Annotated in this window: 95 protein-coding genes (1 of these 95 running past the window's edge); 46 read left to right on the top strand and 49 right to left on the bottom strand. The window is 73.8% G+C overall.

The genetic code is table 11. From position 1 onward, the window contains the following. The 3 genes from Cch01nite_RS18545 to Cch01nite_RS18535 form a co-directional block, all read right to left on the bottom strand. On the bottom strand, positions 1–1302 hold the 5' portion of the coding sequence (locus tag Cch01nite_RS18545; protein ID WP_203757969.1) for an AMP-binding protein. 399 nt of this gene lie to the left of the window's left edge; only the first 1302 of its 1701 coding nucleotides appear in the window; it begins with the start codon at positions 1300–1302; its stop codon lies off the left edge, out of view. 46 nt (positions 1303–1348) lie between these two features. Then, entirely contained in the window at positions 1349–5557 is a 4209-nt protein-coding gene (locus Cch01nite_RS18540; RefSeq protein ID WP_203757968.1) for a bifunctional nitrate reductase/sulfite reductase flavoprotein subunit alpha, read from the bottom strand. A gap of 123 nt (positions 5558–5680) precedes the next feature. Next, a complete protein-coding gene (locus Cch01nite_RS18535; RefSeq protein WP_203757967.1) occupies positions 5681–6688 on the bottom strand; it encodes a hypothetical protein in 1008 nt (335 codons plus the stop codon). Between the two features lie 319 nt (positions 6689–7007). On the opposite strand from Cch01nite_RS18535, the gene Cch01nite_RS18530 reads away from it, so the two are divergent. Next, positions 7008–8156: an AI-2E family transporter gene (locus tag Cch01nite_RS18530; protein ID WP_203757966.1), complete on the top strand. Its 1149-nt coding sequence runs from the start codon at positions 7008–7010 to the stop codon at positions 8154–8156. Between the two features lie 51 nt (positions 8157–8207). Here Cch01nite_RS18530 and Cch01nite_RS18525 read toward each other — a convergent pair whose 3' ends face one another. Next, positions 8208–9230 carry a LacI family DNA-binding transcriptional regulator gene (locus tag Cch01nite_RS18525; RefSeq protein WP_203757965.1) on the bottom strand — a complete coding sequence of 341 codons (1023 nt, stop codon included), beginning with the start codon at positions 9228–9230 and terminating at the stop codon, positions 8208–8210. A gap of 296 nt (positions 9231–9526) precedes the next feature. Here Cch01nite_RS18525 and Cch01nite_RS18520 point away from each other — a divergent pair, with 296 nt between their 5' ends. From Cch01nite_RS18520 to Cch01nite_RS18500, 5 genes are all read left to right on the top strand, one after another. Continuing rightward, entirely contained in the window at positions 9527–10834 is a 1308-nt protein-coding gene (locus Cch01nite_RS18520) for an ABC transporter substrate-binding protein (RefSeq protein ID WP_203757964.1), read from the top strand. Positions 10835–10920: 86 nt separating this feature from the next. Continuing rightward, a complete protein-coding gene (locus Cch01nite_RS18515; protein ID WP_203757963.1) occupies positions 10921–11850 on the top strand; it encodes a carbohydrate ABC transporter permease in 930 nt (309 codons plus the stop codon). Between the two features lie 6 nt (positions 11851–11856). Next, complete coding sequence (locus Cch01nite_RS18510; protein WP_203757962.1) at positions 11857–12744, top strand: carbohydrate ABC transporter permease; 888 nt, start codon at positions 11857–11859, stop codon at positions 12742–12744. Continuing rightward, a complete protein-coding gene (locus Cch01nite_RS18505; protein WP_203757961.1) occupies positions 12741–14669 on the top strand; it encodes a glycoside hydrolase family 127 protein in 1929 nt (642 codons plus the stop codon). The genes Cch01nite_RS18510 and Cch01nite_RS18505 overlap by 4 nt, the downstream gene beginning before the upstream one ends. A gap of 96 nt (positions 14670–14765) precedes the next feature. Continuing rightward, a complete protein-coding gene (locus tag Cch01nite_RS18500; RefSeq protein WP_203757960.1) occupies positions 14766–16913 on the top strand; it encodes an alpha-galactosidase in 2148 nt (715 codons plus the stop codon). Between the two features lie 48 nt (positions 16914–16961). Here Cch01nite_RS18500 and Cch01nite_RS18495 read toward each other — a convergent pair whose 3' ends face one another. Then, positions 16962–18122, bottom strand: a complete 1161-nt coding sequence (locus Cch01nite_RS18495; RefSeq protein ID WP_203757959.1) for an ROK family transcriptional regulator — start codon at positions 18120–18122, stop codon at positions 16962–16964. An 83-nt stretch (positions 18123–18205) separates the two neighbouring features. Further along, complete coding sequence (locus Cch01nite_RS18490; protein WP_203757958.1) at positions 18206–19399, bottom strand: MFS transporter; 1194 nt, start codon at positions 19397–19399, stop codon at positions 18206–18208. 72 nt (positions 19400–19471) lie between these two features. Here Cch01nite_RS18490 and Cch01nite_RS18485 point away from each other — a divergent pair, with 72 nt between their 5' ends. Continuing rightward, positions 19472–20419 carry a GlxA family transcriptional regulator gene (locus tag Cch01nite_RS18485; protein WP_203757957.1) on the top strand — a complete coding sequence of 316 codons (948 nt, stop codon included), beginning with the start codon at positions 19472–19474 and terminating at the stop codon, positions 20417–20419. Between the two features lie 53 nt (positions 20420–20472). On the opposite strand, the gene Cch01nite_RS18480 is transcribed toward Cch01nite_RS18485, so the two are convergent. From Cch01nite_RS18480 to Cch01nite_RS18470, 3 genes are all read right to left on the bottom strand, one after another. Further along, positions 20473–20778 carry a YciI family protein gene (locus Cch01nite_RS18480; protein ID WP_203757956.1) on the bottom strand — a complete coding sequence of 102 codons (306 nt, stop codon included), beginning with the start codon at positions 20776–20778 and terminating at the stop codon, positions 20473–20475. Positions 20779–20809: 31 nt separating this feature from the next. Then, entirely contained in the window at positions 20810–21829 is a 1020-nt protein-coding gene (locus Cch01nite_RS18475; protein WP_203757955.1) for a DUF4349 domain-containing protein, read from the bottom strand. 153 nt (positions 21830–21982) lie between these two features. Beyond that, positions 21983–22822, bottom strand: coding sequence for a DNA-3-methyladenine glycosylase family protein (locus Cch01nite_RS18470; RefSeq protein ID WP_203757954.1), 840 nt, complete (start codon positions 22820–22822; stop codon positions 21983–21985). Positions 22823–23235: 413 nt separating this feature from the next. Here Cch01nite_RS18470 and Cch01nite_RS18465 point away from each other — a divergent pair, with 413 nt between their 5' ends. The 3 genes from Cch01nite_RS18465 to Cch01nite_RS18455 all read left to right on the top strand — a co-directional run bounded on the left by Cch01nite_RS18465 (position 23236) and on the right by Cch01nite_RS18455 (position 25784). After that, on the top strand, positions 23236–24654 hold the full coding sequence (locus tag Cch01nite_RS18465) for a mechanosensitive ion channel family protein (protein WP_239071027.1): 1419 nt from the start codon (positions 23236–23238) through the stop codon (positions 24652–24654). Further along, positions 24651–25286, top strand: a complete 636-nt coding sequence (locus tag Cch01nite_RS18460; RefSeq protein WP_203757953.1) for a nucleoside/nucleotide kinase family protein — start codon at positions 24651–24653, stop codon at positions 25284–25286. The genes Cch01nite_RS18465 and Cch01nite_RS18460 overlap by 4 nt, the downstream gene beginning before the upstream one ends. 231 nt (positions 25287–25517) lie before the next feature. Further along, positions 25518–25784 (top strand): hypothetical protein, encoded by a 267-nt coding sequence (locus Cch01nite_RS18455; protein WP_203757952.1) that lies wholly within the window; start codon positions 25518–25520, stop codon positions 25782–25784. Positions 25785–25808: 24 nt separating this feature from the next. Here Cch01nite_RS18455 and Cch01nite_RS18450 read toward each other — a convergent pair whose 3' ends face one another. Continuing rightward, positions 25809–27122 carry an APC family permease gene (locus Cch01nite_RS18450; protein ID WP_203757951.1) on the bottom strand — a complete coding sequence of 438 codons (1314 nt, stop codon included), beginning with the start codon at positions 27120–27122 and terminating at the stop codon, positions 25809–25811. Between the two features lie 73 nt (positions 27123–27195). Next, positions 27196–29238 (bottom strand): zinc ribbon domain-containing protein, encoded by a 2043-nt coding sequence (locus Cch01nite_RS18445; protein WP_203757950.1) that lies wholly within the window; start codon positions 29236–29238, stop codon positions 27196–27198. 163 nt (positions 29239–29401) lie between these two features. On the opposite strand from Cch01nite_RS18445, the gene Cch01nite_RS18440 reads away from it, so the two are divergent. Together Cch01nite_RS18440 and Cch01nite_RS18435 are read left to right on the top strand one after the other, a co-directional pair. Next, on the top strand, positions 29402–29974 hold the full coding sequence (locus Cch01nite_RS18440) for a methylated-DNA--[protein]-cysteine S-methyltransferase (protein ID WP_275407233.1): 573 nt from the start codon (positions 29402–29404) through the stop codon (positions 29972–29974). Positions 29975–30114: 140 nt separating this feature from the next. Next, positions 30115–31317 carry a serine hydrolase domain-containing protein gene (locus Cch01nite_RS18435; protein ID WP_203757949.1) on the top strand — a complete coding sequence of 401 codons (1203 nt, stop codon included), beginning with the start codon at positions 30115–30117 and terminating at the stop codon, positions 31315–31317. Positions 31318–31384: 67 nt separating this feature from the next. On the opposite strand, the gene Cch01nite_RS18430 is transcribed toward Cch01nite_RS18435, so the two are convergent. From Cch01nite_RS18430 to Cch01nite_RS18415, 4 genes are read right to left on the bottom strand one after another with little or no spacing between them, the layout of a single operon-like run. Continuing rightward, positions 31385–31738 (bottom strand): PRC-barrel domain containing protein, encoded by a 354-nt coding sequence (locus tag Cch01nite_RS18430; RefSeq protein WP_203757948.1) that lies wholly within the window; start codon positions 31736–31738, stop codon positions 31385–31387. Further along, positions 31725–32159, bottom strand: a complete 435-nt coding sequence (locus Cch01nite_RS18425; protein ID WP_239071025.1) for a hypothetical protein — start codon at positions 32157–32159, stop codon at positions 31725–31727. The genes Cch01nite_RS18430 and Cch01nite_RS18425 overlap by 14 nt, the downstream gene beginning before the upstream one ends. After that, positions 32156–33385 carry an Nramp family divalent metal transporter gene (locus Cch01nite_RS18420; RefSeq protein WP_203757947.1) on the bottom strand — a complete coding sequence of 410 codons (1230 nt, stop codon included), beginning with the start codon at positions 33383–33385 and terminating at the stop codon, positions 32156–32158. The genes Cch01nite_RS18425 and Cch01nite_RS18420 overlap by 4 nt, the downstream gene beginning before the upstream one ends. Continuing rightward, a complete protein-coding gene (locus Cch01nite_RS18415) occupies positions 33382–33837 on the bottom strand; it encodes a hypothetical protein (protein ID WP_203757946.1) in 456 nt (151 codons plus the stop codon). The genes Cch01nite_RS18420 and Cch01nite_RS18415 overlap by 4 nt, the downstream gene beginning before the upstream one ends. 153 nt (positions 33838–33990) lie before the next feature. On the opposite strand from Cch01nite_RS18415, the gene Cch01nite_RS18410 reads away from it, so the two are divergent. Genes Cch01nite_RS18410 through Cch01nite_RS18395 form a run of 4 tightly spaced genes read left to right on the top strand, consistent with a single transcriptional unit; the run spans position 33991 to position 36877 of the window. Continuing rightward, positions 33991–35052: an NAD-dependent epimerase/dehydratase family protein gene (locus Cch01nite_RS18410; protein WP_203757945.1), complete on the top strand. Its 1062-nt coding sequence runs from the start codon at positions 33991–33993 to the stop codon at positions 35050–35052. After that, the gene (locus Cch01nite_RS18405) at positions 35045–35566 is read left to right on the top strand and encodes a DsbA family protein (protein WP_203757944.1); all 522 of its coding nucleotides are present in this window, start codon (positions 35045–35047) and stop codon (positions 35564–35566) included. Before Cch01nite_RS18410 ends, Cch01nite_RS18405 begins: the two co-directional genes overlap by 8 nt. Positions 35567–35583: 17 nt before the next feature. Continuing rightward, positions 35584–36396: an SDR family NAD(P)-dependent oxidoreductase gene (locus tag Cch01nite_RS18400; RefSeq protein WP_203757943.1), complete on the top strand. Its 813-nt coding sequence runs from the start codon at positions 35584–35586 to the stop codon at positions 36394–36396. 46 nt (positions 36397–36442) lie between these two features. Next, the gene (locus tag Cch01nite_RS18395) at positions 36443–36877 is read left to right on the top strand and encodes an SRPBCC domain-containing protein (RefSeq protein ID WP_203757942.1); all 435 of its coding nucleotides are present in this window, start codon (positions 36443–36445) and stop codon (positions 36875–36877) included. 36 nt (positions 36878–36913) lie between these two features. Here the strand turns inward: Cch01nite_RS18395 and nhaA are convergent, their stop codons facing one another. Then, positions 36914–38290 (bottom strand): Na+/H+ antiporter NhaA, encoded by a 1377-nt coding sequence (gene nhaA / locus Cch01nite_RS18390; RefSeq protein WP_203757941.1) that lies wholly within the window; start codon positions 38288–38290, stop codon positions 36914–36916. A 65-nt stretch (positions 38291–38355) separates the two neighbouring features. Continuing rightward, positions 38356–39219, bottom strand: a complete 864-nt coding sequence (gene ppk2, locus Cch01nite_RS18385) for a polyphosphate kinase 2 (RefSeq protein ID WP_203757940.1) — start codon at positions 39217–39219, stop codon at positions 38356–38358. A 152-nt stretch (positions 39220–39371) separates the two neighbouring features. On the opposite strand from ppk2, the gene Cch01nite_RS18380 reads away from it, so the two are divergent. The 3 genes from Cch01nite_RS18380 to Cch01nite_RS18370 all read left to right on the top strand — a co-directional run bounded on the left by Cch01nite_RS18380 (position 39372) and on the right by Cch01nite_RS18370 (position 42735). Beyond that, positions 39372–40673, top strand: coding sequence for a chymotrypsin family serine protease (locus Cch01nite_RS18380; protein WP_203757939.1), 1302 nt, complete (start codon positions 39372–39374; stop codon positions 40671–40673). A gap of 46 nt (positions 40674–40719) precedes the next feature. Continuing rightward, positions 40720–41196 carry an META domain-containing protein gene (locus Cch01nite_RS18375; RefSeq protein ID WP_203757938.1) on the top strand — a complete coding sequence of 159 codons (477 nt, stop codon included), beginning with the start codon at positions 40720–40722 and terminating at the stop codon, positions 41194–41196. Positions 41197–41355: 159 nt separating this feature from the next. Next, on the top strand, positions 41356–42735 hold the full coding sequence (locus tag Cch01nite_RS18370) for an MFS transporter (RefSeq protein WP_203757937.1): 1380 nt from the start codon (positions 41356–41358) through the stop codon (positions 42733–42735). Between the two features lie 69 nt (positions 42736–42804). On the opposite strand, the gene Cch01nite_RS18365 is transcribed toward Cch01nite_RS18370, so the two are convergent. From Cch01nite_RS18365 to Cch01nite_RS18335, 7 genes are all read right to left on the bottom strand, one after another. Then, positions 42805–44349: a molybdopterin-dependent oxidoreductase gene (locus Cch01nite_RS18365; RefSeq protein WP_203757936.1), complete on the bottom strand. Its 1545-nt coding sequence runs from the start codon at positions 44347–44349 to the stop codon at positions 42805–42807. Between the two features lie 101 nt (positions 44350–44450). Next, positions 44451–45845 carry a flotillin family protein gene (locus Cch01nite_RS18360; protein ID WP_203757935.1) on the bottom strand — a complete coding sequence of 465 codons (1395 nt, stop codon included), beginning with the start codon at positions 45843–45845 and terminating at the stop codon, positions 44451–44453. 58 nt (positions 45846–45903) lie between these two features. Continuing rightward, positions 45904–46410 carry an NfeD C-terminal domain-containing protein gene (locus Cch01nite_RS18355; RefSeq protein WP_203757934.1) on the bottom strand — a complete coding sequence of 169 codons (507 nt, stop codon included), beginning with the start codon at positions 46408–46410 and terminating at the stop codon, positions 45904–45906. A gap of 159 nt (positions 46411–46569) precedes the next feature. Continuing rightward, positions 46570–47016: an HIT family protein gene (locus Cch01nite_RS18350; protein ID WP_203757933.1), complete on the bottom strand. Its 447-nt coding sequence runs from the start codon at positions 47014–47016 to the stop codon at positions 46570–46572. 30 nt (positions 47017–47046) lie between these two features. Next, a complete protein-coding gene (locus Cch01nite_RS18345; RefSeq protein ID WP_203757932.1) occupies positions 47047–48276 on the bottom strand; it encodes an ABC transporter permease in 1230 nt (409 codons plus the stop codon). After that, the gene (locus Cch01nite_RS18340) at positions 48273–49208 is read right to left on the bottom strand and encodes an ABC transporter ATP-binding protein (RefSeq protein WP_239071023.1); all 936 of its coding nucleotides are present in this window, start codon (positions 49206–49208) and stop codon (positions 48273–48275) included. Before Cch01nite_RS18340 ends, Cch01nite_RS18345 begins: the two co-directional genes overlap by 4 nt. A 44-nt stretch (positions 49209–49252) precedes the next feature. Further along, positions 49253–49801, bottom strand: coding sequence for a DUF1697 domain-containing protein (locus Cch01nite_RS18335; RefSeq protein ID WP_203757931.1), 549 nt, complete (start codon positions 49799–49801; stop codon positions 49253–49255). A gap of 156 nt (positions 49802–49957) precedes the next feature. Here Cch01nite_RS18335 and nirB point away from each other — a divergent pair, with 156 nt between their 5' ends. The 6 genes from nirB to Cch01nite_RS18305 all read left to right on the top strand — a co-directional run bounded on the left by nirB (position 49958) and on the right by Cch01nite_RS18305 (position 56905). After that, positions 49958–52540, top strand: a complete 2583-nt coding sequence (nirB, locus tag Cch01nite_RS18330; RefSeq protein ID WP_203757930.1) for a nitrite reductase large subunit NirB — start codon at positions 49958–49960, stop codon at positions 52538–52540. Further along, entirely contained in the window at positions 52537–52923 is a 387-nt protein-coding gene (gene nirD, locus Cch01nite_RS18325; RefSeq protein WP_203757929.1) for a nitrite reductase small subunit NirD, read from the top strand. The genes nirB and nirD overlap by 4 nt, the downstream gene beginning before the upstream one ends. A gap of 5 nt (positions 52924–52928) precedes the next feature. Continuing rightward, entirely contained in the window at positions 52929–54191 is a 1263-nt protein-coding gene (cobA, locus tag Cch01nite_RS18320) for a uroporphyrinogen-III C-methyltransferase (RefSeq protein WP_203757995.1), read from the top strand. Next, positions 54188–55306, top strand: a complete 1119-nt coding sequence (locus tag Cch01nite_RS18315; protein WP_203757928.1) for a uroporphyrinogen-III synthase — start codon at positions 54188–54190, stop codon at positions 55304–55306. Before cobA ends, Cch01nite_RS18315 begins: the two co-directional genes overlap by 4 nt. Then, positions 55303–56034: a sirohydrochlorin chelatase gene (locus Cch01nite_RS18310; protein WP_203757927.1), complete on the top strand. Its 732-nt coding sequence runs from the start codon at positions 55303–55305 to the stop codon at positions 56032–56034. The genes Cch01nite_RS18315 and Cch01nite_RS18310 overlap by 4 nt, the downstream gene beginning before the upstream one ends. Positions 56035–56137: 103 nt before the next feature. Then, on the top strand, positions 56138–56905 hold the full coding sequence (locus Cch01nite_RS18305) for an alpha/beta hydrolase (protein WP_203757926.1): 768 nt from the start codon (positions 56138–56140) through the stop codon (positions 56903–56905). A gap of 64 nt (positions 56906–56969) precedes the next feature. Here the strand turns inward: Cch01nite_RS18305 and Cch01nite_RS18300 are convergent, their stop codons facing one another. From Cch01nite_RS18300 to Cch01nite_RS18285, 4 genes are all read right to left on the bottom strand, one after another. Next, positions 56970–59168, bottom strand: coding sequence for a hypothetical protein (locus Cch01nite_RS18300; protein ID WP_203757925.1), 2199 nt, complete (start codon positions 59166–59168; stop codon positions 56970–56972). A 1-nt stretch (position 59169) separates the two neighbouring features. After that, positions 59170–59754, bottom strand: a complete 585-nt coding sequence (locus Cch01nite_RS18295; protein WP_239071009.1) for a hypothetical protein — start codon at positions 59752–59754, stop codon at positions 59170–59172. A gap of 257 nt (positions 59755–60011) precedes the next feature. Then, entirely contained in the window at positions 60012–60587 is a 576-nt protein-coding gene (locus tag Cch01nite_RS18290) for an NYN domain-containing protein (protein ID WP_203757924.1), read from the bottom strand. A gap of 124 nt (positions 60588–60711) precedes the next feature. Then, positions 60712–62199 (bottom strand): glycoside hydrolase family 10 protein, encoded by a 1488-nt coding sequence (locus Cch01nite_RS18285; RefSeq protein WP_203757923.1) that lies wholly within the window; start codon positions 62197–62199, stop codon positions 60712–60714. Between the two features lie 155 nt (positions 62200–62354). Between Cch01nite_RS18285 and Cch01nite_RS18280 the strand changes: the two genes are divergently transcribed. Both Cch01nite_RS18280 and Cch01nite_RS18275 read left to right on the top strand, forming a co-directional pair. Then, positions 62355–62852 (top strand): MarR family winged helix-turn-helix transcriptional regulator, encoded by a 498-nt coding sequence (locus Cch01nite_RS18280; RefSeq protein ID WP_239071008.1) that lies wholly within the window; start codon positions 62355–62357, stop codon positions 62850–62852. A gap of 107 nt (positions 62853–62959) precedes the next feature. Continuing rightward, positions 62960–63457, top strand: coding sequence for a flavodoxin domain-containing protein (locus Cch01nite_RS18275; protein ID WP_203757922.1), 498 nt, complete (start codon positions 62960–62962; stop codon positions 63455–63457). Between the two features lie 88 nt (positions 63458–63545). On the opposite strand, the gene Cch01nite_RS18270 is transcribed toward Cch01nite_RS18275, so the two are convergent. Then, entirely contained in the window at positions 63546–64484 is a 939-nt protein-coding gene (locus Cch01nite_RS18270) for a serine/threonine-protein kinase (RefSeq protein WP_239071005.1), read from the bottom strand. A 202-nt stretch (positions 64485–64686) separates the two neighbouring features. Here Cch01nite_RS18270 and Cch01nite_RS18265 point away from each other — a divergent pair, with 202 nt between their 5' ends. The 8 genes from Cch01nite_RS18265 to Cch01nite_RS18230 all read left to right on the top strand — a co-directional run bounded on the left by Cch01nite_RS18265 (position 64687) and on the right by Cch01nite_RS18230 (position 73766). Continuing rightward, positions 64687–65697, top strand: a complete 1011-nt coding sequence (locus tag Cch01nite_RS18265) for a LacI family DNA-binding transcriptional regulator (RefSeq protein WP_203757920.1) — start codon at positions 64687–64689, stop codon at positions 65695–65697. 411 nt (positions 65698–66108) lie between these two features. Continuing rightward, a complete protein-coding gene (locus Cch01nite_RS18260) occupies positions 66109–67764 on the top strand; it encodes a glycoside hydrolase family 13 protein (RefSeq protein WP_203757919.1) in 1656 nt (551 codons plus the stop codon). A gap of 71 nt (positions 67765–67835) precedes the next feature. Beyond that, complete coding sequence (locus tag Cch01nite_RS18255) at positions 67836–69227, top strand: ABC transporter substrate-binding protein (protein ID WP_203757918.1); 1392 nt, start codon at positions 67836–67838, stop codon at positions 69225–69227. A gap of 109 nt (positions 69228–69336) precedes the next feature. Further along, entirely contained in the window at positions 69337–70305 is a 969-nt protein-coding gene (locus Cch01nite_RS18250) for a carbohydrate ABC transporter permease (protein ID WP_203757917.1), read from the top strand. Further along, positions 70299–71273 carry a carbohydrate ABC transporter permease gene (locus Cch01nite_RS18245; RefSeq protein WP_373309961.1) on the top strand — a complete coding sequence of 325 codons (975 nt, stop codon included), beginning with the start codon at positions 70299–70301 and terminating at the stop codon, positions 71271–71273. Before Cch01nite_RS18250 ends, Cch01nite_RS18245 begins: the two co-directional genes overlap by 7 nt. 153 nt (positions 71274–71426) lie before the next feature. Then, positions 71427–72602, top strand: a complete 1176-nt coding sequence (locus Cch01nite_RS18240) for a ferrochelatase (protein WP_239070997.1) — start codon at positions 71427–71429, stop codon at positions 72600–72602. Positions 72603–72628: 26 nt separating this feature from the next. Further along, on the top strand, positions 72629–73330 hold the full coding sequence (gene hemQ, locus Cch01nite_RS18235) for a hydrogen peroxide-dependent heme synthase (RefSeq protein ID WP_239070993.1): 702 nt from the start codon (positions 72629–72631) through the stop codon (positions 73328–73330). A 79-nt stretch (positions 73331–73409) separates the two neighbouring features. Further along, complete coding sequence (locus Cch01nite_RS18230) at positions 73410–73766, top strand: META domain-containing protein (protein ID WP_203757916.1); 357 nt, start codon at positions 73410–73412, stop codon at positions 73764–73766. Between the two features lie 23 nt (positions 73767–73789). On the opposite strand, the gene Cch01nite_RS18225 is transcribed toward Cch01nite_RS18230, so the two are convergent. The 3 genes from Cch01nite_RS18225 to Cch01nite_RS18215 form a co-directional block, all read right to left on the bottom strand. After that, a complete protein-coding gene (locus Cch01nite_RS18225; RefSeq protein WP_239070991.1) occupies positions 73790–74836 on the bottom strand; it encodes an LLM class flavin-dependent oxidoreductase in 1047 nt (348 codons plus the stop codon). 34 nt (positions 74837–74870) lie between these two features. Further along, positions 74871–76145, bottom strand: coding sequence for a Glu/Leu/Phe/Val family dehydrogenase (locus tag Cch01nite_RS18220; RefSeq protein ID WP_203757915.1), 1275 nt, complete (start codon positions 76143–76145; stop codon positions 74871–74873). Between the two features lie 92 nt (positions 76146–76237). Next, a complete protein-coding gene (locus tag Cch01nite_RS18215) occupies positions 76238–76672 on the bottom strand; it encodes a hypothetical protein (protein WP_203757914.1) in 435 nt (144 codons plus the stop codon). A gap of 190 nt (positions 76673–76862) precedes the next feature. Here Cch01nite_RS18215 and Cch01nite_RS18210 point away from each other — a divergent pair, with 190 nt between their 5' ends. Next, positions 76863–80186: a bifunctional proline dehydrogenase/L-glutamate gamma-semialdehyde dehydrogenase gene (locus Cch01nite_RS18210; protein ID WP_203757913.1), complete on the top strand. Its 3324-nt coding sequence runs from the start codon at positions 76863–76865 to the stop codon at positions 80184–80186. Positions 80187–80338: 152 nt separating this feature from the next. On the opposite strand, the gene Cch01nite_RS18205 is transcribed toward Cch01nite_RS18210, so the two are convergent. The 5 genes from Cch01nite_RS18205 to Cch01nite_RS18185 form a co-directional block, all read right to left on the bottom strand. Next, entirely contained in the window at positions 80339–81382 is a 1044-nt protein-coding gene (locus Cch01nite_RS18205) for a LacI family DNA-binding transcriptional regulator (protein ID WP_203757912.1), read from the bottom strand. A 160-nt stretch (positions 81383–81542) separates the two neighbouring features. Then, positions 81543–82460, bottom strand: a complete 918-nt coding sequence (locus tag Cch01nite_RS18200) for a carbohydrate ABC transporter permease (RefSeq protein WP_203757911.1) — start codon at positions 82458–82460, stop codon at positions 81543–81545. Continuing rightward, the gene (locus Cch01nite_RS18195) at positions 82457–83467 is read right to left on the bottom strand and encodes a carbohydrate ABC transporter permease (protein WP_203757910.1); all 1011 of its coding nucleotides are present in this window, start codon (positions 83465–83467) and stop codon (positions 82457–82459) included. Before Cch01nite_RS18195 ends, Cch01nite_RS18200 begins: the two co-directional genes overlap by 4 nt. A gap of 90 nt (positions 83468–83557) precedes the next feature. Beyond that, entirely contained in the window at positions 83558–84859 is a 1302-nt protein-coding gene (locus tag Cch01nite_RS18190) for an ABC transporter substrate-binding protein (RefSeq protein ID WP_239070988.1), read from the bottom strand. Between the two features lie 287 nt (positions 84860–85146). Further along, positions 85147–85680 carry a DUF2505 domain-containing protein gene (locus tag Cch01nite_RS18185; protein WP_239070985.1) on the bottom strand — a complete coding sequence of 178 codons (534 nt, stop codon included), beginning with the start codon at positions 85678–85680 and terminating at the stop codon, positions 85147–85149. 185 nt (positions 85681–85865) lie between these two features. On the opposite strand from Cch01nite_RS18185, the gene Cch01nite_RS18180 reads away from it, so the two are divergent. Beyond that, the gene (locus Cch01nite_RS18180; protein ID WP_203757909.1) at positions 85866–87347 is read left to right on the top strand and encodes a sensor histidine kinase; all 1482 of its coding nucleotides are present in this window, start codon (positions 85866–85868) and stop codon (positions 87345–87347) included. 127 nt (positions 87348–87474) lie between these two features. On the opposite strand, the gene Cch01nite_RS18175 is transcribed toward Cch01nite_RS18180, so the two are convergent. After that, complete coding sequence (locus Cch01nite_RS18175; protein WP_055912771.1) at positions 87475–87723, bottom strand: WhiB family transcriptional regulator; 249 nt, start codon at positions 87721–87723, stop codon at positions 87475–87477. A 315-nt stretch (positions 87724–88038) separates the two neighbouring features. On the opposite strand from Cch01nite_RS18175, the gene Cch01nite_RS18170 reads away from it, so the two are divergent. Next, a complete protein-coding gene (locus Cch01nite_RS18170; RefSeq protein WP_203757908.1) occupies positions 88039–88494 on the top strand; it encodes a hypothetical protein in 456 nt (151 codons plus the stop codon). On the opposite strand, the gene Cch01nite_RS18165 is transcribed toward Cch01nite_RS18170, so the two are convergent. The 5 genes from Cch01nite_RS18165 to Cch01nite_RS18145 form a co-directional block, all read right to left on the bottom strand. Then, complete coding sequence (locus tag Cch01nite_RS18165; RefSeq protein WP_203757907.1) at positions 88443–92408, bottom strand: FtsK/SpoIIIE domain-containing protein; 3966 nt, start codon at positions 92406–92408, stop codon at positions 88443–88445. The genes Cch01nite_RS18170 and Cch01nite_RS18165 overlap by 52 nt on opposite strands. Positions 92409–92514: 106 nt before the next feature. Continuing rightward, positions 92515–95031 (bottom strand): FtsX-like permease family protein, encoded by a 2517-nt coding sequence (locus Cch01nite_RS18160; protein ID WP_203757906.1) that lies wholly within the window; start codon positions 95029–95031, stop codon positions 92515–92517. Then, a complete protein-coding gene (locus Cch01nite_RS18155; RefSeq protein WP_373309960.1) occupies positions 95031–95843 on the bottom strand; it encodes an ABC transporter ATP-binding protein in 813 nt (270 codons plus the stop codon). Before Cch01nite_RS18155 ends, Cch01nite_RS18160 begins: the two co-directional genes overlap by 1 nt. 130 nt (positions 95844–95973) lie before the next feature. Continuing rightward, complete coding sequence (locus tag Cch01nite_RS18150; protein ID WP_203757905.1) at positions 95974–96699, bottom strand: response regulator; 726 nt, start codon at positions 96697–96699, stop codon at positions 95974–95976. Further along, entirely contained in the window at positions 96696–97976 is a 1281-nt protein-coding gene (locus Cch01nite_RS18145; RefSeq protein WP_203757904.1) for a sensor histidine kinase, read from the bottom strand. Before Cch01nite_RS18145 ends, Cch01nite_RS18150 begins: the two co-directional genes overlap by 4 nt. A gap of 165 nt (positions 97977–98141) precedes the next feature. On the opposite strand from Cch01nite_RS18145, the gene Cch01nite_RS18140 reads away from it, so the two are divergent. From Cch01nite_RS18140 to manA, 3 genes are all read left to right on the top strand, one after another. Beyond that, complete coding sequence (locus Cch01nite_RS18140; protein WP_203757903.1) at positions 98142–98843, top strand: response regulator transcription factor; 702 nt, start codon at positions 98142–98144, stop codon at positions 98841–98843. A 3-nt stretch (positions 98844–98846) separates the two neighbouring features. Continuing rightward, positions 98847–100169 carry a sensor histidine kinase gene (locus tag Cch01nite_RS18135; protein WP_203757902.1) on the top strand — a complete coding sequence of 441 codons (1323 nt, stop codon included), beginning with the start codon at positions 98847–98849 and terminating at the stop codon, positions 100167–100169. 149 nt (positions 100170–100318) lie between these two features. After that, the gene (gene manA, locus Cch01nite_RS18130) at positions 100319–101515 is read left to right on the top strand and encodes a mannose-6-phosphate isomerase, class I (RefSeq protein WP_203757901.1); all 1197 of its coding nucleotides are present in this window, start codon (positions 100319–100321) and stop codon (positions 101513–101515) included. A 54-nt stretch (positions 101516–101569) separates the two neighbouring features. Here the strand turns inward: manA and Cch01nite_RS18125 are convergent, their stop codons facing one another. Next, positions 101570–102109: a GtrA family protein gene (locus tag Cch01nite_RS18125; RefSeq protein WP_239070982.1), complete on the bottom strand. Its 540-nt coding sequence runs from the start codon at positions 102107–102109 to the stop codon at positions 101570–101572. Positions 102110–102243: 134 nt separating this feature from the next. Here Cch01nite_RS18125 and Cch01nite_RS18120 point away from each other — a divergent pair, with 134 nt between their 5' ends. From Cch01nite_RS18120 to Cch01nite_RS18110, 3 genes are all read left to right on the top strand, one after another. Then, positions 102244–103425, top strand: a complete 1182-nt coding sequence (locus tag Cch01nite_RS18120; RefSeq protein WP_203757900.1) for a 5-(carboxyamino)imidazole ribonucleotide synthase — start codon at positions 102244–102246, stop codon at positions 103423–103425. Next, a complete protein-coding gene (gene purE, locus Cch01nite_RS18115; protein WP_203757899.1) occupies positions 103425–103964 on the top strand; it encodes a 5-(carboxyamino)imidazole ribonucleotide mutase in 540 nt (179 codons plus the stop codon). Before Cch01nite_RS18120 ends, purE begins: the two co-directional genes overlap by 1 nt. Positions 103965–104052: 88 nt before the next feature. Further along, positions 104053–105180, top strand: coding sequence for an acyltransferase family protein (locus Cch01nite_RS18110; RefSeq protein ID WP_203757898.1), 1128 nt, complete (start codon positions 104053–104055; stop codon positions 105178–105180). Between the two features lie 36 nt (positions 105181–105216). Here the strand turns inward: Cch01nite_RS18110 and Cch01nite_RS18105 are convergent, their stop codons facing one another. From Cch01nite_RS18105 to rfbB, 3 genes are all read right to left on the bottom strand, one after another. Further along, positions 105217–106143 (bottom strand): LCP family protein, encoded by a 927-nt coding sequence (locus tag Cch01nite_RS18105; protein WP_203757897.1) that lies wholly within the window; start codon positions 106141–106143, stop codon positions 105217–105219. Between the two features lie 499 nt (positions 106144–106642). Continuing rightward, the gene (locus Cch01nite_RS18100) at positions 106643–107911 is read right to left on the bottom strand and encodes an LCP family protein (RefSeq protein WP_203757896.1); all 1269 of its coding nucleotides are present in this window, start codon (positions 107909–107911) and stop codon (positions 106643–106645) included. Between the two features lie 73 nt (positions 107912–107984). Beyond that, the gene (gene rfbB / locus Cch01nite_RS18095) at positions 107985–108980 is read right to left on the bottom strand and encodes a dTDP-glucose 4,6-dehydratase (RefSeq protein ID WP_203757895.1); all 996 of its coding nucleotides are present in this window, start codon (positions 108978–108980) and stop codon (positions 107985–107987) included. Positions 108981–109164: 184 nt separating this feature from the next. On the opposite strand from rfbB, the gene Cch01nite_RS18090 reads away from it, so the two are divergent. Both Cch01nite_RS18090 and Cch01nite_RS18085 read left to right on the top strand, forming a co-directional pair. Then, positions 109165–110178, top strand: coding sequence for a class I SAM-dependent methyltransferase (locus Cch01nite_RS18090; protein ID WP_203757894.1), 1014 nt, complete (start codon positions 109165–109167; stop codon positions 110176–110178). Continuing rightward, complete coding sequence (locus tag Cch01nite_RS18085; protein WP_239070979.1) at positions 110175–111740, top strand: glycosyltransferase family 2 protein; 1566 nt, start codon at positions 110175–110177, stop codon at positions 111738–111740. Before Cch01nite_RS18090 ends, Cch01nite_RS18085 begins: the two co-directional genes overlap by 4 nt. Positions 111741–111795: 55 nt before the next feature. On the opposite strand, the gene Cch01nite_RS18080 is transcribed toward Cch01nite_RS18085, so the two are convergent. Together Cch01nite_RS18080 and Cch01nite_RS18075 are read right to left on the bottom strand one after the other, a co-directional pair. Beyond that, complete coding sequence (locus Cch01nite_RS18080) at positions 111796–112998, bottom strand: ABC transporter ATP-binding protein (protein WP_203757893.1); 1203 nt, start codon at positions 112996–112998, stop codon at positions 111796–111798. After that, entirely contained in the window at positions 112998–113903 is a 906-nt protein-coding gene (locus Cch01nite_RS18075; RefSeq protein ID WP_203757892.1) for an ABC transporter permease, read from the bottom strand. Before Cch01nite_RS18075 ends, Cch01nite_RS18080 begins: the two co-directional genes overlap by 1 nt. Positions 113904–114038: the final 135 nt, after the last annotated feature.

Below are 114038 nucleotides of genomic sequence, written 5' to 3'. Positions count from 1 at the left end.
CAGGAGCTGCTCGGCGGTCTCCTCGGGGCGCTGCCAGTACCCGGCGAACACCTGCGGGCCGCGGACGAGGAGCTCGCCCTGCTCGCCGTGGCCGACGTCCCGGGTGGGGTCCTGCGGGTCGACGACGCGGACGTCGGTGCTGGGGAACGGCAGGCCGAGGGCGCCGGGCCGGCGGGCGGGGGACAGCGGGCTGCCGAGCACCACGGGGGCCGTCTCGGTCATGCCGTATCCCTCGACGACGAGCCCGCCCGTGGCACGCTCCCAGCGGGCGGCCGTCTCGGCCGGCAGCGCCATGCCGCCGCTGAGCGCGTACCGGAACGACGTGAGGTCGGCGCGGGGGTCGGCCTCGGCCGCGGCGGCGAGCCGGTCGAGCATCGGCGGGACGGCCGGCAGGAACGTGCCGGGCCGGCGGCGCTGCGCCGCGAGGACGGCGGCGGCGTCGAACCGGGGGAACGCGACGACCGTCGCGGCGATCCGTACGGTGTAGGTGAGGCCGAGCGTGAGCCCGAACGCGTGGAAGAACGGCAGGGTCGCGTACACGGTCTCCGTGCCGCGGGCGTGGCCGGTCCACGCCTGGCCCTGGACGGTGTTGGCGACGAGGTTGCGGTGCCGCAGCGACGCGCCCTTCGGGGTGCCGGTGGTGCCGCCGGTGTACTGGATGAGCGCGAGGTCCTCGCCGCCCGGCCGCGGGTGGGACGCGGGCAGGGGCGAGGCCGCCGCGACGAGCCGGTGCCAGGACGGGATCCCGGCGGGGACGTCGGCGCGCATCGCGGCCCGGGCGGTGCGCGCGGCGGCGACGGGCAGCCGCAGCGCCCAGCGGGTGCGTCGGGGCAGGTCGGCGGCGAGGTCGACCGCGACGACCGACCGCAGGGCGGTCCCGGGGCGGGCGGCGACGACGGCGGCGACGGCCTTCTGCCAGACGAGCGCGACGGTCGCGCCCGAGTCGGCGAGCTGGTGGTGGAGCTCGGTGGACGAGTACGTGGGGTTGTGCTCGACGACGACGGCGCCGAGCCGCAGGGCGGCGAAGAACCCGACCACGTGGGCGGTGCTGTTGGGCTGCACGAGCGCGACGCGGTCGCCGTGCCGGACGCCGAGGTCGTGCAGCACCTGCGCGCCGCGCGCGACGAGGTCGGCGAGCTCGGCGTACGTGGTGGTGGCGCCGAGGAGGTCGACGGCGACCCGGTCGGGGAAGTCCCGGGCGGCGCGGTCGAGGCTCGCGCCGAGCGGTTCGTCGGGGACGACGACCTCGTGCGGGACGCCGGGGGCGTAGGAGGCGAACCAGCGACGGTCGTTGTCGGCCATCGTCCGAGCCTAACCTACGGTCCCGTAAGTTACTAGCGCGTAACTTTCAGTAGACGTCGCGGACGTACCGCTTCTCGGCCGCGAGCTGCTCGACGTACGCGGACGCCTCCTCGGGCGACAGGTGACCCCACGTCTGCGCCACCTCGTGCAGCGCGGAGTGCACGTCCTTCGCCATCCGGCTCGCGTCGCCGCACACGTAGAAGTGCGCGCCGTCCTGCAGCCACGACCACAGGGCGCCGCCCTGCTGACGCATGAGGTCCTGCACGTACACCTTGTGCCGCTGCTCGCGGGAGAACGCCAGGCTCAGCCGGGACAGCAGCCCGTCGTCCTGCATCTGGCGCAGCTCGTCGCGGTAGTAGAAGTCCGTCTCCGAGTGGCGCTCCCCGAAGAAGAGCCAGTTGCGGCCCTCGTGCCCGAGCGCCCGGCGCTCCTGCAGGAACCCCCGGAACGGGGCGACGCCCGTGCCCGGGCCGACCATGATCATCGGCGCGGACGGGTCGGCCGGCGGCCGGAAGTGGGCCGAGCGCTGCACGAACACCGGCACGTGCGCGTCGTGGCCGCGGTCCGCGAGGAACGTCGAGCACACCCCGTGCCGTCGGCGGCCCTGGTGCTCGAACCGCACCGCCGACACCGTCAGGTGCACCTCGCGCTCGTGGTGGCGCGGGCTCGACGAGATCGAGTACAGGCGCGGCTGCAGCCGCTTCGTCACCCCGAGCCACTCCTCGACGTCCGCCGCGACCCGGTGCTCGGCCAGCACGTCGACGGACTGCCGGCCCCACAGGTAGCCCTGCAGGCTCGTCGTGTTGTCCTGGCGCAGCAGCCGCCCGAGCTCCTGGTTCTTCGCCCGGTCCTGCACGAACCGCAGCAGGTCCGGCGTGATCCGCAGGATCTCCAGGTGGTGGCGTGCCGCGTCGACGAGCGCCATCGGCTCCTGACCGTCGAGCACCACCTCCGTGTCTCCGTCCAGGCCCGTGACGTGCAGCCACTCCTCGACGGCCTCGGGGCTGTTCGTCGGCCACACGCCCAGCGCGTCGCCCGCCTCGTACGCGAACTCGTCGTCGTCCACCGCGAACGCGAAGCTCCGCACGTCCTTCGTCGACCCCTCCGAGCTCAGCCGCTCGTTGCGGACCAGGCGGGTGGGCAGGGGGGACGACCGGGTGAAGCGGGACGGCGTCGGTCGCGGCGACGTGGTCGGGGCGATCGTCGGGGCCGTCGTCGGGGACGGCGCGCTCGCGGCGTCGCCCGCCTCCGCGAGCAGACCGCGGACCGTGGTGAGCCACCGGTCGGCGGGCTCGGACTCGCCCGGCTCGACGTTCACGCGGTCCGTCAGCCGGGTGGCGCCCAGCTCGGCGAGGCGGACGTCGAGGCGGCGGCCGTGCCCGCAGAAGTCGTCGTACGACGAGTCCCCGAACGCCAGCACCGCGTACCGGGTGCCGGACAGGGACCCGACCGTGTCCGACGACAGCGCGTTCCAGAAGCGGGTGCCGTTGTCAGGGGCGTCGCCGTCGCCGAACGTGCTCGTCACGAGGAGGACGGTGCGGCCGGTGCCGTCCGAGGTGAGGTCGGCGACGTCGAACCGGTCCATGCCGACGAGGTCCACGGCCAGGCCGGCGGTCCGCAGCTCGGCGGCGAACCGCTCCGCGTGCTCCTCGGCGTTGCCCGTCTGGGACGCCCACAGCACGAGCACGGATGCAGCAGAGGGCGAGGCGGGCGCCGTGCCGTGCGCCGTGCCCGGCCCGGGCGCCACCGCCGTCGTCGGGAAGGCCGTGACGCCCCCGTCGCGCGAGAACAGCCCGGCGAGCATCCCGTCCACCCACGCGCGGGTCACCGGGTCGAAGGGGGCCGCCGACGGGAGGACGGGGACGCCCGTCCGGCCCGCCTGGCGCATCGACCACAGCAGGCCCCGGACGTACTCCGCCTGCTCGCGGGACAGGTCGGGAGCGGCGGCGGGCTCCAGGCCGAGGGCGCTGCCGACCGCGGCGAGCGCCACGTCGGTGGCCGTGGCCGCAGGGTCCGGGACGTCCGTGGGCGTCGATGCAGGGGCCTCGACGACGGGCACGGCGGCCACCTCCACGCGGGTGAGGGTCACCGCGCACACCTTCAGCTCGGGCTGGAACGACATCGGGTCGACGGCGTCGTTCGTCACCGCATTGATCGCCAGGTACTCGCCGAACGCGTCGTTCCAGTGGATGGGCGCGAAGCACGCGCCGGGCCGGACCCGGTCGCTCACCACGGCCGGCAGGACGGCGCGGCCGCGGCGGGAGGCGATCTCGATGGAGTCGCCCTCGGCGATGGAGAGCCGCTGCGCGTCGTCGGGGTGGATCTCCACGAACGGCCCGGGGTTGAGCTTGGTGAGGGCCGGGACCTTGCCGGTCTTCGTCATCGTGTGCCACTGGTGCTGCAGGCGGCCCGTGTTGAGCACGAACGGGTAGGCGTCGTCCGGGAGCTCGGCGGCGTCCATGTGCGGGCGGGGGAAGAACTGCGCCCGGCCCGACGGCGTCGCGAACGCGAGCTCCGGGGTCGAGCCGTCGGGCGCGACGAGCAGCCGCTGGCTCACGCCGTCGTTGAGGTAGCGGATCGGGGCCCGGTCGTCGTCGCGGCCCGGGGGAGCGGGCCACTGCACGGGTGTCTCGCGGAGCCGGTCGTACGTGACGCCGCGCAGGTCGTAGCCGGTGCGCGGGTTCCAGAACTGCCGCAGCTCGTCGAACACCTCCTCGGCGTCCGCGTACGTGAACGCGTCCGCGAAGCCCATCGCGCACGCCACGTCGGCGATGATCCGCCAGTCCGGCGTCGCCTCGCCGACCGGGTCGGCCGCCTGCTGGTTGAGCGTGAGGTTCCGCTCCGAGTTGACGGTCACGTACGTCGACTCGGCCCACAGGGTGCCCGGCAGCAGGATGTCGGCGTACGCGTTCGTCTCGGTGTCGAGGAACACGTCCTGCGCGATGACCAGCTCGCACGCCTCGAGCCCCTGGATCACGGTGCTCCGGTTCGCGACGGACGCGACTGGATTGGTGCAGATGACCCAGCAGGCCTTGATCGTGCCGTCGACCATCTGCCGGTACATGTCGACCGTGCCGGTGCCGACGTCGGTGCGCAGCGTCCCGGCGGCCAGCCCCCAGGCGTCCTCGACGAACGCCCGGTCGTCGGCGTCCACGACGGACCGCTGCCCCGGCAGCCCCGGGCCCATGTAGCCCATCTCGCGGCCGCCCATCGCGTTCGGCTGCCCCGTGAGCGAGAACGGCCCGCTGCCGGGCTCGCAGATCGCGCCCGTCGCGAGGTGCAGGTTGCAGATCGCGTTCGTGCTCCACGTGCCGTGCGTGCTCTGGTTGAGGCCCATCGTCCAGCAGGTCATCCAGCGCTCGGCCTCGCCGATCCACCGTGCGGCCGTGCGCAGGTCGTCCTCGGGGATCCCGGTGATCTCGGAGACGTGCGCCGGCGGGTAGTCGGCGAGGTGGTCGAGCATCGCGTCCCAGCCGTCGGTGAACCGCTCGATGAACTCCTGGTCCGTGTGCCCGGCCTCGACGAGCAGGTGCAGCAGCCCGTTGAGCAGCGCCAGGTCCGTGCCCGGCTTCACCTGGAGGAACAGGTCGGCCTTCTCGGCGGTGGCCGTGCGGCGCGGGTCGACGACGACGAGCTTCGCGCCTGCCTTGACTCGGTCGAGCATCCGCAGGTGCAGGATCGGGTGGCAGTCCGCCATGTTCGCGCCGATGACGAAGAACAGGTCGGCGTGGTCGAAGTCCTGGTACGACCCGGGCGGCCCGTCCGAGCCGAGCGACTGCTTGTAGCCCGTCCCCGCGCTCGCCATGCACAGCCGGGAGTTCGACTCGATCTGGTTCGTCCCCACGAACCCCTTCGCGAGCTTATTCGCCAGGTACTGCGCCTCCAGCGACATCTGGCCCGACACGTACAGCGCGATCGCGTCCGGCCCGAACTCGTCGAGGATCGCGCGCAGCCGCGCGGCCGCCTCGAGGACGGCGTCGGAGACGGGTGTCGGCTCCGCCGGGGCGTCGCGGCGGGGCCGGACGTACGCGGTCTCCAGGCGGCCGCCCGCCGACAGCATCGCCGCGCTGGTCGCCCCCTTCGTGCACAGCCGGCCGAAGTTCGTCGGGTGCTCCTTGTCGCCCGACGCCTTCAGCACGGTGCGTCTGCCCGACGACGGGTCGCGTCCGATCTGCAGGACCATGCCGCAGCCCACACCGCAGTACGAGCACGACGACCTCACGGTGTCGGTCGCGGGCGCGGTCGTGGGATCCATGCACCCATGAAGCCATCCCGCGGTTGCCGCACCGTGACGCGGTTGTGTCGGGCGGGGCACAAGGGCCTCACGGCGGTGCGCGCCGCGCTGTGCGGACCGGGGCCGCCCGGTGCCGGGCCGGGGTCAGGGCTGGACGAGGTGGCGGGCCTGCCGCGGATCCGGGACGGTCGACAGCCGCGACGCCCACGGCTGCAGCCGGACGAGCTCGTCGACGACCATCCGCCACCGGCGCTCGGCGGCGCGCAGGTGGTCCGCGACGTCGTCGGGCGCGATGTGCCCGCTGCGCCCGTGACCGGCAGCGGCGTCGACGGAGTCGAGCCCACGGCGGATCGTGGTGCGGGTCGCCCGGTAGCCGGGGGAGTCGCGCCCCTCGGACGGCGTGAGCACCTCCAGCACGGCCGCCGCGTCGTCGAACATGGACCTGACCAGCGCGAGCGCGGACGGACGGTCCGTGGTCGACAGCCGGTGGGCGCCGTCCGCGAGCGTCGTGAGCACCGTCGAGCCCGCCAGCCGCTGCACCGTCGCGGGCAGCGCGTGCGGGTCGAGACGCATCTCGAGCAGCAGCACCACCGTGCGGCCGAGGACGGTCTCGTCCCGCTCCCGCTCGACCCGGTGCCGCTCCGCGGCCACGCGCTCCTCCTCCTCGGCGCGCAGCACCGCCGCGTGCGCCTCGCGCTCGAAGCGCTCCGCCTCGAGCCGGGCCTCCGTCGCGTGCCGGGCGACGCGCTCCGCCGCCGACCGGACCCGGTGCTCGCTCTCGTTCTGCCCGCGCAGGACGAGCTCGCGTGCCGTCTGGTTGAACGGTGCCGCGTACCCGTCGTCCGTGTACCCGAACAGCGAGACCCGGTGCTCGTCGGCCCACAGCTGCGCCGTCTTGGTGTAGCCGGACCGCGAGTAGAACGCCGCCGCGCGCGTCCCGGCGGCGCCGTGCAGCTGCTCGACGGCGTCCCGTTCGACCGGGCGGTGCTCGTGGTCCACGCGGGCGACGAGGTCGGGACCGACCAGGTCGACGCCGGCCGGGGCGTCCGGCGGGGCCACCCGGACGTCGGTCCGTGCCAGGACCGTGCGGGCGTGCCGCTCGGCGAACCGCTCCGCCTCGCGGCGGTGCGGGTCCTTGCCCGCTGCGCTCACGCCTGCTCCTCGGTCGTCCCCGAACCCCGGCACTCGACGGTAGGCGTCGACCCGTCTCCGTGCGCTCGGCCGCCCGGGTGACGTCGGGGTGGAATCTGCCGGCCGTTCCCGGGCAGACCGGGACGAACCGCCCCTCGGCGTCGCCCGGAACCGGGCGGTCCGGACCGTGTCGTCCGTTGACGGTCACCACCGCTCGCCGGGGCTCCGTGGCGTCCTGCCTCCCGGGCGCGCGGACGTCCGTCTTGTATGTTGCGGGCACCCGGCCCGTGGACCGAGCCCGTGGAGCTCGTGGACTCAGCCCCGTCGAAGGAGCGCACCGATGGCTTCCCCACAGGGCCTCGCGCCCGCCACCCGCACGTTGCTCACGCTCGCCGCCTTCGTCGTCGCGCTCGCGGGCGTGCACGCCGCGCAGGACATCCTCGCGCCCGTGGTGCTCGCCGCCGTGCTCGTCGTCATCGTGCACCCGATGCGGCACCCGCTGGAGCGGCGCGGCTGGCCGCGGTGGCTCGCGAACACCGTCGTCATCGTCACGGCGTACCTGATCCTGGCGGTGCTCATGGCGATGCTGGTGTTCGCGGGCGTCCGGTTCGCCGACCTGGTCCGCGACTTCCTGCCCGAGCTGCAGGCGGCCGCGAACACCGTGACCGACCGGCTCGCCGAGCTCGGGCTCGACCAGCAGGCCGCCGACGCCGCGGCGGACTTCCTCAACCCGTCGGCGCTGCTCAGCGTCGCGACGACCGTGAGCGGCGCCGTCGTCTCCGTGGCGAGCACCCTGTTCGTCGTCGTCACGTACGTGCTGTTCATGTCGGTGGACGCCGCCCGGTACGACGGGGCGCGCACCCTGTTCGGCTCGCAGCGGCGCAGCGAGCTGGACCGGGCGACCGCGCTGAACGTGGGCGTCCGGCGGTACTTCGTGGTGAGCGCGACATTCGGTGGCATCGTCGCCGTCATCGACGGGCTCGCGCTGCTGTGGCTCGGCGTGCCCGCGCCGGCGGTGTGGGCGATCCTCGCGTTCGTCACGAACTTCATCCCGAACATCGGCTTCGTGCTGGGCGTGATCCCGCCGACCGTGCTCGCCCTCGTGGTGGGCGGGTGGCCGCTCGCGCTGGCCGTCGTCGCCGTCTACAGCGTCGTCAACGTCGTGCTCCAGGTGCTCGTGCAGCCGAAGTTCGTCGCCGACGCCGTGAACATCACGCTCACCCTGAGCTTCGCGTCGGTGGTGTTCTGGACGTTCGTGATCGGGCCGCTCGGGGCGATCCTCGCGGTCCCGCTCACGCTGCTCACGCGGGCGATGCTCCTGCAGGGTGGCGCGCCGACCGCCTGGTACGCGTGGCTCTCGGGCGACGACGCCGTCCCGACCCCCGACGCCCCACCCTCACCGCCCCCGTCCCCGGACGACCACCCGTCACCAGACGGCGACCCCGCCGCGCCGACCACCACCGACGACCCGGCCCCGCTCCCGGCCTGAGGCCCGCTGCCTCGGTGGAAGGGGTGGTGCGGGTGAGCCGAGCGGCGCGGGTCAGCGGCGGGCGACCGTCGAGCCGCGGATCACCAGGCGGCCGTCGACGAACTGGGTGCCCGTGCCGATGTCCTTGCCGTCGAGCGCGGCGAAGACCCACTGGGCGGCGGTGCGGCCGAGCTGCTGCAGGTTGGCGTCGATGCTGGTGAGCTCGGGCCGGGAGTTCGTCGTGAGGACCTCCCAGTTGTCGAAGCCCATCACGGCGACGTCGTCGGGCACGGACCGGCCGAGGGCGTGCGCCATGTCCAGGGCGCCCCGGGCGATCTGGTCGGAGCCGCACAGGATCGCGTCGATCTCGGGGTGCTGCTCGAGGAGCATGGCGGTCGCGTCGCGCCCCCACCGCTCGGACCACTCGCTGTACATCACGTCGCCGACGAGCTCGAGCCCGGCGGCCGTGAGGGCGTCCCGGACGCCGGCGGCGCGGTCCCGGGCGGCGGCGTACGCGTGCTCGCCGGTGATGTGCGCGATGCGGGTGCGGCCGCACGCGACGAGGTGCTCGACGGCCATCCGGCCGGCGCCGGTGTTGTCGGGCGTGAGGGAGCGGTCGTCGGGGTGGTCCGACGGCGCGTAGGCGTAGACGACGGGCACGGGGATGTCGGGGCCGAGGGAGGGGCGGGGGTCGGTCTGCCGGCCGACGATGATGAGGCCGTCGACCCGGCGGCCGAGCAGTGCGCGCAGGTGGTACTGCTCGCGGATCGCGTCGCCGCGCGCGTCGCAGAGGAACACGCTGACCTGCCCCGCGCCGAACGCGTCCTCGGCGCCCATGAGGATCGGGATGACGAACCGGCCCTCGAGGTCGCTCGTGAGCAGCCCGACGGTGCCGGTGCGGCCGGCGAGCAGGCCGCGGGCGAGGGCGTTGGGGCTGAACGAGAGGCGTTCGGCGGCCTCGACGACCCGCTGGCGCGTCGAGTCCTTGACCTGGTCGCGGCCGTTGAGCGCCTTCGAGGCCGTGGCGACCGAGACGCCGGCGAGCCGCGCGACGTCCGTCAGGGTGACGGCGCGTGCGGGGTCCGTGCGGGCCACGGCTCACCTCCAGTCGTGCAGGACCGGTCCGGCCCGGTTCGTGATCGAACTGTAACCGCCAGGACCCGTTGACGCGCCACCCTGCGCCGAACTATCTTCAGAAAACCTTTTCGGCTTCTTTCGATACTCGCTCGGACGCTGACCTGGCGGTTCGGGTGCACGTCAGGACCCCTGGACGTCACGTTGGGGCCTGCGGAGGGACGGGTCGAGTCACAAGAACCGATAAGGGTTTCGCCCCATGGACCCCCTGGGGTGCCTGCCCGGCACCCGCTCGACGAAGAGCACGAGGAGACAGCATGAGGATCACCCGCACCCGGACGGCAGGCACGCGCCTGGCCGCCGGGGTCCTGACGGCCGGCCTGCTGGTCGGCCTGGCGGCGTGCAGCAGTGCGGACGACAGCACCGACGGCGGAGCAGCGGTCACCGCGGGCCCCGACGGCACCGACGACGGCACCACGCTCACCCTGTGGACCCGCGCACCGCTCGAGAAGCAGGCCAAGCTCCTCGTCGCGGCGTACAACGACACCCACAAGAACCAGGTGGAGCTCACCGTCGTCCCGAACGACGACTACGTGGCGAAGGTCGGCGCCGCCGCCGGCTCGGGCGGCCTGCCCGACCTGTTCGCGGCCGACATCGTCTACGTCCCCAACTGGGTCGAGCAGGGCCTGTTCCAGGACCTCACCGCCCAGATCGACGGCCTCAGCTTCAAGGACTCGATCAACAAGGGCCACCTCGCCGCCGGCACGGCCGACGGCAAGGAGCACGTGCTCCCGTTCGTCCTCGACCTGTCGATGCTGTTCTGGAACAAGGACCTGTACAAGGAGGCCGGCCTCGACCCCGACAAGGGTCCGGCCAACATGACCGAGTACGTCGCCAACGCCAAGGCGGTCCAGGCCCTGAACAAGCCCGACACGTACGGCACCGCGACCGGCCTCAACTGCGGCGGCTGCCTGGTGTTCACGTGGTTCCCGTCGGTGTGGGCCGACGGCGACCAGGTGATGAACGCGGACGGCACCGAGTCGCTGCTCAACAGCGACACCGCGAAGAGCATCTACGCCTCGTGGAAGGACCTGTGGGACTCGGGAGCCGTGCTCCCGTCGTCCAAGGACGAGGCCGGTCCGACGTGGACCGCCGGGTTCACCGAGGGCAAGGTCGGCCAGATGTTCTACCCGGCCACCCTGCTGTCGTCGACGACCGGCTTCGACGTCGGCGTCGCGGGCATCCCCGGGCCGAAGGGCGGCGCCTCCACGTTCGTCGGCGGTGACGGGATCGGGGTCTCCAAGGACTCCAAGAACGCGTCGCAGGCCTGGAACTTCCTCAACTGGATGATGTCCGAGGACGCCCAGGTCGGCGTGCTGGCCAAGGACAACGACGTGGTGTCCCGCAGCGACCTCGCCAACAACGAGTACGCCGCCAAGGACCCGCGCCTCGTCACCATCAACGAGGTGGCGGGCAAGGGCGACACCCCGGTGGCGCTCAACTTCCAGCAGGCGTTCAACGCGCCGAACAGCCCGTGGCTCACGCTCGTGCGCAACGCGGTGCTCGGCGACGGCAGCTCGGTGGACACGGACAACGACGAGATCACCGCGGTGCTCTCCCAGTAGTCCCCCCGTCCGGACGCCCCCGCCCACACCGGCGGGGGCGTCCGCCGCCCCGCACGCGTGCCGCGCGCACCGACCGAGAGGTCCCCATGACGCTCCACACCGCAGCCGCACCACCGGCCGCACCCGCACCACCCGGCACCGAGCCGCGGCGCCGCCGCAACGGCCACCGCCTGCGCGGCTGGGGCTACGCCTCGCCGACCGCCCTGTTCGTCCTGGTCCTGTTCGTGGTCCCGCTCGTCCTCGTGTTCCGGATGAGCGCGTCGAAGTGGCCGCTGCTCAGCGGCGACCAGGGCATCAACTTCCCGGACAACTTCAGCGCCGCCGTCGACAACCGGTTCTTCGTCGACTCGGTCCTGTTCACGCTGAAGTACACGTTCTTCGCGACGGTCCTGCTGATCGGCCTCGGTCTCGGGCTCGCGATGCTCGTGCAGGAGTCGTCGCGCTGGAAGGGGCTGCTGCGCACGTCGTTCCTCGTGCCGAGCGCGCTGGGCCTCGCGTCGGCGTCGCTGCTGTTCTACGTCCTGTACTCGCCGCTCGTCGGGCCGCTCGCGCCCCTCATGGAGCACTTCGGGTGGTCGTTCCTCGGCACCCCGAACGCCGCGCTCGCCTCGACGCTGTTCCTCATCGTCTGGCGGTACGCCGGCTTCTACATGCTCCTCATGCTGGTCGGCCTGCAGGCCATCCCGACGGACATCTACGAGGCGGCGCGGATGGACGGTGCCAGCCGGTGGCACACGTTCTGGCGGATCACGATCCCGCTGCTGCGGCCGACGCTCGCGCTCACCACGATCCTGTGCGTCACCGGGTCGCTGCTGGCGTTCGAGCAGTTCTACATCCTCACGAAGGGCGGCCCCGACAACAGCACGATCACCGTGGTCCAGCTCATCTACTCGGTCGCGTTCCAGGGGCAGAACGACCTCGGTGTCGCGGCGGCGCTGTCCGTGATCGTCCTGGCGGCGCTCGTCGTCATCAACGTGGTCCAGCTGCGGGCGTTCCGCGGCTCGGACGAGAGCTGAGGGGCCATGACCTCCACGACCCTGCAGCCGACGGTGTCCCGCACGCCGTCGAACCGCGCGGCCCCGCCGACCACGCTCGCCGGCGTCGCGATCCGCACGCCGTTCTGGGTGTTCTCCGGTGCGCTCGCCGTGATCTTCCTGTTCCCGCTGGTGTGGACGTCGGTGAAGTCCGTCTCGCCGCACCCGGGCACCGGGCAGGTCGACGGCTGGGGCTTCGGCAACTACGCCACGCTCGCGCACTACCAGGCGGGCATCTGGCAGTACCTCGCCAACTCGGCGTTCGTCTCGGGCCTGTGCGTGCTGCTCACGCTGCTGATCTCGACGCTCGGCGGGTACGCGTTCGCGCGGTTCCGGTTCCCGGGTCGCAACGCGCTGTTCATGCTCACGCTCGCGATCCTCATGGTGCCGTACGCGACGCTCCTGATCCCGCTGTACGTGCTGCTCAACAAGCTCGGGCTGGGCAACTCGCTGGTCGGCGTGGCCCTGGTGCTGACGATGTTCCAGCTGCCGTTCTCGACGTTCATGATGCGGATCTCGTTCGAGTCCGTGCCGCGCGAGCTCGACGAGGCGGCGCTCGTGGACGGCTGCTCGTCGTTCAGCGCCCTGTGGCGGGTGCTGCTGCCCGCCGTCCGGCCCGGCCTCATCACCGTGGGCCTGTTCGCGTTCCTCGCCGCCTGGAACGACTTCTTCGCGCCGCTGATCCTCATCAACGACACGAACAAGATGACGCTCCCGCTGGCGGTGTCCAACCTGCGCGTCCAGGTGCAGGGCGTCATCGACTACGGCGCCACGGAGGCGGGCGTCGTGGTGCTCGCCCTGCCCTGCATCGTGCTGTTCCTCCTGCTCCAACGACACTACGTGCGCGGCTTCATGTCGGGTGCGCTCAAGGGATGACCATGACGACGACCACCACCCGGACCGCGACTCCCGTGGCCCCTTCGCGCGGCGCGCTGACCCCTCTCGGCCTCGACGAGGTGCGCGTCACCGGCGGGTTCTGGGCGCACCGCCAGCAGGTCAACGCGGAGGCGAGCCTCGCCCACATCGAGCACTGGATGGAGCGCGAGGGCTGGATCGGCAACTTCGACGCCGCCGCGGCCGGGACCCTGGGTCCGGGGCGCGGGGGCCGGGAGTTCTCCGACTCCGAGGTCTACAAGCTGCTCGAGGCGATGGCCTGGGAGATCGGGCGCACGGGGGACGACGCCCTGGAGGCGCGCTTCACGGCGATCGTGGCGCGCGTCGCCGCCGCCCAGGAGCCCGACGGGTACCTCAACACGAACTTCGGGCGCCCCGGCCAGCCGGCGCGGTACACCGACCTCGAGTGGGGTCACGAGCTGTACTGCTTCGGGCACCTGTTCCAGGCGGCCGTCGCCCGGCTCCGCACGCGCCCGGACGCGCAGGACGGGCTCGTCGACGTCGCCCGGCGGGCCGCGGACCACGTGTGCGCGGCGTTCGGGCCCGACGGCATCGGGTCCGTCTGCGGGCACGCCGAGATCGAGCCGGCGCTCGTCGAGCTCGGCCGCGCGACGGGCGAGCGGCGCTACGTCGAGCAGGCCGCACTGTTCGTCGAGCGCAGGGGCACCGGGACGCTCGCGGACATCGAGCTCGGCCGCGCCTACTACCAGGACGACGTGCCGGTCCGGGAGGCCACGGTGCTGCGCGGCCACGCCGTGCGTGCCAACTACCTGGCGGCCGGTGCGGTGGACGTCGCGGTCGAGACGGACGACGACGGGCTGCTCGCCGCCCTGACGACGCAGTGGGAGAACACCGTCGCGCGCCGGACGTACCTGACCGGCGGGCAGGGCGCGCACCACACGGGGGAGGCGTTCGGCGACGACTTCGTGCTGCCGCCCGACCGCGCCTACTCGGAGACGTGCGCGGGCGTCGGCTCGGTCATGTTCTCGTGGCGGCTGCTGCTCGCCCAGGGGGACCCGCGGTACGCCGACCTCGTCGAGCGGACGCTGTTCAACGTCGTCGCGACGTCGCCGTCGCACGCGGGCACGGCGTTCTACTACACGAACACGCTGCACCAGCGCCGACCGGGCACCGTCCCGGCCGACGACGTCGCGAGCCCCCGGGCCTCGTCGTCGCTGCGGGCGCCGTGGTTCGCGGTGTCGTGCTGCCCGCCGAACGTGGCCCGCACGCTCGCCAGCCTGGCCGCGCTCGTCGCGACCCGGGACGACGACGGCGTGCAGCTGCACCAGTACGTGCCGGCGCAGGTCCGCACGGCGCTCGCGGACGGGACCCGCGTGGAGCTCGACGTCGAGACGCGGTACCCGAGCGACGGCGTCGTGCGGGTGCGGGTGGCGAACGACGTGGACCGGGAGTGGACGCTCACGCTGCGCGTGCCCGGCTGGGCCGCCGGCGCGACGCTCGCGGCGCCGGGGGAGGAGGCCCGGACGGTCGCGCCGGGGTCGGTGGGCGTGACGCGGCGGTTCGCGGCGGGCGACGTCGTCGAGCTGCGGCTGCCGCTCGTGCCGCGGGTCACCGTGCCGGACCCGCGCATCGACGCGGTCCGCGGGTGCGTCGCGGTGGAGCGAGGTCCGGAGGTGCTGGCCCTGGAGTCGGTCGACCTCGTGGCGGCCGGTGCGGCCCCCGGCGTCGACGTCGCGGACGTGCGGCTCGACGTGGACGCCGGGCTGCGCGAGGTCGACGGTCGGGTGGTCGCGCGCGTGCGGCTGGGTGCGCCCGAGGACCGGTCGTGGCCCTACGGGGGCGGTCAGGACGTGCTCGACGGCGGGGCCCTCGACGTGCCGCTCGTCGCCTACCACGACTGGGCGAACCGGGGGCCGTCGACGATGCGGGTGTGGCTGCCGGTCTGATCGCCCGAAGGGCTGGACGGTCGCGGCGGGCCGACCGTACATTGTTTCGCAGCGAATCTAAGTCTCGGTGCCGCTGCGAACGAAAGGGACCACCGCATGCCCGCCACCACCCTCGACGAAGTCGTCCACCTGCGTGCCGACGGCGTCTCGCTGCTCGTCGACCTGCGCGGCGGGACCCTCCCGCGCGTCGTGCACTGGGGCCGCGACCTCGGCGACCTCGCACCGGACGTCCTGCCCGAGATCGTGCGGGCGACCACCCCGTCCACGACCGGGTTCCCGGTCGACGGCCAGGTCGAGGTGTCCGTGCTGCCCGAGCAGGCCGCCGGGTACCTCGGCACCCCCGGGCTCGTCGGGTCGCGCGACGGGTCCGACTTCAGCCCCGCGTTCGCCGTGCGCTCGTCGGCGCTGGAGGTGGACCCGGCCGGCGGCGGGGCGCTCGACGTGGTCGCGGCCGACGCGGACCTCGTCGTCGAGCTCCGGATCGAGCTCACCCCGCAGGGCCTCGTCCGCCTGCGCGCGGGGGTGACCAACGAGGGCGACGCGACGTACACGGTCGACGCCCTCACCCCGATGCTCCCGGTCCCCGAGCGGGCCACCGAGCTGCTCGACCTCGCCGGCCGGTGGGCCCGCGAGCGCAGCCCGCAGCGCACGGCGTTCACGCACGGCACCCGGCTGCGCGAGAACCGGCGTGGCCGCACGGGCTACGACTCGGCGTACGTGATCGCGGCGGGCGTCGCCGGGTTCGCCAACCGCGGCGGCGAGGTCTGGGGTCTGCACACCGCGTGGTCCGGCAACCACCGCACCCTCGCCGAGCGCAGCCACTACCAGGCGGGGCTGCTCGGCGGCGGCGAGCTGCTGCTGCCCGGCGAGGTCCGGCTCGCGACCGGCGAGACGTACACCGGGCCGTGGCTGTACGGCTCCTGGGGAGACGGCCTCGACGACCTGTCCGCCCGGTTCCACCGGTGGATGCGCGCCCGGCCGCAGCACCCGCGCTCACCCCGCCCGGTCACCCTCAACACCTGGGAGGCCGTCTACTTCGACCACGACCTCGGGCGGCTCACCGAGCTCGCCGACGCCGCCGCCGCGATCGGCGCCGAGCGGTACGTGCTCGACGACGGCTGGTTCGGCTCCCGCCGCGACGACCACCGGGGGCTCGGCGACTGGTACGTGTCCGACGAGGTCTGGCCCGACGGCCTGCACCCGCTCGTCGACCACGTCACCGGCCTCGGCCTGCAGTTCGGCCTCTGGGTCGAGCCCGAGATGGTCAACCTCGACTCCGACCTCGCCCGCGCGCACCCCGACTGGATCCTGCGGACGCCGTCGCGGCTCCCGCGGGACGCCCGCCACCAGCAGGTGCTCGACCTCGCGGTCCCCGAGGCGTTCGACTTCATCCTCGAGCGGCTCGACGCGCTGCTGAAGGAGTACGCGATCGGGTACCTCAAGTGGGACCACAACCGCGACCTGCAGGACGCCGGGCACGGCGCCGCCGGCGCGCCGGGCGTGCACGCCCAGACCCTCGCGCTGTACCGGCTGCTCGACGAGCTGCGGCTGCGGCACCCCGGCGTCGAGATCGAGTCGTGCTCGTCGGGCGGCGGCCGCGTCGACCTGGAGATCCTGCAGCGGACCGACCGGGTGTGGGGCAGCGACTGCATCGACGCCTTCGAGCGGCAGCGCATCCAGCGGTGGACCAACCTGCTGATCCCGCTCGAGCTCATCGGCGCGCACGTCGGCTCCGGCACCGCGCACAGCACCGGCCGACGGCACGTTCTGCCGTACCGGGCGGGGACCGCGCTGTTCGGCCACCTCGGCATCGAGTGGGACCTGCGGGAGGCCGACGAGACCCAGCGGGCCGAGCTCGCCGCGTGGGTGGCGGCGTACAAGGACCTGCGCGGCCTGCTGCACACGGGGACGTCCGTGCACGCCGACCCCGTCGACCCGGCGCTCACCGTGCACGGCGTCGTCGCGCAGGACCGGGCGGACGCGGTGTTCGCGGTCGTCGCGTCCGACACGTCGCAGTCCCTGCCCGCCGGGCGCGTGCAGCTGCCCGGGCTCGACCCCGACGGCGTCTACCTCGTGCGGCCGCAGGCTCCGGGCGACGTCGCCGAAGGTCTCGGCGGCGGGGTGCCGCCCTGGTGGGGGCCCGACGGGGTGCGCCTCAGCGGGCGTGCGCTCGGCGAGGTGGGCCTCGCGGCGCCGACGCTGTTCCCGGAGCACCTGGTGCTCGTGCGGGCCACCCGGGCCTGACGGCGGCGGGCCGGTCCGCTCCGGGCGTGACCGGCCCGGTCGCGTGCGTCAGGCGGTGCCCTGCACGACGGACCGGATGGCCAGGGCCGCGGCCGACCGGGCCCACTCGCCGAAGTCGAACGGCTGCACGTCGATCACGAGCCGGTCCGGGTCGGACGCGTACGTCGCCGCCAGCCCGTCGCGGAACCGGGCGGCGGCGACCTCGTGCAGGGGGAGGCCCTCTCCCGTCAGGAGCACCTTCTGCGGGTCGACGACGTTCGCGACGGTCCCGACCACCACGCCGAGCGCGTACCCGGCCCGGTCGACGACCTCGACGGCGGCCGGGTCGCCGGCGCGCGCCCGGGCCAGCGCCTCGTCGAACGTCGGCCGGCCCTCCGGCGTGGTCAGGTGGTCGAGGAGCGCGGCGGTCATCAGGTAGGCGGCGGCGCACCCGCGATGCCCCTGGTCGCACACCGGGCCCGACGGGTCGACGAGCACGTGGCCGAGCTGCCCCGGCAGGCCGTGCGCACCGCGGACGAGCCGGCCGTGCACCACGAGCCCGCACCCGATCCCGGCACCCACCGTGACGACCGCGAGCGAGTCGAGGCCCGCCCCCGCGCCGAACCAGTGCTCGGCCGCGGTGAGCGCCTGCACGTCGTTCTCGACGACGCTCGGCAGCCCCGTCGCGTCCACGAGGAGCTGCTCGAGCGGGACGTCCGCCCAGCGCAGGAACATCGACTCGACGACCACCGCAGGTCCGGCGTCCCGCCTCAGGGTCCCGGCGAGCGTCAGCCCGAGCGCCATGACGCGGCGGTGCCGGCGGCGGAGCCGCTCGACGGCGTCGGCCACCTGCGCGAGCACCGAGGTGACGTCCGTCGAGGTCAGCGGCTCGTCGAGCGTGCCCACGACGCTCGCCGTGAGGTCCGTGACGACCCCGTACAGGTGGTCGCCGGTGAGCTTGACCCCGACGAAGTGCCCCGCCGCCGGGACCACGCGCAACAGCTCGGACGGGCGGCCCAGCGCCGTGCGCAGCTCCGTCTCCGCCTCGACGAGCACACCCGCCTCGACGAGCCCGCGCGTCAGCCGCGTCATCGTCGGCCGGGACAGCCCGAGCCGCTCGGCGAGCTCGGAGCGCGGCATCGCGCCGTGCACGAGCAGCTCGAGCAGCACGTCGCGCGACGCCGCCGGCCGGCGCGGCCAGGCGTACGCCTCCTCACGGACCTCGGTCACGGCCCACACGGTAATCCCACGGCGCGTGCCCGGCCCGGCCCGCCCCCCGCCCCACCTCGACCGACCCCGCCGGTGGGGGATGGTCAAGGGCGGTCGGGGCGGAGGGCGGTGCCGACCAGGACGGAGGCGACGACGACCGCCACGCCCAGGACCGGCCAGCCGCTCGCGGTCGCGAGGACCCCGGCGCCGACCGTCCCGCCGACCTGCGCCGTCGTGGTGACGAGCTCGGCGACGGGCTGGACGCGGCCGCGCTCGCTCGGCCGGTAGGACCCGGCGATCATCGCGCTCCCGCCGCTGAACGCGAGGTTCCAGCCGACCCCGACCGCCGTCATCGCGACGAGGAACGCCCACGTCTGCGGGCTGACGGCCGCCGCGCCGCCGGCGACGACGAGCACGAGCGCCCCGAGCGCGGCGACCCGCCGCTCGCCGATGCGCCCGATCCACCGGGCGACGACGAAGCCGGGCGCGAACATCCCGATCATGTGCAGCTGGACGGCGAGCGTCGCCTGCCCCTCGTCGTGGCCCATGTCCATCCCGGCCATGGGCCCGGCGGTCATCATCGACATCATCGCGACCGCCGCGAGGCACGTGGCCGCGACCCCGGTGAGCAGCACGGGCTGCCGCCACAGCTGCGCGCGTGAGCGGGCGTCGGGCGCGTCGACGGCCCGCGACGGCGCGGCGAGCGTGACGAGCTCGCGGGGGAGACGCGCGTTCCACACCGTCGCGACGGCGCCGCACAGCGCGACGAGCAGGTACGACCCGACGTAGGGCGTGGTGGTGGCGCCACCTGCCGCGGTCGCGAGGAACGGCCCGACGAGCGCGGCGACGAGGCCGCCCGCGAGCACGGTGCTCACGGCCTTCGCGCGGGCGTCGGGGTTGGACTCCGCGGCCGCGTACCGGTAGTAGCCGGCGCCCGCCTGCTGCACGCCGACGATCGCGGTGCCGACGCAGAACAGCCAGAACAGGTGCAGGTGCACGGCGGTCGCGGAGACCAGACCGGCGACGACCGCGCTCGACGACGCGAGCGCGAACACCCGCCGGTACCCGTACCGGCCGATGCCGCGCGACAGCAGGAACGTCGAGGACGCGGCGACCACGGGGATGAGGCCGAACGGCACCGTCGCGAGCGCGCGGGTCGGGGCGAGGTGCGCGCCGACGATGCCGGTGAGCGTGAGGTCCACCGAGCTCGCGAGCACGTACAGGCCCTGGGCGCCGATCAGTCGACGGGTGACGCGGGTGCCGGAGGTGACGGGGGTCGGGGTGGCGAGGGTCGTCATGCCGGTCACGATCCTGTGAGGGCCGCGTCCCGGGCGAGTGGCAGGAGTGCCACTGTTCGATAGATTGCTGCCATGTCGTCCGCCCCGCACCACGTCGCGGTCCTCGTGCTGGACTCCGTGCTCGCCATGGAGGTCGGCATGCCGTTCCAGATCTTCACGGGCCACGGCGACCTCGGGTACACGCTCACGCTCTGCTCCGAGCGCCCCGGCCCGGTGCCGACCACCGGCGGCTACCCCGTCGTCGCCCAGGCGGGGCTCGAGGCGCTCGACACGGCGGACACCGTGCTGGTCCCGGCGTTCCGCCCCCACGACCGCGTCGTGAGCGACGAGGTGCTCGACGCGGTCCGGCGCGCGCACGCCCGCGGCGCCCGCGTCGTGTCGATCTGCGCCGGCGCGTTCCTGCTGGCCCAGGCCGGGCTGCTCGACGGGCGCCGTGCGACGACCCACTGGCTGCACACCGCCGAGCTCGCCCGCCGCTTCCCACGGGTCCGGGTGGACCCGGACGTGCTGTTCGTCGACGAGGGCAGCGTCGTGACGTCCGCCGGCGTGGCCGCGGGCATCGACCTGTGCCTGCACCTGCTGCGCACCGACCGCGGCGCCGCGGTCGCCAACCGGGTCGCCCGCGACATCGTCGCGCCCCCGCACCGCGACGGCGGGCAGGCGCAGTACATCGCCCGACCCCTCGAGCCCGACCGCCCCGGCTCCCTCGCGGCGACCCGGGCGTGGGCCCTGCGACGGCTGGACGAGCCGCTCACCGTCACCGACCTCGCCCGGCACGCCTGCACGTCGGAGCGCACGTTCGCGCGCGCGTTCGTCGCCGAGACGGGCACGACCCCCCTGCGCTGGCTCGTCACCGCGCGGCTCGACCGTGCGCGCGAGCTGCTCGAGACGAGCGACTGGGGGCTCGACCGGGTCGCGGCCGCGAGCGGCCTCGGCACCGCGACCAACCTGCGCCTGCACCTGCGACGGGCCGTCGGCGTGAGCCCGTCCGAGTACCGCAGGACGTTCGCGCGCGCCTGACGGCAGCAGGTCGCAGGCGCCCGTCAGGCGCGCGCGACCGTCCTGCGCAGGCGTCAGTCGCGGGCCATCACCACACGCCACTCGCGGACGGTGACGGTCAGCAGGCCGTCCACGACCGCCTGGTCGTCCTGCGTCGCGAGCCGCACCGCGTCGTCGTACGACGCGACGTCGAGCACCGTCATGCCGCGCCCGTCGTCGTCGGGCAGCGGCCCCGCCGCGACGAGCTCGCCCGCCTCCCGCCGCCGGGCCAGGAACGCGTAGTGGCCGGCGATCCCCGGCTGGTCGAACACCGACTCGCCGTCCGGGACCGCCGGGCCGGGAGCGTGCTGCAGGACGTACCAGTTCGTCGTGGAGCTCATGGCAGCAGGATCCTCCGGGTCGGTCGGGGTGTCAGGAGCGTGGCTCGTCGTCAGCGCTGACCTGGACCGGCACCGGCGCCGGGACCGGTGCGGCCGGGACCTCGGATCGTGCGCGGCGCCAGCGGGAGACCGCCACGACGCCCGCGGCGATCGCGCCGCCGAACGCGAGCCACGGCAGCAGGACGCCGAACAGCACGACCACGACCTTGACGGTCGCCGCGAACGCGGACCAGCCCGCGGAGAGCCCTTCGAGGAACGACTGCGGACCGGTCGGCTCGGGCTCCGGCTCGGGGGCCACGACGACCTCGGGTCCGGTGATCGCGACGGTCAGCGTCGAGAGCCGCACCTGGTCGGCGAGCAGCGCCCGCTGGGACTGGAGCTGCTCGAGGTTCGTCTGGCGCTCGGTGAGCGAGTTCTCCGCCGAGACGACGGCCTCGTTCGTCGTCGCCCGCGCCAGCAGGTCCTGCATCCGGGCCACCGAGAGCTCGAGCCCGTGGATCCGGGCGTCGAGGTCCTTGGCGACGTTCGTCACGTCCTGCGAGTGCAGGTCGACCTGGTCGACGGTGCCGATCGTGCGCAGCGCGGCGAGCGTGGCGGTCATCTCGGTCGACGGCACGCGGATCTTCAGGCTCGCGGTGCCGCGGGTGCCGGCGGTGGCGTCGTGCTCGGTGCGGTCGTCGACCCGGCCACCGGCCTTCTCGGCGAGGTCGACGACGGCGTCCGCCGCGACCCGCACGTCGTCGACGCTCATCGACAGCTCGCCGACCTGGACGACCTGCTGCGTCGACGCCGCCGGGACGGTGCCGTCGGCGGCGGGCTGCACCTGCGAGCCGGCCGCCGCGTCGTCGCTACCGACGTCGCCGCCGACCTCGCCGCCGACGTTCCCGCCGGCCGCCGCGCCGGCGTCGGAGGCGACGTCCGCGCTGTCGGAGGAGCCGCTGTCGTCGCCCGCGCTGCACGCGCCGAGCGCGAGGGTCGCGGCCAGGAGGGCGGCCGCGCCGAGGGCCGCGCTGCGGCGCGGACGGGAGATCCTGCTCGTCGTCGAGGTCATGGCCCGGACGCTAGGGGCGCGGCGTCCCCGGTGGGGGCGACGTCGCGCAATCGTGATGCCACCGGCCCGATGTGCCCCAACCGTGACCCGACCGTCACCGGACAGCGGCCTGCTGACGTGCAGGGACGGGCGGCCGCGGGACAGCGCCGCTGGTCACAGGGCGTAGGCGTGCGACGTCCACAGGTGCACCGCCGCGAACGCCCGGAACGGGCGCCACGCCTCCGCCGCGTGCGCGACGTCCCGGGGGGACGGCACGTCGAGCGCCCGCCGCAGCACGAGGTCGCCGACGGGCAGCGCGTCCCGGTCGGCGAGCACCCGCAGCGCGAGGTAGTCGGCGGTCCACGGCCCGATCCCCGGCAGGGCGACGAGCCGCGAGCGGACGTCGTGGACGTCGGCACCGGGGGCGAGCGTGAGACCGTCCGCGCACGCGGCCGCGAGGGCGTGCAGGGTGCGGGCCCGCGCGTGGGTGATGCGGACGACGGACTGCAGCTCGGCGGGGTCGACGGCGGCGAGCCTGTCCGGGGACGGCGGCACCACGAGGCCCGCGGGTCCCGGGGTGCCGTACGCGCTCGCGAGCCGGCCGGCGAACGTGCGGGCCGCGGCGAGCGACACCTGCTGGCCGAGCACGGTGCTGACCGCCGCCTCGAACCCGTCGAGGTGCCCGAGGATCCGCAGGGTGGGCCGGCGGCGGACGAGCGGGCCGACGACGGGGTCGGGACCGAGCGCGTCGGCGACCGCACCGAGGTCGTCGTCGAGGCCGAACCAGCGGGCGCCGAGCCGCGTCAGGACGTCGACTGGCGCGCCCCGCAGCTCGACGAGGTCGCTCGACAGCCGTGCCTCGACCGCGGTGGGCCGCCCGTCGACGACCGCGAGCCGCCGCACGGTCGACCCCTCGACGACCTCGACGCCCGGTGTCGCGTGGGCGACGAGCGAGGCGAGCAGCGGCGCGGGGTCGAGGGGCCGCTCGAGGCGGTGCCATGTGACGGTGGTCACAAGAGGATGGGGTTCGGTCACGACATCGCAGGCTAGACGCCTCCCCTGACAAAGCGCGCGTAACTGGACATCTGTCTGAGGTGCATCCTGGCAAAGGGAGTGTTAGACAGGGTCCAGCCGATCGTCATGGGAATCCCACGCGACCGGCTGTCAGCGGTTTTCGGACCGCATGTCGAGGGTCCGGCGAGAGCCGGGCCGCCCGCAAGGGTGCAGGGAGCGCGCCACGCCTCGTGCCGGCGAGACGCCTCTCGTGGTGCCCCGTCCTCCACGAGGACGGGGCACCCCTGAAAACGCCCGTGGTCCGGACGCAGCGGCAGGGTTGCGCGGCCCGGCCGACCTGGCGTCCGGCGCGGGCGCCTTCCCGGACGCGCGCCCGGTGTCGCCCCTGGGGCCCGCTGCCTAGGCTGACCGGCGTGCACCGCTCCGTGTTCCCGACCGCCGTGCCCGTGGGGGAGCCCGATCCCACGTCGGCGAGCGACGTCGTCGTGCCTGTGCTCTCGATCCTCGCGTCCGTCGTCGTCGCCTACCTCGTCGCGATCCTGCTCGGCGCGCTCGTCCGGCGGGCCGCACGCCGCTCGCCCGTCGCGGCGGACCTCGCCCGGCACTCGCGCAGGCCCACCCGCGCCGTGCTCGTCGTCGTGGCGCTGTGGATCGCGCTGCGGCTGTCCACCGAGCCCTCCGACTGGCGGGCCGCCGCCGAGCACGTGCTGCTGATCGCGCTGATCCTCTCGGTGGCGTGGCTCGTCGGGAGCCTTGCGTTCGTGCTGGAGGACGCGGCCTTCGCCCGGTACCGGGTGGACGTCGCGGACAACCGCCACGCGCGGCGGGTCCGGACGCAGGTGCAGCTGCTGCGGCGCATCACCGTCGCGGTGATCGTGGTGTGCGCGGCCGGCGCGGTGCTGCTCACGTTCAAGGACGCGCGCGCGTTCGGGGCGAGCCTGCTCGCGTCGGCAGGTCTCCTGTCGATCGTCGCGGGGCTCGCGGCGCAGAGCTCGCTCGCGAACGTGTTCGCGGGGACGCAGATCGCGTTCACCGACGCCATCCGGGTCGACGACGTCGTGGTGGTCGACGGCGAGTGGGGGCGGATCGAGGAGATCACCCTCACGTACGTCGTCGTGCACGTGTGGGACGACCGCCGCCTCATCATGCCGTCGACGTACTTCACGTCGACCCCGTTCGAGAACTGGACCCGGCGCGACGCGAACCTGCTGGGCACCGTCGAGCTCGACCTCGACTGGGAGCTGCCCGTCGAGCGGATGCGCGCCGAGCTCGCGCGGCTGCTGGAGGCCACGGACCTGTGGGACCGCCGGGTCGGGATCCTGCAGGTCACGGACGCGGTGGGCGGCGCGGTCCGGGTGCGCGCGCTCGCGTCGGCGGTCGACGCGCCCACCCTGTTCGACCTGCGCTGCTACGTCCGCGAGGGGCTCGTCGCGTGGCTGCAGGCGGAGGCGCCCGAAGGCCTGCCGCGGACCCGGTGGGAGGCGGGGCGGCCCGCCGACGACGCACGGGACGGCCGGTCGGGGCCGGACGTCGCGGGTCCGGCCACCGCGACGCAGCCCGGCCCGCCAGGACGAGCCGCCCACGCGCAGCCGCCCGTCCGGCTCCCCGCGACCCGCGAGCTGCCACGTCCGGGGGCCCGCGCGCCGGACGACACGGAGGTGCTGACCTCGACCGGCCAGAACGCGCGGCTGTTCACCGGGAGCATCGACGCGCTGAAGCGGTCGGAGCACTTCCAGGGGCCCGGGCAGGACGTCATCGACGAGCGCGAGCACCACGCCGAGGAGAAGGACGGGCGTGCCGCCGACGACGGCGACGGGCGTCCGACGGCGTGACGCGCACGACCGTCACACCCGTCGGCCGGGACACCCTGGTCGCGCACGTCGTCGAGCGCGTGCTCGCGGTCCCGGGCCGCTGCCGGGTCGTGGTGGACGGCGCCGCGGTGCTGCGCCCGGCGGACCTGGCGGACGCGCTCGTCGGCCCGTTGCGTGCCGCCGGCCGGGCCGTGGCGCGGGTGCACGCGGACGACTTCCTGCGGCCCGCGTCGCTGCGGTGGGAGCACGGCCGGCGCGACGCCGACGCCTACCTCGAGGACCGGCTGGACGAGGCGGCGCTGCGTCGTGAGGTGCTCGACCCGTTCGCCGCGGAGGGCCGGTACCTGCCGTCGTTGTGGGACGCGGTCGCCGACCGGGCGACCCGGGCGGGCTACGAGACCGCACCGGCCGGGTCCGTGCTGGTCGTCGACGGGGAGCTGCTCCTCGGACGTGGGCTCGACGTCGACGTCGCCGTGCACCTCGCCGTCCGCCCGGCGACCCTCGCGCGGCTCCTGCCGGAGGAGGAGCGGTGGCTCCTGCCCGCCTTCGCCCGGTACGCCGACGAGGTGGCCCCGGAGGCTGTCGCCGACGTGGTGGTGCGCGTCGACGACCCGCGTCGTCCTGCCCTCGTCTCTGTGACTGACGACCTGTGACTGGTTGACCGGGCCGACGCGTTGACGCTGCCGCCGGACGCGCGTAATCTCCGAGCACACGACGGACAGACCGGACATGACACCGACGTCTTGACCACATGACTCGCGTGGGCCACCGCCCGCCGCACGCCTCAGGCGAAGACCGCAGCCGAATCCCCAGCCGCAGAGCCCGCCTCCCGTCAGGGAGCACGGGACGACCTCCAGGCCCGCGACGCTCGAAGGGGAGTGCCCATGGCCATCTACGGGACACCTGTCCGCACCGTCGACCACGACCTCGCGTGGGCCGCCACCCTCGTCGTCGCCACGGTGCTGTGCGCCACGATCGCGTTCTGGGCGCCGCTGGCCGGGGTCGTCGCGCCGTTCCTCCTCGGCACGTCGCTGTGGCGGCTGCGCCGCGCCCACGAGCTCGCCGTGCAGGCGTTCCTGTGGGCGGCGATCGTCGCGTCCGCGACCGTGGTGCTGCTGCTCGTCGTCGCCACCTTCGCGCCGACCCGCTGACGGGCCAGGCCGACAGGACCGACGTCAGGAGGGCGTCCGCGCCGCGACCGCGCGCCGACGCCGGATCCAGGCCTCGTCGACGACCAGGGCGAGCGCGACGAGCGCGACCATCGCCCAGAACGACCGCCGCTGCGACACCCACAGGTCGACGACGAACCACACGAGCACCACACCGGACACCGCGACCGCCAGCCCGGCCAGCAGGGGCGAGGCGCGCAGCTCGGCCCGCAGGCGGAACGCCGCCACGGCCACCAGCACGAACACCGCCAGCGACACGGCGCTGCCGACCGACGCGAGCGCGCCGACGCTGAGCACCGTCACGAACACGACCATCAGCCCGGCGGTGATCACCAGCCCGCCGTGCCGCCCGAGCCGGGTCCCCGACCCGAACGCCGGCGGGAACATCCCCGACGTCGCCAGCGTCGACGTCAGGGCGCGCGACGCGTACAGCACGGCGGCGACGCTCGACGCGGTCGCGAGCAGCGCCGCGACGGTCATCATCACGTACCCGGCGTGCCCGAGCGCCGGCTCCGCGGCCACGGCGAGCGCCCGCGGACCGGCGGCGACCACCTCGTCGACGGGGAGGGTGCCGAACACGGACAGCGACACGGCGACGTACAGGACGGTGGTGATGCCGAGCGCCGCGTACATCGCGATGGGCAGCTCGCGCCGCGGCTCGGCCAGGTCGTCGCCCGCGAACGAGATCACCGCGAAGCCGAGGTACGCGAAGAACGTGAGGGCGACGCTGGCCACGATGTCGTCCACGCCCGGGTACGTGCTCGGCGCGAGCAGCGACGGGTCGACGTGCGACAGCGTCCCGACGACGAACACCGCGAAGACGGCCAGCAGCAGCCCGACGACGAGCGACTGCACGCGGTCGACGAGTCGCGGCCCCGACACCGTCAGCCACGCACCGAGGACGACGAGGACCACGGCGCACACCTTCGACAGCCAGCCGCCTGCCGGACCGTCGGCGATGACGGCGGCCGCGTAGTCGCCGAACGACGCGGCGACCATCGCACCCACCACCACGATCGACGTGAGGTACCCGAGCCACGCGGCGACCCCGACGAGCCGGCGGCTGCGGTACCCCTGTTGCAGGTACACGATGAGCCCGCCGGAGGAGGGCCAGCGCATCGCGAACCGCACCAGCGTGTACCCGAGCGCGCTCGACATCGCGCCGGCCAGCAGGAACGAGACCCACACCGCCGAGCCGGCGATCGCGCCGGCCTGGCCGAGCAGCGCGAAGATGCCCGCGCCGACCATGGCGCCGACCCCCAGCACCACCGCGCCGCGGACCGTCAGTCGCGCACTCGTCGTCGGAGCCGGGTCGGACATGGGGTTCCCCTCGCGTGCTGCCGGTGGTGCCGCGGGTCGGCTCGCTCGACGAGGTCCGTCGACGAGCGAGGTGTCACGTGCGTCGGGCGGAGCGGGCGAGGACGCCGCCGATGAACCCGAGCACGGCGCCGACGACGACGAGCACCAGCCCGGTGGCCGGTGCGCCGGCCACGGCGGCGGCGACCGCGACGAGGATCATCAGCACGGCGGCGAAGCGGATGCCGCGGCCCGTCGAGCTGTTCAGCCCGAAGAGCATCGCGATCCCGAGCAGCAGCACGAGCACGGTGGACGCGATGGCGGCCGCCGGTGCGATCGCGTCCTCGTTGCCCTCGGCGGCGCTGGTCGCCACGGCGACGACGCTGTTCGGGTCGATCATCGTGCCGAGCCACGGCAGCACCGCCCCGAACATCGCGAGCAGCGACCCGAGCACCACGAGCCACCGCTTCGCGACGGGCCGGCGGTCGGCGGACGTCTGGGTGAGCGTCGCCTCCGCCTCGACCGCGGCGGTCCCGTCGCTCGCGGTGATCCGCAGGTGCCGGGACGACGTGGTGCCCCCGGGCGGCGGCTCGCTGTCCACGGCGAGCCGCACGGTGGCGACCTGCCCGGCCGGGACGGCGACCTCGGGAGGGGTGAACGTGAGGCGCGCGCGGCCGAACTCGTCGTTACCGGTGAGCCGCACCCGCAGGACGTCGCCGCCGAGCCGGTTGTCGACGTGCACCCCGAACACGCCGTGCCGCTCCTGCGTCGCCAGGGTCGACGGCTCGACCCGCAGGCGTGCCGTGGTGATCGGCGCCGCCCGCGAGGTGACCTCGAGGGTGCCCGGCGCCTCGACCTCCCCCTCGCCGTCGTTCGCCACGACGGTGAACTGCCTGGTCTGGGTCGTGCCCGGCGGCGGTGCGGCCGTGCGCAGCAGCGCGTGGACGGTCGTCACCCGGTGCGGCCCGACGACGAGCCGGTTCTCGCCGAACGAGAACGACACGAGCCGCTGCGGGTCGCGCGCGCTCAGGTCCAGGGCCACCCCGACGTCGCTCGCCCGGTTGTCGATGACCACGTCGAACGCCACGGTCCCGTCGCCGGTCGCCTGCAGGTGGCTCGGCTCCAGCCGGACGACGACGGGGCGCCGCTCCGGCGGTGCCGCGGTCCGCTGCGTGATCGTGACGCTCGCCGTGACCTGCCCGTCGTCCGACGTGGCGGTGATCGTCACCTGACGGCTGACCTCCTGGCCGGGCTCCGGCTCGGGCGCGGTGAACCGCACGGTGGTCTCGACGGTGCTGCCCGCGGGCACGTCGACCGCGGGCGGCAGGAAGCCGACGCGGACGACGTCCTCCGGGTCGTGCCCGGACAGGCTGTAGTGCCGGGGGTAGTTCGCGGCCCGGTTGTCGAACGCGAGCGTGAACTGGCCCTCGCCGGTGTCGTTGACGTGCACGAGCGTCGGTCGGGGAGTGAGCGTCGGCGGCGGCCCGAGGCGCGGCACCGTCAGCCGCACCGACACCTCGACGAGCTTCGACGGGTCGATGGACGACCGGACCACCAGCACGACGTCGAGCTCCTGGGCGACGACCAGCACGCCCGGGCGCGTCGCGAACGTCACCTGGACGGTCCGCGTCTCGCCGGGCATGAGGTTGGCGTCCTCCTGCGTCATCACGAGCCACGGCGGCGGTGCCGCCGGGTGCACGACGATGCCGTCGACGATGTCGGAGGCGTTCTTCAGCACCATCGCGAGGGACCCGGGTGCCTGCGGGGTGACGACGACCTCGGTCCGGTCGAGGAGGGCGACCGGCACGGCCGCGCGCGGCTCCTTGCGGGGCGCCGGGGTGGGCTCCTCGCCCGTGGGCTGCTCGGCGGTCGGACCGGTCGTGGGGGCCGTCGTCGTCCCGGTGGCCGAGCTGCCGGCGGCGCCGGTCCCGGGGCCGTCCACCGGGCCCGTCGTCGGGCCGGTCGTCGGGCCGGTCGTCGGGCCTGTCGTCGGGCCTGCGGTCGGGCCTGTCGTCGCCGTGGGGTCGTGCTTCGGGGCGTCGCCGGTGCCGTCCCAGTCGAAGTACGTGTCGCAGACGCGGCAGAACGCGGCATCGGGCGGGTTCGACGCACCGCACACGCTGCAGATGCGATCCGCCATCACGTCCCCCTCGTCGTTGCGAGAGCCCCGTCACCGCGATGCTAGCCGCGTCGGTGCCGGGGGACTTCCCGGAGTAAGGAAGCCCGCAGGTCCACGCTGATACGACGTGCCCACCTCACGTCCCACCGGTGCCGGGCGTCTCCCTCGTGGAAGGTGTGCCGGGATGTCGGAGGGGAGCGGGAAGATGTCGGTCATGACGGCGGCGGAGGCGGAGGTGCGCACGGGCACCGTGACGCACACGGTGGTCGAGTCGGCGATGGGCCCGATCACGCTCGTCGGCACCGGCGGCGCCCTGTCCGCGCTGCTCCTGCCGTCGACGCGGCCGCGCAACCACCCGGCCGACGGTCGGCTCGGGGAGCGCGACGACGCGTCGCTCGCCGACGCCGCACGGCAGCTCACCGAGTACCTGGCGGGCACGCGCACGGTCTTCGACCTGCCGTTGCACCTGGTCGGCTCGGACTTCCAGAAGCGCGTCTGGCGGGGGCTGCTGCGGATCCCGTACGGCACGACGTGGTCCTACGGGGAGCTGGCCGCCGAGATCGGCCTCGACCCGCGCACGTCGTCCCGGGCCGTCGGCGCCGCGAACGGGGCCAACAAGATCGCGATCGTCGTGCCGTGCCACCGCGTCATCGGGGCGGACGGGTCGCTCACCGGGTTCGCGGCGGGCGTCGAGCGCAAGCGGTTCCTGCTGGAGCTCGAGCGGGCACCCGTCGGGGGTGCGGGCACGCTGTTCTGACCGCGCGTCCGACCGCGCGCGGTCGGGGGTTACCCCGACGACGACTTGACGGGGTCACCGGATGGTCGCGGGCACGCGGCCGCCCGGAGGCTGGGATCACCGAGTCCGACCTGCCACGCAGGGGGAGCAGAGGAGATCTCATGAGCGACAGCACGCCCACCACCACCACCGTCCCGACGACGACCTCGTCGCGGCGCCGCCGGGTCCGAGGGGCCACGATCCTGGCCGGCCTGTGCGCCGTCGGGGTCACCGGGGCCCTCGTCGCCGGTCCGGCGACCGCGAACGGCCGACCGTCGCCCGGCGGCACGCGGGACGTCGTCCAGACCCAGCTCGACGCGCTCGTCCAGGACGTCGGGTTCCCCGGCGCCCTCGCGACCTACCAGGACGCCCGCGGCCGCAGCCGCGACTACCGGTCGGGTGTCGGCGACCTCGCGACGGGCGCCCGGGTGCCGCTCGACGGGCAGGTGCGCATCGGCAGCAACAGCAAGACGTTCCTCGCCGTCGCGCTCCTCCAGCTCGTCGACGAGGGGGCCGTCGACCTCGACGCGAGCGTCGAGACGTACCTGCCCGGCCTCGTGCACGGCGACGGCGTCGACGGCAACGCCATCACCGTCCGGCAGGTCATGCAGCACACCAGCGGCGTGCCGAACTACACCGCGGCGATGGACTTCGCCGCGACCCGCCACCAGTACGTCGAGCCCCGCGAGCTCCTCGACCTGGCGCTCACGATGCCGGGCAAGCCGGCCGGGGCCGAGTGGTCGTACAGCAACACCAACTACGTCATCGCGGGCCTGATCGTGCAGCACGTCACCCACCGGCCGCTCGCCGAGGTCATCACCGACCGGGTCATCGAGCCGCTCCACCTGCGTGACACCTACATCCCGGACCGCGGCGAGGAGCAGATCCGCGGGCGGCACCCGCTCGGCTACCACGCGACCACGCCCGGCGGCGAGCTCGTCGAGTGGACCGCGCTCGACCCGTCGTTCGCGTGGGCGGCCGGGGACATCGTGTCGACCCCGAGCGACCTCAACGCGTTCTTCGTCGCGCTGCTCGGCGGCCGGCTCCTGCCGCCCGCGCTGCTCGCGGAGATGCAGGACACCGTCGACGCCCTGCCCGAGTTCGGCTGGAAGTACGGGCTCGGCCTCCTCAGCACCGACCTGAGCTGCGGCGGGGTCGCGTGGGGGCACGGCGGGAGCATCCCGGGCTACGAGACGGGCGGCGGCGTCGGGCCCGACGGGCGGTCCGTGACCGTGGCGGTCACCGCGCTGCCGGCCGCGATGGAGGACCCCGAGGCGGCCGTCCGGCGGATCAACGCGGCGGTCGACGCGGTCCTCTGCTCCTGAGCCAGGGGCGGCCGCGGCCCGCGCGCTGGCGTGGGTCGCGGCCACCCGGCGGTCGCCGACCGCCACGTCACGGTCGCTGGTGCGCGACACCGGGGATCGCCGGCGACCACCTCCGGTACCCGTCGGCGAGCCGCACCCCGTCGGCCGACGCCACCTCGACGTCGGTCCAGTGCACGAGGAACGACCCCCGGTGCCGCCACCGCAGGAACCGGGCGAGCAGCGCCGGCGCGTCCAGGCCGGTGCGTTCGTACCCGAGGAACGACGTCCCGGTCCGCGGGCTCACGAGCAGCCCGTGCACGCGCGGCGCGGCGAGCAGCCCGTCCACCGGCCCGTCGAGCACGAGCCGCACGTCGACGACGAACCCGAGCACCCGCCCGGAGGAGTCGACGACGGGGGCGTCGAGGAGGTCACCCAGGATCATGGCGGCCTCCGGGGATGCGTCCGATCACGTGGTCGCGGACCCAGCGCTCGACCCACAGCACGTCGAGCGAGTCGCCGTGCACGCCCAGCCGCACGGTGGTGCCGACGTCGGTGACGTGCCGCCAGTCGATGCGGTGCAGCCGGGACGCGGGTGGCCGGCCGCCGAAGATCCGGGTGGCGAGCACGGGGCCGGACAGCAGGGCGGTGACGAACACCGAGTCGGTCCCGGCCAGCAGCGAGGACCCCGGCGGCCCGATCTCCAGGTCGTCGACCGTCGCGACAGGGACGTCGTCGACGTCGAGGGTCTGCCGGTCGAGCAGGTGCAGGCGGGCGTCGAGCACGAGGCCGGCCGGCCGCACGGGCTCGGGCAGCGTCTCGTCGGGCGGGAAGGGCCGGGTGGACCGGCGCAGGCGCGGGCTCATGAACCGGCTCCCGTCACGATCATCAGCGGGATCGCCGCGAGCGACGCGACGACGATGACGACGAGGTACACGAGCGCGAGCGCGTTCGTCGCCCGGCCGTTGACGTGCTCGCCCATGTACTCCGGGTCGTTCGCCACCAGGAGGATCGGCAGGTAGGTCAGCGGCAGGGCGATCGCGGAGAACACGACGGAGAACTCGGTGACCCGGATGGGGTCCACGCTCGTCATGAGCACGCCCACGGCCACCAGCATCGCGACGATCATCGTGAGGTGGAAGCGGGCCGCCTGCGCGGGGCGGCGGAACTTGCCCCACGACCAGCCGAAGAACTGGGCGAGCGTGTAGCCGCTGGACAGGCCGGTCTCGAGGGCGGCGCCGAACGTGGCGGCGACGATCCCGACGATGACGACGGCCAGCGCGAGCTTGCCGCCCGCGAGCGCGACGGGCAGCACGATCTGCGACAGCGAGGACACCTCGATCGCCTGCGGCAGGAAGACGATCGCGGCGCAGGCGGCGATGGCCACGGACAGCACCCCGCCGAACGGGAACCCGACGAGGACGTTGATCCGCGACTCGGCGATGTCCTTCGCGGTCCACCTCTCCTCGCGGGCGCCGGACGAGAAGAAGAACACCTCGTACGGCGTCATCGCGGCGCCGAACAGGGCGATCGCGTAGTACCAGTACGACGCCGCCCCCTCCTCGGCCGGCACGGTGGGAGACAGCGCCTGCGAGCCGAGAGAAGCCCAGTCCGGGCCGAGCAGGAACACGGCGACGGCGAACACCACGAGCGTCAGCCCGAGCAGGCCGGTGACGTTCTCCATGACCGAGAACTTCGTGCGCCAGATGACGAGCCACACGGCGAGCCCGGCGACGGGGATCCACAGCCGCGGCTCGACGCTGCTGGCGAGCTGCAGGGCCAGGGCGATGCCGCCGACCTCGGCGGTGAGCGTGAGCAGGTTGATGAGGAACGACGCGACGAGGTTCGCGCCGGCCGTCCGGGGGCCCAGCCGCTCGCGGATGATCTCGAACGTCGCCCGCCCGCTCACGGCCGCGACCCGCCCGGACATCTGGGCGAACAGGCAGATCCCGACGACCCCGACGAGCACGACCCACGCGAGCGTCAGGCCGAACCGGGACCCGACGACGGCGTTCGTGACGAGGTCCCCGATGTCGAGGAACCCGCCGATGGCGGTGAGGATGCCGAGCGCGACGCCGAGCAGCCGCTTCATCGGCCCGCCGCCGCGTCGAGCTCGCTGCCGAGGTCGTCGAGCCGCTGCGCGCTCGCGTCGAGGTCGCCGCGCACGCGGGCCCCGTCGCCGACGCCGTTCGCCCAGTCGCGGGCCCGGGTCACCGCGACGGTCGCCTCGCTGACCGCGTCGAGGGCCTCGTCGCGCCAGGCCGCGCCGCGTGGTCCGCCGGGCACCAGGGTGCTGATCGCGAACGACGCGTCGGCCAGCACGTGCACCGAGTCGTCGATCGCGGTGTCGACGACCGTGGCGGGGGCGCGGTCGGTGCGCAGCAGGCGGGCGGCGAGCCGGGTCGTCTCGACCGCGGACGTCGCCTCCGCCACCGCGCCGCCGAGCGTGGCGGCGTCGGACGTGGGCGCGGACGACGAGCCCACCGCGCAGCCGCTGACCAGGGCGAGCGCGGCGAGCGCCGGCACGACCCGGGTCCGCAGCACGGACGCATCGTCCTGCGTGGCCCGGCGTCCCGCACCAGGAAGGCCCCGGATGCGCCCGTCGCGCAGGGATGCCAGCGTGGGTCGGATGACGAGCGCACCACGACCGGCAGCGGCGGCACCCACGACCCGGCCCGGGACGATCGGGGGTCGCGGATGAGGGTCGTGGTCGTCGGCGCGAGCGGCAACGTCGGGACGGCGCTCCTGCGGCGGTTCATGACCGACCCGACCGTGACGTCGGTGGTCGGCGTCGCGCGGCGCGTCCCTCACGGCCTGCCCCCGCTGCCGTACCGGATCGCGTCGTGGGTCGCGTGCGACCTCGGGGAGGGCGTGCCCGACGAACCGGTCGTGGCGCGCCTCACCGACGTGTTCGCGGGCGCCGACGCGGTGGTGCACCTCGCGTGGGCGGTCCAGCCGAGCCACGACCGCCGGCGGCTGTTCGACGTCAACGTGTCGGGCACCCGGCGGGTGCTCGCGGCGGTCGTCCGGGCCGGCGTGCCTCACGTCGTCGCCGCGTCGTCCGTCGGGGCGTACTCGCCGGCGCCCGACGACGTGCCGCGCGCGGAGGGGTGGCCGACGGACGGCGTCCGGTCGTCGTCGTACTCGCTGCACAAGGCCGCCCAGGAACGCCTGCTCGACGAGACCGAGGCGACCCACCCGGGACTCGTCGTCGCGCGGCTGCGGCCCGCGCTGGTGTTCCAGCGCGACGCGGGACACGAGATCACGCGGTACTTCCTCGGCCGGTTCGTCCCCCGTGCGCTGCTCGACGGCAGGCTCCCGGTGCTGCCGTGGCCGTCGGGCCTGCGGCTGCAGGCGGTGCACGCGGACGACCTCGCCGACGCCTGCCGGGAGGCCGTGGTGCGGCAGGTGCGGGGCGCGTTCAACGTCGCGGCGCCCGGGGTGCTCCGTGGTGAGGACGTGGCCGACGTGATCGGCGCGGGTGCGGTGCGGGAGGTCGCACCCTCGACCGTGCGTGCCGCGCTCGCCGCGGCCTGGCACGCCCGCGCGGTGGCCGTCGGGCCCGGCTGGCTCGACCTGGCGCTCGCCGCCCCCGTGCTGGACACCGCCCGCGCCGAGCGCGAGCTCGACCTGCGGCCGCGGTGGACCGCGGCCGACGCGATGCGGGAGGTCGTCGACGGGATCGTCGCCGGCGACGGCACCGCGAGCCCACCCCTGCTGCCGAGGCGCCTGACGAGGCATAGTGCGTCGCATGGCTGACCCGACCGCGCCCGACCGGCACGTCTACGGCGACCCGCTCGCCCCCGTCACCGTGCTGGAGTACGGCGACCTCGAGTGCCCGTACTGCCGTGCGGCGTCCCCGGTGCTGCGCGAGCTCGTCGACACGTCTGCGGGACGCGTGCGGCTCGTGTGGCGGCACTTCCCGCTGTTCGAGGTGCACCCGCACGCGCTCGCCGCGGCGCTCGCGTCGGAGGCCGCCGCGACGCACGGGCTGTTCTGGGAGATGCACGACGACCTGATGAGCCACCAGGACCGCCTCGCCGAGCGGGACCTGCGCGCCGCGGGCCGCGCGCTCGGGCTCGACCCCGACGACGTCGCGGGCGACGCCGCCCAGCGGTTCGCCCGCGCGGTGCAGGACGACTACGCGGCCGGCGTCGCGGCGGGCGTGACGGGGACCCCGACGATCTTCGTCGGGGGAGTGCGCTACACCGGGCGGCCCGAGCTGCGGCGGCTGCGGGAGGCCGTCGACCAGGCGGTCGCCGCGACGGCCTGATGCGGCACGATGACCCGATGACCTCCTCCACCCCACGGACCGCCCTCGTCACCGGAGCCGGGAGGGGGATCGGCCGCGGCGTGGCGCTCGGGCTCGCCGCCGCCGGGTACGCGGTCGGCCTCGTCGGGCGCACCCGCAGCCACCTGGACGCCGTCGCCGAGGAGGTCGCGGCGCACGGCGTGCCCGTGACGGTCGCCGCCGCCGACCTCGTCGACGTCACCGCCGTCGCCGACGCCGTCGCGCGCGTCGAGGCGGGCCTCGGGGGCATCGGCCTGCTGGTCAACAACGCGGGGGTCCTCGAGCGCGCCGAGGTGCCGTTCGGCGACGACGACGTCGACGACATGTGGCGGGTCGTCGAGACGAACGTGCGCGGGCCGATGCTCGTCACGCACGCGGTGCTGCCGGGCATGCTGTCCCGCGGCGGCGGCCGCGTGCTCAACGTGAACTCGGGGTCCGGGCACAACCGCGGCACCTCGTACACCGGGTACGGCATCAGCAAGGGCGCCCTGGCCCGGTTCACCACGCTGCTCGACGCCCAGTACCGCGAGCGCGGCATCCGCGTCCTCGACCTGGCCCCCGGCGTCGTCGCCACCGACATGACGAGCGGCATGCCGCTGCACGCGGAGCGCACGCAGTGGACGCCGGTCGAGGACGTCGCCGAGCTGGTCCGCGCGTTCGGGGACGGCGAGCTCGACGAGCTGTCCGGCCGGTTCGTCCGGGCCGGGGCCGACACGGTCGCGTCGCTGCGGGCGGCGGCCGCACGGATCGTCGAGCAGGACGTCCGGCGGCTGAGCCTGAGCACCTTCGGGCCCGACGACCCGCTGGCCTGAGCCCCGGTACCTGGCGCTGCGGCCGGTCACGCGCCACCATCGGGCGATGGACCTGTCCCCGATCACGCTCGAGTACCACCTGCGGTGCGCGCCGGGCCCGGCGTTCGACGTGTACGTCCAGCAGATCGGTCGCTGGTGGCACCCGGACTACTCGCTGGACCCCGCCGGGTTCGTCGGCGCGACGATCGAGCCGTGGGTCGGTGGGCGGGTGCTGCTCGAGGACGCGACGCGCGGGGCGCTGCAGTGGGGCGAGGTGCTGGAGGTGCGTTCCGCCGCCCGGCTGGTGCACTCCTCGACGCTCGGCCAGACGCGCGAGCACCCGTCACGCATCACCGTGACGTTCCAGCCGGGGGCCGAGGGCGGCACGCTCATGACGTTCGAGCACGCCGGCTGGACCGAGGAGAACGCCGTGGACCGCCGCAAGTTCACGGAGTGGCCGCGGATCCTCGACCGGTACGCGGCGCTCGCGGACGCCGCCTGAGCGTCTGGGCGCGGGCGTCGGCGCGCGGGGTCGGCGTCAGGCGGGCGACCGCCACGGCAGCGGCGGCAGCGCGGGCGGGGGACCGACCGACGCCGGGGAGCACAGCGGCAGCTTCTCGCCGAGCCACCGCAGCAGCACGGACCCGAGCACCGCGGCGGTCAGCGACCCGGCGAGGACGCCGATCTTCGCGTCCGAGAGCTGGGCGGGGTCGTCGAACGCGAGCTGCGCGATGAACAGCGAGATCGTGAACCCGATCCCGGCGAGCACCGCGCCGCCCAGCAGGTGGCCGTACCGGACACGGCCGGGCAGCTCGCCGAGGCCCATCCGGATCGCGAGCGTCGAGGCGCCCGTGATGCCGATCGCGTTGCCCAGCACGAGCGCCACGGCGACGCCGATGCTCAGCCGCGAGTGGACGGCGGCGCCGAGCGTGTCGACGTCGAGCCGGATGCCCGCGTTGGCCAGGCCGAACAGCGGGACGACGACGAAGGCGCTCCACGGGTGCAGTACGCGCTGGAGCCGGTCGCTGGTCGGGACGGCGGCCCGTGCGGCGAGCTCGGCGAGGTGCTCGCGCTCGGCGGTGGTGTCGTCGACGAGGTCGCCCGCGTAGGCGGGCACGGCCTCGACCTGCTCGCGCTGCGGCACGGTCGCGGGCACGAGGAGCCCGACGAGCACACCGGCCAGGGTCGCGTGCACGCCGGACGCCTGCACGGCGAGCCACAGCACGAGCCCGGCCAGCACGTACGGGGCGAGCTGCCACACCCGCAGCCACCGCATGACGAGCATCCCGGCCACGACGACCCCCGCGAGCGCGAGCGCGGCGCCGTCGACGTCGTCGGTGTAGAACACCGCCATCACGGTGATCGCGCCGATGTCGTCGACGATCGCCAGCGTCAGCAGGAACAGCCGCAGCCGGTCCGGGCAGGCGGGCCCGAACAGCGCGAGGATGCCGACGAGGAACGCCGTGTCCGTCGACATGACGACGCCCCAGCCGTGCGCGGCGTCGGTGCCGCCGTTGAACGCGAGGTAGATGAGCACCGGCACGAGCAGCCCGCCGAGGGCGCCCAGCGCCGGGACGGCGACGGTCCGCCTGTCGCGCAGCTCGCCGCTCGTGGCCTCCCGGCTGATCTCGAGCCCGACGACAGCGAAGAAGACCGCCATCGCGGCGTCGTTGACCCAGTGCTGCAGGTCGAGGTCGAGGCTCCACGTGCCGACGTGCACGCCCGCCGTCGTGGTCCACAGGTCGTCGTACGCGCTGCTCCACGGGGAGTTCGCCCAGACGAGCGCGACGACCGTCGCTGTGAGCAGCACGACGGCGGAGCCGGCCTCCGTCGCGAGGAAGTCCCGGACCGCGGGGTTGAGGCCGGGCACGCGGACGCGCAACGCGGGTCCAGGAGTGGTGGGGGGCGCCGCCATGCGGTCCAACGTCGCAGGTCAGCGCCCGGCGTGCAACGCCGGTCCGGGCCGGGCGCCGCCGAGCGTCAGAGGTGCTTCTCGGGGTCGCCGCGCAGCTCGGCCACGTGGTCGGGCACGTACGTCGACAGCTCGCGCGGCGGCCGGACGTAGCCCTTGGACGCCGCCGGGCGGTCCGGCAGGACGACCTTGTCGTGCGGCACGTCCGTGTACGGGATGGTCGACAGCAGGTGGCTCATCATGTTGAGCCGCGCCGCCTTCTTCACGTCCGACTCGACGATGTACCACGGGCTCGCCGGCACGTCCGTGTGCACGAGCATCTCGTCCTTGGCCCGCGAGTACTCCTCCCACCGGGTGATCGACTCCAGGTCCATCGGCGACAGCTTCCACTGCCGCACCGGGTCGCTCAGCCGCGACCGGAACCGGCGCAGCTGCTCCTCGTCGGACACCGAGAACCAGTACTTGCGCAGCAGGATCCCGTCCTCGACGAGCATCTGCTCGAAGATCGGCGTCTGCCGCATGAACTGGCTGTACTCCTGCGGGGTGCAGAACCCCATGACCCGCTCGACGCCCGCGCGGTTGTACCAGGACCGGTCGAACAGCACGATCTCGCCGGCCGCGGGCAGGTGCGCGACGTAGCGCTGGTAGTACCACTCGGTCTTCTCGCGCTCCGTCGGCGTGGGCAGGGCCGCGATCCGCACCTGCCGGGCGCTGAGGTACTCCGTGATCCGCTTGATCGTGCCGCCCTTGCCGGCCGCGTCGCGCCCCTCGAAGATCACGACGATCCGCGCGCCGGTGGCCTTGGCCCACAGCTGCACCTTCACGAGCTCGGCCTGCAGACGGAACAGCTCGGCCTCGTAGACGTCGTTCGGGATCTTGCCCTGCGCGCGCCGGTCGTCGCCGGACCTCTTCTTGCCGTGCCCCTTCGCCATGGTCGGACGTTACCGCTGGTTGGCGCCTCAGCGGACGTCCGCGGCCGCGTCCCGACGACGTGTCCCGAAACGGGCCACACCGGACAACGCACCGCGCTACGTTCTCGCTACCTGCCGGGTCGACGGTGACGCGGCCGAGACAAGGGGTGGCCGTGCGCACACGCAAGTCGTTCGTCGTCGCAGCGTTCCTCGGGCTCGTCCTCACGGCGGCGGTGCCGCAGGCGGCGGTGGCCAGCCCGACCCCACCAGGCCCCACCACGGCGGACCCCGCGAAGTCCTGGCCGGCCGGGGTCGACGCGCGGTTCATCCAGAACCAGCAGGATCTCGACGCGCTCAAGACCTGGATCATCGACCAGCCCGGCGTCGCGTCCAGCGGGTACGTGGACCAGGTGCACGACTCCGCGCACCGGGCGGTGACGCTGCTCTGGCACGGCACGGACGAGCTGCAGCGCCGGGCCGTCAAGGAAGCGGGACGGCGCGGGATCACCGTCACGGTCGAGCAGCGTTCGCACTCGCTGCCCGAGATCGTCGCCGCGTCGAACGCGATCCTCGACCGCGCCGACGAGCTCGCCGCGTCCGGGTTCGTCGTGCAGGACGTCGTCGGCGTCCAGGCGGGCGTCGACGGGATCGTCGTCGAGGGCACCGCCGTCGCGCCGGCCGCGACGAGCCGGAGCCAGGCCGCCCCGTCCGCGGCCGCGGCGACGACCGCAGCACCGGCCCCGGCAGCCGTGGCCGCCTCGATCACCGACCTCCCGGTGACGTTCGTGTCCGACGTGTCGACCGCCGTGGCCTCGGGACGGAACTCCGACACCAGCCCGTTCTACGCGGGCGGCTACATGATCTCGGGCAGCGAGGTGTGCTCCGCCGGCTTCGCGCTGAAGATCGGCGGGTCGAACAAGATCACCACGGCGCGGCACTGCATCCCGTCGGGCTCGTGGAAGGCGCGCAGCGGCACGGCGTCGTACGGCTCCATCTCCAAGAACGCGTCCGACGGCGCCTTGAGCGTGCTGACCGGATCAGGTGCCGGCCGCACGTTCACCGCGGGCATCGGGTCGACGAACACCCTGCCCGTCGTCGGCTACTCCGACGTCGGCATCAACGACTACGTGTGCACCAGCGGCGGAAACTCCGGGCAGCACTGCGGCGTCAAGGTCACCGCGATGAGCGTCTCGTTCAACGACGGCACCGGCCACGGGAACGTGAGCACGATCAAGGCGGTCGCCGACAGCGGCATCTCCGTGATCCAGGGCGACAGCGGCGGCCCCGTCTTCATCAACAAGGGAGCGGGCGTCTCCGCGGTCGGGATGATCCAGGGCCTGCAGAACGGGTCGACGAGCGGGTGCGGCACGGTCGTCGACAGCGGCAACCTGTGCTCGAAGACCGTCCTGTTCTCCTCCATCCACACCGTGCTTCTCTACGGTGGCCTGAGCGCCACGCTGGTGACGAGCAGCTGACATGGGCAGCCGGGCACGACGGAGGACGACGGTGGACATCGGGTGGGTGAGGCCCGCAGCCCTCGTCTGCGTGGTCGTCGTCGTGCTGGCCGCGTGCGGGACCGGGTCGGGCGCGAGCCCGACCCGGTCCGGGCAGTCCCTCTCGTGCGGGGACGGGGCGGGCTCCGCGCCGTCCCTGTGCGGCACGTTCGTCTCCGTGTCCGGGACCGACGGCGGCGCCGACGTCGCCTGGTTGGCGTCGGACCCGCTCACTGTCGAGGTCGACGCGCGGGACGGCTCGGCGACGCTCGCGGTCGCGACCCCCTGCAACGCGATCGACGTCCCCGTCGAGGTGACCGGCTCGACGCTCGTGCCCGACGTGGAGAACACGACGGTCGGCGCGAAGGGGTGCCTCGGCGAGGCCTCCGCACAGGAGGCGTGGACCCGAGCGCTCGTCGCGCAGCCCCTGACGTACGAGCTCGACGGCGACACCCTGACCCTGTCGACGCCCGACGCCGCGGTCGTCCTCGAGCGCCGCCCCTAGCCCGTCCCCCCGGGCTGCCGCCCCGAAGACCTCACAGTCGCCCCCAGCAGTCGGTGCGCGAAAGGTTCCACCCGCGCAACCTCCCCGATCGGCCGGTCGAAACATCGGTTGCCTAGCGTCGCCGTTGTCCGAGCCCCACCCGATCTGCCGGAGGTCTCCATGGCGACACCGCTCGTGACCGCCGACGCCGCCACGGCGTCCCCCCTCGTCGACGCGCCCGTCGCGCCGGGTCAGCTCACCACCCGTCCGGGCCGTTGGATCGACGGCTGGAACCCCGAGGACGAGGGCCAGTGGTCCTCCGTCGGGAAGCCGATCGCCCGCCGGAACCTCGGCCTGTCCGTGTTCGCCGAGTTCCTCGGCTTCGGCGTCTGGGCGCTCTGGAGCGTCGTGGTGCCGCAGCTCGCCTCGGCCGGCTTCGCCCTCACCGTCGACCAGCAGTTCTGGCTCATCGCGCTGCCCATCCTCGTGGGCGCCACGCTGCGCATCCCGTACACGTTCGCGGTCCCGCTGTTCGGCGGCCGGAACTGGACGATCGTCTCCGCGCTGCTCCTGCTCATCCCCACGATCTCGCTCGCGGTCGCGGTGCAGAACCCGGGCACGTCGTTCGGCGTGCTGCTGGGCGTCGCGGCGCTCGCCGGTCTCGGCGGCGGCAACTTCGCGTCGTCCATGGCGAACATCTCGTTCTTCTACCCGGAGAAGGAGAAGGGCCGCGCGCTCGGCTTCAACGCCGCCGGCGGCAACATCGGCACCGCCGCGGTGCAGATCGCCGTGCCCCTGATCATCGTCGGCGCCGCAGGGGTGCAGCTCGAGCGCGCCGGTCTGATGTTCGTCCCGCTCGTGCTGATCGCCGCGCTGCTGGCCTGGCGGTTCATGGACAACCTGTCGCACGCGAAGTCCGACCCGCGCTCCTACGGTGCGGCGACCCGCGTCAAGCACACGTGGATCATCTCGTTCGTCTACATCGGCACGTTCGGGTCGTTCATCGGCTTCGCCGGGGCGTTCCCGACGCTGCTGAAGAACCAGTTCCCCGAGGTCACCCTCACGGTCGCGTTCCTCGGGGCGCTCGTCGGGTCGGTCGCCCGGCCGCTCGGCGGCATCCTCGCCGACCGCCTCGGCGGTGCGCGGGTGACGATCGGCGCGTTCACGGTCATGGGTGTCGGGACGGTGTGCGCGATCTTCGCCCTGCGCGCCCACTCGTTCGGCGGGTTCCTCGCGTCGTTCCTCGTGCTGTTCGTCGCGACGGGTGCCGGCAACGGGTCCGTGTACCGGATGATCCCCGCGGTGTTCCGGCACGGTGCCACGGACGACGCCGACCGCGCCCGCCGGGCCAAGGCCGCGGCCGGGTGCCTCGGCATCGCCGGTGCCATCGGGGCGTTCGGAGGGTTCCTCGTGCCGCGCGGCTTCGCGGTCTCGACGACGGCGACCGGCAACATCCAGGCGGCGCTGTGGGTCATCGTCGGCCTGTACGTGGTCATGTCCCTGACCGTGTGGGCCGTGTACCAGCGGCGTGGCTCGGCGTTCGGCTCGACCGTCATCTGACGACCTGCCCGACCGCGCGGCGGCACCCGAGGTCCGGGTGCCGCCGCGTCGTCGTCCTCGGACGCCGGCTCAGCGCACGCTCACCCGCACGTCGTCGTACCCGGTCGCACCGTCGGGGACCTCACCCAGCACGACGCCCGTCTGCGGGCCGTCCGGGTCGAACGCCCGCACGTACAGCCGGTGGTCGCCGCTCGGCGCGTCGGGCCACGTCCACGACCACTGCCGCCACGAGTCGATGCCGCCGTCGGCCGCGAGGGTCACGTCGTTCCACGCGCCGTCGTCGACCCGCACCTGCACCCGGGTGACCCCACGGTGCTGCGCCCAGGCGGTCCCGGCGACGACGACGTCCCCGGCGTCGACCGTCGAGCCCGTGCGGGGGACCTCGATGCGGGACTGCGTCTTCACCGGGCCGCGCTCCGACCAGCCGCGGTCCGTCCAGTAGGCGGTGGCGTCGGCGAACCGGGTGACCTCGAGGTCCACGACCCACTTCGTCGCCGACACGTACCCGTACAGCCCCGGCACCACCATCCGCACCGGGAACCCGTGCTCGATGGGCAGCGGCTCGCCGTCCATCCCGACGGCGAGCAGCGAGTCCCGGCCGTCGGTCAGCGCCTCCAGAGGCGTCGACGCCGTGAACCCGTCCGCGCTCGTCGACAGGACCATGTCGGCGTCCGCGTGCGGCTGGGCCCTCGCCATGACCTGCTGCAGGGGGAGGCCGAGCCAGCGCTGGTTCCCGATGAGGTCCCCGCCCACGGGGTTCGACACGCAGCACAGGGTCACCCATGCCTCGACGAGGTCGCTCGCCAGCAGCTCCGCCCACGTCATCGTGAACGGGTGGTCGACGAGCCCGTGGACCTTCAGCGTCCACGTCTCGGGGTCCACCTGCGGGACCACGAGGGCGGTGTCGATCCGGTAGAACTCGGGCGGCGGCGTCTCCCACGGCTGGACCCCGTCGACACCCACGTCCACGCCCGCCGGTACGGGCGGCGCCGTCCTCGTGGCGGCGGGGAGCCGGATGGCGGCGCGGGCCGTGGTCGCGCCCCGCGTCGCCGCCGTCAGGGCCCGCCCGACGAGCACCGCGACGAACCCGGCGCCCGCCGCGACCGCCCCGGCCTGCAGGAACCCTCGCCGCGTCGCCCCCGGCCGGGTGCTCGCGGCTCGGGCGGCCTGCTCGTCGGGCGCGGGGATCCTGCGGATCAGTTCGCGCAGCGTCAGCAGCCCCGCGATCGTGCCGACCACGCTCGGCGCCCCGGCCAGCACCCCTGCGTCGGGCCGTCCCGTCGCGGCGAGCGCGGCGACGGCGCCCAGCACGACGACGAGCGTCGCGCCCCACGCCCACCGCCGGGCCGCCAGGATCCCGGCGAGCGCGCACAGCCCCGCCACGACGAGGACCTCGCCGAGCCGCAGGACCGCCTTGTCGTTCGTGCCGAACGTCGACGTCGCGAAGTCCTTGAGCCACGCCGGCGTCGCGTCCACGAACGCCGCCCCGACCGCGTTCAGCGGGTCCGACGACGGGCCGGTGACGATCGCGACCAGCGACCCGACGCCCACCGTGACCAGCCCGGCGGCCAGCCCGGCGAGCGCGGACAGCCACGTCCAGGTCCGTCGTGTCATCAGCCCTCCGCCCGTCCGGCCCATCGTGCGCTCTCACCGGGGGAAACGCACGGAACGGCCCGCCCCTTCCGTGGTCGGGGCGGGCCGCTGCGTGCGGGACGTCAGTTCGAGGTCGCGGCGTGCCCGTTGTGCGACGGGGTGGCCGCGGGAGCGGCCAGCTGCGAGACGAGCTGGGTCACGTCGAGGCCGGTCGTGGCCTTCACGATCTCCTGGAGCTGCGTGAAGTTGTTCGCCACCGCCTTCGGGAGGGCGGACGCACCGTCCGTCGACAGGACCGTCAGGCTGTCGATGTTGCCCATCGGCGCCGCCAGCTCCCGGGCGATCTGCGGCAGGACCTCGAGCAGGCGGTCGGTGATCGCGGCCGAGTTGAACTGCGCGTACGCCGCCGCACGCTTCTCGAGCGCCTCGGCGTCGGCCGAACCCTCCGCGAGGGTCGCCGCGGCGCGGGCCTCACCCTCGAGACGGGTCGCCTCGGCTGCCGCCTTGCGCAGCGCGAGCTCACCGGCGGCACGCTGCTCGGCCTCCAGGCGAGCGCCCTCGGCCTGCTTGATCGCCGTGGTCCGGTGAGCCTCGGCCTCCTGCTCGGCCTGGTAGCGCGCGGCGTCGGCGGGGCGGCGGACGGTGGTGTCGAGCTCGCGCTCGGTCAGCGCGGCCTGCCGCTCGGCGACGAGCTCCTGCTGGGTGAGGATCTCCTGCTGGCGGGCAGCGACCTCGAGCGGGCCGGCGGCGGCCGACTGGGCCGTCGCGCGGTCCGTCTCCGCCTTGATCTCCGACTCCCGCAGCTGCAGAGCGCGCTGGTAGTTCGCGACCTCGGTGGCGACCTCGACGCGCTTCTGCTCCGAGAGCCGGTGCGCCTCGGCCTCGGCGATCTCGGCCTGCCGGCGGATCTCGGCGGCGGACGCACGACCCATGTCCTGGATGTACGTGCCGGCGTGGTCGCCGACCTCCTGGATGTGGAACGTGTCGAGCTTGAGGCCCTGCTCCGAGAGCGACGTCGTCACGTTCTCCAGGACCTTCTGCGCGAACGACTCGCGGTCCCGGATGACCTGCTCGACGGTCAGCTGCCCGACGATCGCCCGCAGCGCGCCGGAGAGCTCGTTCGTGACGAAGTTGTCGATCTCCTCCTGCTGCGCACCGAAGCGCTGCGCGGCGGCGCGGATCGCGACGTCGTCGTTGTTGACCTTGATCGCCGCCACACCGCGCACGTTCAGCGCGATGCCCTGCGACGACGGAGCCCCGTTGACCTCGACGGTGATCCGGCGCGACGACATGTCGAGCACGGACAGCTGCTGGACCAGCGGGAACACGAACACGCCACCACCGGTGACGACCTTCTGCCCTGACAGGTCGCCGGAGGTCTTGCCGCGCCGACCGGTGACGATGAACGCCTCGTTCGGCTTGGCGACGCGGTACCGCTTGGCGATCGCGAAGGCCAGGATGACGACGACCAGGGCCAGGCCTGCGATGCCCAGGACGGGCGTGGATGCGAAGAGCACGGAACTCCTTCTTGTCTCGGTGACGGGCGTCGAGCGCCCGGTGGGTCAGCGGGCCGGATCAGCCCTCGCGGACGACCTTCACGACGCCGGGGCCCAGCAGCGTGGCGATGCGGACGGTGGAGCCGTTCGTGATCGGCTCGGCCGCGCGGGCCGCGATCGAGGTCGACTGCCCGGCCAGGACCAGGTGCACCTGGCCCATCCCGTCGGCGGGGATCGACGTGGTCACGGTGGCGACCTGGTCGACGTAGTCGGCGGCGGAGAGCTGGTGCGCCGTCGGCCCGTTCGCGAGCGCGCGGGTCACGACCGCGGCGCCGCCGCCGACGACCGCACCGGCGCCGAGCCCGGCGAGGGCGGCCATCAGCATCGAGACGTCGGTCGAGGCGAGCAGGATCGCGCCGGTCAGGCCGAACGTGGCGAAGAACGACAGCACCGCCTCCGACGACAGGAACCCGTCGCCGAGACCGATCGCGTCGAACGTCCCGTCGAGGAAGTCCCCGACCAGGACGGTCACGAGCAGCAACGCCAGCGCGATGCCGGCGATGGCCACGAAGATCAGCACGCTCACCCCAGGGCTCTCAGCGCGGAGAGGTTCTCCGCCCGCACGTCGGCGCGCCAGTCGCTGTCGTCCGACACCGCGGGTGGCACCCGTGCAGATCGGGGCAACCGTAGCGGTCGCCGGGGGTCGCCCACCGGGGATTCACCCACGTGCGCCGGGTGGCCTGCGTCAGAGGTCGGGTGAACCGATCGACGCGGGGACGTTCGTCGCGTGGCCCGCGTCCCGGAGCGCCTGCCGCACGCGCTCCGCCGCCGCGTCGAGCTCGGCGGCCGGCACGTCCGTCCGGGCGTTCCGGAACGACAGGCTGGCCTCGTCCCACGCCGGCAGGACGTGCATGTGCAGGTGCGGCACCTCGAACCCGGCGACCAGCAATGCGGCCCGCGGGGCGTCCCAGGCGGTCTGCTGCGCCCGGCCGATGACCTTGGCGACCCTCGTCAGGTGGGCCAGCAGGTCGTCGTCCGCGTCGGTGAGCTGGACGACCTCCGCCCGGGGGACCACGAGCGTGTGCCCGTCGGTGATCGGCGCGATCGTCGTGAACGCGACGACCACGTCGTCCGCCCACACGAACCGGCCGGGGATGTCGCCGTCGATGATCTTGGTGAAGAGCGTGGCCATGCGGCCACGCTATCGGCGGCCGGCCGGGTGTCAGGACGGGGACGCCGACAGCGGTGCGCCCCGCAGGGCGTCCTTCAGCTTGATGCGGCCGCCCGAGTGGAGGACCGCGTTGGAGTACACCCGGCCCGCGAACCACACCAGCACCGGGATGAGGGCCAGGCACAGGGCCGCGGCGAGCAGCACCTCCCAGAGCGCGACGGCGTCGAGGGCGATGCGGATCGGCATGAGGAACGGCGAGAAGAACGGCACGTACGACAGCCACACGATGAGCGGGTTGTCGGGGTCCCAGGGCGCGATCGAGATGCCGATGATGTACGGGATGACCATCAGCCCGATGACGGGCGAGATGACGGACCCGACGTCCTCCTGCCGCGAGACGAGCGAGGCGAGCGCGGCGAGGACCAGCGCGTACATCGCGAACCCGATCGCGAACCACAGGACGGCCCAGATCGCCGTCACGCCGAGGTTCAACGACGACGAGTCGACGAGCCCGAAGGCGAAGGCCGTCACCACGCCGGAGCCGACGACGGCGACGATCTGGATGAGCCCGATGATGCCGATGCCGAGGACCTTGCCGGCCATGAGCTGCCAGGGCCGCACGGTGGCGAGGAGGAGCTCGACGACGCGGCTGGACTTCTCCTCGACGACGCCCTGGGCGACGAGCTGCCCGGCGGTCATGAGGGAGAGGAACAGCAGGATCCCGGCGATGTAGCCGGCGATGATCTGCGCGCCGTCGACGGACGGTGCAGGTTCGAGCGACGTCACGACCGGTGCGGCCGACGCGATGTCCGCGGCGACGGACGCGGGGTCGCCGCCGAGGTCGGTCACGGCCGAGCCGAGGGCGAGCTGCTGCGCGAGCGGGCCGAAGACGGCCGCGCCGGTGTCGCCGAGCGTCTGCTTCACGACGACGGTCAGCTCGGGGGTGGTCGACGTGACGAGCGCGTCGAGGTCGCCGGACCTCAGCAGGTCGCGGCCGGCGGCCTCGGAGTCGACCTCCCGCGTCTCGATCGGGACGCCGACCGCACGGCCGGTCGCGACGAGCTGGTCGGCGACCCCGGCCGCCTCCGACGTCAGCCCCACCTGCTGCGGGGGAGTCTCGCGGTCGGCGAGCAGGCCCGCCGCGACTCCGCCGAGCACCACGGCCGCGACCAGGGCGACGGTCGTCCAGACGAAGGCCTTCGACGTCAGCCGGAAGCGGATCTCGCGTCCGGCGATCATCCGGATCGCGGCGCCCGGGCTGATCTCCAGGGAGCCGTTCATGCCGACACCTCCTCGAGCTCGGCGGCCGGGGTGGCCTCGGTGGTGACGACGTGCCGGTACAGCTCGACGAGCGTCGGGCGCTGCCGGGCGAACTCGCGCACCGGCCCGGCGGCGAGCGCGGCGCGCAGGAGCTGCTGGTCGACGTCGTCGGGGGCCGACGGACCGACCGCGACGACGGTCCGCGAACCGTCCGACGACACCACCCGGGCGCCGGCGACGGAGGAGGCGAACGCCGACGGCGGCCCGTCGACCACCCACGCCCGCTCGTCCGTCTGCCGCAGCTCGTCGATCCCGCCGACGGCCACCATCGACCCGGCCCGCACGATCCCGACCCGGTCGCACAGCCGCTCCACGAGCTCGAGCTGGTGCGACGAGAACAGCACCGGGACCCCCTGCGCGGCCTGGTCGCGCAGGACGCCGCTCATGACGTCGACCGCGACCGGGTCGAGCCCGGAGAACGGCTCGTCGAGCACGAGGATCTCGGGGTCGTGCACGAGGGCCGCGGCGAGCTGCACGCGCTGCTGGTTGCCGAGCGAGAGCTTGAGCACCTCGTCGCCCCGCCGCTCCTCGACGCCGAGCGTCTCCGTCCAGCGCTCCATCGACCGGCGGGCGGCGGCGGCGTCGAGGCCGTGCAGCCGCGCGAGGTAGACGAGCTGGTCGGCGACCTTCATCCGCGGGTAGAGGCCACGCTCCTCAGGCATGTACCCGATGCGGCGCCGGATCGCGTGGTCCACGGGCCTGCCGTCCCAGGTAACCGTGCCGGCGTCGGCGGAGAGGACCCCGACGGCGATCCGCATGGTCGTGGACTTGCCGGCGCCGTTGGACCCGACGAACCCGAAGATCTCGCCGCCGTGCACGTCGAACGTCATGTCCCGCAGGGCACGCACCGTGCCGTAGGACTTCTCGAGGGAGGAGATGCTCAGAACGGTCACGAGATCGATTCAACCAAACGGGTCCCGACCAGCGACATCGTTCTTCAGGACCGTTCCTGGGCCAGCTTCTGGAGGGCCAGGACGGTCCTCCAGTTGCGGGCGGTCCCGACCCGGCCGGCGGCCTTGGACAGCACGGGGAGCGTGAGCTTGGACCGCCCGATGCCGTCCGGGTAGTACGCGTACGTCTCGCGGCCGTGCCAGATGACCGTCTCGTTCCCGTAGACGGACGCGTCGAAGGTCCGGATCGACGCGACGTCCGGCACGCCGTCCCAGCAGTACACGACCAGGTGCGAACGATCGCTCTCCGCCTCCGCGCGGAACGGCAGCGCCCGCACGACCAGCTCCCACTCGGCGGCGGTCCGCGCCACGACCGGCACCGCGAACCCGTACTGCGACTCGAACGCCGCCGACAGCCCGGCGGCCACGTCGTCGGGCGACGCACCGTCCGCGGGCACCAGCACGAGGTTCCCGCTGTTCACGTAGGTCACGACCTCGGTGTGGCCCAGCGACGTCGCCACCGCCTTGAGCTCGGCGGACCTCACGGTCCGGCTCCCGACGTTCACGGCCCTGAGCAGGGCGACCACAGCAGTCATGCGCCCACCGTGCCAGCCCCCACCCACACTCACACGCCCACCACGCCAGATGTGCGGACAACGTTCCTTCGGGGTAACGGACCGGCGACACCGCGCGAAACACGCGCTTCCTACCGTCGGACTTGCCCTCGTCCCCCCGACCGACCGGAGCCACCCATGGACCCCCGTCACCTCGTCGTCGTCGGCGGCGGCATGGTCGCGCAGCGGCTCGTCGAAGCCCTCCGCGACCGCGACACCGCCGGCGCCTGGCGGATCACCGTCCTCGCCGAGGAGCCTCGCCGCCCCTACGACCGTGTCGCACTGACGAGCTACTTCTCCGGCCGCGACCCCGAGGACCTCGCGCTCGGCGACGCCGACCTGTGGCGCGACCCGCTCGTCCGCCTCGTCCGCGACGACAAGGTGACACAGATCGACCGCGAGGCGCGCACGGTGACGGCCGCGTCGGGCCGTACCTACACCTACGACCACCTGGTCCTCGCGACCGGGTCGTACGCGTGGGTGCCGCCGACGGAGGGCGCGGACCTGCCCGGGGTGTTCGTCTACCGGACGATCGACGACGTCGCCGCGCTGCGCGGGTACGTCGAGAAGCTGCAGCAGGACCTGGTCCGCCCGGTGCGCGGCGCGGTGCTCGGCGGCGGTCTGCTCGGCCTGGAGGCGGCGGGTGCGCTGCACGCGCTCGGCGCCCAGGCCACCGTGCTGCAGGTCGGCACCCACCTCATGGACACGCAGCTCGACCTGGGCGGCGGCGAGGCGCTGCGCCGGCTCATCAACAACATCGGCGTCGGCGTCCGGGTCAAGGCCATGACGGTCCGGATCCGCCCGCACCGTCGCGGCGGCGTCGGCCGGCTCGACCTCGCGGACGGCGGTCGGGTGGACGCCGACGTGGTCGTCGTGGCCGCGGGCGTGCGGCCCCGCGACGAGCTCGCACGCACGTCCGGCCTGGAGGTCGGCCCGCGCGGCGGTGTCGTCGTCGACGACACGTGCCTCACGTCGGACCCCGACGTGTCGGCGGTCGGCGAGGTGGCCTGCATCCAGGGTGCGTGCATCGGCCTCGTCGCCCCTGGCTACGCGATGGCGGAGGTCACCGCGGACCGCCTGCTCGGCGGTGCGGCGGAGTTCCCCGGCGCGGACACCGCGACGAAGCTCAAGCTCGCGGGCGTCGACGTCGCGAGCTTCGGCGACGCGTTCGGCCGCACCGAGGGTGCGCTCGAGCTCGTCTGGGCGGACCCGGTGAACGGCGTCTACAAGAAGCTCGTCATGTCGGACGACGCGCGCACGCTGCTCGGCGGCGTCCTCGTCGGCGACGCGTCCGCCTACGCGAGCCTGCGGCCGATGCTGGGCCGCGAGCTGCCCGGCGACCCGGCCGTGTTCCTCCTGCCGGAGGGCGGCGGGGGAGCGCCGGACCTGGAGCTGCCCGACGACGCGGGCGTCTGCTCGTGCAACAACGTGTCCGCCGGGACCATCCGGGCCGCGGTCACCGAGCACGAGTGCACCGACGTCGGCGCGGTCAAGGCGTGCACGAAGGCCGGCACGAGCTGCGGGTCGTGCCTGCCGCTCGTCAAGAAGCTCGTCACCACCGAGCTCACCAAGCAGGGCATCACCGTCAGCTCCGCGCTGTGCGAGCACTTCGCGCTGTCCCGCGCGCAGCTCTACGACGCCGTCCGGGTCGCCGGCCTGCGCAGCTTCACCGAGGTCGTCGAGCGGTTCGGCACCGGCCGCGGCTGCGACATCTGCAAGCCTGCGGTCGCGTCGATCCTCGCGACGACCGCCCCCGCGCACGTCCTCGACGGTGAGCGCGCCGCCCTGCAGGACACCAACGACCACGTCATGGCGAACCTGCAGAAGGACGGCTCGTACTCGGTGGTGCCGCGCATCCCGGGCGGCGAGGTCACGCCGGAAGGCCTCATCGCGATCGGCGAGGTCGCGAAGGACTACGGCCTCTACACGAAGATCACCGGCGGCCAGCGGATCGACCTGTTCGGGGCTCGCATCGACCAGCTCCCGCTCATCTGGCAGCGGCTCGTCGACGCCGGCTTCGAGTCCGGGCACGCGTACGGGAAGTCGCTGCGGACCGTGAAGTCGTGCGTCGGCTCCACGTGGTGCCGGTTCGGCGTGCAGGACTCGGTGGCGCTCGCGGTGCTGCTCGAGCTCCGGTACCGGGGCCTGCGCTCGCCGCACAAGCTCAAGCTCGGCGTCTCCGGCTGCGCCCGCGAGTGCGCGGAGGCCCGCGGCAAGGACGTCGGCGTCATCGCGACCGACAAGGGCTGGAACCTCTACGTCGGCGGCAACGGCGGGTTCACGCCGCGGCACGCGCAGCTGCTCGCGGAGGACCTCACCACCGAGGACCTGATCCGTGCGATCGACCGGTTCCTCCTCTACTACATCCGCACCGCCGACCGGCTGCAGCGCACGGCGCCGTGGGTCGACGAGGTGGAGGGCGGCCTCGACGGCGTCCGGGCCGTCGTCCTGGAGGACTCGCTCGGCATGGCCGCGGACCTCGACGCGCAGATGGCGCAGCACGTCGAGGAGTACGAGGACGAGTGGCGGGCCACGCTCGAGGACCCCGAGAAGCTGCGGCGGTTCGCGTCGTTCGTCAACGCCCCCGAGGTGCCCGACCCGTCCCTGGCCTACGTCCCCGAGCGCGGCCAGGCACGACCTGCCACACCCGACGAGCGTGCCGCGGCCGGCCGCGGAGAGCCCGTGCTCGTCGCCGGATCGACGCTGGAGGTGCGGTCATGACCGTCCTGGACACCCCCGAGACCCGCACCTGGCAGGCCGTGTGCCGGGTCGACGACCTCGCCCCCGAGCGCGGCGCCGCGGCCCTGCTGGACGGCCGCCAGGTCGCCCTGTTCCGGCTGGTCGACGGCCGGGTCCTCGCGGTCGACCAGCACGACCCGTTCAGCGACGCCTACGTGATCTCACGGGGGATCGTCGGCACCCGCACGGTCGACGGCGTCGAGGCCCCGACGGTCGCGTCGCCCATGTACAAGCAGGTCTTCGACCTGGTCACGGGTGCCTGCCTCGACGCCGCGGGCAAGACGCCCGTCGCGGGCGCGTCCGCCGACCTCACCGCGTGGCCCGTCCGGGTGCGCGACGGCGTCGTCGAGGTGGGGACCCCGTGACGACGATGCTCGGGCTCGACCTCACCGGCCGGCCCGTGCTCGTCGTCGGCGGAGGGCCGGTCGCCGCCCGGCGGGTCCAGGGGCTGCTCGCCGACGCCGCCCGGGTGACCGTCGTCGCGCCCCAGCTGTGCGAGGTGCTGCTCGACCTGCACCGGTGGGGCCTCGTCGAGTGGCGCGCCCGCGAGGTCGTCGAGAGCGACCTCGACGACGTGTGGCTCGTGCACACCGCGACGGGCGACCGGGCCACGGACGGCGCCGTCGGCCGGTGGGCGGCCCAGCGGCGCACGTTCTGCGTGGACGCCGGATCCGGCGCGTCCGGCACGGCGCGCACCCCGGCGACGACCCGCAGCGGCGACGTGCTCGTCGGTGTCGTGTCGACGGGTGCGCCCGACCCCCGACGGACCACCGCGGTGCGGGACGCGCTGTCCGACGTGCTGCACGAGGGTGGCCTCGACCTGCGCGCCCGACGACCCCGCCGACCCGGCGAGGGCCGCGTGGTGCTCGTCGGCGGCGGGCCGGGCGACCCGGCGCTCATGACCGTCGCGGCCCGCCGGGCACTCGCGCAGGCCGACGTCGTCGTCACCGACCGTCTCGGCCCCGTCGAGGTCCTCGACGAGCTCCCTGCGGACGTCGAGGTGATCGACGTCGGCAAGACGCCCGGCCACCACCCCGTGCCGCAGGACGAGATCTGCCGGATCCTCGTCGAGCAGGCGCAGCGCGGCCGGTTCGTCGTGCGGCTCAAGGGCGGCGACCCGTTCCTGTACGGCCGCGGCGGCGAAGAGGTGGTCGCGTGCCGTGAGGCGGGCGTCCCGGTCGAGGTCGTCCCTGGCGTGAGCAGCGCGTTCGCAGCTCCTGCGTCCGCGGGCATCCCGCTGACCCACCGCGGGACCGTCGGCGCGGTGCACGTGATGAACGGGCACGACGGATGGTCGTCGGCCGCGCTCACGGGGCTGCGGGACGCGTCCTGCACGGTCGTGGTGCTCATGGGCGTCGCGGTGCTGCCGGACCTGACCGTGCAGGCGGTCGAGGCGGGCGTCGACCCGTCGACCCCGGTCGCCGTCGTCGAGAACGGCTCGCTGCCGACCCAGCGCGTGACGCGCGCCCCGCTCGGCGAGATCGCCGCGCGGGCCGCCGAGGTCGGCGTCCGTGCGCCGGCCGTCGTGGTGCTCGGACGGGTCGCCGCCGCGGGGCTGCTCGACGGTGCGAGCGGACCGACCGGTGGCGCCGAAACGTCCGTGCCACACGCACGCGACACAATGACCTCGTGAGCGACCCCATCGACCAGACGCTTGCGGGGTGCGTCGTCCTGATCACGGCCGACCGCCGGTCCGCCGAGCTCGCCGCCGCCCTGACCAGGCGCGGCGCGTCCGTCCGGCACGCACCGGCGCTCGGCATGGTGCCGCACACCGACGACGCCGCCCTCATCGAGGGCACGCGTGCCCTGCTCGCCGACCCGCCGGACACGGTCGTCGTCACGACGGGCATCGGCTTCCGCGGCTGGATCGAGGCCGCCGACGCGGTGGGCCTCGCGGAGCAGCTCGTCGACACGCTGAAGCAGACGCGGATCGTCGCGCGCGGTCCGAAGGCCCGTGGTGCCATCCAGGCGGCCGGACTCACCGCCGACTGGGTCGCCGAGTCCGAGACGAGCGCCGAGATCGCGGAGGTGCTGCTCGACGACGGCGTCGCCGGGCTGAAGATCGCCGTGCAGCACCACGGTGCGGGCGCCGACGGCCTCGACGAGGCGTTCGCCGCGGCCGGCGCGACGGTCCGCAGCCTCGTCGTCTACCGCTGGGGGCCGCCGCCCGACCCTGCCGTGGTCACCGCGTCCGTGAAGGCCGTCGCGGGCGGCGAGGTGGACACGGTGGTCTTCACCTCGGCCCCGGGTGCGGCTGCCTGGCTCGCGGCCGCCGACGAGGCCGGGGTCACCGACGCGATCGTGGAGCTCGCCCGTGCCGGCGGCGTCGTGATGGCCGCCGTCGGTCCGGTCACGGCGCGGCCGCTGGTCGACCGGGGCATCGAGCCGCTCGTCCCCGACCGGGGCCGCCTCGGCTCGCTCGTGCGCTCGCTCGTCGCGCACTACGGCGGCCTGCAGGCGCTCAACACGGTCGCGGGGCCGCTGCAGGTGTTCCGGGGCGCGGCGGTGCTCGACGGCCACGTGCTCCCGCTCACGCCGAGCGGCCTGGAGGTGCTGCGCCTGCTCGCCTCGGCGCACGGGTCCGTCGTGCCGCGCGAGCTCGTGCTGCAGGTGCTCCCGGGCGAGTCGCGCGACCCGCACGCCGCCGAGGTCGCCGTGGCCCGGCTGCGCGACGCGACGGGCAGCCGCGAGCTCATCAAGACCGTCGTCAAGCGCGGCTACCGCCTCGAGCTCGAGCACACCGCATGACGAACGCGATGCATGCCGCCCGGCCCGCTCCCGCGCTCGTCGGCTGCTCGCACGGCACCGGCAACGAGGACGGCCGGGCGGCGATCCGCTCGATCCTCGACGGGGTCCGGACCCGGCGGCCCGACCTCGTGGTCCGGGAGGCGTTCGTCGACGTCCAGCAGCCCGAGGTCGCGGACGTCGTCCGGGAGACGCTCGACGAGGGTGCGCCGGGCGTCGTCGTCGTGCCGTTGCTGCTGTCTGTCGGGTTCCACGTGAAGGTCGACATCGCCGCGGCGGTGGACGTGCCGGCCGCGGAGGCGTCCGCACCCCTCGGGCCGGACGACCGGCTCGTCGAGATCCTCGTCGACCGGCTCGCGACGGCCGGCCTGCGGGAGGGCGACGTCGTGGTGCTCGCGGCCGCCGGGTCGAGCGACGCGGCCGCGGCACTGGCCGTCGAGGCCGTGGCGGCGGGCCTGTCGGACGCCCTCGACCAGCCCGTGACCATCGGGTACGGCGCGGGAGCCGAGCCGCGCGTGCCCGCCGCGGTCGCCGCCGCACGCGAGGGGCTCACCGGTGACGGCCGCGTGGTCGTCGCGTCGTACCTGCTGGCCCCGGGGTACTTCCACGACCGGGTCCTCGAGGCGGGCGCCGACGTGGTCGCGGACCCGCTGGCGCCCGACGAGCGGCTCGTCGAGATCGTCCTCGACCGCTTCGACGACGCCGCGGCCGCAGTGCCGCCGGTCGGCTGACCGTCGCGGCGTCGTCGCAGGTCCGACCGGCCTAAGCGTTTCGGCAGGGTCGGTCCGTGGACACGCTCTTGCCGCGTCGACGCACCCGCCGTACGAATCGTCGGTGCACACCGACTCGCCCCGCTCCCGCGTCCTCGTCCCGCTGCTCGCCCTCGTCGCCGGTGGTGCGCTGCTCGCCGGCTGCACGTCGGACGGCGGTGACTACACGTCCGCGCCCACGGAGGGCGGACCCACCATCGGACCGTCTCCGGACCTGCGGGCCGCCGAGGTCCCCGACTGCCTCCCGGAGGGCACCGCGACCGCCGCGACGGGTCCCGAGGACGACCCGACGCTCGTCGCCTGGACCGGGTCCGGCGCGAAGGCCGTGCTCCTCGCGCCGCAGAACCAGAGCGGCCCGTGCGAGTGGGCCGACCAGCTCACCCGGCTCGCAGGCCAGGGGTACCTCGTCGGCACGTTCAGCTGGTCCGAGAACAGCGCGCAGTCCGTGCGGGACGCCGTCCAGGTGCTCCGCACCATCGGCGCGCAGGACTTCGCGCTCGTCGGGGCGTCGAAGGGCGGCACGTACGTCGCGGGTCTCGCCGACGAGATCTACCCGAAGGCCGTCGTGGCGCTGAGCCCGCCCGCGGAGTTCGACGGGGAGAGCGGCCGCGCCACCGACAGCACCTACGACGGGCCGCTGCTCGTCATCGCGTCCGCCGACGACACCGTCGTCGGCGCCGACGTCTCGAAGCTCGTCTCGCGCGCCGACGACCCGAGCACGTACCGGGTGCTCGACGGGGGAGCGCACGGCGTCGCGCTGTTCGGCGGCCCGCACAAGGCCGAGGTCGAGAAGGCGATCGACGACGCCCTGGCCGCAGGCTTCGCGAACTGACGCCACAGCACCGCGGGCGCCGCGACCGGGGGGAGGTCGCGACGCCCGCGGTGGGCTTGGAGGGTCAGACGAGCCGGCGGCGCACCACCGTCGCGATCCCCGCACCGAGGGCGAACAGCGCCACCGCCGCCAGCCCGCGGCCGGTCGCGTTCACGCCCTCGCCGTCGACCCCGGCGATCTCGATCGAGTACGCCGTGGCACCGACCGCGCCGTCCGGCGCGCCGTACGCCATGCCCTCGGTCGACGCCCGCTCGGCACCCGCCTGCAGCACGGCGTACTTCACGCCGTAGTCCGCCGCGGTCTCCTCGCCGCTCTCGACGAGCTGCGAGGTGCCCTGGTCCGAGAGCTGCTGCGCACCGTCGACGAGCCCGGGCGCGCCGTCGGCCGCGGTGGCCAGGCCGTCCGCGAGCTGCGTCGAGCCGTCCGCCGCGTCCTTCAGGCCGGACGCGAGGTCGTGCGCACCCTTGTCGAGCTGCGACGCACCTGCACCGAGCTGACCGAGGCCGCTCTGCAGCGTCTTGCCGCCCGCGTTGAGCTGCGCGACACCGCCCTGCAGCGAGTGGACACCTCCACGCAGGGTGTTGCTGGCCTGGGTGTCCGTCGCGCCACCGACGCCGCCCTGCACCTTGGAGATGACCCCGCCCACGAGCTGGTCGACGCCCGCGTCGACGCCGTCGAACCCGTCGACCTTCTTGGTGGCAGTCAGACCTTCGAGCAGCCCGGGCGTGTCCTTCCGGCACTCCTGCAGCGCCTTCGAGCTGAGCCCGCACTCGACGCCGATCAGCACACCGAGCGCGGCCGTCAGGTCGGTCGAGGTCTGCGCCGTACCCGCCTTGACGACAGGCGCATAGCCCTTGATGCCCGTGAGGGCGTTCTTGGCCTCGGTGAGTGCGGTGTCGTTGTCCGAGCTCGTCACGTGGCTCAGCTGCTCGATCGCGTTGGCCACGCCACCGTCGACCGCGCTCGCTGCCGCGGCGAGCCCGGGAGCCTGGGCTGCGCTCGTCTTCACCGTCGCCCGCAGGGAGTCGACCCCGTAGAGCAGGGTCTTGCCCGGGACCACGGCGCCCGACTGGTCGAACGACCCGATGGAGTCGCGCAGCCTCGCGATCCCCGCGTGGAGCGGCTTGGCGGCCTCCGGCAGGCCGCCGATGTCGGTGTACATCTTCGCGAGGCCGGAGTCGACCATCGCGAGACCGCCGTCGACCTGTGTCAGCCCGGCGATGAGCTGGGGGGCCTTGGCGTTCGCCTCGGCCAGCCCGGAGGAGAGCTTGCGGCTGCCGTCGGCGAGCTGCGCGGCGCCCGGGGCGGCCTCGCCGTTCAGGCCGTCCGAGAGCTGGTTCGCGCCGTCCCGCAGCTGGAGCAGCCCTGCGAGGAGCTCGGACGCCCCGTCGCGCAGGAGCAGCAGGTTGGAGTCGATCTGCACGGCGCCGGACGTCAGGTCGACGCCGCTGTTCGCGCCGGACTGGTAGCTCGCGGAGCCGGCCTTGTAGGACGGGAAGTCGAGCGGCGACACGGGCAGCGAGGTGAGCGTGGCGGGCGGGACGACGCCCTTCGAGACGTGCGCCGTGTAGCCGAACTCGGCGGTCGCGGACCCGATGGGCGGGAAGAGCGTCATCTGGAACGTCATGAGCGTGCCGCCGTGCCCGTCGCCGGCCATGGCGGCCTCGTCGGACCGGACCTCGGTGAACGACGACGGGAGCGTGGTGGTGAGCGAGCCGATCATCGGGACGACCGTCTCGGCCTTCGCGGTGGCCTTCGCGCCGCTGCCGTCGTCGTACTGGACGTCCTGCTGCTTGCCCGTGACGTTCTTGACCGTGTACCTCACAGTCAGCTCGCCGGTCCTGCCGACGACGGCGCCGGGCTCGACGGGCTTCCCGTCGAACAGGTAGCTCACCGCGACCTGCAGCGGGAGGTCCTCCTTGTAGTCGCTCACGGAGCGCAGCCGGCGCTCGCCGTCCACGTCGACCGTCGTGACGACCGCACCGTTCTTCACGGTGTACCCGCCGAAGCCGTCGAGGTTGCGCAGGCCGCTCGTCGAGACCGGGTTGGTGATCGTCGCGGAGCCGTGTCCGGACAGGTCGAGCTGCTCGTACACGCGGGCCTTGACGAGGCCGCCGTTCGCGTTGAGCCGCGCCTGGACGGTCTCGGTGTTGGTGACGCTCACGTCACCGGGGTCCGCGGCGATCGCGGCACCGCCGGTCGTGCCGACGAGCAGCGGGACCAGGGCGAGGGCGCACAGGCTGGTGGCGGTGGGACGGCGCACGTCAGGCCTCCGTGGCGGGCTGGAACGGACGGGGGTCGGCGGGGGCGAACGTCTGCTCGTACTCCTGCTGCTCGGCGACGCGCTCGCGCTCGCGGTCGGCCTCGACCTGCGGGCCGAGCAGCGACGTGGCGACGAAGCCGGCACCGGCGGCGAGCAGCACGGACGTCGCGGTGCTCCACGACGAGCTGACGAACGCGGTCGGGTCGGCCGCGTAGGTGAGCTCGTAGGCACCGGCCATCGCGGCGGCGCCCAGGAGCGTCGCCCACAGCGGCAGACGGCCCCGGGTCCCGGCCGCGACCGCGAGGCACAGCAGCAGGACGAGGAGCACGGCGACCGCGCGGCCGCCGCTCGTGTCGGGCAGCACCGCGGCGCGGACGGCGTAGCCGACCCAGGCTGCGACGAAGCCCACGCCGAACGCGCCGGCACGCTGGGCGGGGGACCGGTCCGGGACGAGCCCGAGGGCGCCGCCGAGGGCCGCGCCGAGCAGGGCGACGCCCTGGACGTCGAGACCGAACGCGTCGGAGAGCAGGACGATCGCCGTCGTCAGGACCGCGAGGAAGACCCCCGCGAGGATGTGTCGCCTCATGACCACCTCGATGTGGTGAACCGCTGGATGGACGTCCACCCCGGTCCGGTGCACCGCCTCCGTCGCCGTTGACGGGTGCGCGCGCCGGGCTGCCGGGGTGGAACCGAGCGATGTCTACCAGCGAGGGCGACACGTGAGCCATGCGGTACTAGGTAATTGGTCCCGCGTCCTAGGTAAATCCGGACCGGTATCAGGTAACCGTTACAGGTCTGTGACCTGGGTCACGAATCCGGTCAAAACGGAGGCGACGCCGTCGGTCACAGGTAGCGCAGCGGGTCGAACTCCTCGAGCGGGATGATCCGCAGGCGCGGCAGCTGCACGTTGAACGCGGCGACGTCCGACTCCAGGTCGAACGTCGACAGCCCGCGCGCCGTCAGGCCGGCCAGCGCGGTGCTCGTGAACTCCCGGAACGCCAGCAGCCCCACCCGCCGGTCCGGGTCGTCGACCAGCACCTCGACCTCGGGGGCGAAGTCGCCGTCGTGGCTGGCCAGGAGCACGTCACCCTCGCGCTGCGCGATCGCGGCGAGCGTGCGCTTGATGCCGATGTCGACGACCTTCTCGTACGACTCGCCCGACAGCGGGATCGGCTGGAACCCGATCGCGAGCAGCGCCTGCACGAACGGCATCGGCAGGTTGCCGTTCGACGCGTTGAGGAAGAACAGGCCCTTGACCGGCTGCTGCCACGTCTGCTGCGCGAACTGCAGCACCCGCTCCCAGCGGGGACGCTGCTCGGGCGTCGGGCGGCCGCCGAGGATCGACGAGCCGAGGGTCGCGTCGATGTTCTCGCCGTCGACGAGGAGGTACGTGGTCCTGCCGGCGGTGTCCTGGCTCATCGGGCCAGCGTATCGGCGGGTTCCCGGGACGGGCGCCGGGCACGACGACGGCCCGGCACCCGCAGGAGGTCCTGCGGGCACCGGGCCGCCGGTCGACGTCACGCCCCGTCAGGGACGCCCGTCGTCAGGAGCAGGTGGTGCCGTTGAGCGTGAACGACGACGGAGCCGTGTTCGTGCCCGTGTGCGAGCCGTTGAAGCCGATCTGCGCGCTGCCACCGGCCGGGAGCGAGCCGTTCCACGACTCGTTGGTGATCGTCACGGCGGAGCCGGACTGGCTCGCCTTGGACGACCACGCCTGCGTGATCGTCTGCCCGGACGGGAACGAGAACTTCAGCGTCCAGCCGTTGATCGCCGCGGACGAGGTGTTCTTGATCGTCACGTTGGCCGTGAAGCCGGTGTTCCACTGGTTGACGCTGTACGTGACCTGGCAGCCGGCCGGCCCCTGGGTCTGGGTGGGCGTCGGCGTCGGGGTCGGCGTCGTGGGGGTCGGCGTCGGCGTGGTGGGCGTGGGGGTCGGCGTCGTCGGGGTCGGCGTGGGCGTCACGCCGCTGAACGCCGACACGATGCCGTCGTACGCCGGCTTCTTGGCGTAGTTGTTGTCCCACACGAGCGCCGCACCCTGGCCGGAGAACGTGTCGGGGACCCACGAGTACTTGTCGGTGATGCCCCAGATCGTCACGCCCTTGCAGCGCGTGACGTTGTTGCAGGCCTGGAAGACCTTCTTGTAGTCGGCGGCCTGGTTGGCGAGCTTGGTCGCGTCCGACGGCGTCTGCATGCGGATGTCGAGCTCGGTGATGCGGACGTCGACCCCGAGGTCGGCGAACCGCTGCAGGTTCGTCTGGAAGTCGCCGGGGACCTGGCCGACGATGAGGTGCGACTGGAAGCCGACGCAGTCGATCGGGACGCCGCGGGCCTTGAAGTCCTTGACGAGGTTGTAGACCGCGGTGCTCTTCGCGTTGACGCCCTCGATGTTGTAGTCGTTGATGCAGAGCTTCGCGTTGGGGTCGGCCGCCTTCGCCGTCTTGAACGCGGTCTCGATGTAGCCGTCACCGAGCTTCTGCTGGAACGGGGACTCCGAGCGGCGCGTGCCGCTGTCGGAGAAGGCCTCGTTGACGACGTCCCAGGCGAAGACCTTGCCGGCGTAGTGCGTCGCGACGTTGGTGATGTGGTTCTTCATCGCGGCCTCCATGGCGGTGGCCGACAGGCCGGATACCCAGCCGGGGAGCTGCGAGTGCCACACCAGGGTGTGCCCGTACAGCTTCTTGCCGCTCGTCGCGGCGTAGCTCGCGACCTGGTCGCCGGTGCCGTAGGTGAAGTTGTTCTGCGACGACTCCGTGGCGTCCCACTTCATGCCGTTCTCGGGCACGACCAGCGAGAACTCGCTGTCCGCGATCGACTTGTAGCCGGACTCCGAGAGCTTGTCGGGGCTGAGCGCGAAGCCGATGTCCTTGCCGGCGGCGTTGCCGTAGTCCTTCAGGGTGCTCGCGGCCTGCGCCGGGGTGACGACCAGCGCGGCGCCCACCACCAGGGTCGCGGCGGCGGCGCAGATCGTCGTGCGCAGTGCGGTCCGCGTCCGGGCCTTGGGCCGGGCGTGCGGTTGTGTCGGGGCCATGGTTTTCCTCCTCGTCGAGCCAGTGCCGAACGAAGAGTGGTCATCCGTGACGGGGGTGCGCGAGGTACTGAAACATTTCGGGCGATTGCCCTCGGAACTTTCGATAGTTATGGGTCCGGGAAGGATGCGCCGGGCCGGGATGTTGTTGCGAACGCATGGACCTGACGGAGGAGCTGCAGATGACGCAGGGGCACGAGCTCGCCGGCACGCGCGCGGCGGCCGAGGCGTGGGAGTCGCTGTTCCGCGCCCAGGTGGCCCTGATGCGGCGCTTCCAGCGCGACGACGTCTGGGGGCCCCTGTCCATCCGCGAGTACGACGTGCTGTTCACCCTGTCCCGCTGCCCCGGCCGGTCCGCCCGGCTCAAGGAGCTCGGCGAGGGGTCGCTCCTGACGCAGCCCAGCCTGTCCCGCCTCGTCGAACGGCTCGAGGCCGACGGCCTCGTCACCCGGGGACCGGTGCCCGACGACGCCCGTGGCGTCGCGGTGACGCTCACCGACGAGGGCGCGCGGATGCAGCGGGAGATCGGCCGGCGGCACGTCCGCTCCATCCGACGCCTCGTCGGCGGGGCGCTCGACGCCGACGAGCTCGCGACCCTGCAGGCCCTCACGGACAAGCTGCGCGCCGCTCAGGCCGCCATCCCCGACCCGTCCTGAGCACGTCAGGACCTCCGGCCCATCCGTTCGTCCGGTCTGTCCCGGACCATGGATGAGTCGCCGCTCGCCCGTCGGGCGGCCATCAGCACAGAGGGGAGCGAGGTTCCATGCGCGTGCTCGTCACGATCGCATCTCGGCACGGGGGCACCTGGGGGATCGGCGAGGCCGTCTCCGACGTCCTGCGGCAGCGAGGTCACGAGGTGACCATGCGCGAGCCCGACGACGTCGCGACGCTCGACGGCGTCGACGCCGTCGTGCTGGGCTCCGCGGTCTACACGGCCCACTGGCTGCCCGCCGCCCGCGACCTCGCGGACCGGCTCGCCGACGAGCTCGCCGAGCGGCCCGTCTGGCTGCTGTCCTCCGGCCTCGCGACCCAGCCGGCCGCCGCGGCGAACTCGCCGCACGAGACGCGCGACCTCGCCGAGCGGATCGGCGCCCGGGGACATCGCAGCTTCCGTGGGCGTCTCGACCGCAGCGTCCTGTCGTTCACCGAGCGTGCGGTCATCGCCGGCGCGCGCGCCCGTGACGGCGACCACCGCGACATGGCGGCCGTGGCCGCGTGGGCGGAAGAGGTCGCGGACGCGCTGACCCCCGCGCACGCCTGACGGCCCCGCACGCCTGACGGCACGGCGCGCCTGACGGCAGGGCGCGCCTGGCGGCCGTAAACGCCTGGCCGTCAGGCCTCGGGCGCCCTCAGGAGACGCGCGGTGCCACGTGCCGCAGCGCCCGGAGCTCGGCCGCCACGGCCGCCGTCGCGGGCCGGCGGGCCGGGTCCTGCTCCGTCATCGCGCCGAGCAGCCGGACCCACTCCGGGCCGAGCTCGGGCGGGATCGTCGCGGGGTGGAGCAGCCGGGCCAGCGAGCTCGTCAGCGCGTCTCCCGGGTACGCGCGCTCGCCCGTGAGGCACTCCAGGAGCACCAGGCCGAGCGAGTACACGTCGCTCGCCGGTCCCGCCTCGCGGCCCAGCGCCTGCTCGGGGCTCTGGTAGCCGGCGGTCCCGGAGGTCGATCCCGTCGAGCGGACCGCACGGCGTACTGCGCCGTTCGCCCCGTCGCCTAACCTGCCGCCCGCCGCGCCGCCCGTCGCGGCGGTCGTGGCGGACGCGATGCCGAAGTCGGCGAGCACGACGGGGAGCCACGGCGCGTCGCCGCGACCGGTGGGTGCCGCCGTGGACGCCACCAGCACGTTCGAGGGCTTCACGTCCCGGTGGGTCACCCCGGCGGCGTGCGCGTGGCCGAGCGCCACCGCGAGCTGCCGGCCGACGTCCGCCGTCAGGGCCGGTGCCAGCGGCCCGTCGGAGATCGTGTCGCGCAGGGTGCGTCCCTCCACGAGCTCCATGACGAGGAAGGCCACGGGGCCGACCCCGTCGAGGACGTCGGCTCCGACGTCGAGCAGGGCGACGAGGTTCGGGTGGGCGAGCCCGGACAGGATCCGTGCCTCGTGCGCGTAGCGTCGGATCTCGTCGGGGGACGCGGCGGCGAGCGTGAAGATCTTCACGGCGACGCGGCGGTCGAGCCGACCGTCGGTCGCGACGAGCACGTCTCCCGAGCCGCCGCGGCCCAGCGGGCCGCCGAGCCGGTAGCGCCGGCCGAGCACGGCGGCGCCCGGCGCCGGGTCGTCGGTCAGCGGCACGGTGTCCTCGGGTGGTCGGCGCGTCGGGGGCGCGGGCGGCACGGCGGGTCGGGGTCCGCCTGGGACGACGGTAGGAGCGTGCGGTCCTGGCCGCATGTCCAGGGGGGTGCCGTCGCCCGTCCAGGTGAGTGCCTCGACATGCCGTCCGCGGCTTGCAAGGGAATGCAAGCGGCTTGCAACATGGGGACGTAGACTTCGCTGCATGTCACGGCGACTCGCAGAGGTAGCGCGCAAGGTCGGTGTCTCGGAGGCGACCGTCAGCCGGGTGCTGAACGGCAAGCCGGGGGTCTCCGAGCAGACCCGCGAGGCCGTGCTCACCGCGCTCGACGTGCTCGGCTACGAGCGGCCCACCAAGCTGCGCGGCGAGCGCGCCCGGCTCGTCGGACTGGTGCTGCCCGAGCTGCAGAACCCGATCTTCCCCGCGTTCGCCGAGGTCGTCGGGGGAGCGCTCGCGCAGCAGGGCTTCACCCCCGTGCTGTGCACCCAGACCGCCGGCGGCGTGTCCGAGGCCGACTACGTCGAGCTGCTCCTCGGTCAGCAGGTGTCGGGCATCGTGTTCGCGGGCGGGCACTACGCCCAGCGGGACGCGACCCACGGGCACTACGAGCGGCTGACCGGCCGCAACCTGCCCGTCGTCCTCATCAACGCGTCGATCGAGGAGCTGCCGTTCCCGCGCGTCTCGTGCGACGACCAGGTCGCCATCGAGCAGGCCATCGGCCACCTCGCCTCGCTCGGTCACACCCGGCTCGGCATCGTGCTCGGTCCTGTCGACCACGTGCCGTCGGAGCGCAAGCTCGTCGCGGCGAAGGCGTGCGCGGAGCGTCTCGGCATCGACCTCGGCGGCCACCACGTCGTGCGCTCCGCCTACTCGCTCGAGAGCGGGCAGGCCGCAGCGACGCGCCTCCTGAAGGAGGGCGTCACGGGCATCGTGTGCGCGAGCGACCCCCTCGCGCTCGGCGCGATCCGCGCTGCGCGGCGGGCCGGGCTGCGGGTTCCGGAGGACGTGTCCGTCGTGGGCTACGACGACTCCGCGTTCATGAACTGCACCGAGCCGCCGCTCACGACGGTCCGCCAGCCGATCGAGCCCATGGGCCGTGCGGCGATCGACCTCCTGGTCAGCCAGATCAACGGCGGGTCGGTGCCGCAGGAGGAGCTCCTGTTCGAGCCCGAGCTCGTGGTCCGCGGCTCGACGGCGCCCGCGCCGACCGCCTGACCTCCCACCCGGCCGCCACCGCTCGCGGCGGCCGGCCCGCGCCCGGCCGACGCCGCTCGCCACGGCCGAGGCACGCGCACGGCACACCTCTCTCGCCACGGCCGGCGCGCGCGCCCGACCCCGGCGACGCCTTGGCGACCGTACGGGCCGCGCTCCGGCGTCGATGTGGCCCCCGTCACGCCAGCGGACGACGGCTCGCGCACTGGTTCGACCGCGCTGAGGTCACGCTTCGATAACTGTCCTGTCGTGTTCTTGCGTGCTTTCAGTCGAGACCTTTAGTCTCGGCCACACGCGGACGACGCAGCGACGCCCACGGCCCGACGACGGGCCGCACGCGGACGAGGCAGCGGACGCGCAGCCGAGCACCGGCCCCGACGACGCCGTCGGAGCCCACGAGAGACGAGAGACCGCGTGCCCCAGGCCCAGCCCGAGACCGACGCCCAGTGGTGGCGCGGCGCGGTGATCTACCAGGTGTACCCGCGCAGCTTCGCCGACGGGAACGGCGACGGCACCGGTGACATCGCCGGCGTCCGCGCCCGTCTGCCGTACCTGCGCGACCTGGGCGTCGACGCGATCTGGGTGACCCCGTGGTACGTGTCGCCGCTCGCCGACGGCGGGTACGACGTCGCCGACTACCGGGCCATCGACCCGGCGTTCGGCACGCTCGCCGAGGCCGAGGAGCTCATCGCCGAGGCGCTCGCGCTCGGCATCCGCACGATCATCGACGTCGTCCCGAACCACGTCTCCGACCAGCACGCCTGGTTCCGGGCGGCGCTGGCTGCCGGTCCGGGCAGCCCCGAGCGGGAGCGGTTCTGGTTCCACCCGGGCAAGGGGGAGCACGGCGAGCTGATGCCGACGCAGTGGGTGTCGGACTTCCAGGGCAGCACGTGGACGCGGACGACGAACCCCGACGGCACCCCCGGCGAGTGGTACCTGCACCTGTTCGCGCCGCAGCAGCCGGACGTCAACTGGTCGCACCCCGACGTCCGCGCCGAGTTCGAGGACGTGCTGCGGTTCTGGTTCGACCGGGGCGTCGCCGGCATCCGCATCGACTCGGCCGCGCTGCTCATCAAGGACGGCGACCTCCCCGAGTACACGGAGAACCCCGGCCCGGGCGACCACCCGCACGTCGACCGCGACGAGATCCACGACGTCTACCGCGCGTGGCGCAAGGTGGCCGACTCGTACGCCGGCACCCGGGTGCTCGTCGGCGAGGTGTGGCTGCAGGACAAGGCGCGGTTCGCGCAGTACCTGCGTCCCGACGAGATGCACACGGCCTTCAACTTCGACTTCATGGCCCGGCCGTGGGACGCCAAGCAGCTGCGCGAGTCGATCGACATGACCCTCGCCGCGCACGGCCCGGTCGGAGCGCCGGCCACGTGGGTCCTGTCCAACCACGACGTCACGCGCCCGGTCACCCGGTACGGCCGCGAGGACTCGTCGTTCGCGTTCACGGCCAAGCGCTTCGGCACGCCCACCGACCTGGCCGTCGGGGCCCGTCGGGCGCGTGCTGCCGCGCTGCTCACGGCCGCGCTTCCCGGCTCGCTGTACGTGTACCAGGGCGACGAGCTCGGCCTGCCCGAGGTCGAGGACCTGCCGGTCGAGCTCCTGCAGGACCCCATGCACTTCCGGAGCCAGGGGGTGGACCCCGGCCGCGACGGCTGCCGGGTCCCGCTGCCCTGGTCCGGGACCGCCGCGCCGTACGGGTTCAGCCCGGACGGGGCGACGGGGGAGCCGTGGCTCCCGCAGCCCGCCGCGTGGGCCGGCTTCACGGTCGAGGCCCAGGAGGCGGACCCGCACTCGATGCTGCACCTCTACCGTGCCGCCCTCGCGGCCCGCCGGGCCGAGCCGTCGCTCGGTGACGGGTCGCTGACCTGGGTCGACGCCCCCGACGGCGTGCTGGCGTTCGCCCGTGGCGACGTCGTCTGCGTCGTCAACCTGGGCACGTCTGCCGTCGAACTACCAGCCCACCTCGACGTCCTGCTCACGAGCGACCCGCTCGAGGCAGGCCTGCTGCCCCGCGACACCACCGCGTGGCTGCGCACCGAACGACCGCTCGCCCCCTGACCCACCGACCCGATCCGCCCGCAACAAGCGGCCTGACCCCCCGTCCGGCCGCAACTCACGAAGGAGTGACGATGAGGTCCTCACGCACCACCGCGCTGGCCATGGCCGGCGTGCTGTCGCTCGGCCTCCTGGCCGCGTGCAGCAGCAACGACGACTCGAGCGACTCGCCCAGCGGCGCGTCCGGCAAGGTCACCATCAAGGTCGCGGGCCTGCTCCCGACGGCCGACGACGCCGCGAAGCAGCAGCTCGCGGACCGCGTCGCGTCGTTCGAGGAGAAGTACCCGGACATCACGATCGAGACCGAGGACTACGACTGGAAGGCGTCGACGTTCACCGCGCAGCTCGCCGGTGGCACGCTGCCGAACGTCTTCGAGATCCCGCTGACCGACGGCAAGACGCTCATCGAGAACAGCCAGCTCGCGGACATCGACTCGTACGTCAAGGCGCTGCCGTACGGCGACCAGTTCAACGAGAAGCTCATCGCGAACGGCACCGGCGAGGACGGCAAGATCTACGCCGTCCCGGCCAAGTCCATCTACGCGGTGGCGCTGCACTACAACCGGAACCTGTTCACGCAGGCCGGCCTCGACCCCGACAAGCCGCCGACGACGTGGGACCAGGTCCGCGAGGACGCGAAGAAGATCCACGATGCCACCGGCGTCGCGGGCTACGCGATGATGGCGCTCGACAACGCGGGCGGCTGGCAGCTCGCCGCGGGCGCGAACTCGCGCGGTGGCGTCATCGAGACGTTCGACGGCGAGAACTACACCGCGACGCTCGACGACAAGGCTGTCAAGGAGCACCTGCAGTGGCTCCACGACCTCAAGTGGGAGGACGGCTCGCTCCTCGACCGGACCGACCTCGGCTGGGGCGACATCAACACCGAGTTCGCGGCGGGCAACCTCGCGATGTACACGTCGGGCTCCGACGTCTACAACTCGCTCGTCGAGTCGAACGGCGTGAACAGCGACTGGGGCTACGGCCTCACCGCGATCCCGACGTCGGGCGAGGGCGGCGCCCTCACGGGCGGCACGATGGCGGCCGTCACGAAGGACTCCACGGACGCGCAGAAGGACGCCGCGGTCAAGTGGATCGACTGGTGGTACCTGAGCAAGCTGCAGGACAAGGACCAGGCCGTCGCCGACGCCCAGTCCCGGGTCGCCGCGAACCCGCCGCAGGCGGTGGGCACCCCGGTGCTGCCGATCTTCTCGCAGGCCAACTACGAGCAGAGCCAGGAGTGGATCACGCAGTACATCAACGTGCCGCTCGCGGACATGAAGGGCTACACGGACGTGATGTTCACGCAGAACCTGGTGCCCGAGGCCTCGGCGTCGGTCCAGGACCTGTACGCGCAGCTCTTCCCGGTGGTCCAGGCCGTCATCTCCGACGAGGGCGCGGACATCGACCAGCTGCTCGAGGACGCGAACGCGGCCGGCCAGTCGGCCATCGACAGCGCCAAGTGAGCCGGTCCCGGGGTCCGCAGCCCCGGTGACACCACGCAGTGGCGCCGGACGGGTACCCACCCGTCCGGCGCCACCGCCGCCGTACCTCCCGACCGACAGAAAGCGCGCCATGACCACGGACGACGTCGTCCTCGCCGACCGGCCCCGCGGGGACGCCACGGCGAGCCCCACCCGGGGGACACCTCGCGGGACACCCGCCACCTGGGCCCGGCGGGGCGGCCTGACCGCCCTCGTCTTCGGCCTGCCGATCCTGCTGGTCTTCGGCATCTTCTCGTGGTGGCCGATCGTGTCGGCGGTCGTCATGAGCTTCCAGAAGACCAACATGACCGACGCCGCCGTCTGGGTCGGCTGGGACAACTTCGCGGCGATCTTCACGGACCCGCTGCTCCCGAAGGTCATCCGGAACACCGCCTGGTTCGCCCTGCTCGCGCTGGTGTTCGGCTACCCGGTCCCGCTCGTCGGCGCGGTGCTCATGAGCGAGCTGCGCCGCCGCAAGGGCCTGTACTCCGTGCTCGCGTACCTGCCGGTGGTCGTGCCGCCGGTCGTCGCGGTGCTGCTGTGGAAGTTCTTCTACGACCCGCGGCCGCAGGGCGTGTTCAACACGATCCTCGGCTGGGTCGGTCTCGGGCCCTACAGCTGGCTCAACGACCAGGCCATGGCCATGCCGTCGCTCGTGCTGGAGGCCACGTGGGCCGCCGCGGGCGGCACGGTCATCATCTACCTCGCCGCCCTGATCACGGTGCCGCCGGAGCTGTACGACGCCGCCGAGGTCGACGGCGCCTCCGTCTGGCGCAAGGTGTGGCACGTGACGATGCCGCACCTGCGCGGCGTCCTGCTCATCACGTTGATCCTGCAGGTCATCGGCACGGCCCAGGTGTTCCTCGAACCGTTCCTGTTCACGAACGGCGGCCCGAACCACGCGACCCTGACCGTGATGCTCTGGGTGTACCAGCTCGCGTTCACGTCGATCGGCAACCACTTCGGCGAGGCCACGGCCCTGAGCCTGCTGCTAGCGCTTTTCCTCGCGGTCCTGTCGCTCGCGTACTTCCACCTGACCCGGAGCTGGAGCGAATCGTGACCACCATCGACACCGGCACGAAGATGCAGCGGACGAAGACCGCCGTCCTCGACCCCGTGCCCGCCCCGAAGCCACCGCGCCGGCGGGGCAACGAGCCCGTCGACCGCGGCGCCCTGTCCACCGCCGACTGGCACCGCTCGACCGTGAAGCACACGTGGCGCTCGATGCACCTCCTGCTGCTCGTGCTCCTCGTGGTGTGGTGCCTCGGACCGCTGCTGCTGCTCGGCAAGTTCGCGTTCACGCCGACGCAGGACATCCAGAGCTCGCCGCTCGCGTTCTTCCCGCACGGCGCCACGACGAAGAACATCGACATGGCGTGGAACAGGTACCACATCGGTCATTTCTTCATGAACACCGTGTGGGTCGCGCTGGGCTCGTGGTTCGTGCAGATCCTCGTCGCGACGACAGGCGGGTTCGTGCTGTCGGTGCTGCGGCCGCGCTGGGCGAAGGTGCTCAACTGGGCGGTGCTCACCACGCTGTTCGTGCCGGCGGTCGTGCTGCTCGTGCCGCTGTACAAGATCGTCGTCGACCCGCCCGTCGGCGAGAGCCTGGTGAACAACTTCCTCGCCGTCTGGCTGCCGGCCGGGGCGAGCGCGTTCAACGTCGTGCTCGTCGCCCGGTTCTTCGCGGGGCTGCCGCGGGAGATCTTCGAGGCGGCGCGGATGGACGGCGCCGGCCCGTTCCGGCTGTTCTGGAACATCGTGCTGCCGATGAGCAAGCCGATCATCGGCGTCGTGTCGGTGTTCGCGGTCATCGCGTCGTGGAAGGACTTCCTCTGGCCGTTCCTGGTGCTGAAGGACCAGTCGGTCATGCCCCTGTCCGTCTACCTGCAGTCGATGGCGAACGTCGACAAGGGCACGCTCATGGCGGCGCTCGCGATCTCGACGCTCATCCCGATCGTGATGTTCCTCGTCTTCCAGCGCATGTTCCTCAGCGGCGCGGGCCTCGGGGGTGCCGTCAAGGGCTGAGCCCACCGCACGCGGCGCGGACCTGCCCCTCGCGGGCGGGTCCGCGCCGTCGTCGCCGGCGGACGGTTTCCTGACGCGTTGTCCTATCAAGATCACGTTCCTCCGACGCCCTGCGGGCGGGGGCGTCCCGCGGCGCGGTGCGATGATCGAGCGGTGGCCCCTAACACGTCGCTGAGCCCCCGCACGCCCGCAGCCCCGACCGCCGACGTCGCCCCGTACGACGCGCTGCTGCTCTTCTCGTTCGGCGGGCCGAACGGCCCCGAGGACGTGCTGCCGTTCCTGCGCAACGTCACGGCCGGCAAGGGGATCCCCGACGAGCGGCTCGCCGAGGTCGCCGAGCACTACCACCACTTCGGCGGCGCCAGCCCGATCAACGCCCAGAACCTCGCCCTGCAGCGCGCCCTGACCGCCGAGCTCGAGCGCCGTGGCCTCGACCTGCCGGTCGTCTGGGGCAACCGCAACTGGGAGCCGTACACCCGCGACGCGCTCGCGGCCGCCCACGCCGACGGCGCCCGGCGGGTCGTCGCGCTCGTGACCAGCGCGTACGCGTCCTACTCGGGCTGCCGGCAGTACCGCGAGAACCTCTGGACGGCCCTCGAGGACCTCGGTGCCGAGCTCGGCCTGCCCGACGGCGAGCAGCCTCTGGCCGTCGACAAGGTCCGCACCTACTTCAACCACCCGGGGTTCGTCGAGGCGAACGTCGACGCCGTCACGGAGGCCTACGAGAAGCTCGGCGCCGACGGCCGCCTCGTCTTCGTCACGCACTCCATCCCGGACACCATGGAGGCCGCGTCCGCCGTCGGCGGGGCGACGTACAGCGAGCAGCACCTCGACGTGGCCGCGACCGTCGCGGCCGCCGTGGGCGAGCGGCTCGGCCGCACGGTCGAGTGGGACCTCGCGTACTGCTCGCGCTCCGGCCCGCCCAGCCAGCCGTGGCTCGAGCCGGACGTCAACGACCACCTGCGCACGCTGGCGGCGCAGGGCACGACGGCCGTGGTGATCGCGCCCATCGGCTTCATCTCCGACCACATGGAGGTCGCGTTCGACCTCGACACCGAGGCGCTCGCGACCGCCGCCGAGCTGGGCCTCGCCGCGTTCCGCGCGGACACCGTCGGCACGCGAGAGCCGTTCGTGCGCGGCCTCGTCGACCTGGTGCTGGAGCGCGCCGCGCACGCCCGCGCCGCCGGTTCCGGCGAGCCCGCACCGACGCCCGCCGTCGTCGGCGGCCTGCCCGCCCGCGCCGACGTGTGCGCGCCCGGCTGCTGCCGTCAGCGCGACGGCGTCGACTCCGGCCTCCCGGCGGCCTGCTCCGCCGACCCCCGGTCCTGACCCGCACCTTCCCGAGAGGACGACCCGTGAGCCACCCCGCCGCCGACGCCGAGGCCCTGAACAGCACGATCCGCTACACCATGTGGTCCGTGTTCGCCCTGGAGGAGGTGCTCCCGGAGGACGACGACGAGCGCGCCGCCCTCATCGCGGCCGCGCAGCAGGCGGTCGGCGCGGACGGCCTCGTGGTCCGCGGCTGGTACGACGTGGCCGGGCTGCGTGCCGACGCCGACCTCATGGTCTGGTGGCACGCCGAGACCGTCGAGGAGGTGCAGGGCGCCTACCAGCGGCTGCGGGCGAGCGACCTCGGCCGGCACCTGCTGCCCGTGTGGTCCGTCGTCGGGCTGCACCGTGCCGCGGAGTTCAACCGCGCGCACGTCCCCGCGTTCCTCGCGGGCGAGCCCGCCGGCGACTACCTGTGCGTGTACCCGTTCGTCCGGTCGTACGACTGGTACGTGCTCGACGGCGACGACCGCCGCCGGATGCTCGTCGAGCACGGCGAGGCCGCCCGGGACTACAAGGACGTGCGCGCCAACACGGTGTCCGCGTTCGCGCTCGGCGACTACGAGTGGATCCTCGCCTTCGAGGCCCCCGAGCTGCACCGGATCGTCGACCTCATGCGCGAGCTGCGGAACACCGAGGCACGCCTGCACGTGCGCGAGGAGGTCCCGTTCTACACGGGCCCGCGCACGACGCTCGAGGCCTGGGCGGACCGCCAGCCGCGCGGCTGACGGCGCCGGACGGGGACCAGCGCCGATCCGCGACGGCCCGGCCGGTCCGCGACGGCCCGGGTGGTGCGATCATCGGCTCATGGTCGACGTGGACGGGACATGGCGGTTCACCGCGCTCACGGGGGCGGACGTCGCGGGGCTGGGGCAGCACACGCCCTGGCTGACGTTCGACGGTGACGGGCAGGTCTACGGCCTGGCCGGCGTGAACCGGGTGCGGGGGACCTGGACGGCGCAGGACGACACGATCACCTTCGGTCCCGTCGTCTCGACGCTGATGGCCGGGCCGCCGGAGGCGACCGCCGCCGAGCGCGCGGTCCTCGCGCTGCTCGGGTCCACGCTCACCGTGACGGCCCCCGAGAGCGACCGGCGGCGCGTCACGTCCCCGGACGGCGGCACCGCCGAGCTCGTCCGCGACGACGTCGCCGGCCAGGCCTGACGCTGCGGCCCGTCCGCGACGCGTCAGAGGTGCCAGCCGGTCGCGAGCGCCCCCAGCGTGCTGATCCGCGTCTCGACGTCGAACGCGGTGCCCGTGACCATGAGCTCGGTCGCGCCCGTCCGGTTCACCAGCTCGGTGAGCTCCGCGACGGCCCGGTCGGCGGTCGTGGCGATCTGCGTCCCGGGCACCTTCGCGAAGAAGTCCGCGGCGGCCGCCGGGTCGAGGTCGGCCAGCGCGGCGGCGGCGTCGTCGGGGGAGAGGATCGGCGCGAGCGGCCGGCCCGTGCGCAGGCTCAGCGCCATGACCCGGCTGGGGCCGGCGAGGTGGTGCGCCTCCTCGTCCGACTCCGCGATCAGCACCGACGCCGACACCATGAGCCGCGGCGAGTCGAGCACCGCGGACGGCCGGAAGGCGCGACGGTACGTCAGACCGGCCTGCAGGGTGTGCCCGGTGTTGAAGTGGTGGGCGTAGCTGAACGGCAGGCCCAGGGTCCCCGCGAGCTCGGCGCTGAACAGGCTGGACCCGAGCAGCCACACCTCGGGGCTGGACGTCGGGGCCGGCGTCGCCGTGAGCCGCTGGGCGCGCGCCGACGGCGCCAGACCGTCGAGCCGGACCCCGAGCATCGCGAGCACGTCGATCACCTCGGCGGGGAAGTCCTCGTGCCCGAGCCCCTCGACGGTTCGCCGCAGCGCCGCCGCCGTCTCCGGGTCCGCGCCGGGCGCGCGCCCGATGCCGAGGTCGATCCGTCCGGGGTGCAGGGCCTCGAGCATCGCGAACTGCTCGGCGACCACGAGCGAGGGGTGGTTGGGCAGCATGACACCGCCCGACCCGACCCGGATGCGTCCGGTCGCGGACGCGAGGTGGGCGATGAGGACGCCCGGCGACGTCGACGCCACGGCGGGCATCGCGTGGTGCTCCGCGACCCAGAACCGGTGGAACCCCAGCGTGTCGGCGACCACCGCCAGCCGTGTCGTCGCGGCGAGGGCGTCGCCGCTCGTCGCCCCCGCGCTCACGGGCGCGGTGTCGAGCACGGACAGGGGCACGGGGCCGGTCGCGGAGGTCACGGACACCGCAACACGTGGACGCGTCCCGCTACTCCCGACGTCACGGGTACAGGCCGCGGATCTGGTGGGCCTCCGCGACCCGCCGGACACCGATCGCGAGGGCCGCGTCCCGCAACGACAGGCCCTCGGCGTGCGCGAGCGACGCGACCGACCGGTACGACGCGAGCATCCGCTGCTCGAGCCGCTCCGCGATCTCGTGCTCCGTCCACCAGTACGCCTGGTTCGCCTGGACCCACTCGAAGTACGACACGATGACGCCGCCCGCGTTCGCGAGGATGTCCGGCACCACCTGGACCCCGCGGTCGGCGAGGACCCGGTCGCCCTCCGTCGTGGTGGGTCCGTTGGCGGCCTCGACGACCCACCGGGCCTTGACCCGGGCGGCCGACTCCTCGTCGAGCACGCCCTCGACCGCGGCGGGGATGAGCAGGTCGACGTCGAGGGCCAGGAGCTCGGCGTTGCTGATGGGCTCGCCGCCCGCGAAACCCGTCACGGTGCCCGCCTCCTGGACGTGTCGCAGCAGCGCCGGCACGTCCAGCCCGTCCGCCGCCCGCACACCGCCGTGCTCGTCGCTCACCGCGACGACCCGTGCGCCCGCCTCGTGCAGGAACCGGCACGCGTGCGAGCCGACCTTGCCGAACCCCTGCACGGCCGCCGAAACCTCGTCGAGCCGCACGCCGGCGTCGGCGAGGGCCGCGGTCGCCGCGTGCACCACCCCGCGGGACGTCGCGGTGGGCCGCCCGAGGGAGCCGCCGACCGCGAGGGGCTTGCCCGTCGTGACCGCCGGGATCGTGTACCCGAGGTTCACCGAGTACGTGTCCATGACCCACGCCATGGTCTGCTCGTCGGTGCCGATGTCGGGCGCCATGATGTCCCGCTCGGGCCCGATGATCGGCATGATCTCGCTCGTGTACCGCCGGGTGACCCGCTCCAGCTCGGCCTGGGAGTGCAGCCGCGGGTCGATGGTGACGCCACCCTTGGCGCCCCCGTACGGCACGTCGACGACGGCGCACTTCCACGTCATCCACATCGCCAGGGCCCGGACCTCGTCGACGTCGACCGACGACGAGTACCGCAGGCCGCCCTTGCCGGGGCCGCGCGAGATGTTGTGCTGCACCCGGTACCCGGTGAACAGCACGACCTCGCCGTCGTCCCGGCGCAGCGGGATCGCGACGTTCATCTCGCGCCGCGGCGTCGCGAGCATCTGGTGCAGACCCTCGCCGTAGCCGAGGATCTCGATCGCCGAGGCGAGCTGCGCGCGCGCGGTCTCGAGCGGGGTCGTGTGCGGGGGACGGGGCTCCGTTGCCTGGTCGGTCACGCCCCCACCTTGGTCATCGGCGCAGGTTCCCGCCACCGGTCCCAGCGGGCGAGCGGAACTCGTCCAGGCCTCGGTCGGGTGAGGCGTCGGCCTCAGCAGATCTGCGACTCCTCCATGGGCTTGATCACTGAGCCACCCAGGTGACGCGAGTGCCGCGCGGGGACCAGGACGCACGTGCCGAACGTCCCGTTGAGGTACACCGGCTTGACGAAGACGTCGGTGTCGCGGCAGTTGATGGTCCGCACCGAGTAGTACGCGGGCTTGTACACGTACACGCCGGTCAGGTAGCCGCACCACGCCTCCTCGTCCTCGATCGTCGCCGCGACGCTGACGCCCGAGTGCGGCTGGGGGAGGCCCGGCAGCGTCTCGACGGGAAGGTCCGGGCCGGCGACGGGGCCGGCTGCGGGGCCGGCTGCCGGGCCCGCGTCGGACGCGTGGGCGGGTGTCGCACCGAGGCACAGCGCGGCACCCAGGAGGACGCTCACGGCGGCGACAGGGACGGGGCGGGTCGATGCACGCAGGGTCACGGGTGGTCCTCTCGTTCGACGACGATGTCGACGGCACTCGGCCGGGCGCCCAGGATGTCCGGGTGGTTCCCCGCGGTGCAAACCGGGTGGTCCGGGCGCCGCCGCCGGGTCCGGCAGCGTCGGTCGGCGCCGTGGCACACACTGTGAGCACCGACGGCGGCAGGACGACGAAGGCAGGTGCGGGCGGCACATGACGGACGACGCGCAGGTGGTCGAGGAGGCCGTCCGGCTCGCCGGGGAGTGGCTCGCCGCCACGTCCAGCGGTCAGACCGCGGCCGAGCGTCGCACGACCGGGCGGCTGGCGGCGCTCGTCGCGGACCCCGCGGGCCTCGAGCTCGCGGTGCGGTTCGTCGACCGGGTCGCCCGGCCCCGGGACGTGCGTGTCGCCGCCCGCGAGCTCACGGCGCTCGCCGGGACCGCCGACGCCGCCGCGGGGTTCCTCGGGCCGCTCGACCGCGCGCTGCTCGGCATCGGCACGCGGGTCGCCCCGGTGCTCCCGGACGTCGTGGTGCCCGCGGCCCGGTACCGGCTCCGGCAGCTCGTCGGGCACCTCGTGGTCGACGACGGTCCGGCCCTGCGCCGCCACCTCGCGACGATGCGGGCCGCCGGCTACCGGCTCAACCTCAACCTGCTCGGCGAGGCCGTGCTCGGCGAGCACGAGGCCACCGCCCGGCTCGCCCGGGTCCGCGCGCTCGTCGAACGGCCGGACGTCGACTACGTGTCCGTCAAGGTCTCCGCCGTCGCGAGCCAGCTGTCCACGTGGGACACCGAAGGCAGCGTCCGGCGCGTCGTCGACCGGCTCCGACCCCTGTACCTCACGGCGGCACGGCACGGCACGTTCCTCAACCTCGACATGGAGGAGTACCGCGACCTCACGCTGACCGTGCGGGTCTTCGAACGGCTCGTGTCCGACCCCGAGCTGCTCGACGCGTCCGCCGGGATCGTCCTGCAGGCGTACCTGCCCGACGCGGCCGACGCCCTCGACGAGCTCACCGACCTCGCCCGTCGGCGGCGCGACGCCGGAGGGACACCGCTCAAGGTGCGGCTCGTCAAGGGTGCCAACCTCGCGATGGAACGGGTCGAGGCGGAGCTGCACGGCTGGCCGCAGGCGCCCTACCCGACGAAGGCCGACGTCGACGCCGCCTACCTGCGCCTCGTCGACCGCGCGCTGACCCCCGGCCGGGCCGACGTGCTGCGCGTCGGCGTCGCGAGCCACAACCTGTACCACGTCGCCGCGGCCCACCTGCTCGCCTGGTCGCGCGGCGTGCAGGACGCGCTGGACGTCGAGATGCTCCAGGGCATGGCGCCCGCCCAGGCGCGCGCCGTGCGCGACGACGTCGGGAGCGTGCTGCTCTACACGCCGGTCGTCGCGCGCGACGACCTCGACGTCGCGGTCGCGTACCTCGTGCGGCGGCTCGAGGAGAACGCGGCGGGGGAGAACTTCCTGCACGCGCTGTTCGCGCCGGACGACGACCGCGCGATGCCCGACCAGGAGCGGGCGTTCCGCGTCGCGTGGCGGGACCGCGACGAGCCGTCGACCGCGCCGCGCCGGGTCGCCCGGCCGTCCGCCGACGCACCGGTCGACCGGTTCGTCAACACCCCGGACACCGACCCCGCCGTGGCGGTCGCGCGCGCGTGGGCGCGTGAGGTGGCCGGTCGTGACGTCCCTGTCCCGGCCGGTGCCGTCACGGTCGCGACCGTCGCCGACGTCGACGCCGTGGTCGCCCGTGCCGTCGCCGCCGCGCCCGGGTGGGGCTCGACGGCTCCCGCGGCCCGGGCGGAGGCGCTGCGCCGGGTCGCCGACGCGCTGGAGGACGCCCGCGCCGACCTCGTGTCCACGATGGTCCACGAGGCCGGCAAGACCGTCGCCGAGGCCGACCCGGAGGTGAGCGAGGCCGTCGACTTCGCGCGCTACTACGCCGACCGGGCCGACGACCTCGCGGACGGCACCGTGCCCGGCGCGGTGCACCGACCCTCCGGTGTCACGGTCGTGACACCGCCCTGGAACTTCCCCGTCGCCATCCCCGTCGGCTCCGTGCTCGCCTCGATCGCCGCCGGGTCGCCGGTGCTCGTCAAGCCCGCCCCCCAGACGCCGCGGTGCGCGCAGGTCGCGATGGCCGCGATCGCCCGGGGCCTCGCCGCCGCCGACGCCCCCGCCGGCGTGCTCACCGTCGTGCTCAGCCCCGAGGGGGACGTCGGCCGACGGCTCGTGACGCACCCGGACGTCGCCCGCGTGCTGCTCACCGGGTCGATCGAGACCGCCCGGCTCTTCGCGCGCTGGCGACCCGACCTCGACGTGCTCGCCGAGACCTCCGGCAAGAACGCCCTCGTCGTCACCCCCTCCGCGGACGTCGACCTCGCCGTCGCCGACGTCGTGCGGTCCGCGTTCGGTCACGGCGGCCAGAAGTGCTCCGCCGCGTCGCTGCTCATCCTCGTCGGCTCCGCGGGCCGGGACGACCGCCTGCGCCGCCAGCTCGCGGACGCCGTCGCGTCGCTGCACGTCGGGCCTGCCGACGACCTGTCGACCGCCGTCGGCCCGCTCGTCGAACCCGCGTCCGGCAAGCTGCTGCGCGCGCTGACGACGCTCGAACCGGGCGAGGCGTGGCTCGTGGCGCCGCGCAGGCTCGACGACGAGGGCCGCGTCTGGTCGCCCGGCGTCAAGCACGGCGTCGCACCCGGGTCGTGGTTCCACGTCACCGAGTGCTTCGGGCCCGTGCTCGGCGTGATGCGGGCCGACACGCTCGACGACGCCCTCGAGCTGCAGAACGGCGTGCCGTTCGGGCTCACCGGCGGCCTGCACAGCCTCGACGACGACGAGATCGACCACTGGCTCGACGAGGTCCACGTCGGCAACGCGTACGTGAACCGGCACATCACCGGCGCGATCGTGCAGCGGCAGCCGTTCGGCGGGTGGAAGGCGTCCGTCGTCGGACCCGGTGCGAAGGCGGGCGGCCCGCACTACGTCGCCCAGATCGGCTCCTGGTCCGACGCGCCCGACGTCCCGCAGGACGACGACGGCTGGCTCGCGTGGGCGTCCCAGGACGACCGGCGTGCCTGGCGGGACCTGTTCTCCCGCGAGCACGACGCGACAGGGCTGCGGGTCGAGGAGAACCTGCTGCGCTACCGCCCCGTGCCGGTGCTGACCGTGCGCGTCGGCGACGGTGCACGGTCCCGCGACGTCGCGCGCGTGCTCCACGCGGCGCGGACCGCCGGCGTGCCCGTCGTCGAGAGCCACGTCGACGACGAGTCGCACGAGAGGTTCGCCAAGCGCGTGCGCAACGGTGCCGTCCAGGGGAGGGTCCGCGTCGTCGGCGCCGCACCCGGCCTGCGGGCCGCCGCCGCCCACCACGCGGGGGAGGTCACCGTGCTCGACGGGCCGGTGCTGGCGAGCGCCGAACGCGAGCTGCTCACGGTGCTGCGGGAGCAGGCCGTCAGCCGGACCCGGCACCGGTTCGGGCACGTCGACCGGATGCCCGAGACCGGCGCGACGGGGGCCCGCCCGCCCGAGGCGTGACCGACAGCCGTGCACTGCTCGAACGTCGTGCGCTGCTCGCACGTCGGCGCCGATGCCCGCCGGCGCTGCACATGCGACTGCCCGGTGCGCGTCGGGCAGACGTGCACCGGGCAGGCACAGGAATCGGGGCGGCGACGCACCCGGGGGGAGCGTCAGGCGGACGCGCGGATCACCAGCTCCGGCGCGAAGATCAGCGGCTCGCTCGGCGGCGTCGCCCCCTGCAGCTGGTCCAGGAGCCGCGCGCCGGCCGCACGGGCCATCGCGACGACCGGCTGGATGACGCTCGTCAGCGGCGGCGTCGTCGACGCCGCCACGCCGAGGTTGTCGTACCCGACGACCGCGATGTCGCCCGGGACGTCCCTGCCGTGCTCGGCGAGGACCCCCAGCGCACCCGCGGCCATCAGGTCGGACGCGATGAAGATGGCGTCGAGGTCCGGGAACCGCTCGAGCAGCTCACGCGCCGCACGCGCACCCGACGCGATCGTGAAGTCGCCGTGCACGACCGCGTCCTGCGGCAGGTCGGCGGCCTCCATGGCGTCACGCCAGCCGAGGAGCCGGTCGATGCCGGCGGACATGTCCTGTGGCCCGGCGATCGTGCCGATGCGGCGCCGGCCCTGGTCGATGAGGTGCTGCGTCGCCATGCGACCGCCCTCGTGGTTGTCCGTGTCGACGTACTGGACGTCGCGCTCGTCGGCGGACAACGGCCGCCCCACGAAGACGTTCGGCACCCGGGACGCGAGCAGCGCCCGGTCCAGCTCGTCGTCGCGGTGGTGCGAGACCACGATCGCGCCGTCGACGTGACCGTTGCGCAGGTAGCGGATGGTCCGCTCGCTCTCACCAGGACGGGCGATCACGAGGACCACCTGGATGTCCGAGTCGGCGAGCGAGGTGCTCAGGCCGTTCAGCGTGCCCGCGAAGAACGGGTCCGACAGCACGCGCTCGTCGGGTTCCGGGACCACGAGCGCGATCGAGTCGGTCCGCTTCGTGACCAGGGAGCGTGCGGCGCGGTTCGGCGTGTAGCCCAGGTCTGCCACGGCTGCCTCGACGGAGGCGAGGGCCTCCGGCGAGACGCGCAGGCCACCGTTGATCGCGCGCGAGGCCGTCGAGCGGGAGACACCCGCGCGCTCGGCGACCTCCTCGAGCGTCGGCGCGGGGGGCCGGGCCGGCTCGGTACGGGTCGGGATGTTGTCGACCACCGTTGGTCTTCCCTCCTGTGGCTGCCGGGGCGGGCAGCGGATACGTGCTGAACGGACGACGAGGGCGGGGTGCCGGGGGCACCCCGCCCTCGTGACCTTCACCGGATCATCGCGCAGACGGACTCGCGTGACATCCGGGTGGAACCAGACGTGCCGGGCGTCAGCCCTTGACGGCACCCTGCATGATGCCTGCGACCAGCTGGCGGCCGGCCACGAAGAACAGGACGATCAGCGGGATGATCGAGACCGTGACACCGGCCATGATCAGCGCCATGTCCTTGAAGTAGGACGCCTGGAGCAGCTGGACCGCCACCGGGAGCGTCGGGTTCTCCGGGCCGAGCACGATGAACGGCCAGAAGAAGCTCGTCCACGATCCGACGAACGTGAACAGGCCGAGCATGACGGCGGCCGGCCGGGCGGCGGGCAGCGCGACGTGCCAGAACGAGCGGATCATCGACGCACCGTCCACGCGGGACGCCTCGATGAGCTCGTAGGGGAGCGCCGACTCGAGGTACTGGGTCATCCAGAACACGCCGAACGCGGTGACGAGGCCCGGCACGATGACGGCGATGAGCTTGCCGGTCCAGTGCAGCTGCGACATCACGATGAACAGCGGCACGATGCCGAGCTGCGTCGGCACCGCCTGGGTGGCGATGACGAACACCAGCAGGCCGTTGCGCCCACGGAACCGCAGCTTCGAGAACGAGAACCCGGCGAGCGTCGAGAAGAAGACCAGGAACACGGCCTGGACCGTCGCGACGATGATCGAGTTGCCGAGCGCCTTCCAGAACTGGATGTCCGAGTTCAGGACGCGGCTGACGTTGTCGAAGAACTCGCCCTGCGGGATCAGCGACGGGATCGGGTGCTGCGCGATGTACGCGGAGTTCGACGACGCCAGCAGGAACGCGTAGTACAGCGGCAGGATCGAGCCGATGAGGACGACCGTCAGGATCAGGTACGAGACCCAGCCCGGACGACGCTCGGAGCCGCCGACCTTGGTGTGCCGCCGGCGCGCGGCCGCTCGTGCGGCCCCCTTGCCGGCGGTCTGCGCGATGACGGGAACAGAGGGGGCGCTCATCGCACAACCTTCTTTCGGGCCTTCTTCGACGACTCGTCGGAGGAGATCCGCCGGGTGATCGAGAAGTTGATGATGCCGACGATCAGGATGATCAGGAACAGGATCCACGCGACGGCCGACGCACGGCCGAAGCTCTTCTGGTTGCCCCAGCCGACCTCGTAGATGTACATGGTGGCGGTCATCCACTGGCGGCTCGGGCCACCCTGGCCGACCTGGTCGAACAGTCGGGGCTCGTCGAAGATCTGCAGGCCGCCGATGGTCGACGTGATGACCACGAAGATGATCGTGGGGCGCAGCATCGGGACCGTGACGGAGAAGAACTGGCGGACGCGGTTCGCACCGTCGAGGACGGCGGCCTCGTACAGGTCGCGCGGGATCGCCTGCATGGCGGCGAGGAACACGAGCGTGTTGAACCCGGTCCAGCGGAAGTCGACCATCGACGCGATGGCGATGTGGCTGGGCAGCACCTGGGCGTGCCAGCCGATGGGGTCGACGCCCACCTTGCCGAGCAGCGTGTTGATGATGCCGGACTGGTCGGCGAAGAGCTTGCCGAAGATGAGGCTGACGGCCACGGGGGCGATGACGTAGGGCAGCAGGACACCCATGCGCCAGAACGTCTTCGCCCGCAGGTTCGCGTCGAGCATCGCGGCGATCGTGATCGCGAGGATCAGCTGGGGGATCGTCGAGATGAAGAAGATGCTGAAGGTGTTGCGGATGCCCTTCCAGAAGTTCGGCTGCTGGAGGACGTAGGTGTAGTTCTCGAACCCGACGAATTCACCCTTGCCGCCGATGAGGTTCCAGTCGTGCAGCGACACGAAGGCCGTGTAGAGCAGCGGGAACAGACCGGTGAGCGCGAAGAGGATGAAGAACGGGGAGATGTAGAGGTAGGGCGAGAGCTTGACGTCCCAACGCCCGAGGGTCTGGCTGAATCCGACCCGGCGCGGAGTGCGTCCAGGGTCGGTCGGTCCGCCGCGGTTCAGCTGCGGAGACGTGGTGGAGGTGGCCATCGGTTGTCCTTAGCGGGGGGCGAGCGTCGGGTAAGCGGCTGTGAAGCCGGGCCGGCGCGACCAGCGCACCGGCCCGGCTTCAGCTCAACGTCAGCCCAGCGCGTTGACGGCGGTGATGAACGTGTTCCACTGCTCGTCGGGGTTGCCCTTGTTGACGTCCACCTCGGTGAGCGCCGACTGCATCGCGTCGTTGATCGCGAAGAAGTTCGGGCCCTTGTAGGTGGAGATGATGCCCTGGCCACGGTTGGCGAGGATCTCACCGGTGGGGGCGTTGTTGAAGAACGCGTTCACGGCGCCCGTGAACTTCGGGTCCTTCAGGCCGTCGACCTGGCTCGGGACGGTGCCCTTGTTGAGGAAGGCCTGCACCTGCTGCTCGGGAGCGGTGAGCCAAGCGGCGAGCTCCTTCGCCTCCTTCGGGTGCGCACCCTGCTCGGGGACCGTGAGGAACGAGCCGCCCCAGTTGCCGGCGCCGCCGGGGTAGACGTCCGCGAGGTCCCAGCCCGTCACGCCGGCCGAGTTGCCCTCGATGACACCGAGCATCCAGCCCGGCGCGAGCATCGTGGCGAAGCCGTTGGTCTGGAAGGACGCCGTCCAGTCGTCGCTCCACTGCGAGAGGTGAGCGGACAGGTTGTCCGTGACCGCGGCCTGGACGACCTGGTCGTAGATCTCCTTCACGCGCGGGTTGTCCGCGGCGATGATCTCGTTCGTCTTGGGGTCCTCGTAAGGAGCCTTCTCCTGGTAGATCAGGCCCTGCCAGATCGCGCCGGCGGAGTCGAACCACGCGCCACCGCCACCGGCCTGGTACTCCTTGCCCGCGGCGAAGTAGTCGTCCCAGCTGTTGTCCTTGCCCTTGATGAGCGTGGCGACAGCCTCGCGGTCCTTCGGCAGGCCCGCGGCCTCGAGCAGGTCACCGCGGTAGGCGATGCCCTCGGGGCCGAAGTCCGTGCCGTAGCCGAGGAGCTTGCCGTCGGGGGTCGTGACGGCGGCGGTCTTGAAGTCGAGCCAGCGGCCCTCGAGGGCCGGGTCCGTCAGGTCGACGAACTTGTCCGGGTACTGCATGAGCTCGGGCATCCAGTCGGTGTCGACCGCCTCGATGTCGGAGAGGCCGGAGCCGGCGGCGAGACGCGTGTTGAGGTTCTCGCGAGCCTCGTTCGACGTCGCGGCCTTCTTCTCCTTGACCGTGATGCCGGGGTGCGACTCCTCGTACGCCTTGAACATGTCCTCGGTGTAGCCGAACTCGTTGAACGTCGCGACGGTGAGCGTGATGTTCTCGCCACCCGTGCTGTCGTCGCTGGTGTTGTCACCCGAGCCGGAGGAGCACGCGGTGGCGAGGAGGGCGATGCCCGTGACCCCGGCCGCGGCTGCCCACATCTTGCTGGTGGTCTTGCGCACTATGACTCCCTTGTCAGTCGGACGGCGTCCTCGCCGTACCCCTAGGGCGTCCGCCGACCGTCTGCCGCAGGGGCCGCTGGCGGGCGTCGGACGTGGGCCTGGTGGACCCCGCGCGAGACGCTCCCATCCGCAGTTCTGCGGGAGCGTTCCCACGCGCTGCATGAACTGTCGTCGGCAGCCTTGGCGGTGTCAAGGATGGAGCGTCCGATCGTGGCGGTGGTAGCGATCTCACAGGAACGTTCCCGCAGGTCAGGGCGATTTCGATCGTCCACCGTGTTACCGAATCGTTACGGCTGGGTCGCCGTGCCGTGATCAGCGATCCACTGCGCCGCGACGCCCTCCTCGGCGCTCAGCGCGCCCTTCACGGCTCCCGCCGCCGCCTGCTCGACCGCCGCCCCGAACAGGGGGATCGCGGCGTGCAGCTCGCCCTCGTACACGAGCACGCTGCCGCCGTCGGCGGGCTGCAGGGACGCGCGTCCGGTGAGCCGCACGGGCGCGCCGGCGATCTCCACGACGACGGTGCCGGCACGGCTGCCGTCGGCCGCGGCCGCCTCCCACGCCTCGACGTGCCGCACGTCCAGGCTGCTGCCCACGAACCCACGCAGGTGGGCCGGGATGCTGTCGGTCGGCAGCGACCGGCGCGTCGTGACGGTGAACGCGTCCGGCGCCGACCCCGTGACGTCGACGTGCTGGTCGAGCGCGCCGCTCGCGGCGAGCTTGAGGTGCACGTACTCGGGGTCGGCGAGCATGGCGGCCGCCGAGGTGGGATCGGTCGCGATCGCGACCGAGACGCTCAGGTGCACGATGTTCCTTCCGGGCATGCGACGAGCGCCCGGGCAGGTCGTCCGCGCCGGGCGGCACGTGGGCGGCGGCTCCGCCGTGGTGTCGAGGGTATCCGTCCGCCTCGCCCGGGCGACGGCGACGCGCGCGTGCGCGTGTCCGCCCGCCCGTCGCCGGACCCGGCCTGCGGTCCGGCGGGGCCGTCCGGCCACCTACCCTGGTGTGCGTGTCCACCCTGAGCACGCTCGTCGCCCGCCACGCCTCGCTCGACGCCGCCGACCTCGAGTGGCTCCACCTGCTCGTCGGGGACTGGCAGGTCCTGTCGGACCTCGCGTTCGCGGACCTCGTCCTGTGGCTGCCGACCGAGGACGGCGACTTCATCGCCGTCGCGCAGTGCCGCCCGTCCACCGGTGCGACCGTGCACTACGACGACGTCGTGGGATCGCGCGCCCCCGAGGGGCAGCGTCCCCAGCTGCAGCGCTCGCTCGACGAGGTCGCGGCGCAGCGGTCCCGCGAGCCGCGGTGGTTCGGGTCGTACGCGGTCCGCGAGGAGGCGGTGCCGGTCGTCCGGCGCGGCCGGCCGATCGCGGTGATCGCGCGGCAGACGAACCTGGGCGGGGCGCGGACGCCGAGCCGGCTCGAGCTCAACTACGTCGAGGCCGCCGACGACATCTTCGCGATGATCTCGCGCGGCGAGTTCCCCGCGACGGACGCCCCCACGGGTCCCCGTCGCGGCGCTCCGCGCGTGGGCGACGGCCTGGTCCGGCTGAACTCCGAGGGCGAGGTCCTGTACGCCAGCCCCAACGCGCTGTCCTGCTTCCACCGCCTCGGCGCGCTCGGCGACCTGGCCGGCCGCTCGCTCGTCGAGGTCACCGCCGACCTCATCGAGCAGGAGGCGACGGTCGACGAGTCGATGCCGCTCGTGCTGATGGGCCGGGCGCCGTGGCGGACCGACGTGGAGGCCCGCGGCGTGGCGCTCTCGTTGCGCGCGGTGCCGCTCACCGAGCACGGTCAGCGCATCGGCGCCGTGCTGCTGTGCCGGGACGTGTCGGAGCTGCGCCGGCGGGAGCGGGAGCTCATCACGAAGGACGCGACGATCCGCGAGATCCACCACCGCGTGAAGAACAACCTGCAGACGGTCGCGGCGCTGCTGCGGCTGCAGTCGCGCCGGATGGAGTCGCCGGAGGCGCGCGAGGCGCTCGCCGAGGCGATGCGTCGGGTGTCGACGATCGCGCTCGTGCACGAGACGCTGTCGCAGACGCTCGACGAGATCGTGCCGTTCGACGACCTGGTCGGGCGCAGCCTGCGGCTGGCCGCGGACGTCGCGACCGCCGGTGCGCACGTGCGGACGCTGGTCCGCGGGTCGTTCGGTGCCATCCCGGCCGAGGACGCGACGGCGCTGGCGCTCGTGCTCACCGAGCTCGTCACGAACGCCGTGGAGCACGGCTTCGAGGGGCGCGAGTCGGGGACCGTCGAGATCGTCGTGGAGCGGGAGGCCGACCACCTGCGCGTCGAGGTCGCGGACGACGGTGCCGGCCTGCCGCCCGGGCGGGGCGCGGGCAGCGGCCTCGGCACGCAGATCGTCTCGACGCTCGTGACGAACGAGCTCGGCGGGACGATCGCGTGGTCGCCGCGGGAGGGCGGCGGCACGTCGGTCGTCATCGACGCTCGGCTGCGGGCGAGGGACGCCGCCGTCTCAGGCCTCTGACGGCGGGTGCGCCGCGACCGGGCCGGCGGCCGACGCCCTGAGCGTGCGCGCGCTGGGAGGTCCGAAGACAGGCGGACCGGCCGCGCCATGAGGCGGGCCGGTCCGGGGTGGTGCGGTGCGGGGGAGCTCAGCCGGCGCGACGCTGGCGAGCGGTCCGACGCTTGAGCGCGCGGCGCTCGTCCTCCGACAGGCCGCCCCAGACGCCGGCGTCCTGGCCGGTCTCGATCGCCCACTTCAGGCACGTGTCGACGACGGGGCAACGCCGGCACACGGCCTTCGCCTCGTCGATCTGCAGCAGCGCAGGCCCCGTGTTCCCGATGGGGAAGAACAGCTCAGGGTCCTCGTCGAGACACGCTGCGCGGTGGCGCCAATCCATGGGACTCTCCTCGGGCGCACGACGACCCACCGCCCGGGGTGAGGGCGCGCGGCTGTCATGCCAGATCAGGGTTGGGGGGGAACGTGCTCCATCAAGGGTCACACCGCGGCCGCCGGGGCACAAGGGGTTACGGGCGGGTTTCGGCCCGGTAACGGCTGAGGCGTTGGTCACACCCGTTCGGCCGCACCGGGTCCCCGTCGGCGAGATGCCCGGATCGTTCCGGGTCGTCCCGGACGAATGTCCAGGTCAGCGCGTCGCGGCGCATAGACGCTGGCCACGTCGGTCTGGCGGGCCGCATCTGCCTACGCTGGACCCGTGAGTCGCTCCCGCACCGCCCCGCTCGTCGTCGTCTGCGCCCTCGTCGCGGTGGAGGCGATCGCCTTCCTCGGACTGGGCGTCGCGTTCGTGGTGGACCTCACACGTGGTAATGCGACTCTGCCGGCGGCCACCGTGTTCCTCGCGCTGTTCGCCCTCGCGGTCGCCGCGCTCCTCGGTGGTGCGTCCCGCGGGCTGTGGCGAGGACGGCGCTGGGCACGCTCGCCGGTCATGACGTGGCAGATCCTCCTGGTCGTGATGTCGCTCGGCTGGCTCGGAGTGGAGGCGTCCGTCTGGGCCGTCGCCGTGGCGGTCGTCGCGGTCGTCGTCGCGGTGGGCCTCCTGCTGCCCTCCGTCGTGGCCGCGACGACGGGCCCTGCCGGGCCGGACCTGCCGACAGGACCTCACGACGACGGCTCCGGGCCCGCGGTCGACCCGGCACGGTCGGGCGCGTAGACCTGCACCGGTGTCGCGGTGCGTCCCACGACGAGCACACCGCGGCCCGCGGGGCGGTCCGCAGGATCGGCGAGCCAGGCGGCCCGGCCTCCGACGAGCTCGGCCGACGCGGCGTCGTGCACGTCCAGGACGACCGCCCGCCGCAGCCGCAGGAGCGTCGGCACCAGCCCGCGGTAGGCCCCGACGGCGGCCGACGACGTCGTGGCGGCGACGAACACGCACCCCGCGCCGGACCATCGCGCCCAGGCGTCGACCAGGTCCGGGTACGCGCGCTCGAGGTCGTCGAGGTCGTCCACGAGAACCGTCCGGCGACCGGGCCCGTCGAGCACGCTCCGGGCGTCCCCGCGGCTCACGTCGACGTCGACGACCCCCGGGAGCGCGACGACCGGACCGCACGCGAGGTCGACCAGCCGGACCACGGGGACGCCCGCCCGGACCAGCCCGTCCGCCACGACCCCGAGCGTCGTCGAGCGGCCCGAGCCGGGAGGACCCGCGACCAGCAGCCCGGGGTCGACGTCGACCCGCACGGGCGACGCGTCGTCGCCGCCTACGCCGAGCGGCACCCCGCCCGCGGCCGGCACCCCGCCCGCGCCCGGCAGCTCGCCACCCGGCATCTCGCCACCCGGCATCTCGCCCGCCGGTGCGTGCCGCTCCGCCGGGCGCGTCGCGCGGCGAGGCAGCGCCTCCACACGGACCGTCGTGCCGGGTGGACGCCGGGGCGCTCGCGGCACCGTGGTCGCGGGCAGGGCGACCTGGCAGACCACCGCACCGGCCGGTCCGACGTGGATCGCCCGCCCAGGCTCCGCCCGGGCGCCGGACAGTGCTCCGGGGACGCCTGCGACGGCGTCGAGCGAGATGTCGGGCACCCGGAGCACGAGCCGGTCGCGGAAGTGCGTGCCGTGCCGGACCGCGCCGCCGGTCACGTCGGCGGTCGCGACCACGGCGACCCCGCCGGCGGACCCGCCCGAGCGCCACAGCCGCGTGAGCCGGTCCGGGCCGGCACCACGGGCCAGGACCGCGAGCGCGTCCAGCGTCGTCGTGAGGTCGTCGACCAGCAGCACCGCCCGTGGTCCCGCACCGTCGTCGGGGCCCGGGTGGGAGCCGAGCAGCTCAGCGAGCCGTGCGACCCGGACCGGCTCGTCCGACCGGGCCACGGTCCCGACCAGCCCGAGCGGGTCGCGCGCCCTCAGCTCGGCGACGGCACGGGCAGGAAGGCCCACGGCATGCACGGGGAGCCCGTCACGCAGGGCCTCGGTGCCGAGCGTGAGGAGCGTCGTCGTTCGACCGGACCCGGGGCCGCCGAGGACGAGCAGGTGCCCGTCGGCCGGGTCCCACCGGACCGGTGCGCGTCGTTGCTCGTCGGGGACGTCCGCCACGGCGAGCGCCAGACCCGGCCCGGGAGCCACGTCCTCGACGGTGACCTGCTCGGGCAGCGCCGGGACCCAGGGGACGGGACGCACGGGTCGTCCGACGGCCGCCCGACGGGCCGCGGTGACCCACGCGGCGACCTCGTCGTCGGCCGAGCAGGCCGCGACCTGCGGCGTCCAGGGCTCCGAGGGCCGCGACGGTCGGGCGAGCCTGACCCCGGCGTCCTCGTCGACGCGCCCACCGGGGCGGGCCACCTGGAGCAGCTCGGGGGCTCCGCCCGCCCGACGCAGGACCGCGCGGCCGGGCGTCGACGGCGGGAGCAGGGCGGCGTCGGGGACCTCGACGACGTCGAGGGAGTCCGCGGGGTCGGCCACGCGCAAGGCGATCCTCAGGCTCGTGTTCGCGCGCAGGTCGGCGCTCACCGCCCCCGCCGGGCGTTGCGTGGCGAGCAGGAGGTGGACGCCGAGCGCCCGGCCCTGCGCGGCGAGCCGGACCAGCGTCGCCGTGGCGTCGGGCAGGTCGTCGACGAGGGCGCGGAGCTCGTCGACGACGACGAGCAGGCGCGGCGGCGTCGCGGCGTCGTCGCGGTCGAGGTCGGCGACGTCGCGCGCGGCGTGGTCGGCGAGCAGGCGCTCGCGGCGTCGCAGCTCGGCGCGGAGCCCCGTGAGGACCCGGCGTGCGCGGGTCGCGTCGAGGTCCGTGACGTGGTCGACGACGTGGGGGAGCCCGGCCACCGCGCCGAGTCCGGCGCCGCCCTTGAAGTCGACGAGGAGCACCGCGAGACGCTCGGGCGGGTGGCGCAGCGCGGTGGCCAGCACCCAGGTGGTGAGGAGCTCGGACTTGCCCGCCCCGGTGGTGCCCGCCACGAGCGCGTGCGGCCCGTCCGCGACGAGGTCGACCTCGACCGGAACGAGTCCTGACGTCCGGCCGAGCGGTGCGGCCAGGCCGGCGCGCGGCGACCCCCACGCGGTGGCGACGGACGGGGCGTCGGCGGCCGGCAGGTCCGGCAGCCCGGCGAGGGGCACCTGCGAGGGCAGCGGGTCGAGCGGCCCGCCGAGCGGGCCCGGGTCGAGCCGCCCTCGAAGCTCACGGACGCCGCAGGCCCGGGCCACCTGCGCCCGTGCGGTGTCGCTCGACACGGCGTGGAGCGGGACGGCCCGCCACCCGTCGCCGTCGGGCACGCCACGCCGGCTCCGGGCGGTGCCCCGCGCGGGAGTGTCAGGCACCAGGGCGTCAGGGAGGGGTGCGTCGGTGCCGCCGCGCAGCCGCGCCGACGTCGGGCCGACCTGCAGCACGTGGCGGCACCAGGCGGGCACCTGGTCGCGGGACGGCAGGACCAGGAGCATCCGCTGCCCGGGCCCGGCCGTGGATCGCCGGGTGGCCGTCTCGTCGGTGACGCGGGTGCGGTCGACGACCACGACGTGGTCCTCGACGCCGGGACCGGCATCGACGACCGGGCGGGCGAGCGCGGCTGCCCAGGCCCACGGCTCCGGGTCGTCGGCGAGGACCGAGAGGGACGGCCGCGCGTGCGTGCCGAGCTCGCCCAGCACGAGCCCGCGTGCGACGGCCAGCGCCGTGCCGCGGGGCCCCACGACGGCCAGCGCACCGTCCGCGTCCCACGGCGCGCGCCGGTGCACGACCGGTCCGCCGTCGAGCGCGAGCACCGTCGCTGCCACGAGGTGCGCCGGGTCGTCCGCGTCGGACGGGTCGAGCGGTGATCCGTCAGGTGCGTCGACGGATCGTGCGTCCCGGCCGCCGGTGAGCAGCAGCAGCGGACCCGTCGCAGCCGTCAGCAGCAAGAGCGGCTGGTGCAGCGCGAGCGCGAGCGCGACCGAGCCGACCAGCGGCGCCAGCACCATGGCTGCGGCCGGACCGGTGGCGCGCCCCGGCGGCCGACCTGCGGCGGTCGGCCGCGTCGCCGGACCGCTCCGGGACCGCAGCGCGAGCGTCGTCGCGCCGACGCGGAGGTCGTCATCCGGGCGCCACCGCACCCACGTCCGGCGGCGGACGGCGACCGGGCGCCGGCCGCGCCGCCACCACCGAGGCGCGGCCCGCGCGAGGGTCGCGGGCCGGTCGACCCGGACCCGGACCCGGCCGCCCGCGCACCGGACGCGGACCCGGCCGAGGTCCGGGTCCGCGAGGAGCAGCTCGTCGCCGTCCGTCGCGGGCGCCCCCGCGGAACGAGGACCCCGCACCGTCGTCTCCGTCCCCGGCGCGACCGGGTGCAGCCGGCCGCAGTCCGGTCCGGCGACGACCGCGACGTGCAGCGCGGCGCCGACGGCGCTCTCGGCCTCCGGGCGGTGTCCGGGGCCCGGCCGGAGCTCGCAGCCGGCGACCAGGGGGTAGGCGCCGACGCGGTGGGTGTCGTCGAGGACGGCATCGTCGACGGCCAGGCGCACGGTGCCGCTCGACCATCCGGGCCACCCGGTGATCCGGGCGAGCTCCGGACGCAACCGGGCGAGCGGCAGACCTCGCTGCGCCTCGACGTCCGTGGAGACCAGCCCGGTGCCGCGTCGCGGGTCGGGGTGCAGGGCGGTGAGGAGCATCCGGTCACCGTGCCGGACGCCTCGACCGCACGGACGCCCGCCCGGCGCTGGCGGGGGACGCCCGTGCGGTCCACAGGCCCGTTCGTCGGCTCGGTGCCGATCGGCGTCAGTCCACCGCGAGCGCCGCGACGGGCGAGGTGCGGGCCGCCGCCCGGGCGGGCAGGACCGACGCGACCAGGCCCGCGAGCAGCGCGACGAGAAGCACGAGCGCGAGGTCCCGCCACGGCACGGCGAGCCGCAGATCCGCCGTCTGGCCGAAGGCCGTGGCCGCCCCCGCCCAGCCGTACAGGAGGCCGAGGAGCACGCCGAGCACCGCGCCGACGACGGCGATGAGCATGCCCTCGACGGCCAGCATCCACCGGAGCTGGCGCCGGGTCAGCCCGATCGCACGGAGCGTGGCCGACTCGCGGCGTCGTTCGATGACCGACAACGACAAGGTGTTCGCGACCCCGACGAGCGCGATCACGACGGCGACCGCGAGCAGGCCCACGACGACCGCGAGGAGCGACGAGATGAGCCGCTCGTAGCTGTGGCGCTGCGCGGCGGCGCTGACCACGCTGACCGGGGACTCGGGGACCGCGTCCCGGACGTCCTGCAGCACCCGCGTCGGGTCGGCCGAGTCGTCGAGCCGGACCCACAGCACGACCGGCACCGCGTCCGGGGCCACCCGAGCGAGGGTCGACGGTGTGACCAGTGCGTCCTGCCCGCCGAGGTCCGTCGCGACCGTGGCCAGGTCGAGGGACACCCCGTCAGGCGCGGGGTCGCCCGTCTCGGCGGACAGCTCGTGCACGGCGACGGTGCCGAGGTCGCCGCCGGACTGCTTCGGCAGGAGGACCGTGCCGTCCGTCAGGTCGTCGAGCGAGCCTGCGCTGCGCAGCACCCGGGCCGCCTGCTCGGGGTCGGGGGCGACGAGCCGGAACACGCGGTCGCCCACCTGCGCGAGCGCGACCGGCACGGGCACGACCTCGTCGACCCCCGGCACCTCGGAGATGGTCGCGATCGTGCCGTCCAGCAGGCCGGTCCGGCCGTCGGTCTGCTCGACCGTGAGATCGACCGGGTACTGGTCGGCGAGGTCCTTCGCGAGCGACTCGCGGGCGCTCGCGGCGCCGGTGCTCATCATCACGACGAGCGTCACCCCGATGAGCAGGGCGGTGCTCGTCGCCGCGGTGCGACGGGGGTTGCGGACCGTGTTCGCGGCCGCGATCCGTGCGCTCGTCCCGGTGGCCGCGAGGAGCCGGCCCGCGAGCGAGACGACGCGGGGCACCCAGAACACCGCGCCGAGCAGGATGCCGACGAACGAGACGGTGCCGGCGAGGATGCCGACGCCCAGCAGGGCCAGCTCGCTCCCGCTGACGGCGCGGGACGCCGCCACCGTGAGCAGCAGGCCGGCGACGCCACCGGCCGTGAGGACGGCGGACACCGCGAGCCGGACCTTCCCGGTCCGGGCCGTCACGGTCGGCGCGTCGACGGGACGCAGCGCCGCGACCGGGGGGACGCGGGTCGCCGCACGGGCCGGGACGAGCGACGCGAGCAGCGTGACGAGCGTGCCCACCACCAGCGGGACGACCACCACCGTGACGGTCACGTCGACCGAGCGGGGGAGCGGCACGCCGTCGGTCATCCGGCCGAGCACGCTGAGCGCGGCCTGTGCGAGGGCGGCGCCCGTGACGAGGCCCACGAGCGAGGCGGCCGCGCCGAGGATCGACGCCTCGAGGAGCACGGAGCGGCGCAGCTGGCGCTTCTCCGCCCCGACGCACCGCAGGAGGGCCAGGAGCCGGACGCGCTGGGCGACGAGCACCTGGAACGTGTTCGAGATGACGAGCGCGGCGACGAGCAGCGCCACCGCGGCGAAGCCGAGCACGATCGTGAGCAGCACGTTGCCCTCGCCCGACACCTCGGACACCGCCTTGGCGGCGGCCTCGTCCTTCGTCAGCACGTCGAGCGTGGGGGCCGTCCCGGCGAGCGCGGCGCGGACGTCCGCCGCGTCGCCGTCGGTCGCGACCAGCAGGGTGTTCGCTCCCAGCTCGTCGAACGAGACCCCGTTCCAGTGGGCGAGGTCGTCGATCAGGCCGAGCCCGGCGCCGCCGTACTGCGCCCACGCCCCGCGCGGGTCGTCGACGATCCCGACGACGGTGAGCGTCTCCTCGGCCGTCGGCCGGTCGGCCTTCGGGGTGAAGTAGTCGGTCGTGAGCGTGTCGCCGACGGCCACACGCAGCCGTTCGGCCGTCTTCGCCGGCAGCGCGATCTCGCCGGACGCGGACGGCATCGCTCCGCTGGACACCGTGAGCGACGCGAGGCGCTCGTCGGACGGGACCGGCAGGAGGTTCTGCCAGACCCGCGCACCGCCCTTGTGCAGCTCGACCCCGCCGACGTACAGCGGGTCCGCCGCGTCGACCCCGGGGGTGTCCCGCACCGCGGCGAGCGAGCTGTCGGTGAGGGTGCCGGTCGCGACGAGGTCGGCGTCGCCGAACGTCGCGGTCACGGCGTCGTAGCCGGTCCGGGTGATGACGCCCCCCGCGAGGAGCGTCGTGGTGAGGAACGCCGTGCCGATCGCGATCGCGATCGCGGCCGCGACGAGCCGCCCGGCGCTGCGACGCATCTGGGCCAGGGTGAGCTGCAGCATCAGGCCCCCACCGCCGCCGCGCCCGCGGGGCCGTCGAGGGTGCGCAGCGCGTCGAGGCCCGTGAGGACGGACTCGGGCGTCGGGTCGACGATGTCGCCCGCGACCCGGCCGTCGGCCAGCATGACGACCCGGTCCGCGTAGGCGGCGGCCGTCGGGTCGTGCGTGACCATGATGACGGTCCGGCCGAGCTCGCGGACCGACCGGCGCAGGAAGCTGAGCACCTCGGCCCCGGCCCGGGAGTCCAGGTTCCCCGTCGGCTCGTCGGCGAACACGACCTCGGGCTTGGCGATGAGCGCCCGGGCGATGGCGACGCGCTGCTGCTGGCCGCCGGACAGCTCGCCGGGGCGGTGCTGCAGGCGCTCGCCGAGCCCCAGCGTGACGACCAGCAGGTCGAGCCACGCAGGGTCCGGCTTGACGCCCGCGAGCTGCAGCGGCAGCAGGATGTTCTGCTCGGCCGTGAACATCGGCAGCAGGTTGAACGACTGGAAGACGAAGCCGACGCGGTCCCGCCGCAACCGGGTCAGGGCGCCGTCGTCGAGCGCGGTCAGCGCGGTCGGTCCGAGGCGCACCTCACCGGACGTCGCCTCGTCGAGGCCCGCGAGCAGGTGCATGAGCGTCGACTTGCCGGAGCCCGACGGGCCCATGATCGCCGTGAACGCGCCGGACGCGAAGTCGACGTCGACGCCGTCGAGCGCCCGGACCGCTGCCGGGCCCTGCCCGTACACCTTGGTCAGGCCGCGGGCGCTGGACGCGGTGAGGTCCGGCACGGTGGGCCGGGTCGGCTCGGGGGTGCGGGAGAGGGTGGTGTCCACGGGGGCTCCTTCGCGGGGTCGCTGGCAGGGTCGACGCTAGGTCGCGGCCGTGCGGCACCGCATCGGGCGGCGGGCTGGGACGACGTCCGGCACCCGTCATCCCGTGGGGGGACACGACCGGGGACGGCGGTCAGCCCCCGGGCCGGACCAGCCCCGTCTCGTACGCGACCACGACGGCCTGGACGCGGTCGCGGGCGCCGAGCTTCGCCAGGATCCGTCCGACGTGCGTCTTGACCGTGGCCTCCGCGACGAACAGGTCGCGGCCGATCTCGCTGTTGGACCGGCCGCGGGCCATGAGGAGCAGCACCTCGCGCTCGCGGTCGGTGAGGTCCGCGACGGCCTGCCGGGCGGGGTCGGCCGGGGCGCCGGGCTCGTCGGGCGGCAGCGCGGTGACCAGGTGCTCGAGGAGCCGCCGCGTGCTCGACGGGGCGATCACGGCGTCCCCGCGGTGCACGGTGCGGATCGCGGCGAGCATGTCCTCCGGGGGTGTGTCCTTCAGCAGGAAGCCGCTGGCCCCGGCGCGGATCGCGGCGAGCACGTACTCGTCGAGGTCGAACGTGGTGAGCACGATGACGCGCGGCGCGGGTGCGTCGTCGGTGGCCCGCGCGGTGATCTCCGCGGTGGCGGTGAGCCCGTCCATCGTGGGCATGCGCACGTCCATCAGCACGACGTCGACGGGACCGGTGACGGTCCGGGCGGCGGGGTCGAGCGCGCGGACGGCCTGGGCGCCGTCGCCGGCCTCGAGCACGACCTCGAGGTCGGGCTGCGAGTCGATGACCATCCGGAAGCCCGCGCGGACGAGCTGCTGGTCGTCGACGAGGGCCACCCGGACGGGGGCGGGGGTCGGGTCGCTCACGGGGTCTCCTCGTCGCTGGTGCTCACACTGGTCCTCTCGCGGGGGGTGGGGAGCTGGGCGCGGACCCGGAACCCGCCGCCGGGGCGCGGTCCGGCCGTGACCGTGCCGCCGAACATCGTGGCCCGCTCGCGCATGCCGAGCATGCCCTGACCGAGGCCGTCGCTCTCCGCGGACGCGCCCCGGCCGTCGTCGTCGACCTCGACGAGGATCGCCTCGGGCTGCCAGCTCACCATGACGGTGACCTGCGGGTCGGGTCCGGCGTGCTTGAGGACGTTGGTGAGCGCCTCCTGCGCGATCCGGTAGACGGCGAGCCCCATCCCGGGCGGCAGGCGTCGGGGTGTGCCCATCCGGACGAGCGAGACCCGGACCCCGCTCCCGCGGACCTGGTCGACGAGCGCGCCTATGTCGTCGGCGCTCGGCTGGGGGGCGAAGCGGTCGACGGCGGGCGTCGACCCGGTGGCGGTCGCGGGCTCGCCGGGGCCGGGGCTGCCGGCGCCGCCCGTCCCGCCCGGTCCGGCGCGCAGGACGCCGAGCAGCCGCCGCATGTCCGTGAGGGCCGCGCGCCCGGTCTCCCCGATCGTGGCGAGCGCTCGCGTCGCGGCGGCCGGGTCGGCCTCGGCGGCGTATCGCCCGCCGTCCGCCTGGGCGATCACGACGCTCAGGGAGTGGGCGACGATGTCGTGCAGGTCGCGGGCGATCCGCGCCCGCTCGGCGGCCGTCGCGATCTGCGTCTGCTGGTCGCGCTCGACCTCGAGGCGCTGCGCGCGGTCCACGAGCGCCTCGATGGTCTCCCGTCGGGACCGGCGCGCGAGCCCGAACGCCCAGACCGTGAGCATCGTGGACGAGGCGATGATCGCGGTGCCCAGGGCGGCGGGCGGGTACGACGAGCCGCTGAGCAGCACAGCGAGCGTCAGCGACCCGAGCAGCGCTCCGCCGACGGCGACCCGGTGCGCCCAGCGAGGTCCGTGCACCGTGACCGAGTACAGGGCCACCGGCACCGTGAGGTCCGCCGGGATCAGGAGCGGTGTCAGGAACACCATCTGGAGCAGGGCGACCGTGTAGACGGCCGCGACGGAGGCGGTGGGTCGCACCCGGCGCCAGGCGAGCGGGGCCACGAGGAGCACCGTCGTCAGGTACAGCACCCAGCCCCGGTTTCCGTAGCCGGGGACGGCGACCGCGAAGGGCACGACGAGCAGGAGCGTGAACGCGGTCCCCACCGCGTCGACGACGAAGCGGTGGGCCTCCTCCCACCGCAGCAGCCTGTCCCACCGGGTCACACCCCGAGGGTAGGTGGAGCCGTCGCGGGCGACGTGCCCCCGGAGGCTGACACCCGCCGTCGCAGGTCAGCCTCCGGGCGCAGATCGGGCGTCGAGCGAAGAACCCGCAGAACTCGGGTGCGCGGCAGTGGCGGGCGAGACCGACCCGTGACCTAGCATGGGCGAATGACCCAGGTGCTTCTGGCTGAGGACGATCCAGCGATTGCCGAACCTTTGGCCCGCGCGCTCGGGCGTGAAGGTTACGACGTGCGCGTGCAAGGAACAGGTCAAGGGGCGATCGACGGTGCCGCCTCGGCGGACCTCGTCGTGCTCGACCTCGGCCTCCCGGACATGGACGGGCTCGACGTCGCGCGCGCCATCCGCAACCAGGGGCTCACCACGCCGGTGCTCGTGCTGACGGCCCGCGCGGACGAGGTCGACCTCGTCGTCGGCCTCGACGCCGGCGCGGACGACTACGTGACGAAACCCTTCCGGCTCGCCGAGCTGCTCGCACGGGTGCGGGCGCTGCTGCGCCGCAGCGTCGGCGACCCGGGCGACGAGGACGAGCTGCACGCGCAGAACGTGCGCGTCGACGTCGCCGCCCACCGCGCGTTCCAGGCGGAGCGCGAGCTGCACCTCACGGCCAAGGAGTTCGACCTGCTGCGCGTGCTCGTCGCGGCGGCTGGCACGGTGGTGGCGCGGGAGACGCTCATGCGCGAGGTCTGGGGCTCCGACCCGACGGGGTCCACGAAGACGCTCGACATGCACGTGTCCTGGCTGCGTCGCAAGCTCGGCGACGACGCGAACTCGCCGCGGTACGTGACGACGGTGCGCGGCATGGGCTTCCGGTTCGAGACGGGCAACGTGAGCGCCGTCGAGCGGGTCTGACGCGTGCGTCGTCGTGTCCTGCAGGCGACGATCGCCGCCGTCACGGTCGCGGTCGTCCTGCTCGGCTTCCCTCTGGCCTTCCTCGGTGCGCAGCTCGTGCGCGAGAACGAGGTGCAGAGCCTGCAGGTGCGTGCGCAGAACGTCGCCCGGACGGTCGACTTCCGGATCGAGTCGGACTACCCGCTGACGAACCGCATGCTGGCGGTGGGGACGGGCGGCGAGGGGGAGATCCCCGCGTCCGTCATCGTGCGCGCGCCCGACGGCACCGTGTACGAGGCGGGAGACCGGGTGCAGGGCCGCAGCCTGTCGGTGCAGGTCCGCTCCGCCGCCGGTGCGACGGTCCTGCTCTACGTGTCGTTCTGGGACGTGTTCTGGCTCAGCGCCCGGGTCATCGCGCTCGTCGTCGTCGCGGCGGTGGTCGCGTTCGCCGCCGGCATCGCGATGGCCATCTGGCAGGCCAACCGGCTCGCGGCCCCGCTCGTCTACCTCGCCGCGTCCGCCGAGCAGCTCGGCTCGGGCCAGGTGCGACCCCAGCTCGAGCCGTCCGGGGTGGAGGAGATCGACCTCGTCGCCGCCGAGCTCGCCCGCAGCGCCGACCGGATGGCGGGACGCCTCGCCGCCGAGCGGCAGTTCGCCTCGGACGCCTCCCACCAGCTCCGGACGCCCCTGACGGCGCTGTCGATGCGGCTCGAGGAGATCATGCTCACGAGCGCCGAGCCGGAGGTCAGCGAGGAGGCCCGGATCTCGCTCGAGCAGGTCGAGCGTCTCGTCCGCGTGGTCGACGACCTGCTCACCCGCTCGCGGCGCGCGCACGGCGGCACCACCGAGGCCGTGAGCCTCCTCGACGTCGTGCACCAGCAGGAGGAGGAGTGGGCGCCGACGTTCGAGGCGGCCGGCCGTCGCCTCGTCGTCGAGGTCGAGCCCGGCACGCAGGTGCTCGCGACACCGGGAGCGCTCGCACAGGTGCTCGCGACGCTCATCGAGAACTCGCTCAAGCACGGCGCCGGCACGACGACGGTGCGCTCCCGGGTCGGCGGCCCCGCGCGCGCCGTCGTCGTGGAGGTCGCCGACGAGGGGGAGGGCGTGCCCGACGACCTCGCCCCCCGGATCTTCGAGCGCGAGGTCACGTCGGGTGCGGGGACCGGCCTCGGGCTGTCCCTGGCCCGGGACCTCGCGTCGGCCGACGGCGGACGTCTGGAGCTCGCGCAGCGCCGGCCGGCCGTGTTCGCGGTGTTCCTGTCCGGGGTCCCCGCGTCGATGCGACCCGACGTCGTGCTGCCGCGCGGCGCTGTGGTGTCCGCCCGGCCCGACCGGCGGCGACGGTGAGCGCGGCCCGGCGCCGTGCCCCGGTCCGGCCCGGCGCGCGCGGACGGCGGACGGGCAGGATCACGTAGCCTACGGGTGCTTGGCCCGACGGACGTCCCCTGCCGCGTGGGCAGGCCGAGACGACGAGGCACGACGACAGGAGCAGTCAGATGTACCGGCTCACGCCCTCGACGCACCCGGACGCGTGGGGCTCGACGACGGCGATCCCGGACCTGCTGAGCCTGGTCCCCGACGGGCGGCCGGTCGCCGAGGCCTGGTTCGGTGCGCACCCCAGCGCGCCCGCGCTCGCGCACGTCGACGGCAGCCAGGTGCGGCTCGACGACGTCATCGCCGCGGACCCCGAGGGGACGCTCGGCGCCGACGTCGCGTCCCGCTCCGAGAACCGGCTGCCGTACCTGCTCAAGATCATCGCCGCCGCGTCGCCCATCTCCCTGCAGGTGCACCCGAGCATCCAGCGGGCACGCGTCGGCTACGAGCTCGAGGACGCCGCGGGAACCCCGATCGACGCCCGCGAGCGCAGCTACCGCGACCGCAACCACAAGCCCGAGCTCGTGTACGCGCTGACCCGGTTCGACGCGATGGTCGGCTTCCGTGCCCCCCGGCGGGCGGCGGAGCTGCTCGTCGGTCTCGACACGCCGCTCGCCGCCGACCTGCGCGCCCGCCTCATGGCCGACCCCGCCCAGTCCGGCGTGCGGGCCGCCTTCGAGTGGCTGGTGTCGCCCGAGACGCGGCCGGGCATCGGCGAGGTGCAGGCGTTCGCGGACGCCTGCGCGAAGCGGCTGGTCGACGGGTCGCCGTCACCCCGCACCGACCGCACCGTCATCCGGCTCGCCGCCGCGTACCCGGGCGACGCGGGTGCGGTCACGTCGGTGCTGCTCAACCCGGTGACGCTGCGACCGGGCGAGGCCGTCTTCGTCCCGGCGGGCACGGTGCACGCGTACCTGCAGGGCGTGGGCGTCGAGATCATGGCCAACTCCGACAACGTCCTGCGCGCCGGCCTCACGGAGAAGCACATCGACCTGCCCGAGCTGCTGGTGAACCTCGACGCCGTCGCGGCGCCGCCCATCAGGATCGCGCCCGAGCGGGTGTTCACGTCCACGGAGATCTACTACGCGCCCGTCGACGACTTCGAGCTGTCGGTCACCCGCCTCACCGACGAGGGGGTCGCGCGGATCCCCGGTCGGGGGCCGCGGGTCCTGCTGTGCCTGGAGGGCGAGATCGAGGTGCACACCGAGCGCAACGGCACCCTGCCCCTGCGCCGGGGCCAGGCGGCGTTCGCGCCCGCCGGCGAGGGTGCGGTCACGGCGTGGGGCGACGGAGTGCTCGTCCAGGCGGACGTGCCCTGACCGCGTGGCCCCGACGCGGCGGTCACGCGCGAGCGTGCGTCAGGCGAGCGTGCGTCAGGAGCGCGCGCCGGTCCCGGTGAACACCCAGCGCTTGTAGCCGACGTACCGCAGGACGGTCCCGATCACGATGCCGACGACGGTCGCGACGTTGTCCGCGAGCGGCGTCGTCAGGCTCAGCACGTAGTGGGAGAACGCCAGGGTCCCCACGGGGACCACGGCGCAGCCCACGTTGATCGCGGCGAAGACGACGAGCTCGCGCCCCCGTCGCGCGGTGCGGTGCTCGGCGAACGTCCAGTGCCGGTTGCCGTACCACGACACGAGCGTCGCGACGGCCAGCGAGATCACCTTCGCCGTGATGGGCTTCGCCTCCAGCAGGTGGCCGGGTCCGAAGCGCAGCAGGTTGAACAGCCCCAGGTCGACGACGAACGCGACACCGCCGACCGACAGGAACCGGGCGATCTCGTACGCACGTGCCCGCAGCGCGGCGTTGCGGAACGCGGACGTCGCGGGGGTCGCGGCGGCCGTCGCCGGGAGGGCGACGTCGGCGAGGCTCGCCGACGCCACCGGGCCGACCGCTCCGTCGGGTCCACTCACTCGTCAGTCCTCCACGCTCGCGGATCGTCCGGCGAGGATAGCGCCGTTGGCTGGGAGGACCGTGTGCGGGCCCCGCGTGAAGCGTTTCGGTCGCCGGTCGTTCGTGCTCCGGGCCTCGGCTAGGCTCGTCGCCCGTGGCAGCACCCGTGGTGGCAGTGGTCGGTGGTGGGCAGCTCGCACGCATGATGACACCGGCGGCGACGGCCCTCGGTGTGCACCTGCGGGTGCTGGTGGAGAGCCCGACGTCGTCGGCCGCGCAGGTAGTGGTCGACGCACCGGTCGGCACCGCGTCGGACGCGCAGGCCGTGCTGGACCTCGCCCACGGCGCCGCGGTCCTGACGTTCGAGCACGAGCACGTGCCCGGCGCCCTGCTGGACCGGGTCTCCGGTCTCGGCACGCCCGTCCGCCCGAGCGCCGCCGCGCTGGTCCACGCGCAGGACAAGATCACGATGCGCACCCGGCTCGGTGAGCTCGGTGTGCCCTGCCCGCGCTGGGCACCGTTGTCGCAGCGCGGGGACCTCGAGCGCTTCCTGGCGGCCGCCGGTGGCGAGGCCGTCGTGAAGACGGCGCGCGGCGGGTACGACGGCAAGGGCGTCCGCGTGGTGCGGTCGGCCGACGACGCCGCGGACTGGCTGACCGCTGCCGCGGACGGGACGGGCGCCCCGCTCCTCGCGGAGGAGAAGGTGCCGTTCAGCCGCGAGCTCGCGGTGCTCGTCGCCCGCCGGCCGAGCGGGGAGGTGCGCACCTGGCCCGTCGTCGAGTCCGTCCAGCGCGACGGCGTCTGCGCCGAGGTGATCGCCCCCGCCCCCGACCTGGACGCCGCCACCCGCGACGAGGCGGTGGGCATCGCCGTGCGGATCGCCGAGGGGCTCGGGGTCACCGGGGTGCTCGCGGTCGAGCTGTTCGAGGTCGCGGACCCCGACGGCGGTCCCGCGCGGGTGCTCGTCAACGAGCTCGCCATGCGGCCCCACAACTCCGGGCACTGGACGATCGACGGCGCCGTGACGAGCCAGTTCGAGCAGCACCTGCGCGCGGTCCTCGACCTCCCGCTCGGGGACACCGCCCCGCGTGCGGCGTGGACGGTGATGTCGAACGTCCTCGGCAGCACCCTCGAGGACCTGACCGACGCCCTCGCCGGCGTCTCCCGGCAGGACCCGCAGGCCAAGGTGCACCTGTACGGCAAGGACGTCCGACCGGGCCGCAAGCTCGGGCACGTGAACGTGAGCGGCGACGACCTCTCCGAGGTCCGTCGTCGGGCGAACGCCGCGGCAGCGCTGCTGCGCGGCGAGGCACCGCACGAGCAGACGGAGGCGTGATGGCAGCACAGGCCCTGGTGGGCGTGGTCATGGGGTCGGACTCGGACTGGTCCGTCATGGAGGCGGCGGCGCTCGCGCTCGCCGAGTTCGACGTCCCGGTCGAGGTGGACGTGGTGTCCGCCCATCGGCAGCCGGACAAGATGGTCGCGTACGGCCGGTCGGCCGCGGAGCGGGGCGTGCGCGTGATCGTGGCCGGTGCCGGCGGCGCCGCCCACCTGCCGGGGATGCTCGCGGCCGTCACGCCGCTGCCGGTCATCGGGGTGCCCGTGCCGCTGGCCCACCTCGACGGCCTCGACTCGTTGCTGTCGATCGTGCAGATGCCGGCGGGTGTGCCGGTCGCGACCGTGTCGGTCGGCGGCGCGCGCAACGCGGGGCTGCTCGCCGTGCGGATCCTCGCGTCCGGGGTCGACGACGACGCGGCACGGCTGAGGGCCGCGATGCTGACGTTCCAGGACGGGCTCCGCGAGCAGGCCGACGACAAGGGCCGGCGGCTGCGCGACCGTGCCTCAGGGCGGATGCCGACGGGCTTCAGCGCCTGACGCGCAGCCCGTGAAGGGTCGGTGACGATCCGGGGGGACGGGGCTCCAGCGGTCGCGGCCCCGCAGGGGCGTGCCTAGCGTCGAGCGGATGACCACGCCCCCCGCGCGTCTCACGGCGCTCGACGGACTGCGGTTCGCCGCCGCCGCCGCCGTCGTCCTCTACCACCTGACCGCCCGGACGTCGTCCGCGTGGGGGCCCGGTCAGGCGGCCGAGCTCGGGGGCGTGGGCCGCTGGACCTCCTACGGGTCGCTCGGGCCCGAGCTGTTCTTCGTGGTCAGCGGCTTCGTCGTGCTCATGTCGGTGTGGGGCCGGCCGACCGCCCACGTCGTCGCGTCGCGGGTCGCCCGCCTGTACCCGGCGTACTGGGTGGCGGTCCTGATGACGGGCGGGCTGCTGCTCTTCGTGTGGCCCGACGGCAAGGACGTCACCGCCCACCAGGTGCTCGTGAACCTCACGATGGTCCAGTCGCAGCTCGGCGTGGAGCACGTCGACGGCGTCTACTGGACGCTCTGGACCGAGCTGCGGTTCTACCTGCTCGTCGGCGTGCTGTCGCTCGTCGGGGTCACCCGGCGACGGGTCCTCGCCGTCGTCGTCGCCTGGCCCCTGGCGGGGCTCGTCGCCGAGCGGGCCGGGTGGGACGGGCTGGCCACCGTGCTCGTGTCGGACTACGCGCCCCTGTTCGCGGCCGGCATGGCGCTGCACATCCTGTTCCGGACCGCCGACGACGGGCCGCGCCTCGCGGTCGCCACGTGGGCCGCCGTCGTCGGGAACACGGTCCTCGCGATCTGGCGGGTCGTCCCGTCCCGCAGCGAGGTGCTCGCACGGACGACGGGGTACCAGCCGTCCGTCGTGCTCCTCGGTGTCGGCGTCGGGGTGTGCGTGGCTGCCGTGGCCGTCGTGACGCTGACACCGCTGGCGCGGGTCGACTCGCGGCGCCTCGTCGCCGCCGGTGCCCTGACGTACCCGCTGTACCTCGTGCACGAGTACTGGGGCCTGTACGTCGTCCGGCTCACCTCGCCCCGGGTGCCCGCGGCGCTGTCGGTCGCGGCTGCGCTGGTGGTCGTCCTCGGCCTCGCGTGGGTGGTGCACCGTGGCGTCGAGCGACCCCTCGGTCCACGTCTGCGGGCCGCGACCGAGGCGGCGCTCGTCCGGGCGCGCGCGGTCGTGCTCGAGCCGGTGACGCGGGGGCCGCGCCTGCTGGGGCTGCACGGCTGAGCCGGGCGGCCGGGGCCGCACGGCCGACGGCGGGCGTCAGGACGTCGGCATGCCCCCGACGGGCCCCGCGGGCAGCGAGCCGTCGCGGATCGCCGCGAAGAACGTCGGGGTGGCGTCCTTGTCGAGCAGCACGGTCGAGCCGAGGTTGTGCCCGGGCCGGTAGTCGATGCTCGTGATCGGCGGGGTGCCCGTGATGCCTCCGGGACCGTTCGCCGCCTTGAACGCGAGCGCCAGGCGTGCGAGGTCGACGATGTCCGACCCGTCGTCGACGGTCAGCGCGCCCGTGCCGGCGTCGACGAGCTCGACCTGGCGCCCGGGGTGCAGCACGAGGGACGACGGCTTCACCTTGCTCATCACCGCGCCGATCAGCTGGCGCTGACGTTCCGCGCGGCCCACGTCGCCGGTCGGGTCGGCCTTGCGCATGCGCGAGAACGCCAGGGCGTCCACGCCGCCGACGTCGTGGCAGCCGCTCGTCCACACCATGCCGGAGTCGGGGTCGTTCACGTCGGCGTCGTAGCAGAGGTTCACGCCGCCGACCGCGTCCACGACCTGCTCGACGCCACCCATGCCGATCTCGGCGTAGTGGTCCACGGTCAGCCCGGACAGCTGCTCGACCGTCTGGACGAGCAGCGGCGCCTTCCCCCACGAGAACGCGGCGTTGAGCTTGGCGGGACCTCGGCCCGGCACGTCGACGTACGTGTCGCGCGGGAGCGAGATGAGTGCCGTGGGGCCGTGCTCGGGGACGTGCAGCAGCAGGATCGTGTCGGTCCGCGCGCCCTCGGTCGTCGTGTCCTCGATCGCGCCGTCCGCCCGTGAGTCGGACCCGGTGAGCAGGTACGTGGTGCCCGGGGTGTCGGCCGCGCCGGACAGCGCGGGGGTGTGCTGCACCTTGCCGTTCGCCCACACGACCAGCCCGATGGGCCACGCGAGCAGCGCGACGAGCACGAGGAGGCCGACTGCCACCGCGACGGTGCGACGACGGACGCGCCGGCCGGGCGCGGCGGGGCCGCCGGCCGGTGCGGGGCGACGGACGGGCGGGCCGGCCGGGCCGCCGGGCGGGACACGTCCGCCGCTGGGCGGGCCGCCCGCCCGGACCGGGCTGGCCGGGCGGCTGGGGGCACGGGAAGCCGGGCGTGCGGGCGCCGCCGGGCCGCTCGACGCGGCGGCACCCGTCGCGGACCGGCCGCGCGCCGGGGTGGCCGTCGACACCGCGGGTCGCTGCCCGCCGCCGGACGGTGCGAACGACGCCGGTCGGCTCGGGACGCCACGCGGCGGGGTCGGGGGTGCGGCGGACGCGGACGCGGCGGACGCGGATGCGGATGCGGGACGTGCCGCGCGCTGGCCGCTGCCGCCCACGACGATCGCGTCGTCCGGGGCGTCCGTCGGCCGGGAGGCGGCGGAGCCCGGCGTGAACGACGGGGGAGCGGGTCGGCGGAGTCGCTCGTCCTGGTTCACGGCGTCATCACCCCGCGTCGCAGACGGCCGTCGTGTCGTCGAGGTTGAACGCCTCGCGACCGGCCTTCTTGGTCGGCGCCGGCGTCGGCTCGGCCTGGACCGGCGGGGCCGTGGCCGCGTCCGTCGGCGCCGTCGTGGGCGCAGTCGTCGCGGGAGCCGTCGGCGCGGTCGTCTCGACCGGTGCCGCCTGGCCGAGCGCCGGCAGGTCGTTCGCGATGTTCTCCCACATCTGCTGCGCGGCCGGGAGCCACACGACACGGTTCGGGTCGCTGGGCGCCGGCCCCCACGGCACGGTCATGAACGTGATGCTGCCACCGCGGATGGCGCGCATGTTGTAGGCGAGGCCGACCATCGTGCTCGTCGACAGGCCGTCGTCGACCGTCAGCGAGCTCGTCGCGGCGTTGAGGAAGCCCGCGAGCTTCGGCACGTCCGTGAGGACGTTCTTCGACAGCACCTCCTGGACCATCGCGGCCACCAGACGCTGCTGGTTGCCGATCCGGTTCGTGTCGGACCCGTCGCCGACGCCCTTGCCCTTGCGCGCCCGGGCGAACGCGAGGGCGGTCGAGCCGTCCAGCGTCTGGTTGCCGGCCTTCACGCTCAGGCCCGCGTCCTTGGACGTCATGTCGTTCGGGATGCAGATCGGGACCCCGCCGATCGCGTCGACCATCGACTGGAACCCCGCGAAGTCGACCACGACGAAGTGCTCGGGCTGGATCCCCGTGTTGGCGGCCACCGTGCGGATGGTGCACGCGGCGGCGGACGCCATGTCGCCGCCCATGTCCCACCCCGTGGCGAACGCCGAGTTGAACATCCCGTGCGTGGCCTTCGAGGTCTTGCCGTTCGACATCGTGCACGACGGGATGTCGACCAGGGAGTCCCGGGGGATCGACACCGCCTCGACGCGCGACCGGTCCGCGGAGATGTGCACGAGCATCGTGGTGTCCGACCGCATGCCCGCGGCCTCGCCACCGATCTCTGCGTTCACGCCGTCACGCTGGTCGGACCCCAGGACCAGGAGGTTGACCGCCTGGCCGGCGTTCGGGTCGTCGGGGTCGGGCGTCTTGCTGGGCTTGGGCGCAGCGCCCACGAGGCCTGAGACGTCCACCCGGTTGACGTTCCCGTCGAGCTTGTTGAACGTCGCGGCCGCTCCCGCCACCCCGAACGCCAGCACGCCCACCGTCGAGAGCGCCACGACCCGCAGGACCCGGTGCGGATGGTGGTTCCGGGCGTGCCGGGCGGCACGAGGGCGCGAGGTAGCAGCGTGGCGGGAGGTCACCGCACGATCCTAGGAGCGCGATCAGTCAGTCCGGGGTAGCCCACGCAGGGGCGCGGTGGAGGACGTGTGCAGATCAGCGACCCAGCTGGGCGTACTTCGCCTCGGTCGCGTCCTTCTGGCGCCGCCACCACGCCTCGTTCGCCCGGTACCACTGGACGGTCGCCTCGAGGCCGGCCCGGAAGTTCTCGTACCGAGGCGTCCAGCCGAGCTCCTCGCGCAGCTTCGTGGAGTCGATCGCGTACCGCAGGTCGTGGCCCGGCCGGTCGCTGACCAGGTCGTACGCGTCGGACGGCTGGCCCATGATCTCGAGGATCGACTCGACGACGGTCTTGTTGTTCTCCTCGCCGTCGGCACCGATGAGGTACGTCTCTCCGATGCGACCGCGCTCGATGATCGCCCACACCGCGCTGTTGTGGTCCTCGACGTGGATCCAGTCGCGCACGTTCTCGCCGGTGCCGTACAGCTTCGGCCGGATGCCGTCGACGACGTTGGTGATCTGCCGGGGGATGAACTTCTCGACGTGCTGGTACGGGCCGTAGTTGTTCGAGCAGTTGGAGATCGTCGCCTGCACCCCGAAGCTGCGTGCCCACGCGCGGACCAGCAGGTCGGACGACGCCTTCGTGGAGGAGTACGGGCTGGACGGGTTGTACGGGGTGTCGGGCGTGAACTTCGCGGGGTCGTCGAGCTCGAGGTCGCCGTACACCTCGTCCGTCGAGATGTGGTGGTAGCGCACGCCGTGACGCCGCACCGCCTCGAGGAGCTGGTACGTGCCGATGACGTTCGTCCGCAGGAAGGGCCACGGGTCGTGCAGCGAGTTGTCGTTGTGCGACTCGGCGGCGAAGTGCACCACGAGGTCGACGTCCTTGACGAGGCTGTCGACGATGTCCGGGTCGGCGATGTCGCCCTTGGCGAAGACGACCTTGCCCTCGACCGGGTCCAGGCTGCGCTCGTCGCCGGCGTACGTGAGGGCGTCGAGGACCGTCACCCGGACGTCGGGGCGCTCGCGCACCGTCTGGTGGACGAAGTTGGAGCCGATGAAGCCGGCCCCACCGGTGACGAGGATGCGCATCAGGCTCTCTTCCTGCGGACGGATTGTCGGACCAGCCTACCGACTGGGCGTGGGCGGGCGGCCGGGCAGGTGCGCGACTCGGGTAACCTCGACGTGGCTCGCGGCCGAGGACGCCGCTGGAGTGCCAGTCAGCCGGGGGCGTCGCGGCTCGACAATGCCGCCACGAGACGAGGAGTACGCCAGCGTGTCCCGATACAGCTCGGTCGTCGATCCCTCCCAGCCGAACTCGAGCCAGAGCCTGGCGCTCGAGCTCGCCGGCCGGGGCAAGGACGTCCTCGACGTCGGGTGCGCGACGGGTGACCTCGCCCGCGCGCTCGCGTCGCGCGGATGCCGGGTCAGCGGGGTCGAGCAGGACCGGGCGGCCGCCGACGCCGCCCGCCCCGACCTCGTGAAGCTCCTCGTCGGCGACGTCGCCACGGCGGACCTGAGCGCGGAGTTCGGCGAGAAGTCGTTCGACGTGCTCGTCTTCGGCGACGTCCTCGAGCACCTCGCCGACCCGGAGACGGTCCTCCGGTCCAGCCTGCCGGTGCTGCGCGACGAGGGCGACGTGATCCTGTCGATCCCGAACGTCGCGCACGGCGCCGTCCGGCTCGCGCTCCTGCAGGGGCGGTGGCGCACCACCGAGACCGGGCTCCTGGACGCCACGCACCTGCGCTTCTTCACGCTCGAGTCGATCGTCGACCTCCTCGAGCGAGCCGGGCTCGCGGTCGTCGAGCTCTGGGCGACGGTGATCGACCCGCTGGAGTCCGAGGTCGACATCGACGCGTCCGACCTGCCGCCCGGTGTCGTCGACTGGGTGCGCGGCCGCGAGAGCTCGTCGGTCTACCAGTACGTGGTCCGTGCGCGCCGGGGCGAGCCGGGCGCGGCGCTGCCGCCGCTCCAGCTGGCGGTCGAGCCGCCCGCCCCGTCCGAGCCGGAGCCGTCGTTGGCCGAGCGTCGTCAGGCGGCCTGGGACACGGAGCGTGCCGAGCTGGTCGCGCAGGTCCGCGCGCTCGAGCACACCCTCATGGTCCTGCGCGACGAGGTGATCGGCGCCAAGGCGCAGGCCGGCACGGCACAGGCACGGGCTCACCTCGCGGACGTGGGGCGCAAGGAGGCGGACGAGCGGCTGGACGCGCTCCTGGGGTCCCGGTCCTACCGGCTGGGCAACGCCGTGATGCGGCCCGTGTCGCGAGTTGTGCGCAGGAGCGACTCGTGACCGCTGGGGCCGATCCGACCATCTCGTTCGTCACCCCCGTCTACGACCCGCCGCTCGACGCGTTGGAGGCGTGCCTCGACTCGGTGCTCGCCCAGCGCGGCCTGAGCTGGGAGCACATCCTCGTCGACGACCGCTCGACCGATCCGCGGGTGCGTGAGCTCCTGCGTCGCCGGAGCGCGGCGGACCCCAGGGTCCGGGTCGTCGAACGCGAGGTCAACGGCGGCATCGTCGCGGCGTCGCAGGACGCCGTCGAGGCGGCCAGGGGCGAGTTCGTCGCCTTCCTCGACCACGACGACCGGCTCGCTCCGACAGCACTGACGGTGCTCGCCGACGTCCTGGTCGACCCCGAGGTTGACTACGTCTACACGGACGAGGACAAGGTCGACGACGAGGGTCGCCACTTCGACGCCTTCCGCAAGCCGGCCTGGTCGCCCGAGCGGCTCCGGCACCAGATGTACGTCGGGCACCTCTCCGTGATGCGGACGTCCCTCGTCCGCGAGGTCGGGGGCGTCCGGCCGGGCTTCGACGGGTCCCAGGACCACGACCTCGCGCTCCGCGTCACCGAGCGCGCCCGCACGATCGTCCACGTGCCGCAGGTGCTCTACCACTGGCGCACGGTGAGCGGTTCGACCGCTGCGGACCCCAACGCGAAGCCTTACGCGTGGGAGGCGGGTCGCCGAGCCGTCGCCGAGCACCTCGTCCGCACGGGCATCGACGCCGAGGCCGAGCTGGGGCCAGTCCCGGGCACGTACTGGGTGCACCGGGCGACGCCGGACGTGCTCATCAGCGTCGTCATCCCGACCCGTGGCGGGTCGGGCATCATCTGGGGCGCTCGCCAGCACTACGTGCTCGAGGCCGTGGACTCGATCATCGCGACGACCGAGGCGAGGTTCGAGGTCGTCGTCGTGTACGACAGCGTCACCGACCCGCACGTCCTGGACGAGCTGCGGGCCCGGCTCGGCGACCGGCTCGTGCTCGTGGAGTTCGAGGAGCAGTTCAACTTCAGCCAGAAGTGCAACGTCGGCGTCGCGGCGGCGCGCGGCGACGTCGTCGTCCTCATGAACGACGACGTGTACCTCTCCGCGCCACGGAGCTTGGACCAGCTGGCCGCCACCGCTCTCGAGCCGGGGGTCGGCGGCGTCGGCTGCCGGCTGCTGTTCGAGGACGGGCGGCTCCAGCACGGCGGTCACGTCTACGAGCACGGCGACTGGCACCACGTCCTGCTCGCAGCCGGCCCCGACGAGCACGGACCGTTCGCCGGCCTGCACGTCGGGCGCGAAGCGTCGGGCGTGACGGCCGCGCTGCTCGCGGTCCGGCGCGACGTCTACCTCGAGGTCGGGGGCATGGCGGAGCGGCTGCCGGTGAACTTCAACGACGTCGACTTCAGCTACAAGCTGTGGCACGAGGGCCATCGCGTCCTGTGGCTGCCGGAGGTGACCGCCTACCACTTCGAGTCGCAGACCCGGGTGCCGAAGGTGTTCGCCTGGGAGATCTCGCTCGTGCGCCAGAGGTGGGGCATCCCTGGTCGCGACAGCTACTTCCCGGAGGGAAGCCACTTCTGACCGGTCACCGGGAGGTCTCCGCGCGAAGCGGTCGGCCCCGGCGGCACGGAACTGACTAGAAGGCCCGGAAGACCGTCTCCACCGCGATCGGCCCCCGGGAGGACTCGGCGCCGTCCACGGAGAACTCGCCGGCGACCGGCACCGTGTGCAGCTCGCTCCCGCCCGATGTCGTGAGCGTGGTGCGCACGGCGTACTCGCCCGGGGTGAGCGGCAACGACGAGAGGTCGAAGAGGAACTGCTGGGTCCCCTCGAGCCGAAGCGGGGCAGACCCGAGCATCGTCGTCGTCGTCGAGTACAGGGTCAGTCCCAGCGGCGTCGTGATGGAGACGCCCAGGACACCGTCCTCGACGCGCCCGTCGGTCTTCGTCTCCATCGCGACCACGAGCGGGCTGCCGCTCGGGATCGTCGGGTTCGGGCCTTCGTCCTTGCCCGAGGCCGTGCGCAGCGCGATCCCCGTGAAGTTCGCCTTGGCCGGCGTGGCCCCCAGCTCGTCGTTCGCCCGGCTGGCCTCCTCCTGGCGGGTCGCCTCGAAGTCGGCGCGGAGCTTCTTGAGCCCCTCCCGCGCCGTCCCGTCCGCGATGACGCGCCCACTCTCGAGCACGACGGCGCGGTCGCAGAACTCCGCGACCTGGTCGAGCCCGTGTGTCACGAGCACGATGGTGCGACCGTCGCTCTGGAACGTGCGGATGCGCTCGAGGCACTTCCTCTGGAACGGCTCGTCACCGACGGCGAGAACCTCGTCCACCAGCAGGATGTCCGGGTCGACGTGCACGGCCACCGCGAACGCGAGCCGCACGTACATGCCGGACGAGTAGAACTTCACCTGGGTGTCGATGAACTGCTCGATGCCCGAGAAGTCGACGATCGCGTCGAAGTGCCGGTCGATCTCCTGCTTCGACAGCCCGAGGATCGACGCGTTGATGTAGACGTTCTCGCGACCCGTGAGGTCCGGGTGGAACCCCGCTCCGAGCTCGAGGAGCGCCGCGAGCCGCCCGCGCAGCTGAACTGAGCCCTGCGTGGGCTGCATGATGCCGCTGATCAGCTTGAGCAGCGTGCTCTTGCCCGAGCCGTTGGGGCCGATGAGGCCGACCGTGGCCCCGGAGCTGATCTCGAGGTTGACGTCACGCAGCGCCCAGAAGTCCTCCTTGTGGACGCTGGACCTGCGGCGGTTGACGACGCGTTCCTTGAGCGACTTCTCCTTGCGGATGACGAACCGCTTGGAGACGTCTTCGACGCTGACGACGACGGGGCGGACCATCACAGCTCCTGGGCGAAGTTGCTCTGCAGGGTCGCGAAGAGCCGCTGACCCGCCCAGAGCAGGACGAGACCGATGCCGAGCGCGATACCCAGGCGGGCACCGAGATCGGCCGGGACGGGCTGGGAGTCGCCTGCGACCCAGAACGCCTGCTGGAACCCCATCACCACGAGCGTGATGGGGTTCGCGAGGTACAGCTGCTCCCAGAACGTGCCTCCGAGGTGCTCTTCGACGAGCCGCCACGGGTACACGATCGGCGACGCCCAGAAGAGCAGGGCCAGGCCGACCTCGACGAGGTACTGCACGTCGCGCAGGTAGACGTTCGCGGCCGACAGGACGAGGCTCAGCGTCGTCGAGAATGCGAAGAGCACGGCGGCGGCCAGCGGGAGGTAGAACCAGCGCGACCCGGTCGGGAACTGCTGGGCGGCCGCGGTCGCGGCGAGCAGGATGACGAGCTGGATCAGGAAGTTGAAGCCGGCTGACCCGACGGCAGCCAGCGGGAAGACCTCGCGCGGGACGTACACCTTCTTGATCAGGCCGGCGTTCTGGACGACGGACATCGTCCCGGAGGTCACGGCCTCGGCGAAGAGCGTCCACGCGGTCAGGCCGCAGTAGATGAAGATGGCGAACGACGGCGTGCCCCGGGCCGCGCCGAGGAACTGCCCGACGGCGACGTAGTACACCAGCAGCATCGTCAGGGGCCGGATGAGGCTCCAGACGAAGCCCAGCGTGCTGTCCTTGTACCTCGACTTGAGCTCGCGCCGTACCAGGTGGGAGAGGAGCTCGCGGTTCGCCTGGAGGTCACGCAAGGAGGCCGTCGTCCCGGCGATGAACCCCTGCCGGGCGCCGGCGTTGCGGAAGGGGAGCTGCGCCAGCTCACGAGCACGTTCATCCGCAGACGTCGTCATGTGGCCTCTCGCTTCGGGCAGGGGTAGCGCGCGAGCCCGGAAGCTCGCCGGAACAGGCTACCTGGCGTTGCACCGCGCTCCGGCCAGCGCCGGCGTCAGCCCTTCGGAGGAACATGCGCTCCGGGAGAGAGAGTC

Origin of the sequence: Cellulomonas chitinilytica, from assembly GCF_016862675.1 — a bacterium.
In the GTDB taxonomy this organism is placed as follows: Bacteria; Actinomycetota; Actinomycetes; order Actinomycetales; family Cellulomonadaceae; genus Cellulomonas; species Cellulomonas chitinilytica.
The sequence above is the reverse complement of the archived record's forward strand: the minus strand, read 5'-3'. Positions and strand labels throughout refer to the sequence as shown.

What these genes read in the sequence shown, in the direction of transcription:
- Cch01nite_RS18540 (WP_203757968.1), bottom strand. Translation starts at nt 5,557, where the DNA reads ATGGATCCCACGACCGCGCCCGCGACCGACACCGTGAGGTCGTCGTGC.
- Cch01nite_RS18530 (WP_203757966.1), top strand. Translation starts at nt 7,008, where the DNA reads ATGGCTTCCCCACAGGGCCTCGCGCCCGCCACCCGCACGTTGCTCACG.
- Cch01nite_RS18520 (WP_203757964.1), top strand. Translation starts at nt 9,527, where the DNA reads ATGAGGATCACCCGCACCCGGACGGCAGGCACGCGCCTGGCCGCCGGG.
- Cch01nite_RS18515 (WP_203757963.1), top strand. Translation starts at nt 10,921, where the DNA reads ATGACGCTCCACACCGCAGCCGCACCACCGGCCGCACCCGCACCACCC.
- Cch01nite_RS18510 (WP_203757962.1), top strand. Translation starts at nt 11,857, where the DNA reads ATGACCTCCACGACCCTGCAGCCGACGGTGTCCCGCACGCCGTCGAAC.
- Cch01nite_RS18505 (WP_203757961.1), top strand. Translation starts at nt 12,741, where the DNA reads ATGACCATGACGACGACCACCACCCGGACCGCGACTCCCGTGGCCCCT.
- Cch01nite_RS18500 (WP_203757960.1), top strand. Translation starts at nt 14,766, where the DNA reads ATGCCCGCCACCACCCTCGACGAAGTCGTCCACCTGCGTGCCGACGGC.
- Cch01nite_RS18490 (WP_203757958.1), bottom strand. Translation starts at nt 19,399, where the DNA reads ATGACGACCCTCGCCACCCCGACCCCCGTCACCTCCGGCACCCGCGTC.
- Cch01nite_RS18485 (WP_203757957.1), top strand. Translation starts at nt 19,472, where the DNA reads ATGTCGTCCGCCCCGCACCACGTCGCGGTCCTCGTGCTGGACTCCGTG.
- Cch01nite_RS18480 (WP_203757956.1), bottom strand. Translation starts at nt 20,778, where the DNA reads ATGAGCTCCACGACGAACTGGTACGTCCTGCAGCACGCTCCCGGCCCG.
- Cch01nite_RS18475 (WP_203757955.1), bottom strand. Translation starts at nt 21,829, where the DNA reads ATGACCTCGACGACGAGCAGGATCTCCCGTCCGCGCCGCAGCGCGGCC.
- Cch01nite_RS18455 (WP_203757952.1), top strand. Translation starts at nt 25,518, where the DNA reads ATGGCCATCTACGGGACACCTGTCCGCACCGTCGACCACGACCTCGCG.
- Cch01nite_RS18450 (WP_203757951.1), bottom strand. Translation starts at nt 27,122, where the DNA reads ATGTCCGACCCGGCTCCGACGACGAGTGCGCGACTGACGGTCCGCGGC.
- Cch01nite_RS18445 (WP_203757950.1), bottom strand. Translation starts at nt 29,238, where the DNA reads ATGGCGGATCGCATCTGCAGCGTGTGCGGTGCGTCGAACCCGCCCGAT.
- Cch01nite_RS18440 (WP_275407233.1), top strand. Translation starts at nt 29,402, where the DNA reads ATGTCGGAGGGGAGCGGGAAGATGTCGGTCATGACGGCGGCGGAGGCG.
- Cch01nite_RS18435 (WP_203757949.1), top strand. Translation starts at nt 30,115, where the DNA reads ATGAGCGACAGCACGCCCACCACCACCACCGTCCCGACGACGACCTCG.
- Cch01nite_RS18430 (WP_203757948.1), bottom strand. Translation starts at nt 31,738, where the DNA reads ATGATCCTGGGTGACCTCCTCGACGCCCCCGTCGTCGACTCCTCCGGG.
- Cch01nite_RS18425 (WP_239071025.1), bottom strand. Translation starts at nt 32,159, where the DNA reads ATGAGCCCGCGCCTGCGCCGGTCCACCCGGCCCTTCCCGCCCGACGAG.
- Cch01nite_RS18420 (WP_203757947.1), bottom strand. Translation starts at nt 33,385, where the DNA reads ATGAAGCGGCTGCTCGGCGTCGCGCTCGGCATCCTCACCGCCATCGGC.
- Cch01nite_RS18410 (WP_203757945.1), top strand. Translation starts at nt 33,991, where the DNA reads ATGAGGGTCGTGGTCGTCGGCGCGAGCGGCAACGTCGGGACGGCGCTC.
- Cch01nite_RS18405 (WP_203757944.1), top strand. Translation starts at nt 35,045, where the DNA reads ATGGCTGACCCGACCGCGCCCGACCGGCACGTCTACGGCGACCCGCTC.
- Cch01nite_RS18400 (WP_203757943.1), top strand. Translation starts at nt 35,584, where the DNA reads ATGACCTCCTCCACCCCACGGACCGCCCTCGTCACCGGAGCCGGGAGG.
- Cch01nite_RS18395 (WP_203757942.1), top strand. Translation starts at nt 36,443, where the DNA reads ATGGACCTGTCCCCGATCACGCTCGAGTACCACCTGCGGTGCGCGCCG.
- nhaA (WP_203757941.1), bottom strand. Translation starts at nt 38,290, where the DNA reads ATGGCGGCGCCCCCCACCACTCCTGGACCCGCGTTGCGCGTCCGCGTG.
- ppk2 (WP_203757940.1), bottom strand. Translation starts at nt 39,219, where the DNA reads ATGGCGAAGGGGCACGGCAAGAAGAGGTCCGGCGACGACCGGCGCGCG.
- Cch01nite_RS18370 (WP_203757937.1), top strand. Translation starts at nt 41,356, where the DNA reads ATGGCGACACCGCTCGTGACCGCCGACGCCGCCACGGCGTCCCCCCTC.
- Cch01nite_RS18365 (WP_203757936.1), bottom strand. Translation starts at nt 44,349, where the DNA reads ATGACACGACGGACCTGGACGTGGCTGTCCGCGCTCGCCGGGCTGGCC.
- Cch01nite_RS18350 (WP_203757933.1), bottom strand. Translation starts at nt 47,016, where the DNA reads ATGGCCACGCTCTTCACCAAGATCATCGACGGCGACATCCCCGGCCGG.
- Cch01nite_RS18345 (WP_203757932.1), bottom strand. Translation starts at nt 48,276, where the DNA reads ATGAACGGCTCCCTGGAGATCAGCCCGGGCGCCGCGATCCGGATGATC.
- Cch01nite_RS18335 (WP_203757931.1), bottom strand. Translation starts at nt 49,801, where the DNA reads ATGACTGCTGTGGTCGCCCTGCTCAGGGCCGTGAACGTCGGGAGCCGG.
- nirB (WP_203757930.1), top strand. Translation starts at nt 49,958, where the DNA reads ATGGACCCCCGTCACCTCGTCGTCGTCGGCGGCGGCATGGTCGCGCAG.
- nirD (WP_203757929.1), top strand. Translation starts at nt 52,537, where the DNA reads ATGACCGTCCTGGACACCCCCGAGACCCGCACCTGGCAGGCCGTGTGC.
- cobA (WP_203757995.1), top strand. Translation starts at nt 52,929, where the DNA reads ATGCTCGGGCTCGACCTCACCGGCCGGCCCGTGCTCGTCGTCGGCGGA.
- Cch01nite_RS18310 (WP_203757927.1), top strand. Translation starts at nt 55,303, where the DNA reads ATGACGAACGCGATGCATGCCGCCCGGCCCGCTCCCGCGCTCGTCGGC.
- Cch01nite_RS18295 (WP_239071009.1), bottom strand. Translation starts at nt 59,754, where the DNA reads ATGAGGCGACACATCCTCGCGGGGGTCTTCCTCGCGGTCCTGACGACG.
- Cch01nite_RS18290 (WP_203757924.1), bottom strand. Translation starts at nt 60,587, where the DNA reads ATGAGCCAGGACACCGCCGGCAGGACCACGTACCTCCTCGTCGACGGC.
- Cch01nite_RS18285 (WP_203757923.1), bottom strand. Translation starts at nt 62,199, where the DNA reads ATGGCCCCGACACAACCGCACGCCCGGCCCAAGGCCCGGACGCGGACC.
- Cch01nite_RS18280 (WP_239071008.1), top strand. Translation starts at nt 62,355, where the DNA reads ATGGACCTGACGGAGGAGCTGCAGATGACGCAGGGGCACGAGCTCGCC.
- Cch01nite_RS18275 (WP_203757922.1), top strand. Translation starts at nt 62,960, where the DNA reads ATGCGCGTGCTCGTCACGATCGCATCTCGGCACGGGGGCACCTGGGGG.
- Cch01nite_RS18265 (WP_203757920.1), top strand. Translation starts at nt 64,687, where the DNA reads ATGTCACGGCGACTCGCAGAGGTAGCGCGCAAGGTCGGTGTCTCGGAG.
- Cch01nite_RS18255 (WP_203757918.1), top strand. Translation starts at nt 67,836, where the DNA reads ATGAGGTCCTCACGCACCACCGCGCTGGCCATGGCCGGCGTGCTGTCG.
- Cch01nite_RS18250 (WP_203757917.1), top strand. Translation starts at nt 69,337, where the DNA reads ATGACCACGGACGACGTCGTCCTCGCCGACCGGCCCCGCGGGGACGCC.
- Cch01nite_RS18230 (WP_203757916.1), top strand. Translation starts at nt 73,410, where the DNA reads ATGGTCGACGTGGACGGGACATGGCGGTTCACCGCGCTCACGGGGGCG.
- Cch01nite_RS18210 (WP_203757913.1), top strand. Translation starts at nt 76,863, where the DNA reads ATGACGGACGACGCGCAGGTGGTCGAGGAGGCCGTCCGGCTCGCCGGG.
- Cch01nite_RS18200 (WP_203757911.1), bottom strand. Translation starts at nt 82,460, where the DNA reads ATGAGCGCCCCCTCTGTTCCCGTCATCGCGCAGACCGCCGGCAAGGGG.
- Cch01nite_RS18195 (WP_203757910.1), bottom strand. Translation starts at nt 83,467, where the DNA reads ATGGCCACCTCCACCACGTCTCCGCAGCTGAACCGCGGCGGACCGACC.
- Cch01nite_RS18185 (WP_239070985.1), bottom strand. Translation starts at nt 85,680, where the DNA reads ATGCCCGGAAGGAACATCGTGCACCTGAGCGTCTCGGTCGCGATCGCG.
- Cch01nite_RS18175 (WP_055912771.1), bottom strand. Translation starts at nt 87,723, where the DNA reads ATGGATTGGCGCCACCGCGCAGCGTGTCTCGACGAGGACCCTGAGCTG.
- Cch01nite_RS18165 (WP_203757907.1), bottom strand. Translation starts at nt 92,408, where the DNA reads ATGCTCCTCACCGCCCTGCACCCCGACCCGCGACGCGGCACCGGGCTG.
- Cch01nite_RS18160 (WP_203757906.1), bottom strand. Translation starts at nt 95,031, where the DNA reads ATGCTGCAGCTCACCCTGGCCCAGATGCGTCGCAGCGCCGGGCGGCTC.
- Cch01nite_RS18140 (WP_203757903.1), top strand. Translation starts at nt 98,142, where the DNA reads ATGACCCAGGTGCTTCTGGCTGAGGACGATCCAGCGATTGCCGAACCT.
- manA (WP_203757901.1), top strand. Translation starts at nt 100,319, where the DNA reads ATGTACCGGCTCACGCCCTCGACGCACCCGGACGCGTGGGGCTCGACG.
- purE (WP_203757899.1), top strand. Translation starts at nt 103,425, where the DNA reads ATGGCAGCACAGGCCCTGGTGGGCGTGGTCATGGGGTCGGACTCGGAC.
- Cch01nite_RS18110 (WP_203757898.1), top strand. Translation starts at nt 104,053, where the DNA reads ATGACCACGCCCCCCGCGCGTCTCACGGCGCTCGACGGACTGCGGTTC.
- rfbB (WP_203757895.1), bottom strand. Translation starts at nt 108,980, where the DNA reads ATGCGCATCCTCGTCACCGGTGGGGCCGGCTTCATCGGCTCCAACTTC.
- Cch01nite_RS18080 (WP_203757893.1), bottom strand. Translation starts at nt 112,998, where the DNA reads ATGGTCCGCCCCGTCGTCGTCAGCGTCGAAGACGTCTCCAAGCGGTTC.
- Cch01nite_RS18075 (WP_203757892.1), bottom strand. Translation starts at nt 113,903, where the DNA reads ATGACGACGTCTGCGGATGAACGTGCTCGTGAGCTGGCGCAGCTCCCC.